Below are 115343 nucleotides of genomic sequence, written 5' to 3'. Positions count from 1 at the left end.
AATGCTGTTGGGCCAGAAGATCACCGAGCGTGTCGCCGGGATGCGCACCCTACCGATGGGCGTCGACCAGCGGTCGGCTTGCCGACACCCCGACTGGACCGGCCCCGACGACCTCGCGATCAAGATCATCGAACTGCGTGAGATCACCAACTGGGAGAAGCCGATCTACATCAAAGTCGGCGCCACCCGCACGTATTACGACGTGAAGCTCGCAGTCAAGGCCGGCGCAGACGTCATCGTGGTCGACGGTATGCAGGGTGGTACGGCCGCCACTCAGGACGTGTTCATCGAGCACGTCGGTATCCCGACGCTGGCCGCGATTCCACAGGCGGTCCAGGCACTCCAGGAGCTTGGAGTGCACCGGAAGGTTCAGCTGATCGTGTCCGGCGGCATCCGCAGCGGTGCCGACGTCGCGAAGGCGATGGCCCTCGGTGCGGACGCAGTCGCAATCGGTACCGCAGCCCTGATCGCATTGGGCGACAACAGCCCTCGCTATGCCGAGCAGTACGAAGAGCTCGGCTCGGCGGCCGGATTCTATGACGACTTCCAGGCGGGCAGGGATCCCGCCGGGATCACCACGCAGGATCCGGAATTGTCGAAGAACCTCGACCCGGTCGAGGGCGGCCGCAGGCTCGCGAACTACCTGCGGGTATTGACCATGGAAGCGCAGACTCTGGCCCGCGCCTGCGGCAAATCGCACCTTCGCAACCTCGAACCCGAGGACCTCGTCGCCCTCACCGTCGAGGCATCCGCGATGGCCCGAGTCCCCCTGGCCGGGACGACCTGGATTCCCGGCGCCATGTAGGTAGCCCGGGCGCGAAGTGCCTCAGTGGAGTGATGGCATCGTCGTCCGCCAACTTCCTCGCTATTCCTGTGTACCCCGACAATCACGCGGACTGACGTCCGGCATCACTAGTAGAGGGCCGAGAACATGACCTCCTTCGATTCACTGTGGGCGACCACCCTCGATGTGGGACAGCACAAGTCGACTCGTGGATACCGAAGATTCGCGTGGAACGACGCTGACATGACACTGCGCGAGTGGTTTTCGGACTGTGCGTGCTCGCGCGGTATGACGGTCGAGGAGGATCGGAACGGCAACCTCTGGGCCTGGTGGATGCCCGAGGGGTGGGACGGCGATCCCCGGGATGCGTTCGTGACCGGATCTCACCTCGACTCGGTACCCGACGGGGGTGCCTACGACGGCCCGCTGGGCGTGGTATCGGCGTTTGCCGCGATCGACATCGTGCGTGCGCGGGGGATCGAGCCGACACGTCCCGTCGCGGTCACGGCATTCTCGGACGAGGAGGGTGCACGTTTCGGTGTCGCCTGCGTCGGCTCGCAACTGTCCACCGGGGTATTGGCGCCGGGCCGCGCCTTGGCGCTGCGGGACAACGACGGCATCACCCTCGCCGAGGCGCTGGTGAGAGCAGGCCGTGACCCAGGCCATCTCGGAGAGGATCCTGATCTTGTCGATCGTGTCGGGGTATACGTCGAACTGCACGTCGAGCAGGGACGCGCCCTCGACCTGATCGAGCGCCCCGTCGCCGTCGCTTCGTCGATCTGGCCGCACGGTCGTTGGCAGTTCGTGTTCTCCGGCGAGGCTAACCACGCCGGCGCCACCCGCCTCGTCGACCGCCGCGACCCGATGCTCGCATTCGCGTCGTCGGTCCACACCGCCCGCTCGGCCGCGGAGTTGCACGATGCCGTCGCGACGTTCGGGAAAATTCGAGTTCTTCCCAACGGCGCCAATGCTATTCCGTCTGAAGTGCGGGCGTGGTTGGATGCCCGCGCAGCCGACGAGGAAACACTCACCAAGCTCGTGGATCAGATCACTGCCGAGGCGCAGGCCTACGCGGCCGCAGACGGTATAGGCCTCGAGGTCGACGCTGAGTCGGTGACGCCGATTGTCGAGTTTCCGCAGTCGACCCGTGAACGGTTGCGGCGCTCCCTTGCTCACCTTGGCGACATCCCCGTTCTCCCGACCGCTGCCGGTCACGACGCGGGAATCTTGTCGGCGAAGGTCCCTACCGCAATGATGTTCGTCCGCAACCCCACTGGCGTGTCCCATTCACCCGACGAGTTCGCTGAAGCCGACGACTGCAACAGGGGCGCCGAGGCGCTGGCGGACGTCATGGCGGACTGGATTTGCCGCTAAGTGCCTGTCCGTCCTTTGGTGTCTCGCTGTGAAGGTGTGGCGAATGTTATGAATCATTGTTGAATGACAAGAGAAATTTTGATCCGGATATTTCGGTCGTTTGTAGGTGAAAATTCTGCCATTGTGGTGTGTAAGACGCTTCAAGCCTGTATATATGGAGCGACATGTCACGGAGATCTGATTCGGTGGTAATCTGAACGACACGAATAGAGCGTTTCATAACAGGTGACAATGATTAACTCTAGTTAATCTCAGCCCTGCCCCATAGGTGACATCCCCGTAATCAGGCTGAAACGCAAGCGTGGACGCTGTTTCACGCTAGCTCTTCGTCGGTGTGAGCACGGCACCACATGAAAGGATCCGCTGTGTTGAAGAAAGAACGGCGACCGCGCATCGTGAGAAATGGCATCGTACTTGTTGCCACCTCACTGACCCTGTTATCTGCGGCGTGCGCAGCCCCACGCGCGGAATCGGGATCGGCATTCGATGGCGCCGTCACGGATTCCGTGAAGTCTGCCATTGCCGAAGAGGGTCCAGTTGTTCTGCTGCAGAACAACTGGACCAGTCAACTGATCCAGTCTCGGCTCGCGTATCGGGTACTGCAGGAGATGGGCGCCCAGGCCGAGATCGCTCCCGTCGACTGGGCGGCATCCTTCCCGGCGATGGCATCGTCGGATGACACGGTCCTGATGGAGCTGTGGGATCTGACATCGAAGGACCTGCTGGAGAAGTTCGTCGAGACCGACAAGAGTGTGGTCGACCTCGGTGACACCGGTCCGAGCGCAGAGGAAGGGTGGTACGTCCCCACCTACGTCATCGAAGGTGATCCGGCACGCGGGATCGAACCCACTTGTCCAGGTCTGCCTAACTGGGAGGCTTTGAACGACTGTGTGGATGCCTTTGCTGCCACCCCAGGTGCAAAGGGTCGCTACTTTTCGGGCGACGTTGCCTGGGGAGAGCAGTACGGCGACGTTCAGCGTATCGAGAACCTCGACCTGAACTACGAGATTTCCTTCGCCGGCTCCGAAGCAGCTCTGGGTGCCGAATTCAGTCGAGCATACGAGCGCGGCGAGCCGATCCTCGGATTGATGTGGGCCCCACACTTTCTGACGGCAAAGTACGATCTCACGCGGGTGGAGTTCCCGGCCTACTCGGACGAGTGCTGGGGTACCACCTATGCCTGCAACTGGGGAGATATCAGTCTCCGCAAGATGGCCTCTGCCGACTTCGCCGAGAATCATCCCGTCGCCGCAGCCTTCCTGGACAAGTACACGCTCACCGACGATGCACTCGACTCGATGATGGTCAATGTCGACGAAGGTGGAATGAGCGTCGACGAAGCGGTGGACGAATGGATGGAAGCCTCACCCGGAACGTGGCAGGCCTGGATCCCCACGGACGTCTCATGACCGTGACCGTGCCCCAGCCGACGGCACGGCAACGCAGTGTGATTTTGCTGCTGACCGGGATCGTGGCGGTGCTACTGGCAAAAGCATTGATGACAACCGCAGCTTTCCCGGCTCAGTGGCGGCTTCCCTTCGGCGACGCCGTAGCGAGTGCGGCCGACTGGTTCGTGGCCACCTGTGACTGGCTCTACCAGCCTGTCGGTGATGCCATCGAGTCGATCTTCACCGAATCCGTTCTATGGCTGCAGGTTTTCCCCGACATCCTGGTGGCGTTGGTAATCGTGCTTGTGGCATACATTGCTGCCGGACCGTGGATCGGCGCGTTGGCGGTAGCTACCGTGGCCTGGGTGCTCGCAGTGAACTTGTGGGTGCAGATGCTCGAGACGATTGTCTTGATGGGAGTGGCAGCGGCTGCTGCTGCTGCCATCGGCATCGGACTCGGCATCGTGAGCGCCCGCGGCGGACGAATCCGTACAGCGGTGATCGTCGTCCTCGACGGAATGCAGACCATCCCCGTGCTCGTCTATCTGCTGCCGGTCCTCCTGGTTTTCGGCCCGGGCGACACCGCGGCATTGCTCGTGACCCTTCTCTACGCCGTCCCACCCGCTGCTCGGATGACCGACCTCGGAATTCGTACCGTCGCGGACCGCACCGTCGAGTCGGCGGTATCCCTGGGAGTCACCAAGTGGCAGCTCCTCATCAAGGTGCAGCTTCCGCTGGCGCGTCCGAGCATCATGGCTGGTGTCAATCAGACGATCATGGCTGCGATGGCCATGGCGGTGATTGCAGCGATGATCGGTGCATCCGGTCTGGGACAACCTGTGTGGCGCAGTCTCAATCAGCTGCAGTTCGGTGCCGCACTGGAAGGTGGTGTCGCGCTTGTTCTCTTGGCTATTCTCCTCGACAGGATCAGCGCAAACCTCGACAGGAGAGATGCTGCACAACCCGCGCGACGATTGACTGTCGCGGGCATCGTGTTCGGCGTGGGCACCGTCGCCGCGCTCACAATTCCCGTACTGCAATCGGCCGACTTCACCAAACCGCTTGCCTTCATGAGCTTGTCACTACGCGGCACCATCGACGACGCCGTTCAGTGGCTCAACGTGAGCTACGGAAATGTCTTCGACGCCCTCGGTAGTGCTCTCGTCGACTACGGAATCGCACCGGTCTCGAACACGTTGAACTGGCTGCCCTGGCCGGCTGCGGTCTTCCTGGTTGCGCTGGCGGGAACAATGCTGGTGGGCTGGAAGGGTGGGCTGCTCGCCACCGCCGCAGTTGCCCTCATCGGGCTGCTCGGTACCTGGAGCGCCGCAATCTCGACAATCAGCATCCTGGGCATCTCGGTGGTCTTGGCGGTCCTGATCGGTATTCCGGTCGGCGTCGCGATGAGTGCTAGTGACGGATTCGCCAAGGCACTTCGGCCCGTTCTGGACACCATGCAAACTTTGCCGATCTACCTCGTGGTGATCCCTGCAGTCATTCTCGTCGGCTCGGGTCCCGCCGCGGGAGTCCTCGCCACCATCCTCTACTGCATGCCACCGGTCATCCGACTGACCAACGTCGCCATCCGAGAAGTCGAAGCTACCGTGATGGAGGCAGCCAACAGCCTCGGTGCCTCCCGTTGGCAATTGCTGCGCAAGGTACAGCTACCGATGGGATCCCCGACCATCCTCGTGGGCGTCAACCAGACGATCATGCTCGCGATGGCCATGGCAGTGGTCAGCGCGTTCGTTGGTACACCGGGACTTGGATCCGAAATCCTGGTTGCAATATCGAGGGTAGACCTCGCGAAAGGCATCGAAGCCGGCGTAAGCATGCTGATCCTCGCCGTACTCGTCGACCGCATATCTCGCGCAGTGATTGGACGACTACGTACAGCCGACACTCTCGAAACCACCCACTGACGGAACTGGAGCATCACCGTGGCCGAAATCCTTCTGGACGAAAGCGTCTTTACCGCAACGGAACCGACTGACATGAGCGTTGGCAACAGTACGCGCGAGGCGCCCGACGCAACCTCACCTGTGTCGATCCACGTTCGAAAACTGTGGAAGCTCTTCGGACCGGATGCGGATCGCATACCCAATGACAAAGTGCTCTCCGCGTTGAGCAGGACCGACCTCATGCAACAGACCCAATGCACGGTTGCCGTCCGCGATGTCAGTTTCGAGGTTGCCGCCGGTGAGATGTTCGTCATCATGGGGTTGTCCGGTTCCGGCAAATCCACGCTACTGCGATGTCTGACGAGGCTGGTGGAACCCACGCAAGGTGCAATCACGCTGGCAGGGGAGGACATCACCCAAGCCACTGACACACAACTCCGAAGGTTGCGGCGCGACAAGGTTGCCATGGTGTTTCAGCATTTCGGACTCCTTCCCCACCGCACCGTGAAATCCAATGTCGCATTCGGATTGGAGGTCCGCGGAGAAGGCAAGCAGCACAGGATGAGTCGAGCCCAGACTGTCATCGACCTCGTGGGGCTGACCGGATACGAAAAGTCCTTTCCCGGGGAGTTGTCCGGAGGAATGCAACAGCGAGTCGGGCTCGCCCGAGCGCTAGCCGGTGACCCCGACGTGCTCCTGTTCGATGAACCTTTCTCTGCACTCGACCCGCTGATCCGGAGAGAGATGCAGAACGAGGTGATTCGACTCCACAAAGTGGTCGGTAAAACGATGGTGTTCGTTACCCACGACTTGCAGGAAGCGCTCAAACTGGGGGACCGCATCATGATCATGCGGGACGGTGAGATCGTCCAGATCGGCACCGGCGCCGAACTCGTAGCCACTCCGGCAGATGACTACGTGCGCAAGTTCGTCAGCGACGTCCCCAAAGCCCACGTACTTACACTGCGAAATGCGATGCGGCCGGCAGAGTCGACGGAACTGTTGTCGGAGAGCGAAATCGGACCTGACGAAATTGTTTACGCTGCCGCGAAGACTGTGCTGAACTCCGAACTGCCGATCCGTGTCTGCGAGAACGGCGTTCAACTGGGTGTTGTCGACAGAAACAAGATCATCGACATTCTGACCGAGACCAGATAGGAGAAACCCGCATGCACGCTGCAACCCAGCTCGATCAGCGAGTCTTCGATGTGACTATTGATGGCTCACCTGCATCGCCGGAAGAGGTGCTGCCCGATTGGTCGGTTCACGACCGCTTTGGAATCGTTGTTCGTGAACCGTACGGGTCACTGGGGGCGAGTCTACTGATCCAGCTGGCGACAACGCTGTTCTACGATGCACGCCCCGCACGTCGCACCACGAGCCCCCAATACCCCCAGATATACCTGTTCCACGTGGAAGGCGCTCACGGGGACCACAGCAATTTCGACTTTTGGCCCAGTCGTCACGAGCTGATCGTTCCCACCGATTCATACGACCTGCTCGGTGCGATCAACGACCGGGCCATCACGCGATTAGCCCTTCCCGACAAAAAGTGTGGATCACTCGACTACGTGTACGGCGCACCGAGTGGTTGGACAGATCGATACGCAGCGGAGGATCGGATTGCGAGCGTGCTGACCTACTCTCCCGACGGCTGCGCCCCGAACGCGGACGTGGTGCTGCGAAGCGACGATGCCAACCTCGAGCAAATGACAACGTGGACTCTCGATGTCGAGGGAACAAAACGGCGTTTCGACCGATCAACGGACGAAGAACTTCTAGCGATGGAAGTAGGACCAAGTAGTCCGTCCGACCTTCGGCGATGGTCAGAAATGTTCTATGCACGCAAGGACGAATGTCCGCTCGAAAGTCGGCAAACCGTTGCAGCCCAACGACTACAGGGAGTGTGTGACCCGTTGCGTACACAGTCCTTTCGGAGAATATCGGTTGACGAAGGATTGAGGTTGCTCGACCACAAGGGCTGACGTCACGGAATCCGGTGTGGTTGGCGATCGTTTCCTTCGCCGCAGAGCTAACCGAGGCGGGGCGGCAGAGGTCGTCGACAGCGCGCCGGCCACGTCGAACGCGTGCTTTCACAGCTCAATTACACGGTGGGGTTCGTCGTGCTGATCGGTCCTTGGGTCATCGGCGATGTGACATCGTCGTCACGATCAGGGTGGGATTGGGCGCAATTGGGAATCTAGGTTTTCGCGGTTGTCGGGTTCGCTGTGTCTGCGTTCCAGCACTGGAGGAACCGGAAGAAGCCGGTGCGAAGCGGTTTTGTGGGATGGGTTGAGCCGGCAGACGTACAGGTGGGGGATGTGGTTGATGCCGAGTTACGTCGGCGAGGGGATGCGTAACTACTAGGGCATCTGTTGCTCCTCCTGCGGCAAGTCGGTATCGGTCGAACGCGTACCTGATGCAATTGCGCTCAGTTAGCTCTGTATTCATCGTCGGACGTATTGCCAACTAGAAGTGGCAGTATCGATCCGCAACGCATCGAGTGCGCCTCCCCGAGTTGGCGAGACGCACTCAATGGTGACAAAGTCGATCAGCGAAGAGCCGTAAGCGCGTCGATACGTCCCACTGCATCTTCCATGATGCGCTCGATCAGTTCCTTGCAGCTGGGCAGATCGTTGATCATGCCGACAACCTGACCCGAAGCGAGGACTCCTGCTTCGGTATTACCTTCCACCAGACCGGCTTTGAGCAACATTGGGGTATTGGCAGCCATGATGATCTGCATGATGGTGCGGTCGCCGGATCGCTTCATGGCGAGGCCGTCCTTGGCCAGTGTCGACCACTTCATGCCCGTCATAGCCTTGAATTTGGTGGCGTTCTTGGCTGCCGCGATCAAACCGGTTGCATAGCTTGAACCTTCGAGGCTGTTCACCAGTTCGGTGTTGAGCACGCGGTGCGGCATGCCGTCGACCTTGCGCGAGACGGTTGTATCCGTCAGTCCGCGCTTGAGGTACTCCTGCTTGACGGAATCCGGTACCGAAGAGTCGCTGGTGAGAAGGAATCGCGTTCCCATCGCGACACCGGCAGCGCCGTACGCCAGTGCGGCAGCCAGCCCGCGGCCGTCGAAGAATCCGCCACCGGCGATGACCGGAATATCGACCGCGTCGAGAACCGAGGGGAGAAGCAATGTTGTTGCCACACCGCCGGTGTGACCACCACCTTCGCCGCCCTGGACGATGACGGCGTCCGCGCCCCAGGATGCAACCTTGACCGCATGCTTCGCGGCGCCGATCGAGGGCACGACGACGACGCCGTGATCCTTGAGCTTGGTGATCAGTTCCTTCTTGGGAGCCAAGGCAAACGACGCGACCTTGACTCCCTCACGGATGAGGAGATCGGCGCGTTGCGGCGCATCGGTGGCGTCGGCACGCATATTGACGCCGAACGGCTTGTCCGTGAGCTGCTTCGTCTTCTTGATCGCGTGCTCGAGCTCGTCGTACGTCATCGTGGCCGAAGCCAGAATGCCGAGACCACCTGCGTTAGCCGTCGCCGACGTCAGCGCGGGCCCGGAAACCCAGCCCATGCCCGTCTGCACGATCGGGTAGTCCACGCCGACCAGTTCGGTCAGCGCGGTCTTCAGGGTGGGGGTCATGCCGAGACCTCACGGTCCCGGAGGTTGCGCGGGTCGAGGGTCTCACGGATGAGGTGGAGTTCTTCGGCGGTGGGGTCACGGGTGATACCGGCCTCGGCGAGTCCGGCAACCTCGAACGAAGTGTTCTCGGCAACCTCTTCTGCCGTTACGCCGGGGTGAAGACTCAACGCGCGGAACGTGTTTCCCGGACCACCGAAGTCGAAGACCCCGAGGTTGGTGACGACGCGGGGGATGTTCAGGTACTTGTATGCAGGGTTCTCGGGATCGATCTGGTCGTAGCCGACACCGCACACCACGTCGACCTTGTCGACGAACACTCGCTTGGAGTGCTTGGGGACGAAGTAACTCGTCGAATGGTTGATGGTGTTACCCGGGGCGCCGCGCACACCGAACATCTGACGCGTCGGCTGTTGAAGGGGTCCGAAGGCGGAGAGGTTCTGGTTGCCGTGGCGATCGAGCTGATTGGCGCCCATCACAACGTGGCGACGACCGGAAGCGACGACGTCGAACACCTTGCGGAAAGGCATCCATCCTTCGACGGGGCCCTTCGTTCCGACTGCCGGAGTGTCCTCGAGGATGAGGGCTTCACCGTCGGTGATGAGCAGGTCGGGTTCGGTGGTGAGTCGAGCCAGGCGGGCGCCGATGGTGGACGACGTCGACATCGGGCTGGCCATGATTTCGCCTGCACCGGAGAAGATTTCAGCACAAGCAAGAACTACGTACTCTGCGCGGGTGACGGTGGATTCGCTCATGATGTCTGCTCCCCTGCCTTTGATGTGTCGGCAAACTTCTTTACTGCGGCTTGGTAGTCCTCTTCGCTGCCGGAGAGGAAGGTGTCGACGAACGCCTGCCACGACTCGGGGGTCTTGGCGGCCTCGGCGTAGTGGCGCTGGAACTTCTCGTCGCGGCCGTAGCTTTCGCCGGCCAACGTGAAGTGCGCACCATTCGGTGCCTCGACGACGGCGTCGACCATCATGCGATTGAGCAGAAGGTTCTGCAGTGGAACGGATTTGACCAGTTCCTCGGTCTCGACGATGCGCTCGACCGAGACGTAACGCTTCTCGGCGGCCATGCAGTACAGGTCGTCGAAGTACGGGTCGACGCCGTTGTAGGCGGCATTGCCGTGCTTGTCGCCGAGATTGAGGTGGACGAATGACGCATCGAGGTTGAGCGCAGGCATCGCGATCAAGGTCTCGGAACGGCCGTCGGCCTCGGGGTACGGGGAGGTGACGGTCTTGAGTTCGTCGCCCCAGAAGTTGCGGACGTCCGAGCCCAGGCCTGCACGGATCGGCAGGAAGGGGAGGCGAGCGGCAGCGGCTTCGAGGCCGCATTTGACCATGCCCTCGTCCATCTCGCGGACTTCGATCTCACCTGCTGTGCGCGCCTTGGCGAACCACGGATCGTAGAACGGCGCAGAGTCCAGGGACACGAAGCCGTAGTACGCCTTCTTGACCTTGCCGGCCGAGCACAGCAGTCCGAGATCCGGTCCGCCGTAGGTGACCACGGTCAGGTCCTTGATGTCCGAACGCAGAATCGCACGCACGAAGGCCATCGGCTTGCGGCGAGATCCCCAGCCGCCCAGGCCGATCGTCATTCCGCTGCGGAGTTCGCCGACTACCTCGTCGAGCGACTTCGTCTTGTCACGCTTGCTAGCCATGTTTTTCTCAGCCTTCCTTCTGGGTTGCGTTCTCGCGCGGCTTGCCGGTGGCGACGAACTCGTCGCGGTGCTCGTCGGACACACCGAGAAGGTTGAGTTCGAAGGTGTAGCCCTGCTCGAGGCGGTAGCTGCCCTTGACGTCGACCGGGTCGATGCCGTTGATGGCTTCCTTGGCGCACCGGATGATGCGGGTGTCCTTCGCGGCGATCTTCGCGGCGATCTCGCGAGCGCATTCGTCGAGCTTCTCGCGCGGGACCACGTCGTAGACGCTGCCGAACTGCTTGAGCGTGTGCGCGTCGACGCTCTGCGCCGTGTAGTACAGCGTGCGCATCATGTGCTGCGGCACCAGGCGCGAGAGGTGCGTGGCAGCGCCGAGTGCGCCGCGGTCGACCTCGGGGAGGGAGAAGATCGCGTCGTCGGAAGCGACGATCACGTCCGCGTTGCCGACCAGTCCGATGCCACCGCCGACGCAGAATCCGTTGACCGCCACGACGACGGGGACAGCGCAGTCGTAGACGGCTGCGAAGGCTGCGGCACAACCGCGGTTGGCGGCGACCAGCGCGTCGAATCCCTCGGTGGCCTGCATCTCCTTGATGTCGACGCCGGCGTTGAATCCGCGTCCCTCGGCTCGCAGGATCACCACGTGCGTGTTGAGGTCCTTACCCGCGTCGAGGATGGCGTCGGCGAGCTCGAACCATCCCTTGGACGGGATTGCATTGACCGGCGCGTAGTCGATGGTGACCGTGGTGATGCCGGTTCCGTCGGAAGAAGTGCTGATGCCCATATCGGGATTCCTTACGTCTGTGTACCAAACCAAGCGATTGCTTGGTAAGTTAGCACACAAGCGGAGCCGACAAGCCCGAGCAGAGTGCAATAGGAGACATAAATGAGTGGATTGGTCGACGGACGCGTAGTCATCATCACCGGGGCAGGTCGAGGTATCGGACGTGCGCATGCATTGGCGTTTGCTGCTGAGGGCGCCAAGGTCGTCGTCAACGACATCGGTGCGGGTGCCGACGGTTCCGAGACCGGCGAAAGTCCGGCCGAGCAGGTTGTAGCGGAGATCGTCGCCGCGGGCGGCCAGGCAGTGGTCAACGGAGACGACGTCGCCGACTGGGCGGGCGCCGAAAATCTGATCAAGACCGCGATCGACACCTTCGGCGGACTGGACGTACTTGTGAACAACGCAGGCTTCCTGCGTGACCGCATGCTCGTCGGCATGAGCGAAGGCGAGTGGGACGCGGTGATCCGCGTGCACCTCAAGGGGCATTTCGCGCCGTTGCGTCACGCTGCTGCCTACTGGCGTGGCGAGGCGAAGGCCGGCAAGACCGTCGACGCACGCATCATCAACACCAGTTCGGGTGCAGGACTGCAGGGTTCGATCGGCCAGGGCAACTACGCCGCAGCGAAGGCCGGTATCGCCGAGATGACCATCCAGGCCGCCGCCGAGCTCAAGAATTACGGCGTCAGTGTCAACGCGATCGCGCCTGCTGCGCGCACACGCATGACCGTCGGTGCGGGTGGGGCGATGGCCGAGTCGATGGCGGCTCCAGAAGAGGGCTTCGACGCCATGGCCCCCGAGAACATCTCGCCGCTGGTCGTCTGGCTCGGAAGCGCCGAGTCCAAGGACGTCACGGGTCGAGTATTCGAGGTAGAGGGCGGAAAGATCACCGTCGCGGAGGGCTGGAGTCACGGCCCGAGCGAGGACAAGGGTGACCGCTGGGACCCGAAGGAGATCGGGCCCGTCGTCGCAACGCTGTTGGAGAAGGCGGAGATTCCGACGCCGGTGTACGGGGCGTAGGGCCTTCGGCCCCGTGAGTGGTTAAGGAGTGCAGGGACTCCTTAACCACTCACAGGGGAGTGCCGCCTACGCGGGTGCCCGAACCACCAGAACAGTGCCGGGGAACTCTGCTGCGAGCTCGCGCCGTGAATGCTTCACGCAGGCGGTGCCATAGCCCTTCTTGCGGGACTCGGGTGCAATCCAGATCGCGACGTTGACCTCTTGGCCGTCGAGTTCGCCGAACACCAGGCCGACGCTCTTCGGACTGTCACCGGAGACGTCCTCGGCGACGAACCAGGCAGCGCTCTCGTCTTCGATACGGCCGAGACCGCCTGTTCGCTCGGCTTCGATTCGATCCTCGCTCCACGGCTTGCCGTCTTCGCCGAGCTGCTCGCCCGAGCGAATCGTGAACAGCGACTTGTCTTCTGCGCTGTCGCTGAACGGACGCAGGCCGAAGTTCTGCCCGCTGCTCGCGGGGCGATCAAGCGCCGTCCATTCGAGAGTTGCGTCGAGATTCTCCAGCTCGCCCTGGATGCGATCGCGCGCGGCCTTGGTGAGCGCACTGAACTTGAGGCTCAGAACTGCTTCGGCATTCGCTTCCGACGTGCCGAGGAGTTCGGCGACGGTGGTCAGTGCCTCCTGGTGGTCCTTGCTGTCGACCACTGCATCCAGCACCTCGTGGCGACGCTCCAGCGCGCGCACGAGTGCGGAAGTGATCTCGCGTCGGTCCAGGATTTGATCTTGAATATGCGTCGTCATATATGCGACTCCTTGCTGTGTTCGAGGCTCTGTCGAAACGCCGTGCGGACCGTACGAGTCAATAGTGCTCCAACTCGCCCGTTATGGCACGTGTTCAGCCTCCGGTGCGGCGAACGAGCCGTTCGTAGCGCTGGCGGGCGGCTTGAGTACTGCCGAGCCCGAGTCCGAAGGCAATGTCCTGCCAGGTCATGCCCCGTTCACGGGCAATCCCGAGGAACAGCGCTTCCAGTTGTTCCATTTCGGCTCGGGCCTTGGGAATCAGAGTCAACGCAGCCATGACGTCGGCGTCGTCGACTTCGGATTCGTTCGGCTCCGGTGTGTCGGTGCCGCCGGCGAGACGAGCCACGACGCGCACCGCGCCGTAGGGCTCGAGCATCTCCGGATGAGATTGCCTTGCGCGCTGGCTTTGGGTCGCGCCGTGGCGCTCGCTGATCCGAAAGAGCCCGGCATACTCGCGATGTGCGCGTTCGCGGCCGGAATCGATCGGTCTGAACTGGTCATCGGTCATGAATCCAGGGTGGCACGAACCCGGACCCTTGTAAATGTTTTGTTGTAAACAAATTGTTTAGTTTGTCAGTGGCTCGCACACGATGACGGGAATGATGCGGTCCGTCCAGGCCTGATAGTTGTCGAAATCCGGGTACATCGCCGTCAACTTCGGCCACAGCCGAGCGCGCTCGTCCTCGGTTGCAACGCGGGCTTTCATCGAGCGGATCCGAGACTTGATCTGCACCGTCACCACCGGATCCGCCTTGATGTTGAGGTACCACATCGGGTTCTTCGGAAGACCGCCTTGCGACGCCACCAGAATCACGTCTTCGCCGTCCTCGAGGAACAGCAATGGACTGATTCGCTCCTCACCGGATTTGCGACCGGTAGTGGTGAGCAGGCAGATCGGCAGCCCGCGTGGGAACGCGCTGCCGACCCGCCACTTGCTACCCAGCCTCCCGTCGGTGGCGCGATACATGGCGACGTTTGCCTTCGACATCCACTTGATGAACTTGACCGTCACCGGGGCGTCGAGTCCCTTGGGTTTTGCTGGGGGAATAGTCATCTCAAATTCGCTCGATGATGGTTCCGGTGGCCAGCGCGCCGCCGGCGCACATCGTGATCAGAGCCGTCGAGCCGTTGCGACGCTCCAGTTCGTGGAGTGCTGTCGTAATCAGGCGTGAGCCGGTGCTGCCGACGGGATGGCCGAGGGCGAGCGCGCCGCCGTTGACGTTGACGTTGTCGAAGTCAGGTTCGTGGACCTGGGCCCAGGACAGTGCGACGGATGCGAATGCTTCGTTGATCTCGAACAGGTCGAGGTCGCCGATCTTCATTCCGCTCTTCTCCAGGACACGGCTGGTTGCTTGCACCGGTCCGTCGAGGTGGAACTCCGGTTCCGAGCCGACCAGTGCCTGAGCGATGATGCGGGCGCGTGGCTTCAATCCGAGTGCGCGAGCCTTGTCCTCGTCCATGAGCAGGACTGCGGCCGCACCGTCGGAGATCTGGGAAGACGTTCCGGCCGTGTGAATTCCGCCTTCGAGGACGGGCTTCAGGCGGGCTAGGGACTCGGCCGTCGTATCGCGCAGGCCCTGATCGCGATTGACGAGTTTGGTCTCGCCCGTGAGGTTTCCTTCCTTGTCGACCTGGGGTGCCGAGAGTTCGAGTACCTCGCGGTCGAAACGCCCTTCCTCCCAAGCCTGCTTGGCCAGTGCCTGCGAACGGACGCCGAGAGCTTCGACGTCGTCGCGGGTCAGTCCTCGTCGGCGTGCGATGCGTTCTGCTGCCTCGAACTGGTTGGGCATGTCGATGTCCCACGTCGCCGGCCGACGCGGTCCGGCCTGGTCACCGACGTTGGCGCCGAGGGGAACCTGGCTCATCGCTTCGATGCCGCAGGCGATACCGGCATCGATGGCGCCGGTGGCGATCAGTCCGGCGATCAGATGGTTCGCCTGCTGGGCCGAACCGCACTGGCAGTCCACGGTCGTGGCGCCGGTCTGCCACGGCAGACCTGCATGCAACCAAGCCGTGCGCGTGATGTTGTTGGACTGAGCGCCGGCCTGGGTGACGCAGCCGCCGATCACCTGCTCGATCAGCAACGGGTCGATTCCCGACCGGTCGAGAACTCCCTTTTGTGCCGCTCCGAGGATCTCGGCGGCGTGCAGACCGGCGAGCCAACCTCCGCGCTTGCCGATCGGTGTACGGACAGCCTCGACGATTACTGGTGTGCCCACAGCGGGCTCCTTTCCTTGTAATGAAAAAGTAGAACAGGTTCTCTGCGGGAAGCAAGACCTGCCGACGTTTCCTTTCCTAGTAAGCAGGCTTGTGTTTCAATGAGAGTAGAACGTGTTACACATCACGGATCCCCATCACCCCTGTGATGAAAAGGCTTAGGGCAGGAGACATCAGTGGCACAGCCCGCATTCCCCGAGGGAATCGACTTCACGGACCCCGACATCTACGCGGAACGTATGCCTTTCGAGGAGTTCGCAGAACTCCGGAAGACGGCCCCCGTGTGGTGGAATCCGCAGCCCCCGGAAATCGGTGGATTCCAGGACGAGGGTTTCTGGGTGGTCACCCGTCATGAAGAGGTCAAGGAGGTCTCGCAGCGAAGCGACATCTTCTCGACCCACGAGAACACTGCGATTCCTCGCTTCGCCGACGACATCCCGCGCGAGAACGTCGAGATGCAGCGATTCATCCTCATCAACAAGGACGCTCCGGAGCACACCAAGCTTCGCAAGCTGGTCTCGCGTGGATTCACCCCGCGAGCCATCAACAGCCTGCGCGAGGAACTGACCGAGCGCGCCGAAAAGATCGTCACGACCGCGGCTGCCGGTGGTGCCGGAGACTTCGTGGTTCAGGTCGCGTCCGAACTGCCGCTGCAGGCCATCGCCGAACTTCTCGGTGTGCCGCAGGAAGATCGAATGAAGCTCTTCGACTGGTCCAACCAGATGACGTCGTACGACGACCCTGAGTTCGACATCGACCCGCAGGCAGCGTCGATGGAGATTCTGGGATACGCGTACCAGATGGCAGATCAGCGCAAGAAGTGTCCCGCCGATGACATCGTCACCAAGCTCATCGAAGCTGACATCGACGGAAATGAGCTCTCCCCAGAGGAATTCGGCTTCTTCGTGATCCTGCTTGCGGTCGCGGGTAACGAGACCACTCGCAATGCCATCACACACGGCATGGTCGCCTTCCTCGACAATCCCGACCAGTGGGAGCTGTACAAGAAGGAACGTCCGAAGACCGCGGCCGACGAGATCGTTCGTTGGGCCACTCCGGTGACGTCTTTCCAGCGCACCGCGCTCGAAGACACCGAACTCGGCGGACAGAAGATCAAGAAGGGCGATCGCGTCGTCATGATGTACGCGTCGGCCAACTTCGACGAAGACGTCTTCGAGAACCCCACGAAGTTCGACATCATGCGTGACCCAAATCCGCACCTCGGATTCGGCGGCACCGGTGCGCACTTCTGCATCGGCGCCAACTTGGCCCGTCTCGAAATCGATCTGATCTTCAACGCGATCGCCGATCACCTACCCGACATCACCAGGCTCGGCGACCCCCGTCGCCTGCGCTCGGGCTGGCTCAACGGCATCAAAGAGTTTCAGGTTGATTACAAGACATCGGGCTGCCCGGTCAAACACTGATCCGGACATATACTGACCTGGTAACCGGCGAGTAGGTTCTGTGCAGCTTTTCGGGAGTTGCCTCTGCACTCTCGAGCACGCAGAACTACAGTAGACGTTCCGGGGGGCCACTAGTTGGCAACCTGGAACTGCGGCGGCGTCTGCGGGATCCCTCATCTCCCGTAGGCGCCGCCGTTTGTAGTTCAGCCGCCGTATGGTTTGGTGATTGCTTCGAGGAAGTGGCCCGACGGGTCGAGGAAGTAGACCCCGCGCCCACCGTCGTTGGTGTTGAATCCGGTACTCGACTGGCGCGGATCGGCCCAGTGATCAAGTTTCAACGCCTGTATTCGCTGGTAGATGCCGTCGAAGTCGTCTTCGGAGACGAGAAACGCGTAGTGCTGAGACGGCACCTCGGCGCCCTCTTCCACTTGTGCGAAGTCCAACGTCACGCCGTGATCGAGTTCCACGCCGAGAAAGTAGCCGACTTCGACAGGGCCTGGTAGACCGAACATGTGAGTGAAGAACCACGCCGACTCTTGCCGGTCTTTTGCGGCGATGATGGTGTGATTGAACGAAATGGTCATAAGTGACCCCTTGCAGTACGACGCCTCCATGCCTGACGCAGTCCGTCATCGACACGCGACGTTGGGAACCAGGAAACCATTTCGAGGTTCTCGGTGCAAGTACCACTGCCGAATTAGATTGCGACGAGAGCGGCCCCGGTCGGTGTGACCGGGGCCGCTCTCGTAATGTGGGTTCTCAGGCCTTGCGTGCCGTCTTCATCGCACGGTCCACTTCCCAGAATGCTCGAAGCGACGCGATCTTGCCGTCGTCGTTCACCCGGTAGACGAACACACCCTCGGCGTCGATGATCGAGCCGCCGATGGTCGTACGGATCTTGCCGATGTTGACATTCTCGTTGCCGCACACCAAGGAATCGTCGATCAGAAATTCGAGCTTGTCCGCGTTGGCGATCGTCATGTCGTAGAACTTCGAGATCGCCTCGCGCCCGTGATGCCCCTTGCCTTCCGGATCGAAGCCCGACGGCCCGACCGGATCCTCCACCCAACCGTCCTCGGCGAAGAGATCGAGCCAGGCTTCCTTGTTCTTGCCACTCGCTGCGGCGCGCGAAGCGTTACCCGCGACGCGGGCGGGGTGTTCGTCACTCATCGCGGCTCCTCAGTTGATGTACTGCTCGGCGAACTTGCGCATCGATTCCTGCTTTGCCTCCAGCGGGGCATCGAATCCGATTCCGTCGAACACCCAAGGCACGGTGATGATGTCCGTGACGCCGGCGTCTTCGAGTTCGGCGTAGCCGTCCTTGCCGAAACGGTCGATGCATACCGTCTGGATTTCGAACGGCTCGTTCTCGCGGCCGTACTCGGCACGCAGTTCACGCAGTCGTGCGATGACACCGACCAGATCGTCGAACTTGATCATTGCCGACGTCCAACCGTCGCCCACGCGCGCAGCCCGCTTGAGTGCGACCTCGGTGTGGCCGCCGACGTAGAACGGAACCGGCTTGGTGGGAGCCGGACTCATCTGCAGGCGATCGAAATCGAAGAATTCGCCGTGATACTCGACCATGCCGCCGCCCAGAATCAGTTTGAGGACGTCGATCATCTCGTCCACTCGGGCGCCGCGACGCTTGTACGGCGCGCCGCACCACTCGAACTCTTCCGGAGCCCAACCGATTCCGACACCGAAGCCGAAACGGTTGTTCGTCAGTGCCGCTACTGATCCGACCTGCCGCGCGAGCAGGACCGGATTGCGGCTACCGAGCTTGAGTACCTGGGTGTAGAACTCGATCTTCTCGGTCACCGCGCCCATTGCGGCCGCGGCGATCAGCGGATCGACCCAGGGGGTCTCGGCATTCCACATCCGAGACCCGTCCGGGGTGTACGGGTAATCCGCCGCCTGCGTTTCCATGAAGAACAGTGAATCGGGGAGAGCGATCGACGAAAAGCCGCACTCTTCTGCCGTTTTGGCGATACCGGCCAACTGGTCCAGAGGGTTCATGGCAACCCCGACGGTGTACTTCATCTTCGGCTTCTTCCTGATCGGCGTGTGTGCTGCTGTTACGTGGTGGGACGTTCGGAGCCGACGACCCACATCGAGAAGTACTGCGAGCCACCGCCGTACGCATGGCCCAGAGCCTTACGGGCGTCGGCCACCTGGTGGTCACCGGCGCGTCGCATGACCTGCATCGCGGACTCGGCGAAACGGATCATGCCCGAGGCGCCGATCGGGTTGGAGGAGAGCACACCACCGGAAGCATTGACCGGGAGCTTTCCGCCGATCGCGGTTTCGCCGGCCTCGGTCAGCTTCCAGCCCTGACCTTCCTCCGCGAACCCGAGGTTCTCGAGCCACATCGGCTCGAACCACGAGAACGGGACATAGATTTCGGCGCAGTCGATCTCGTTCAGCGGATCGGTGATTCCCGCGGACTTCCACAGCGCAGCCGCGGCATCACGGCCGGCCTGGGGATTGACCTGATCGCGCCCGGCGTAGAACGTCGGCTCGGTGCGCATGGCCGTCGCGTGGATCCAGGCGACGGACCGGCCTTCGGCCTCCACCTGCGCGGCGGCTTCTTCGTTGCCGATCACCAGCGCGCAAGCACCGTCCGAGGACGGGCAGGTCTCGTCGTAACGGATCGGGTCCCAGAGCATCTGAGATGCCTGCACCGATTCGAGAGTGATGTCCGGCTGCCGCAGATGCGCATAGGGATTGAGGCTGCCGTTGAGCCGATCCTTCACCGCGACGAGGTAGCCGATGTGCTCCGGTGCGCCTGATCGACGAATGTACGAACGGACGTGCGGGGCGAAGTATCCACCGGCACCGGCGCCGACGGGCATGTTGAACGGAACGGGTACGGACAGCGCCCACATCGCGTTCGACTCGGACTGCTTCTCCCAGGAAACCGTCAGAACCCGCTTGTGGACACCGGATTTGACCAGGCTCGAGGCAACGATAGCCGTCGAACCACCCACCGAGCCGGCAGTGTGAACACGCAGCAACGGCTTTCCGTTGGCGCCCAGTGCATCCGACATTGCGAGTTCCGGCATCATCGAACCCTCGAACAAGTCGGGGGCCTTTCCGATCACCACGGCGTCGATGTCGTCCCAGCCGACGTTGGCGTCGAGCATCGCGGCGTCGATGGCTTCACGGACCATGCCCGCCATCGAGACGTCGTGACGCTTTGCGACGTAGTGAGTTTGGCCGGTGCCGAGCACGGCCGCGAGTTGAGGCGTTCCGGCCATCAGTTCCGTCCCTCCAAGACTGCTACCAGGTTCTGCTGCAGCACAGGGCCGCTTGTTGCATGGGCAAGAGCGCGATTCGCCTGACCGTCGAAGATTGCCTTGGCGGCGTGGCCGATTCGTTCCAGACCACCGGCGAACAGTGGATTGCCGCTGAGCGGTCCGCCGGACGGGTTGATCGTGGTGGCGTCGGTCAGGCCGATCGCTTCCTTCAGGATCAATTCCTGGTGAGTGAACGGTGCGTGCAGTTCAGCGACGTCGATGTTGCCGACCTCGCCGCCTGTTGCTGCCTTGGCTGCCGACGTAGTCGACGGCGACGTCGTCAGGTCACGTGCGCCCAGGTTGGGGGAGTCGATGCGATGCTCGAGTCCGGTGATCCACGCCGGCCGCTCGCACAGGTCTCGTGCACGGGTGCCCGAGGCCAGGACTATCGCTGCCGCGCCGTCGGTGATGGGCGCACAATCGTGTGCGCGCAACGGATCTGCGAGGAAGGGGCTGGCGAGCAGTGCCTCGATGTCGAACTCGCCCGCGAGCTGAGCCTTCGGATTACTCAGCGCGTGACGACGGCTGCGAGCGGCAACCTCCGCCATGTCCTCCTGCGTCCACTTACCCGCGTCGAGTCCGAGTCGGGCTTGAAGCCCGGCGATCGAGACGGAGTCTGGCCACAGCGGCGTGACGAGGTACGGATCGAGTTGCATGGACAGGATCTTGCGCAGGTGCCCGGCGGAGGATTTGCCGAAGCCGTACACCAGCGCGGTCTCGACCTCGCCGGTCAAGATCTTGATCCACGCTTCGTAGAACGCCCACGCAGCGTCCATCTCGACGTGAGATTCGTTGATCGGCGGTACCGCTCCGATGGAGTCGATGGCCGAGATGAAGGAAAACGCTCGTCCGGCCAGGTAGTCGGAAGATCCGGAGCACCAGAAGCCGATGTCGGACTTGGTTATTCCCAGATCACTGTATAGCTGCTGGAAGCACGGGACGAGCATCTCGACGCCGTTGGTGGTGCCGTTGGTTTCGCGGACGTGGGGTGCCTGAGCAAAGCCCACGACTGCGATGTCTGCAGAAGTCATTTCAGGAGCCTCACAGGTGGTGTTGGAAGGTGGAGTACTCGGCGTCGGGTTCACCTGTCGGCCGGAAGTATTCGATGTTCTCGAGGGTGTAACCCCACTCTTCGCGAGGCTTCCACTTGGCTTCGACGCGCATGCCCATCCGTACTTCCGCGGCATCACATTCGAGGATCAAATGCAGGAACGGAATGTCGGCCCCGTCGAGGAGCACGTAGGCGGCCACGTAGGGAGGTTTGATCCGCTGTCCGAGGAACGGGACGTTGACGATGCAGAAGGTGGTGACAATTCCCTTGTCCGGCAGTTCGATCTGCTCGCTCGTCGGCTTCCCGTTGGTGGGATTGGCGCCGCGCGGAGGGATGTAGATCTTGTCTTCGGGTCCGCTGCGACCACCGATCAGCTTGCCCTCTGCGAGACCGCGGAGGTAGAAGCTCTCCTCGGCCGAAGCGGAATGCATGAAATGCAGGTCGACGGGCGTCGTGATCATGGTGACAGGATCGGCGTCGGAATCGACTGTCGCGATGCCATTTTCGCTCTCACCTGGTTCGAAGCATTCGATGTCCTTGATCTGCCCGATCCGCTCCGACGCCCAACGGGCACGAACCCGCAGGCCGGTGCTGATGTCGTCGGGGGAGTCGACGTCGACCGCGTGGAGCATGGAGGTGTCCGCGCCGTCGAGCTTGATCAGGGCCCACGCGAAGGGCTTCGTCAGTGGTTGTCCCTCGATGGGTTCGGGCATCCACGTCCAACTCACGACCGTTCCGCCGTCGGAGACCCCGACGAAGTCGGTCAGTGGTTCGGCCGTGTCCGGATCGAATTCCGGTGGCGGCACGAAGACACGACCGTTCGACCCACGGGCGCCGATCACCTTGCGATCACGCAGGGCAGTCACGAACGCGCCGATGGTCGGTCCCGTCGATCTGGTGTAGTCGAAATGGAGATTCAATGGTGCGCTCAGGGGCTTGTCGGCCACCCCGCTCTTTCCGATGGTCACAAGATCGAGTAGAACAGGTTCTAGAGATTGTGGCAAGAGTCACTTCTGATCACCGGCAATGTGGAGGCCTGCGATGAAGCTTGGGTTGCAACTCGGATACTGGGGCGCACAACCGCCGGCAAACGCCCCGGAACTGATCGATGCCGCCGAAGGCGCGGGATTCGACGCGGTCTTCGCGGCGGAGTCCTGGGGCTCGGACGCATTCACCCCGCTCGCCTGGTGGGGATCGCGCACCGAGAAGGTCCGGCTCGGTACGTCCGTCGTACAGATTTCGGCGCGAACACCGACCAGTTGCGCCATGCACGCGCTCACCCTCGACCACCTGAGCGGCGGACGAACGATCCTCGGGCTCGGCGTATCCGGACCCCAGGTCGTCGAAGGTTGGTATGGCCAGCCTTTCGAGAAGCCGCTGGCTCGCACTCGCGAATACGTCTCGATCGTGCGTCAGGTTCTTGCCCGTGAAGCGCCCGTCACCAGTCCCGGACCCCACTACCCTCTGCCGTATGCGGGACCGGGCAGTTCGGGACTTGGCAAGCCGCTCAAGCCCATTACGCACCCGTTGCGTGCGGACATCCCGATCTGGCTCGGCGCCGAAGGGCCGAAGAACGTCGCGCTCGCCGGCGAAATCGCAGACGGATGGCTGGCGATCTACTACACCCCACGCCTGGCCCCGATGTACAACAAGTGGCTCGACGAAGGGTTCGCGCGCGCCGGGGCCCGTCGTAGTCGCGAAGACTTCGAGGTGGCCGCCACGTGTCAGGTCATCGTGACCGACGATCGCGCCGCCGCCATCGCCGCTCTCAAGCCGATGACGGCCCTCTACGTCGGCGGAATGGGCGCCCCGGAGTTGAACTTTCACGCGCAGGTCTACAAGCGGATGGGTTACGAGAAGGAGGTCGACGAGATCGGCAGGCTCTTCATGTCGGGCCGCAAGGACGAAGCGGCTGCCGTCGTCCCCGACGACATGGTCACCGAGACCATGATCATCGGCAACGTCGACGAGGTGCGCGCCGAGGTGAAGCGTTGGGAGCAAGCCGGAGTCACGATGCTGCTGGTGACCTGCCGCGACGCCGACCATGTGCGTGAGCTCGCGGCTGCGGTGGGTGGTTGAGCGGGACCCTGCCTTTTTCGAGGGCCCCCCTTTTTCTGAGCGAACGGCACGTTCAGCGCATCTGAGGCGCTCAACGTGCCGTTCGCTCGCCGAAAGTTATCCACAGGCGCACTGAAACCCCAGGTCGCCGCCGGGACCCGCGCTGCTGCTCGAGTCATGCTGCAACCATGCGGCGTGGAACGTGGGGCGATGATCTGGACGCGATTTACCGCGTCAGTCGAAGCGGAGTGATCCGAACGGCGGAGTTGGCGCGATTGGGCGTGTCCAACTCCGCAGTGCACACCCGGTGTCGGGTGGGTGGACCGTGGCAGCGCATATTGCCGGGGGTCATCCTGCTCAGAAACGGTCAACCGACGCCACGTCAACGCTCGATCGCGGCGCTCATGTTGAGCGGTGACAAGTCCCTGCTGACTGGGCGATCCTCTATGTCGGAGTACGGATATCGAACGCACTCGGGGGATGTGCAGGTGCTCATCCCCATCGACCGTCGAGTTCAATCGGTCGGGTTCGTCACGGTAGAGCGCACTGTTCGATTGCCTGAGCCGGAGATTCGGAACGGTCTGCGCTGTGCGCCGCTGCCGCGAGCGTTACTCGACGCTGCGAGGCGGTGCAATGCCCTCGACCCCACACGGGCACTCATCGCTGAGGCTGTTCAGCGCGGCGACGTCTCGGTGCGCGAACTTGCGAAGGAACTCGACGCCGGTAGCAGCCGGGGTTCCGCGCTACCTCGGGTCGTGTTGCGCGAAGTGAACGCGAACGTCCATTCGGTGCCTGAGGTTCACGCGCGAAAACTGTGGCAGCGGAGCGGGCTGCCGGAAATGTTGTTCAATCATGAGGTCCGGGATGCGAAGGGAGACTTCATCGCAATTCCGGACGGATGGATCGATTCGGTTGCCTTTGCGTGGGACATCGACTCGTTGGAATGGCATGCAGCGCCGACGGACTACAAACGCACGGTGGAACGCCGGACGCGAATGCAGAATGCGGGAATCATCGTGTTACCGACGGTGCCCAGTGCACTGCGAACTGATCCCGATCGCGTGATCGAGGACCTTCGTGCGCACTACAGATTGGCGCAGTCACGGCCCCGGCCGCAGCTGTTCGCGAGGTCGAGGTGGGTGAAATTGGACGAAACCGGCTGAGCGAACGTACCTTTCGGCGTACTGAAGACGCCGAAAGGTACGTTCGCTCGAAAAGGGGGTGCAGCCAGCGGCAGATCAGACAGGGGTAGATCAGACAGGGGCAGATCGGAAAGGGGTGGGTCAGACACCCTTGAACTGGGGCGGTCGCTTCTCTCCGAACGCCCGCGGGCCCTCCTTGGCGTCGGCGCTCATGAACACCTTCATGCCCAGTTGCGCGTCGATCTGGAAGGCCTCTTCCTCGTGCATGCCCTCGGTGTCGCGGATGGTCTTGAGGATCGCCTGGACGGCGAGGGGGCCGTTGGCACTGATCAGGTCGGCGAGCTCCAGTGCCTTGTCGAGGGCTTGGCCGTCCGGGACGACGTGGCCGATGAGTCCGATCTCCTTGGCCTCCGGAGCTTTGATGTGACGGCCTGTGAGAAGGATGTCCGCTGCGATCGTGTACGGAATCTGGCGCACCAGACGCACTGCGGATCCACCGAGCGGGAAGAGCCCCCACTTGGCTTCGGAGACGCCGAACTTGGCGCTCTCACCCGCGACACGGATGTCGGTTCCCTGCAGGATTTCGGTTCCGCCGGCGATAGCTGCACCCTCGACGGCGGCGATCAGCGGCTTTGTCAACCGACGACCCTTGAGGAGGCCTTCGATCTTGGACATGTCGACGCCACCGCCCGCGAAGGAATCTCCCGGCGGCTTGGCGGACATGTTCTTGAGGTCGGCGCCGGCGCAGAAGTCGCCGCCCGCCCCGGTGAGGATTGCGACGCGGATCTCGGGGTCGTTGTCGACCTGGTCCCAGGCATCGACCATGATCGCCATCATCTCGCCGGTGATGGCGTTCTTACGCTCGGGGCGGTTCATCGTCACGATGAGGACGTGACCGCGCTTCTCTACGAGGCAATGTGGCGCGGTTTCCGAAATGTCTGATTTTTCGGTCGTCGAAGTGGGCACTGATGGCTCCTGGCGGGTCTGTGAGCTGGCTCTCAAATTGGGTCTTGCCAGAAACGGTAACACGTTCTACTTTGATCTCGTGGCCCTTAACATCGCAGACTTCGTAGAGCACGCAATCGACCTCGTTCCGGACCGCGTTGCGCTGGTCTCGGACAATCGCGAGTCGACTTATGCGCAGTTGGAGGACCGGGCGAATCGCCTCGGTCACTACCTGCGTGAACATGGCGTTCAGCCGGGTGACAAGGTCGGCATCTACTGCCGGAATGTCATCGAGGCGATCGAGGCCATGGTCGCCGTTTTCAAAATCCGGGCCGTGATGGTGAACATCAACTACCGGTACGTCGAGAACGAGTTGCAGTACATCTTCGACAATTCCGACATGGTTGCGCTCATTCACGAGCGACGCTACTCGGACAAAGTCGCGAACGTCCTGCCGAACACTCCCAAGGTCAAGTCCGTCATCGTGGTCGAGGACGGCACCGATCTGGACTTCAGTGCTTTCGGAATCGGCTACGAGGACGCACTCGCGCAGAGTTCGGGTGAGCGCGATTTCGAAGATCGCAGCAACGACGACATCTTCATGCTCTACACCGGCGGCACGACCGGTAGCCCCAAGGGCGTCATGTGGCGTCACGAGGACTGGTGGCGTGTGCTCGGCGGCGGCATCAACTTCGTCACCGGAGTCCCGGTCGAGGACGAGTACGAGATGGCAAAGGTCGGCGCTGCCAACCCGAGCATGATCCGCTACCCGATCCCCCCGATGATTCACGGCGGTTCGCAGTCGGCGGTGTTCCACAGCCTCTTCGGCGGCGGAACCTGTTTGATGCACCCGGAGTTCGACGCTCACGAGGTGTGGCAGAACATCGACAAGCACAAGGTCAACCTGATCTTCATCACGGGCGATGCAATGGGCCGCCCGATGCTCGACGCACTGATCGCCGGAAACCCGGAGACCGGTGAGCCGTACGATCTTTCGACGCTCTACGTGATGGCCAGCAGCGCTGCCCTCTTCTCGCCGAGCATCCAGGAGCAGTTCCTCGAACTGCTGCCCAACCGCCTGCTGACGGACTCCATCGGAGCGTCCGAGACGGGCTTCGGCGGACTGGCAGTATTGAGCAAGGGGCAGAAGCACACCGGCGGACCGACGGTCAAGATCGACGCCTCCACAACGGTTCTCGACGACGACGGTAACGAGGTCGAGCCCGGTTCGGGCAAGCGCGGCATGCTCGCTCGCAGGGGCAACATCCCGCTCGGTTACTACAAGGACGAGGTCAAGACGGCCGAAACCTTCCGGACCATCAACGGTGTTCGCTACTCGATCCCCGGCGACTACGCGCAGGTCGAAGCCGACGGCACGGTCACGATGCTCGGCCGCGGTTCGGTGTCCATCAACAGCGGCGGCGAGAAGGTGTACCCGGAAGAGGTCGAGGGCGCTTTGAAGGCGCACCCGGACATCTTCGACGTGCTGGTGGTCGGTATCCCCGACGACCGCTTCGGTCAGCGGGTTGCCGCAGTGGTTCAGGTACGCGAAGGCGCGTCGCCGACGCTGCACGACATCGCTACCGCGGCGCGCAAAGAGATTGCCGGATACAAGGTTCCGCGAAGCGTGTGGTTCGTAGACCAGATCAAGCGCAACCCGGCAGGCAAGCCCGACTACCGCTGGGCGAAGGCCGAAACGGAATCGCGCGAGGCTGACGATCACAACGGAAACGGCGCTCCTGTGGCGTCGCCGACAGAAAGCGTGGAAGCCTGATGCGTTCGGATCTCGCCGACAAGTTCGGCATCGAATACCCAATCTTCGGATTCACTCCTTCCGAGCACGTCGCGGCCGCTATCAGTCGCGCGGGCGGTCTGGGTGTGCTCGGTTGCGTCCGGTTCAACGACCCGGAAGAGCTCGAAGCTGCACTGACGTGGATGGACGAGAACACCGATGGTAAGCCGTACGGCGTCGACATCGTCATGCCGGCCAAGGTGCCGACCGAGGGCGGCGCCGTCGACCTCGACAAGCTGATTCCTGAGGAGCACCGCGCCTTCGTCAACCGCACACTCGACGAACTGGGTGTGCCGCCGCTTTCCGACGACGTCGAGCATGCGACCGGCGTACTGGGATGGCTTCACTCGGTGGCGCGATCTCACGTCGATGTTGCTCTGGGGCATCGGATTGCGTTGATCGCGAATGCACTGGGATCGCCGCCGAAGGACGTGATCGATCAGGCACACGAGAAGGGCGTGCCGGTAGCGGCACTGGCCGGTGCAGTCGAGCATGCACGTCGTCACGTCGCTAACGGCGTCGACATCGTGATTGCGCAGGGCTACGAGGCCGGCGGTCACACCGGCGAGGTTGCTTCGATGGTTCTGGTTCCGGAAATCGTTGATGCACTCGGTGATTCGGCTGCCGTGCTGGCTGCCGGCGGTATCGGCAGCGGCCGTCAGGTGGCTGCTGCACTCGCACTCGGTGCGTCCGGAGTATGGATGGGCTCGTACTGGCTCACCACGTCCGAATACAAACTCGGCAGTGCGTCGGGCGAAGGCCCGTCCGCTATTCAGCGTGCACTGTTGGGCGCGACGTCGGCCGACACCGTACGTTCGCGCATCTACTCAGGTAAGCCCGCTCGGTTGCTCAAGACCAAGTGGACGGAAGCCTGGTCGAACCCGGGAGCACCGGCGCCCTTGCCGATGCCGCTGCAGAACCTACTGGTCAGCGATGCTCATCAGAGAATCGCTGCATCGGAGAACCCGGAAGTTGTGGCAATGCCCGTCGGTCAGATCGTGGGCCGGATGAACGAGATCCGCCCGGTCGCCGAGGTCATGGCCGAGCTGGTGTCGGGGTTCGAGGACGCGCGAACCCGACTGGATTCGATGAAGTAGTAGATGACACGTGCGTATGCCCTCGGCCGAGTTTCGGCTGAGGGCATACGGCGTTTCAGCCGGCGAGGTCGTCCGGTCCGACGCTGTCCGACAACCATTCTCCGCGGCTGAGAACACCGTCGTCGCGGCGGCGTGCGATCACGAAAATTACCAGGGCGGCGGCGAGGACAACTGCGAGAACGCGCGAAGGCGTCAGGTTCGGGTTCTTCATACCCGCAATTTTGCCGGAAGAACGGGCGCAATGGTGAGGCAGCGGAGCAAAATCACGGTGTCGGCGCACAAACCGCTTGCTCAGCACTACTGACCGATCGGGCTAGACCGACTCTCGAGTCTTCTCGAGGCCGAGCGCCATTTCGGAAGTCAGCAATTGGAAGGCGGCTTCACCGCGCCGGCGGATCCACACCGGATCGGAGGTGTTCCAGCGTTCGGCGCTCTGCGTTCGAGTGACCACCTTGAACGTTGCCGTCCGCGGGAACTCACTGCACACGCGGATCAAGGTCGGGTTCTGCTTCGGCCCGAGTTCCGGCCGAGAATCGATATATTCGGCCACGGCGACCGGGTCGAAATTGTCGACGTCGCCGACCGGAATCACCGACGCCATGACGCGGTCGCCGACGTCGCGGTCGGGGACCGCGTACACGGAAACCTGCGCGAAGCCCGGGTAACCGACCAGCGAGCGTTCGATGGGTGCGGCGCCGATGTTCTCACCGTCCACTCGTAGCCAACCGGAACTGCGCCCCGCGAAGTAGACGTAGCCGTCGACATCCGTGTACGCCAGATCGCCACTCCAGTACTGGCCGTTGCGCATTCGCTCGGCGTCGGCTTCCGGGTTCTTGTAGTACCCGGCGAACGTGCCTGGACCGGTGACATTGACCAATTCACCGGTTGCCTCGTCGGCGTTGGTGATCCGGCCGTCGGCGTCGAACACCGCAGGTGGGCAGGGTGCTCCGGTCTCGGGATCAAGAATCTTGACGCCGTCCGGGAGCAGTCCGAGGGCGCCGGTCCGCGGAATCGGTGCCGCGGAGATCGAAATGCCGCCCTCGGTGGAACCGAATCCGTCGATGACGCGGGCGTCGAAACGCCGGACGAAGGTGGCGACGGCAGGAGCTGAACCCTCGTTGCCGTACATGATCTTCAAGGTGTTGTCCCGCTCGTTCGGCACCTCGGGGGTGGACGCGATGAAGGACAACGGTTTTCCGACGTAGTTGGAGTACGTGATTCCGTACTTGCGGACATCGGGCAGAAAACCCGAAGCGGAGAACTTGCGTCGCATGGCAATTCCCGCACGAGCGTGCAGTGCAACCGTCCACGCCGCCATCATGGCGTTGGAATGGAACATGGGCATCGCCATGTAGACGACGTCGTCGGCGCCGAGCCTGAAGCGATCGGCAAGCATGACCCCGGGAGAGGCCAACTTGTGGTGCGTGCAGCGAACCGCTTTGGGATCACCGCTGGTTCCGGAGGTGAAGATGAGCATCAACAGATCGTCGGGCTGCGCCGTCGACGCGTAGGCCGGCGTATCGGCGAAGGGCGCCAACAACTCCGTCCAGGCCGGAGAATCCACGTTGATCACCCGGACGTCACCGAGATCGAGGTCGTCGAGTAGGTGTGCCTGGTTGTTCTCGGTGAATATCACCTGGCAGTCGGAGAGCGCAATGTCTCGCGCTAGTGCCGGGCCGCGCCTGGTCGTGTTCAGTCCGGCTGCAACCGAACCCGAGAATGATGCCGCGCCGAGCAGTAGCGAGAACTCGGGGACGTTCTCCATGAGAAGACCGAAATGCCTGGGGCACGTTCGATCGAGCAGCGTGTCCAGCAGCGCTGCTCGATCGAACGATCGTTGAACGTGCTCGCGCCAGGAGATGACCTGGTCCTCGAAACGGATGCCGCGGTCGTCGATCTCGCTGACTCCGAGGAGTAGATCGGAAACAGTGGGGCTCTGACTCATAGCTGCATCATCATCGATTCGTCTCGGACCAGGTCATGGATTTCCACTCGGTGGGACTCGCTCAGGCAGGGACTGCGGCGAGTTCCTTGCCCAGTGCGCGAAGCTGATCGGTAGCGCTGCCGAGCAGGAACTCGTGATGCTTGGCGGCGAGGAAGTAGCGGTGAACCGGGTGGTCCTCGTCCAGACCCACACCGCCGTGAACGTGAACAGCGGTGTGCCCGACGCGGTGTCCCGCATCCGCGGCCCAGAACTTGGCCGTCTGTACGGCCCCGTCGGACGGAAGTCCTTCGCTCAGACGCCACGCGGCAGCCCACAGCGTCAGACGGACGCCCTTGACGTCGATGTATCCGTCGGCGAGGCGCTGGGCCACAGCCTGGAAACTACCGATCGGACGACCGAACTGCACACGCTCGGTGGCGTATTCGGCGGTCAGCTTCAGCGCTTGATCGAGCACCCCGTACTGGTAGGCGCTCGAACCGAGCTGGATTCGCTCGACGATCCACGCTGCGATGTCGGATCCCTGGGCAACCGAGCCGAGAACACGATCGGCCGGGATCTGCACCGAATCGAACTCGACGAGACCCGCACTCGAGAAATCGGTGGTCGACTGCCTCGTGACGCTCACGCCCGCGTCCGACGGTTCGACGAGGAAGACCGCGACACCGTCCTCGGTGATCGCGGGGACCAGGAAAAGATCTGCGAGCGGCGCACTGTCGACGGTGATCTTGGCTCCGTCGATTCGCCAACCGTCAGCCGTCTTCTCCGCACGCGTGATCGGGTGGGCCGGGTCGTCGTTGTATTCCTCGGCGAGGGCCGCGGTGAGTATCTTCTCGCCGGCGGCGGCAGCGCTTGCCCATTCGTCTCGCTGCTTGTCCGAGCCGAATTCCGCTATCGCTGAGGCTGATCCGACGATGGACGTCAAAAACGGAACGGCTGCGACGCCGCGTCCGAGTTCGGCGAGGATGCTGCATTGTTCGAGGACACCGAATCCGTCGCCGCCCACCGATTCCGGAAGTGCCGCGCCGAGAACGCCGGCTGAAGCCAGAGCATTCCACAAAGTGGCGTCGAAACGGTCTTCGACGGCGTCGAGCTCACGAAGGCGATCGTTGGTCACCAGTTCGGTGACGACGGATCGTGTCAGGCCGGACAGGTCCTGCTGGGCCTCGGTAAGGGTGAATTCCATGATCGTGGGTCCTTATCGCTTCGATGCGGGAAGCCGCAGAGCTGTCATTCCGATGATGTCGCGTTGCACTTCGTTGGTACCGCCACCGAACGTCAGGATCAGCGAAGAACGATGCATACGTTCGATGCGACCGCGCAGAAGAGCGCCGGGGGAGTTCTGCCTGATCGTGGCGGAAGATCCGAGGATCTCCATCAGCAAGCGGTAAGCCTCGGTGGCGAATTCGGTACCGAACACCTTGTTCGCCGACGCCGCCTCAGGTCCCGGAGCATGATCGGTTGCCGAGGCAATTTCCCAGTTCATCAACTTCAGGTACTCGGCCTTGGCGTGCACACGCGCCAGATTGATCTGCACCCATTCCTGGTCGATCATGCGTCGGCCGTCGGGCAGTTTGGTGTTCTGTGCCCACTCGCGGACTTCGCGCTGCGCGGTGAGAATCGGTCCGGCCGAGGTGAGCGCAACACGCTCGTGGTTGAGCTGATTGGTGATCAGTGCCCAGCCGCCGTGTTCCTGGCCGACTATCGACGACGCCGGGACGCGTACGTCCTGGTAGTAGGTGGCGCTGGTGTCGGGACCGGCCATGGTGTGAACCGGGGTGTAGGAGAAGCCTTCTGCCGTGGTGGGGACGATCAGCATGCTGATTCCCTTGTGCTTCTTGGCTTCCGGATCGGTTCGGCACGCCAACCACACGTAGTCGGCGTACTGGATCAGGCTGGTCCACATCTTCTGCCCGTTGATGACGTAATCGTCGCCGTCGCGGACCGCCGATGTGCGCAGCGAAGCCAGGTCGGTACCGGCCTCGGGCTCGGAGTACCCGATCGCGAAGTGCAGCTCACCGCGGGAGATCTTGGGCAGGAAGAAGGCCTTCTGCTCGTCCGTACCGAAATGCATGATTGTCGGCGCTACGGAATTGATCGTCAGGAACGGCACGGGCGCCCCGGCGATGGCTGCTTCGTCGGTGAAGATCAGCTGGTCCATCGCGGAGCGTTCCTGCCCGCCGTACTCTTTCGGCCAACCGAGGGTGAGCCAGCCGTCCTGGCCCATCTGCGCGACGACTTCGCGGTACACATTGCCTTCGCCGTACTCACCCGTCGTGGCGGCGAGTGCTTCACGCCGTTCGGGAGTCATCAGTTGTGCGAAGTAGGCACGCAACTCCTCCTGGAGCTGTTGCTGCTCAGGGGTGTAGGTGATGTGCATGGTTGCCTCTCCATAGAGATACGAATCAAAGCGCCAACTATTCGATTGACACAGGTTCTATCGATGCGTACATCGGCGACGTGGGGCGCCTTCGCTGTGTCCAGCGGATCGTTCGACGTCCGTTCTCGGTACTTTTTCGAATCATTGCACACGACTGAAACAGGTTCTAGTGTTATCGCCAGGAACGGTGTGCGGCACAGCCCTGCGGCACTCGTTTCGTATCCGTGTTCGTGCCAGGAGTTGTGAGTAGAGAAGAGGAATCGCCATGGAGGTCAGGGTTGATCTGGACCGTTGCGAGGCAAACGGTGTGTGCGTCGGGATCGCCCCCGATATTTTCGACCTCGACGACAACGAGGAGCTCGTGATCAGTTCCGTACGTCCGCCGGAGGATCGTTGGGAAGATGTCCGTTCCGCGATCGCCCAGTGCCCGCGTGCGGCGCTGACCGAACATCCGTGACGATGGTTGCCCAAAACAAGAACACGTTCTAAAGTTGCGAACTCGTGGGTCACGGCAATCGAGCCGGGTAACTCGACACACGACCGCAGAGAACCGGGAGAGCGCTTCGATGAATGCTGTGAACAGCCCAGAAACCAGTCTCGAAGGCAAGGTCGCCATCGTGACCGGTGCCGGATCGGGGCTCGGAAAGTTCGAGGCCATCGGTCTGGCGAAGGCCGGTGCGTCGTTGGTCGTCAACGATCTGGCCCCGAACGAGGCCGTCGAAGCAACGCTCGAGGAGATCCGCGGCCTCGGCGCCAAGGTCGAATTCGTGGCAGGCAACGTCGGTGAGCGTTCTACTGCAGACGCACTGATGGAAGCAGCGCAGGGGCAGTTCGGCAGTGTCGACATCGTCGTCAACAATGCCGGCGTCGTGCGTGACCGGATGCTGTTCAACATGTCCGACGAAGACTGGGATCTGGTACTCGAGGTTCACCTTCGAGGCCATTTCCTCCTGTGCCGCAATGCCGCTGCTTACTGGCGGGCGAAATCCAAGGAAGCCGGTGCGCCGGTGTACGGGCGCATCGTCAACACCTCTTCGGAGGCGGGCCTCCTCGGACCGGAAGGGCAACCCAATTACGGCGCTGCAAAAGCCGGAATCACGGCGCTGACGCTGTCAGCCGCACGTGGGCTCTCACGTTACGGCGTTCGTGCCAACGCGATCTGCCCGCGGGCGCGGACGTCGATGACCGAAGGCGTGTTCGGTGACGCGCCGACCGACGGTATCGATCCGCTCTCACCCGAGCATGTGGCGTCGCTCGTCTCGTACCTGGCGTCACCGGCGGCCGACGCCGTCAACGGTCAGGTTTTCGTGGTGTACGGCCCGATGGTTGCGCTCATGGCGGCGCCCGTAGTCGAGCAGAGGTTCGACGCAGACGGAGATTCCTGGTCGCCGGAAGCGCTGTCCGCGGTGATGGGTGACTACTTCGCGGACCGTGACCCGGCAAAGATGTTCTCGGCATCGACGGCCCTGAGGGCGCTGGGCTGATCAGCGCTCGCGACACGTAGAAGCGTTGTTCACACATAAACGGGTCTACCTGCCCACTTCTTGATAGAAATAGCGTGTTCACGAGTCGGTGCGCGCGGTGCTGGGCCTGCGTTCTGCAATGAGACCAACGGTCTCGAAAAAACTGGACTGTGTTCCAATTTTGCATTCCCATGAACGGTGCGATATTGCACCGACCTGCCGGTCGAGGCATGTCTCGAAAGCTGAATCTCGGTCCCGGAGCTGAGAAGTGTCGATCAGTCAAAAGTATTAATTTCCAGGATATTTCGGCGAAAATTCCACCGCAAAGGGATGCTTTCCCCATTCCAGATCTTCGGGTTTCGGTTTGGCGCCGCGAGGCTACTTCTTAGAGTTGGACACTTGTTTTTGACAGGTGAACACGTTCTAGTTAATATGACCTGAGTCACAAGCTGTCGGGGGCTGGACTATGAGAACAGACAGTACTGCGGCAACCAAGGACGAGGAGGGCGAATGGTAGACCTCGTCGAGGTGCCATTACGAGCGGTCGGTGGCTTCTTTCAGATGTCCGCCCAAACCTTGCGGGCAGTCTTCTCCCGCCCCTTCCAGCGTCAAGAGTTCATCGATCAGGCCTGGTTCGTGGCCCGAGTCTCGATGGTGCCGACGGTGCTGGTCGCAATCCCGTTCACGGTGCTGGTCAGCTTCACCATCAACATTCTTTTGCGCGAGATCGGTGCAGCCGACCTCAGTGGTGCCGGAGCTGCCCTCGGTACCGTCACACAGGTCGGCCCCATCGTCACCGTGCTGATCGTCGCCGGCGCCGGCGCAACCGCCATCTGCGCGGACCTCTCGGCCCGAACCATTCGCGAAGAGATCGACGCCATGAAGGTGCTCGGTATCAATCCGATCCACCGGTTGGTCGTTCCCCGGGTGCTCGCGTCGACGGGAGTGGCGCTGCTCCTCAACGGACTTGTCTGCACCATCGGCATCCTCGGCGGTTTCGTCTTCTCCGTGTTCATCCAGGACGTGAACCCCGGCGCCTTCGTCAACGGCATCACGCTGCTCACCGGATTCGGTGAGCTCATGCTCTCCATGGTCAAAGCAGGACTGTTCGGCATGATCGCCGGCCTGGTTGCGTCCTACCTCGGGCTCAACGTCAAGGGCGGCGCCAAGAGCGTCGGTGACGCGGTCAACCAGACCGTCGTGTTCGCATTCATGGCGCTCTTCGTCGTCAACGTGCTCATCACGACCATCGGTATCAAGTTGACGGCCGGATGAGGCACACGGCAGTCGGAGAGACCGAAGTGGACAGAACGACAAACGACGGACGGGAGGAGATCTGATGGCGTTGGCCGCAGCGGGACGCTTCCCGCGCACACGTCGACAGATCGGATCGATCTCTCGCGGTATCGACAGCATCGGTGATCAAGCGCTGTTCTTCGCGAAGGCTCTCGGTCACGCTCCCAAAGCGCTGATGCGCTATCCGCGTGAAACTCTGCGACTGATCGCCGAGATCAGCATGGGTACAGGCGCGCTCGCCGTCATCGGTGGCACCGTCGTGATCGTCGGCTTCCTGACACTGTTCACCGGTGGAACCATCGCCGTTCAGGGCTACAGCTCGCTGGGCAACATCGGTGTGGAAGCGCTGACGGGCTTCTTCGCCGCCTTCATCAACGTTCGCATCGCAGCGCCGGTCATCGCCGGAATCGGCCTCGCCGCGACCATCGGCGCCGGCTCCACCGCGCAGCTCGGGGCTATGCGCGTCTCGGAAGAGATCGACGCCCTGGAGACGATGGCGATCCCGTCGATTCCGTATCTGGTCAGCACCCGCGTCATGGCCGGCATGATCGCGATCATCCCGCTGTACTCGCTGGCGGTGATCGCGTCGTTCGTCGCCAGCCGCTTTGCGACGGTGTTCCTCTACAACCAGTCCGGCGGCGTGTACGACCACTACTTCACGACCTTCCTGATACCCACGGACATACTGTGGTCGTTCGCCCAGGCGATAGTCATGGCGCTCGCCGTCATGCTCATCCACACCTACTACGGCTTCAACGCAACCGGTGGCCCGGTGGGCGTCGGCGTCGCGGTGGGTAACGCAGTGCGCGCCTCGTTGATCGCGGTCGTCACGGTCACGCTGCTCATCTCACTCGCCATCTACGGCGGGTCCGGCAACTTCAACCTGTCGGGATAGGCGGGCAAGCGATGACCGTACCCAGATGGCACAAGAAGTTGGCCGCAGCCGGCCTGGTCCTCGGACTCGTGGCGATCGTTGCCGTCGCCCTGACCATGTTCTCGGGTGGGTTCACCAAGAGCACGCCCATCACCGTGACGTCCACGCGTGCCGGGCTGGTCATGGAACCGAATGCGAAGGTGAAGCTGCGCGGAGTGCAGGTCGGCCGCGTCGAATCGATCTCACTCGTCGGCGACCAGGCAAACCTGAAGTTGGCGATGGATCCGGGCCAGATGTCGAAGATTCCGTCGAACGCCCGGGTGGAAATCAAGACCACCACGGTGTTCGGTGCGAAGTACGTCAACATCGTGATTCCCGACGATCCCTCGACCCAGCCGATCCAAGAGGGCGCCGTCATCGCTTCGGACAGCGTCACCGTCGAGTTCAACAGTGTCTTCGAACATCTTTCGGACGTACTCGCGAAGATCGAACCGGAAAAGCTCAACGCCACACTCGGCGCGATCTCCACCGCACTCAACGGGCGCGGCGAGTCGCTGGGCGAGGTTCTCGAGCTCGGTGACACCTACCTGAAGAAGATGAACCCGGTTCTGCCGCAGCTCCAGGAAGACTTGGTCGGCGCCGCCGATGTCACCAACCTGTACGCCGACGTGGCACCGGATCTGATGCGCATCCTCGACAACGCCACCGCGACAAGCGGATCGATCGTGGCCGAGCAGGCGAACCTCGACCTGCTGCTGCTCAACGTCACCGGCCTCGCGAACACCGGCAACGCCTTGTTGACCGACAACGAGCAGAACCTCACCACCGCCCTCGACACTCTGACCGCGACGACGACCCTCCTCGACAAGTACTCGTCGGGTCTGACGTGCTTCATCGTCGGCTTGAACGACGGCCGGATCAAGTTCGAGCCACTGGCCGGCACTGGCGACAAAGCGGCGCTCATGCTCAGCGCGAGCTTCATGTACGGCGCCGAGGCGTACCAGAACCCGCAATCTCTCCCCAAGGTCGCGGCCTCCGGCGGACCCAATTGTTATGGTCTGCCCGAATTCGATCCGAAGGTCGACGGGCATGCCCCGTTCGCAGTCACCAACACCGGCAACGTGCCTTTCGTTCCCAACACCGAACTGCGCGTCACCGTGCCGACCATTTTCCAGTACCTCTTCGGTGACTCCTACGAGCAGGAAGACGGGAAGTGATGAGACCGACCACGGTCAAGCTGCTGATTTTCACCGTCGTCATGGCGGTCATCTTCGCCGGACTGGCGATCGTTTTCAGTCAGGTGCGCTTCAGCAGCAGCAACGGATTTCACGCCACCTTCTCGGACGTCTCGGGACTCAAGTCCGGCGACAAGGTACGTATCGCCGGTGTTCCGGTCGGGTCGGTGACCGGAGTGTCCATCGGTGACTCCAACCAGGCCGAGGTCGAGTTCGACGTCGACACCCAGTACTCGCTGATGAAGAGCACCAAAGCGACTGTGCGCTACGAGAATTTGGTGGGCGATCGCTACATGGAACTGCTCGAGGGCGCCGGTTCCACCGAGACGCTGCCGTCGGGCGGATCCATTCCGGTCGACCAGACCTCACCCGCTCTCGATCTGGACCTGCTGCTCGGGGGGTTCAAGCCCCTGCTTCGCTCACTCGACCCTCAGCAGGTCAACGACCTCTCCGGGGCCTTGCTCCAGGTACTCCAAGGCCAGGGCGGAACATTGGTTTCACTTCTGGGAAACACCAGTTCGTTCACCAATACGCTGGCGGACCGAGATCAGCTGATCGGGGACGTCATCACCAACCTCAACGACGTACTCGGCACGATCAACGACAAGGGCGATCAGTTCTCCACCACGATCGATCAGCTCCAGCAGTTGGTCAGTGGATTGGCGAAGGACAGTGGCCCGATCGGTAACTCGATCACCGAGATCGCCGGTGCTACCGGAGATCTCGCGTCGCTGCTGCAGGCGACACGTCCGGACATCCAGACCCTGATCGGAGAGACCAACCGAACGATGACGCAGCTGGACCTTGGCAAGGACGACATCAACACCGCTCTCGGTCGTCTGCCGTCCGACTACCGGAAGCTTATCCGAGTGGGCACGTACGGAGCGTTCTTCCAGTTCTATCTGTGCGCCAACACCTTCAAGTTCTCCGGACCTGACGGAACGACGATCATCTTGCCCACGGCAGTGCAAGACACGGGAAGGTGCGCAAAAGTCTCATGACCCCTACCCGTGAACGTAATCCTGTGCAGATCGGTGTCATCGGTCTCGTCCTGGCGGTGGCAACCGTCGGTGCCACACTTCAATACGATCAACTCCAGTTCATCAACGGCGGCATTCGCTACTCGGCGTACTTCCAAGATGCCGGCGGCCTGGTCGCCGGCGACAACGTGACCATGGCCGGCGTGAATGTCGGCAAGGTCAGCGACGTCGAACTCGACGACCAGAAGGTGCTGGTCACTTTCACCGTTCAGGACGGTGTCGCCCTGGGCGAGCAGACAGCTGCCGACATCAAGACCAACACGGTTCTCGGCCGAAAGTCGTTGGCGGTACGGCCGGAAGGATCCGGACTGTTGCGTACGGATACGCCGATTCCGATCGAACGCACCAACTCCCCGTACTCGCTCAACGACGCGCTCGGCGACCTCGGGACCACGGTGTCCGAACTCGACACGGAACAGATCAACGATTCGCTCAACGCGATCTCGGACACGCTGGCCGATACTCCGCCGGAACTTCGCACCGCATTGGACGGAATGACGAGGCTCTCGCAGAGCATCAACTCGCGCGACGAAAGCCTGCTCCAATTGCTCTCGCGGGCCGAAGATGTCACCAAGATCCTCTCCGACAGAAGCGGTCAGATCGATTCGTTGCTGGTCGACGGCAACAAGCTGTTTGCCGAACTGAGCCTGCGGCGTGACGCGATCAGCGAACTGATCGTCAACACCGGAGCAGTCTCACGCCAACTGTCAGCGCTGGTGCAGGAAAACGAAGCCCAGATGGGGCCGACTCTCGAGAAACTGAATTCCGTCGCCGAGGTTCTTCAGCAGAACAAGGACAACATCGCCGGGGCGCTCGACGGCCTCGGACCGTACATCACCGCGCTCGGTGAGACCGTGGCCAGCGGCCCGTTCTTCGACGCCTTCATCATCAACATTCTGCCGAGTAACTGGTGGAAGACCCTGGTGGACACCAGCGTCGCGCCCGAGCAGGTCCCGGGCGACCTGGAAGACTTCTTCCCCGGCCTTCCACCGACGATCAGGGGGCCGGGAGAATGACCGAGACAATCGACTCACAGGGCTCCACCAACTCACGCAAGAAGTGGGTGCTGATCGGCGCGGGTGTGCTGGTCGCGCTGCTCGTGGCCGGAGCGGCATACCTCTTCATTCCAGGCCTGGGCAAGACCAAGATCTCCGCGCACTTCGTCTCGACCACCGGTCTCTACGAGGGTGACGTCGTGCGAGTGCTCGGTGTCAATGTCGGCAAGGTGACCAAGATCGAACCGCGTGATCGGGACACCTACGTCGAGATGAAGATCGACTCGGGCGTGGACGTTCCGGCAGATGCCAAGGCGCTCATCGTTGCTCAAAGCCTGGTGTCCGCACGCTTCGTGCAATTGACCCCGGTGTATTCCGGCGGGGAGCAGATGCCCAACGGCGGCGAGATCCCGATCGAGCGCACCGCCGTACCGGTGGAGTGGGACGAGATCAAGACCGAGCTCACCAAACTGTCCGACGCACTCGGGCCGGAAGGTCTGGACGATCAGGGCTCTCTCGGACGATTCATCGACACCGTGGGAACGAATCTCGACGGCAACGGCGAGTCCATTCGGTCGACGCTGCGCGAACTCTCGGCCACGATGCACACGCTGTCCGAAGGCCGGACCGATCTGTTCTCCACCATTCGGAACCTGCAGGCGTTCGTCACTGCATTGTCCTCGAGCAACGAGCAGATCGTGCAGTTCAGTGGTCACCTTGCTTCGGTGACAAGCGTTCTCGCGAGCAGCTCCGACGAGTTGGGTACCGCACTCAGCGATCTCGACCTGGCGGTGGGCGACGTTCAGCGGTTCGTCAAGGACAACAGCGAGGGACTGAGTGAATCGGTTGCGCGTCTGGCCGATGCCACCCAGGTACTAACGGACAAGCGCCCCGAGATCGAGCAGGTTCTGCACTCCGGGCCGACCTCGCTGGCCAACTTCTACCAGATCTACAAGCCGGCGCAGGGCAGCATGACCGGCGCAATTGCACTGAGTAACTTCAAGAATCCGATCCAGTGGATCTGTGGTTCCATCGAAGGCATCGACAGTGGTAACTCCCAGAACAGTGCCGATCTGTGCAAGCAGTACCTCGGACCGGTGCTCAGCACGATGATCGGCAACTACCCCGGATTCCTGTTCAACCCGGTCGCGGGCGTGCAGGCTTTCCCGGATCAGATCGTCTACACCGAACCGGGATTGCAAGCGGCAAGTCAGAATCAGCCGGAAACCGTCGCAGGGCCGATGTCAGGTGCTCCCATGACGAGTGTTCCCAAGGACCTCGCCGAACTCTTCAACATGGGCGGAGGGAACTGATGCGGGTAGCTCGCAAGACCACGGTTGCCGTGTTGGCCACAGCAGTGGCTCTCGGCGCCAGCGGTTGTGAATGGAACGGCCTCAACTCGGTGCCGATGCCGGGCACTCAGGGGCGGGGCGAAGGCGCATACGAGGTCCAGATCGAGATGCCGAACGTGACTACGCTGTCGCAGAATTCGCCTGTCCGGGTGGATGACGTCGCAGTGGGAAGCGTCTCGAACATCGAGGTTCAGGGCTGGCACGCTCTGGTGACGGTGTCGCTGAACCCCGAGGTTCAGTTGCCGGCCAACGCGACTGCAAAAATCGGTCAGACCAGCTTGCTCGGCTCTCAGCACATCGAGTTGGCGCCGCCGGTAGGGGAGGAGCCCGAGGGCCGACTCGAAGCCGGTGACCTGATTCCGATCGAGCGGGCGGGCGCTTACCCGACGACGGAACAGACGCTGTCCTCGCTGTCGGTGGTGCTCAACGGCGGCGGTCTCGCTCAGGTCCAGGACATCACGAAGGAACTCAACGCCGCTCTCGGTGGGCGCGAAGATTCCGTTCGCGACCTCCTGCCTCAGCTCGATCAGCTGGTCGGCAGCCTGGACAAGCAACGAGGCGACATCGTTTCGGCGATGGAGGGACTCGATCGACTGTCCTCGACGGTCCAGGCCCAACACGACACCCTCAACAAAGCGCTCGAAGGTATCCCGCCGGCACTCGAGGTTCTTGTCGCTCAGCGTCAGGACATCACCAACGCGTTGACCTCCCTCGGTGGTCTCAGCGAGGTTGCGAGCCGCGTCATCCAGGAGAGCGGCGACGATTTCGCGACCAACGTTCGCGCGCTGTCACCGACCCTGAAAGCGTTGGCGGATTCCGGTAACGCCCTCACCCAGGTTCTCGGAGTCCTCTTGACATTCCCGTTCCCACAGAACGGAATCGACAACGTCATCCGCGGTGACTACGCCAACCTGGCGATGACCATTGACATCTCGCTGCCCCGACTCGACGCGAACTTCCTCACCGGAACTCCGTTGGCCGGAACGCTCTCCGGACCGGAAGGCGTGTTGGGTAAGCAGGCTGGGCTAGCCGGACAGACCGGCAACCCGTTGAGCGATCCGCTCAAGCCTGCCGCACCGCCGGCTCAGGCTCCCGCCGGCCAGGCTCCCGCAGGACAGGCTCCGGCAGCGGATCCGAATACCATTCAGATTCCGGGACTTCCGCCGATCAACATTCCAGGACTTCCTCAGGGGGCACCGGCACCATGATGCTCACAAAGTTCGTCCGCATCCAGCTCACCATCTTCGCCGTCTTGACTGTCGTCGGATTGATCGTGATGGCCACTCAGTACGTACGTGTTCCCGCGATGGTCGGTATCGGCCGATACGACGTCACCGTCGAATTGCCCGCCACCGGTGGACTGTACAAGAACTCGAACGTCACCTACCGCGGTCAGACTATCGGCGTCGTGAACGCGGTGGAACTCTCGGAGACGGGAGTGAATGCGCGTCTGTCCCTCGAGAGTGGTGTCAAGGTGCCCTCGGACGTCGACGCAGCAGTCAAGAGTGTGTCGGCGATCGGCGAGCAGTTTGTCGATCTGATTCCGCACACCGACAGTTCCGGTGCGATCGTGGTGGACGGTCATCTCGCGAACGGATCGGTGATTCCCGAAGACCGAACCAGCATCCCGCAGGATGTCGGCGCGATGCTCGACCAGGCAGATATGTTGCTGCAGAGCATTTCCGACACCAAACTCAAGACCGTCATCGACGAATCCTTCAAGGCGTTCAACGGTGCCGGCCCGGATCTGCAGAAGCTGATCGACTCGGCTCGACTGTTCGTCGAGGAGGCTGACAACAATTCCGACGCGACCAAGACGCTGATCGAGCAGGCGGGTCCACTCCTGGACACTCAGGTGGTCAGCAGCGACGCTATCCGTTCCTGGACAAGCAATCTGGTGACGTTCACCGACCAGCTCCGAGCCAGCGACCCAGACCTGCGTGCGGTCATCCAGAAGGGGCCGGCCGCTGCGGCGGAGGCGAATACTCTTCTGCAAGACTTGCAGCCGACATTGCCGATTCTTCTGGCGAACCTGGTGTCCGTCGGACAGGTCGGCGTGATCTACAACAGCGCGATCGAACAGATTCTGGTCATCTACCCGCCGCTGGCCGCAGCGCTGGTCACGGTGGCCGGCTCCGGTCCGGCTGCGGACGGCGCGCTGGTGGACTTCCACATGGAGGTCAACGATCCGCCGCCGTGCACAACGGGATTCCTGCCCGGAGACCAGTGGCGCAGTCCGAAGGACGAATCACCGATCGAGACGCCGTCGGACCTGTTCTGCCAGGTTGCCCAGGATTCGCCGATCGCGGTGCGCGGCGCGAGAAACCTTCCCTGCGAGGAGTATCCGGGACGTCGTGCGCCGACGGTCGAACAGTGCCGTTCCGGCTACGTACCGATGGGCACCAATCCGCAATCCGGGCCTCCGGAACCGATAACGGCGACCCCGAGCTCGTACACGTCGACGCCTTCGGTCTCGGCTCGTCGGTACGATCCGATTACAGGCACGTACATCGGGCCGGACGGAAGGACGTACTCGCAACCGAACCTCGGTGGCGGCGACGTCAGTCTCGAACAGTTCATGAAGGGTCAGCAGGGTTGATGACAGACGAAGATCCACAGGCCGGGCAGCGGGTGCGCCGTCGCGCGTCTCGCAGCGCCGGACCCACGGGTGCGGATGCAGACGCTGCCGCGGTAGTAGTGCCCACCGAAAAGAAGCCAGCCGAACTGAAGCCAGCCGAACTGAAGCCAGCCGAACTTAAGCCGGCTGACCAGAAGCCAGCTGAACAGAAGTCGGCGGCACCAGTTGTTTTGGGCAAGCCCGATACTCCACCTGAGAAGGTCGTCAGCAGTGGCTCGGAAACCGCCACGACCGGTGAAACTTCCACCACACCTGCTCGTTCGAAGCCCAAGGCCGGGCTGGTCGTCGGGATCGCCGTTGCTTCGGTGATCGCCATTGCTCTCGCAGCCCTGACGGTGTTTCTCCTCGTCGATCGAAACAAGGCGTCCAGCGCCGACGAGGACCGAGCGCGCTACGTGGCCGGAGCACGGACCACCGCACTGAATCTGACGACGCTGCACGCGGATACAGCGGCCGCCGACCTCGACAAGTTCCTCGCCGGCACCACCGACGAGTTCAAGTCGCAGTTCGACGGACGTAAGGATTCGTTTGTCAACGTCCTCGGGCAGGCCGGGGTTCAGACCGACGGCGAGGTGCTCGAAGCCGGGTTCGAGAAGTCCGACGGCGATTGCGGGACTTCGCTGGTCGCGGTGCGAGCCATGCAGAAGAACGGCGACGAAGCGCCCGCCGAACGCAACTACCGACTCCGAATCACCATGTGCGACGTCGACGGGCAGTTGCTTGCCTCGAATGTGGAGTTTGTGCCATGACCTCAGCAGCAATCCCAGAGCCGGCCAAGGACGCGACCGAAGCTACAGACGTTTCGCCGAATTCCAAGCGCGTCTCACCGCTCGCCATCATTCTGTGCGTCATCAGTGCAGTGGCCATCGCGTTGGCGGCAGTGTCGGCGTATCTCTACTTCGGCCCGGATGGAACGCGTGACACCGCAGCGATCGATCAGACCAGAGACGAAGTGGCGCAGGCTTCCTCCGATCAAGCGGTAGCGATGTTCCAGTACGACTACAACAACGTCGACCAGCAGTTGCATGCGGCCACAGACGGTTTGACTGGCGATTTCCAGGGCACGTTCACCAACCTGATCGAATCGGTGATCATTCCCGGCGCCAAGGAAAAGTCGCTGACCGTTCAGGTCGTCGTGCAGGGCGCCGCGGTTCTCGACGCCGAGGCCGACAGCGCGACGACGATGCTCTTCCTCAATCAGATCACCACGTCTTCGGAGTCACCCGAGGCAGTCGCCAGTGGCAGTCGCGTCAAGATGAGTCTGGAGAAGCAGGACGGGCGTTGGCTCGTGAACAACGTCCAACCCTTCTGATCAGACACACGAAGGCTGGAGCCGGACATGAAACAGGCTGGAGCCGGGAGATTTAATCTCCTCGGCTCCAGCCTGTTTGCACTGGCCTCAGTGCTCTCCAGATTCGGCGGGGGGCTCAGTGCTCTCCAGATTCGGCCGGGGCGATCAGCGCCGGGCCTGCCGCGCCGCCGTGCGCGAGCGCATCGAGGAACGAACGTGCCCAGCGATCGACGTCGTGCGTCAGGACCTGACGACGCAACGCGCGCATGTGGCGTCGGCCGTCCTCTCGCGGTTGATTGAGGGCCTTCTCCATCGAATCCTTGACGTCGTCGAGGTCGTGGGGATTGCACAGGAATGACTGGCGGAGTTCTGCTGCGGCACCGGTGAATTCGCTGAGCAGCAATGCGCCGCCCAGATCACTGCGGCAGGCGACGTATTCCTTCGCGACCAGGTTCATGCCGTCGCGAAGCGGCGTGACCAGCATGAGGTCGGCAGCGACGAAGAACGCGATGAGTTCGTCGCGCGGGATCGGCCGATGGATGTAATGGACGACGGGGCGGCCGACTTCGCTGAACTCGCCGTTGATTCGGGAGACCATCTGCTCGATGTCTCCGCGCATCTGTACGTAGCTTTCGACGCGTTCGCGACTCGGGGTCGCCAACTGCACCATGACGGTGTCGGCGGGATCGATGCGCTTCTCCATGAGAAGTTCGTGGAGTGCGGCGAGCCTGACGTCGATGCCCTTGGTGTAGTCGAGGCGGTCGACGCCCAGCATGATGTGCTTGGGGTTTCCGAGTTCTTTGCGAATCTGCTTGGCGCGGTCTCGAATTGCCTTGGTGCGAGAGAGTTCGTCGAGCTTGCCGGAGTCGATGGAGATGGGGAATGCGCCGACGCGGACGCTGCGGAAACCTACTTGCACCACACCGAGTTTGGAGCGCACGCCGACGGTTCCGCGTGAAGTCTGCTGCCCGGCAAGGCGTCTCGCCAGGTAAAGGAAGTTCTGTGCGCCACCCGGAAGATGGAAGCCGATGAGGTCGGCGCCCAGGAGACCTTCGACGATCTCGGTGCGCCACGGCATCTGCATGAACAGCTCGACCGGGGGAAACGGAATGTGCAGGAAGAAACCGATGGTGAGGTCGGGGCGAAGCATCCGCAGCATCTTCGGTACCAACTGCAGCTGGTAGTCCTGGATCCAGACGGTCGCGCCCTGTGCCGCTGCCTTGGAAGTGGCTTCGGCGAACCGCCGGTTCACCTCGACGTAGGCGTTCCACCATTCGCGGTGATACTCGGGTTTGACGATGACGTCGTGATAGAGCGGCCAGAGGGTGGCGTTGGAGAATCCCTCGTAGTACTCGTTGATCTCCTCGGCGCTCAGCGGCACGGGGTAGAGCTCGAGTCCGTCTTCGACGATCGGGTCGAGGTCTGCGTCCGGGACGCCGGCCCAGCCCACCCAGGCGCCCTGATTGCTGCGCAGGATCGGCTCGAGGGCGGTGACCAGTCCACCGGGGCTTCTCTTCCAACGGGTGGTGCCGTCGGGAAGTCGTTCCAAGTCGACGGGCAGGCGGTTAGCTACGACGACGAACTCGGCCTGCCCGGACACGGTGTCACCGGTCGAAGAAGCAGGTGCGCTGTCAGAAAGGGTTGAACTGGTCGAATCCGGACTGACAGGCACGTGGTTCCTTCTCGGTCGGTGAGGGAAAGATTCAGTCGAGCTTGGCGGCGGGGGAGATACCGAGCATCGAGAGCAGCATCCTGCACTCGTCGGCATCTTCCGCGTAGGCAGCGACAACGCGCTGAGCCATGCGCGCTGTTTCCTCGGCGACGGTCTCGATTTCCTCGTCCGCGATCTCGGTTTCCACGGTCGTGTTCTCAGCCATCATGTTCCTCTCGTGCTTGCCTGCACGGCGCAAGCAATGATTCTTACTCGCGACTCTATGAGAACTGGGCGTGTCGACGCTAGTTGCTCATGTATTAGGGTCGACTTACTTATCTCCGTACTTAACTTTATCGCTTCCATCGATGCTTGGAGTTCCATGAGTTCGACCCCCTCGAGTGTGACCGTCGACTCGGACGAGCCGGAGAGTGGCAAACACAGCGGTGCTGCGATTTTGCGACGCGTCCTGGTCCGCAACCGTGGCCCACTCACTATCGGCACGGCCCTGGTCTGTCTGCACCAACTCACCGAGACGGCGGTGCCGATCTCCATCGGTGTGATCATCGACCGTGCGGTGGAGACTTCGGACACCACGGCCTTGATCGTCTCGATCCTCGGTCTCGCGGCTCTGTTTCTCGTTCTGACGGCCGCGTGGCGTTTCGGCGCCCGGTTCATCGTCACCGCCATGCAGCAGGAGGCTCATCGTCTCCGGCTCGAGGTGGCGCACCGCGTCCTCGATCCACGCGGGGTGCGTACTGATCTGCGATCGGGCGAATTGCTGACGGTTTCCACCTCGGACGCCGAACAGACTTCATGGATCGCCGACATCGTCCCGCGCGCCGCGGCGGCCCTGACCGCTGCGGTGGCGTCGGCGGTGGCGTTGGTGTGGATCGATCTGTGGCTGGGACTGGCCGTTCTGATCGGTACTCCGGTCATTCTCGGTCTGCTGCAACTGGCGGCGCCGCTCATCACGTCGCGGGCCACCGGTCAGCAGGCGTCGATCGCGCGGGCGTCGGCGATGGCTACGGATCTGGTCAGCGGATTGCGTCCGCTGCGTGGTATCGGCGGCGAGAAGACCGCGTCGGCGCGTTACCGCACGATCAGCCGTCAGGCGCTCGCGTCGACGATCGGCACGGCGAAGGCAACCGGTATCTACACCGGCGTTGCCGCGACCATCAGTGCGTTGCTCGCAGTCGGTGTTGCCGGCTTCGCGGGATACTTCGCGTTGCAGGGCCGGATCACGGTCGGTGAACTGATCACCGTGGTGGGGCTTGCGCAGTTCATCATCGAGCCACTCGGATTGCTCGCGTCGATTCCCGGATACTTCGCGGTGGCGCGGGCGTCCTCGGATCGACTGGCACTGGTCTTGGACGCGGAGCCGCTGCGGGGAGCAGGTTTGCAGACCGAACTCGAAGGTACCGATCTGACCCTCGACGGCGTCGAGTACAAGTCTCTCAAGGGCATCGATCTGCACCTGCCCGCTGGGGAACTGCTGGGCGTCGTGGCTTATCAACCGCAGGACGCCGACGCTCTTGTCGCGGTCCTGTCCGGTCAGCTCGCGCAGGACGCGTATCGCGGCGTGGTCCGGGTGGGCGGAATCAGCCTGTCCGACATGGACTTGCGATTGGCGCGTCGCACAGTGCTGGTGGAGCCGCACATCACCGATCTGTTCTCCGGGTCCCTCGCTTCGAACGTCACCGCGGGCGCCGGTGATGCCGCTGGTCTCGACATCCAGAGCGCTCTGGTGGCGTCGGCGGCAGCGGATGTCGTCGAGGCACATCCGGACGGCCTCGACCTCGAGGTGACCGATCGAGGCGCGAGTTTGTCGGGAGGTCAGCGTCAACGCGTCGCCCTTGCACGCGCATTGGTGGCAAAGGCTCCCGTGATGGTTCTGCACGATCCGACTACGGCGGTGGATGCGGTGACCGAGGCGTCGATCGCCGAAGGAATCGCGGAACTGCGGCACGAAGGTGCCGGTGGCATCCACACGACGGTATTGATCACCAGTAGCCCGGCTCTCCTGGCCGTGACGGATCGAGTCATCGTGTTGAACGACGGAGTGATTGCCTCGATCGGCACACATTCCGAACTCTCTCGCGGCGACGCGAACTACCGAGGAGCGGTGCTGCGGTGACGGCCACGGACATGACAACCGATATGCCGGTCGCGGAGAAAGCGACAGAGCGCGAGTTGTTGCCGATCGCGAGTGGTCGCCAGACCTGGACGTGGTTGCGGACAGCGCTGGCCGAACACCGGATGCAGAGCCTGCTGGTCCTGATCGTCGCGGCTTCGGCGTCGGCGATGGCCTTGGTGCCGCTTTACGTCTTCGGTGTCCTGGTCGACCGGGTCCGGGACAACGCGCCCACATCGACGATCGTCGGAGTGGTCGTGATCATCGCCGCCGCCGCACTCGTGGGCGGTGTGTTCACCGGTGTGGCCGCCTATCTGATCAAGCGACTCGGCGAGACGATCCTGGCGGATCTGCGCGAGCGAACCGTGGACCGCGCATTGCGCCTGCCGATCCAGACCGTCGAGAAGGTTGGAAAGGGCGATCTGCTCTCACGAGTCGGCGACGACGTGTCGGTGATCGCCAAGGCTGTGTCCGACGTGGTTCCCGGCATGATCGCGGCGATTCTGCTCGTGGCTCTGAGCATGGTGACCATGCTGGGACTCGACTGGCGACTCGGCCTCGCCGGAATGGTCGCGCTGCCGATGTACGCGCTGGCGCTCAAGTGGTACCTGCCGCGATCGGCCCCCATTTACGCTGCCGAGCGGGTAGCGATGGGTGCTCGTTCACAGGCGCTGATCAGCAGCCTCCAGGGTGCCAAGACGGTGCGCGCATACAGCCTCGAGAAGGAACATCTCGGTCAGATCGATGCAGCGTCGGCAAAAGCGCGTGATCTGGCAGTCGGAGTGTTCGGCCTGTTCACCAGATTCGCCGGTCGCGGTAACCGCGCCGAATTCGTCGGCCTGTCCATGATCCTCGTCGTCGGATTCCTGCTGGTTCGTGAGGACGTCGTGACAGTCGGTCAGACGACGACGGCTGCGCTGCTGTTCCATCGCCTGTTCAACCCGATCGGCTCGCTGCTCTACACCTTCGACGAAGTGCAGTCCGCCGGCGCCAGCCTCGCGAGACTGGTCGGCGTTGTCGAGATCTGCGAAACGGAGCGTTCGACGGATACGGGTTCCGTTCCGACCGACGGCTCGCTTCGTCTGGACGACATCCGGCACAGCTACGACGGCGGGCACGAGGTACTTCACGGAGTGACGCTCAGCCTGCGAGCGGGGGAGCGGGTGGCGCTCGTCGGTTCGACCGGAGCCGGAAAGACGACGCTTGCGGCGATCGCTGCCGGTTCGATCACTCCGACGTCGGGGCGCGTGTCGATCGGCGGTGTCCCGCTTGCCGACCTCGATGACCTACGACGCCACATCGCGATCGTGAGTCAGGAGGTCCACGTCTTTGCCGGACCCCTGATCGAGGATCTGAGATTGGCGGCTCCCGAATCCTCGGACGAGGACGTAGCCGCTGCGCTGCGAACCGTCGGCGCGTACGAGTGGGTTGAGGCTCTCGACGAGGGAATGCTGACCGTCGTGGGCGAGGGCGGGCACGAGATGACGGCGGCGCAGGCGCAGCAGTTGGCCTTGGCGAGACTGGTATTGGCCGACCCTGCCGTCGCTGTACTGGACGAAGCGACAGCGGAGGCCGGCAGCGCCGGAGCGCGGGAACTGGAAGCGACTGCCGAAGCCGCTACGGAGGGCCGCACCACTCTGGTTGTCGCACACCGGCTTACCCAAGCCGCGGGCGCCGACCGAGTGATCGTGCTCGAACACGGGCAGATCGTAGAAGAAGGCCCGCACCGCGAACTGGTGTCCGCGGGCGGGCGTTACGCGCAACTGTGGGCGGCCTGGGAGGGTCGCGACTGAGGGGGTTCAGACGATCAGGTGAGGTACCCGCCGCCGTGGGGGAAGAACTCGGCGGCGGTGTACTCGCTGCCGTCGTCGAGTCGGACGCGCTCGATCCGCAGGCCCTTGTTCTTGCCCGACCACGCGTCGGGGCCCGCGACGATCACCATGCCGCCGTCTTCCTGGATGAACACTCGGCCGGGGGTTCCGCCGTAGTGCCCGCGTGAGACGGACGCCTTCAGGATGCGGATGCGCTGGCCTTTGAACTCCGCGAAAGCGTTGGGGTATGGATCGGACTGTGCCCGGACGAAACGCTCGATGACCTCGGCCGGCCAGGACCAGTCGACGTGGCTGTCCTGCGGTGCACGCTTGTGGAAGAACGTGGCCTGCGAGCGATCCTGCGGCGTCCAATCGGTCCGCCCGGATGCGATCAGATCCAGGGCGTCGAGTGTGATGGGGCCGATCATGTCGATCGTGCGGTGGAACAGATCGGTGACGGTGTCCGCGGGGCCGACCGTCGTCGAACGCTGCAGGACGATGTCGCCCGCATCGAGTTCCTCGTCCATCAGGTGCGCCGTGAGGCCGACTTCTTCTTCGCCGTTGATCAGGGCCCAGATGAGCGGGGAGAACCCCGTGTACTTGGGCAGCAGCGAATCGTGGATGTTGAGGGTGCCGAACTTGGGCGCGTCGAAGACCGCCGCCGGCAGCCAGGTGCGCCAGTTGTTGGCGACGATGATGTCGGGAGCAGCTTCGGCCAGCGCGGCCTTGAACGCGTCGTCAGGCTTGTTCGCCACGTGAACGGGTACATCGTTCTCGGCCGCCAGATCTGCAACCGAGTCCGCCCACATCTGTTCGTAGACGTGCTCACTCTTCGGGTGTGTGATTGCCAGCACGACCTCGTGATCGGAGTCGATCAAGGCCTGCAGGGTACGGTGGCCCCAGGTTTGGTATCCGAGCGTAGCGACTCTCAACGGGGGTCCTCCTGGACGAGCATGGGCTGGGGTTGGCGGTGACACGACCGCCCATCAGCTTAGGCTATCCAACCAAAATTGTTGATCACACGTACGAGGAGGAAGGCTGACATGACGGTCGCCACAATCAACGGAATCCCCATCAATTACCAGGTCAAGGGTGATGGAGATCTGGTGGTGCTCATCATGGGGACCGGTAGCCCCGGCCGCGTCTGGGATCTGCACCAGACTCCGGCATTGGTGGCCGCCGGCTATCGCGTCGCCACCTTCGACAACCGCGGAATCGCACCGTCCGGCGAGAGCCTCGGTGGCATCACGATGCCCGACATGGTTGCGGACACCGCCGGGCTGATCGAGCATCTCGGCGGCGGCCCGGCCCATGTCATCGGCACCTCCATGGGCGCCCGGGTTGCGCAGGAACTGACACTCGCCAGGCCCGATCTGGTTCGCAAAGCCGTGTTCCTCGCCGGCCACGCCCGGATGGATCATTTCCAGCAGGTCCTGACCGAGGGTGAGCGCCAGTTGTTCGACAGCGGCGTCGCCCTGCCGGCCAAGTACCGCGCCGCAGTGACGGCGGTGATGAACCTCTCGCCCGCTACGCTGGCCGACGATCACTCCGCGCGCGACTGGATGGACATCTTCGAGTTCACCGGCGGCGCAACGTCACCGGGTGTTCGCGCGCAGCTTGGTATGGACCGCGCTTTCGATCGACGTAACGAGTACAAGTCGATCATGCGCCCGTGCCTGTCCGTCGCTTTCGCCGACGACCGCATGATCCCGCCTTACCTCTCCCGCGAGGTGGCGGACTGCATCGCGACGGCGTCGTACGAAGAGATTCCCGACGCCGGGCACTACGGATACCTCGAGCGCCCGGAGGCCGTGAACAAGGTGCTGATCGACTTCCTGGCGAAGTAGTTCTTTCGCACGCGAGAAAGGGCCTGACCCGCTACCTGCGGGTCAGGCCCTTTCTCGCGTTTCATGCCAGTGCCAGGAACAGCTTCTCGAGTTCGGCCTCGGTCATCGGTTCCTGACCTTCGGCGCTTTCGCCGGTGAGGCATTCGCGCAGCCCCGACGCGACGATCTTGAACCCTGCTCGGTCCAGCGCTTTCGACACGGCCGCGAGTTGCGTGACGACGTCCTTGCAGTCGCGGCCGTTCTCGATCATCGAGATAACCCCGGCAAGTTGGCCGTGAGCACGCCGCAGTCTGTTCAATACGAGCGAAATGCTCTCTTCGTCGCCGGTCATGGTGGCCCCTTCTCGAGTGTTCGTGCTGCGACCGAGGGTACCCCTGGGGGCATATCAGTGTTTGATCCAGTGTTCAATCCGACTGCGGCGTTCGATCCGGCTGCGGTGTTCGATCCGACCGGTGTCAGATGATCGAGGTGACTGCCGCACGCAACTTGACGGATGCGTCGGCCGCCACGGACTCCAGGCCTGGTTCGCTGGAAACCTGAACCATGAGAGCGGGATTCATCGCTTCGACGAAGAACGAGTTCTCGGTGGCCGTATCTTCGCGGACGACGACGTTGCACGGCAGCAGGAGGCCGATCTGACGATCCACCGAGACTGCCCGATGGGCCAGCGGTGGATTACAGGCACCCAGGATCAGGTATTTCTCCATGTCCTCGCCCAGCTTCTCCTTGAGTGTTGCCTGCATGTCGATCTCGGTCAGGATGCCGAAGCCCTGCTCGGCGAGCGCGGCACGCGTGCGGGTGACGACGTCGTCGAAAGTTCCGGTGACCTTGGTTGCGATCGCGATCGGTTCCGTGGGGGTTGTCATTGCCTGCTCCTCGTTGTGGCTGTCGATTTCTGTTGTCTCCATGATACCCCTGGGGGTATCAATACAACAGTGATGTCGGGTACACGGTCAGCCATGCGAGAAGCTGATCTTCGGCAGGACGCGTCGTAGCCATGCCGGTGCCCACCAGGCCGCCCGGCCTGTGAGACGCAGGAGTACGGGCAAGAGCACCAAGCGGACGAGCACTGCGTCCAGGAGGACAGCGACACCGAGGATGATCCCCATTTCCTTGGGCGGCAACGGATCTGCCAGCGCGAAAGTGAAGAAGACCGCAACCATCACCGCTGCCGCCGCCGCGATGACCCGACCCGAATGCGCGAGGCCGTCGATGTGTGCGATCTCGGGGTCACCTGTCCGTTCGTAGTGCTCTTTGGCGCTCGAGAGCAGGAACACGGTGTAGTCCATCGCGATGGCAAAGATCATGGCGAAGAAGAAGACCGGACCCCACCCGTTGAGAAAACCCTGGGGATCGAAGCCGAGCAGGCCGGATCCGTGACCGTCCTGGAAGATCAGCTTCGCGATTCCGAACGCGGCCCCAGTGGACAGCAGGCTGACCAGCGTGCCGATCAAGGCGATCAGAGGTGCCTGGAGAGCGATCAGCAGCAACAAGAATCCGAGCGTCAGAATCACGACCACGACGATGGGCAGGTAGTCGTTCAACGCTTGCTGGAGATCGAGATTTTCGGCCGGAGCGCCGCCGACGAGCGCCGATTCCGGCAGCTGTGACCGAAGGTCGGCAAGGATGGTTTCCATCGCAGGATCCGACGGGTCGACAATGGGAACTGCTTGCAGCATAACCAGATCGGATCCGTCGGTTGCTTGCTGGGCTGGGGTGACCATGGCCACGCCGTCGACGCTCATGGCAACACGCGAGGTGTCAGTTGCATCGTCTGCGGACGTGACGATCTGCAACATTCCGGGAGCGCCGTCACCGAATTGCTGCTGCACCAGTTCGTAGCCCTGCCGAACCGGGGCGTCCTCGGGAACCACGGCGATGGAGGGCATCGCCACCTTCAGTCCGAAGACCGGGACGACGAGTGCGATCAGGATGAGCAAGGCGCCGACGCCGAAAGGCCACGGGTGCTTGTGCAGCAGCGACGCCCAGGCTGCGAACATCGGTGAGCGGTGCTGCTGGCGCTTTGCGTACGGTAGAGAACCGCCGTTGACCTTGGCGCCGATCCTGCCGAGCACGGCGGGTAGCAGGGTGAGAGTTGCGGCGAGAACGAAGATCACGGCGAGCATGATGCCGACAGCCATCGTGCGTACGGCGGGGGCCGGAACGAGAAGAACCGCAGACAGACTGACCAGAACTGTGAGGCCGGAGAGGACAATTGCTTTGCCGGCGGTGTCCATCGTCTGGGCCACGGCGGCCCGCGGATCCGGATCGGTTCGTAGTGCTTCGCGGAACCTGGCGACGAGGAAGAGTGCGTAGTCGATGCCGAGCGCGAGGGCGAACATCATCGCGAAGTTCATGGCCCACACGGAAATCGGCGTGATCTCGTTGAGGATCACGAGTCCGCCCGCCGAGGCGACCAGGCCCGCAAGGGTCAGCAATAGCGGGAGCCCCGCGGCAACCAGGGATCCGAAGGCCAACACCATGATCGCGAGAGTGACGGGCCACGACATCATTTCGGCCTTGATCATCGCTTCGTGATTGGCCTTGTTGAAATCGCTCCACAACGCCGACGCGCCGGTGGGGTACACCTCGATCGTGTCCGTGGACAGTGCCGTGAGTTTTTCGCCGAGTTCGTCTACCGCTCGCACCATGTCGTCGGTATTCGCATTGGCGCCAGCAATCATGATGCCGGTATGTCCGTCCTGGCTGATGGTCATGCCGGGCTGTGGAGCGACCACTTCGCCGAAACGAGGGTCCGCGGCAAACAGCTCGGTTGCCGCGGCCAGAGTTTGCTGCATCGACGGATCGGCGATGTCCAGAGAATTGGAGTGAACGACCACCTGCACTGCGGCGGAGGAGTTTCCGCCGAAATGCTGCTCGGCCAACTCGCGAACCTGCACTGACTCGGATCCGTTTGCCTGCCAACCAGCTCCGGCCAGGGAGGTGAAGACACTGGGCGCTGCGGCGCCGAGTGCAACCAGCGCGATCAACCAGACGCCGACGACGAGGCGGGTGTGCGCCGCCATCGATCGGCCGAGTTGCGCGAGTGTGCCGTCGGCTCGGGCGGGTGGGTCCGCGGTGACAGTTCTGGTCGCTGACATCTTCACTCCTGATACGGGTGGGGGTATTCCTGACCGTTACCTGTATACCCCTAGGGGTATCGGTCTGTCACATTCGAGGGTTCTCTATGCTGCTGGGGGCACCGTCTGATCAGTGGCGGTGAAACGAACTTCGGTGAAACGGATATTGGGAGAGCGATCATGGACGCGCACGACTGGGACGAGCGATACCGAGCGGTGACGGAGCCATGGGGAGTCGACCCGGCAGGAACCGTCGCAACAAGAATTGCCGCCCTGAGGCCGGGCGCTGCGATCGATCTGGCCTGCGGCGACGGCCGTCACGCGCGGTGGATGGCCGGGCAGGGTTGGTCGGTGACCGCGGTCGACTACTCGTCGGTGGCGATCGATCTGGCACGGGCGAGTGACCGGGACAAGGCCGTCGACTGGCGGGTCGGCGACGCGACCACGTGGCAACCGGAAGGTTCGGTCGACCTGGTGTTGGTCAGCTTCCTTCACCTCGAGGTCGATGAGCTGGCCGAAACGCTGAAGCGTGTCGGGCAATGGCTTGTTCCGGGCGGACGCGTTCTTTATCTGGGGCATTCCATCGAGAACTTCCACCGTGGGGTGGGCGGCCCACCCGAACCGACCATTCTGCCCGGTATCTCCGATCTCGCCAGAGCGGCGGAGGGATCGAGGGTCTACGCACTCGAACACGTGGTTCGGCCGCAGGACGGTAAGACGGCAATCGACGTTCTGCTCGAATTCGGTCCGTGGGAACAGGTCTGACCAGGGCGGGAGTGCACCTTCACGTTCCTGGGTAGCCTACCCTAAACTGGCGAGGGTGTTCGTCGTTCGATGAGCATGAACGACGATGATCGGATTCTCGATGTCTGACCACTCTCAGGTAGCTCACCCGGCTGTATCGGGCGGCGGCCATCTGGACGCAGCGCTCCCGGCGACGGCCGCTCAGCGTGAAGTGTGGGTTGCTCAGAACGTCGATCCGAGCAGTCCGGTGTACAACATCGGACTGGTTGTCGAGGTCGACGGGACGATCGGCGTCGAGCGCGCGGCAGCGGCGATCAAGGCCACTGTCGGGCGAGTCGAAGCGCTGTTCGTGCACTTTCAGGTGGATGCCGACAACCGGCTGATTCAGGTGCCGATTCCGGAGGCGCGCTGGGAAGTGGAAATACTCGACCTTCGGGGCGAGCCGAATCCCGATTCGGCTGCGCAATTGTGGATGGACACCGACATGGCTCGGGTCTTCAGGGTGGACGATCTGCTCTTCCGTCAGACACTTCTGCTGACGGCCGACGACCGAGTCATCTGGTACCAGCGCTATCACCACAGTGTGGTCGACGGGTACGGCATCTCGCTCATCGTCGCCGACGTCGCCGAACGGTACGACGATCCGAATCGCGAGACTTCTGCGCCGTTATGGCCACTCGACGCGGTGGTTGCAGCCGATCTGGAATATCGAAACTCTCCACGGTTCTTGCTCGACCGTCAGTACTGGGTGGAGCGAGTTGAAGCAGGACCGGAAGCGACGCGGATTCTGCATGGGCAGGTGGATGATTCGCTGCCGCCGATCTCGGCGATGCTCACGCTCGATGCCGATCGCGCAGCGCAGCTCTATCGCTATGCGGGAGATGCCGGGATTCGACGAACTCGCCTGCCCATGGCCGCGCTGATCGCGTACATTGCACGCACCACCGGACAGCACGACGTTGTCGTCTCGGTACCGATGGCCGCTCGGGTGGGCCGCGACATGCGCCGCACTCCCTCGATGGCGTCGACGATTCTGCCGCTGAGTATTCGAGTCGAGCGCTCGGAAACCATCGGCCAGTTGGCAACTCGTCTCGACACCGCTCTGATCTCGATTCTCAAGCACGGTCGGTACCGGGGCGAGGATCTCGCTCGCGACATTCGGGCGATCGATCCCGACCGCCAGGTCTTCGGTCCCGGCATCAACTCGATGATGTTCGAGCACACTCTCACCTTCGGCGGTTGCCCGGTGCGCGTGCGTAATTCGGTAACCGGGCGGGTCAGCGACCTGGATCTGAGTGTGCGCGGCGGTCAAGACGGGGAACCGATCGAAATCGACGTCCGCGCCCCGTTCGGATTCGACCGCGAACTGGCTGATCACACCGCCAGAATCGAACAGTTCCTCGATCGGTTCATAGCCGAGCCGCAGCTTCCGATCTCGGCACTCGACCCCATGGCTCCGGCCGAGCGAGAACTCGTGCTCCACGAGTGGAACGACACTGCAGAGCCGCAGCCTGTCACGACGGTGCCGGATTTGTTGCGTAGCAGCTTCTCTGCCGATCGGGGCGCTGTCGCCGTGGTCGACGGCGACGTCCGGCTGACATACGGCGAACTCGAATCTCGCGTATCGCAGCTTGCCGCACACTTGATCTCTCGCGGTGTGGAAACCGAAACCGTTGTGGCGATCGGGCTTCCGAGATCCGCCGAGATGGTGGTGGGATTGTTGGCCGTCATGTGCGCCGGTGGCGCCTTCGTGCCGCTGGATCCGTCGTGGCCCGCAGAGCGCCGCGAATCGGTACTCGCCGATGCCGGTGCCACACTGGTGCTCACCTCCGACGGTGCAGACGACTCCATTCCGGTCGATCTCTCCGTGTGGGCGTACGAGGCCGGGCCTTCGGGCCTGTCCGAGGTCACGACATCCGACGTTCGTATTCACGGCGCCCAACTGGCGTACGTCATCTTCACGTCCGGTTCAACCGGTCGTCCGAAGGGCGCCATGATCCGCCACGAGGCAATCTGTGCAAGGTTGCTGTGGCAGCGGGAGCGGATTCTCGGGTTCGGGTCCGGCGATGCCTCGCTGTTCAAAGCTCCACTCTCGTTCGACATCTCGATCAACGAGATCCTGCTCCCTCTCGTATCCGGCGGTCGATTGGTGATCGCGAAGCCCGAGGGGGAACGCGACCCGCAGTACCTGCTCGACCTGATCGCCGGAGAATCGGTTACCTTCGTCTACCTGGTTTCGTCGATGCTCGACATACTTCTGGACCTGGCGAACGGGACCGATCAGCTCGATTCGTTGAAGCACGTGTGGTGCGGCGGTGAGGTTCTCACGCCTGAACTCTTCGATCGGTTCCGCGCCCAACTGTCCACGACGCTGTATCACGGCTATGGGCCGGCGGAAGCGACCATCGGTGTCTCCCATGTGATCTACCGCGAGGACGCGGAACGAATCGCCACATCCATCGGGCGTCCGAACCCCAACACTCGCCTGTACGTATTGGACGGCGACCTGCAGCCGGTTCCGGTCGGCACCGGCGGCGAACTCTACGCGGCGGGCTTCCTGCTGGGACGCGGATACGTGGGTGCGTCGGCATTGACCGCGTCTCGCTTTGTCGCGGATCCCTTTGTTTCCGGTGATCTGGCCGGATCCCGGATGTATCGCACCGGTGACTTGGCCAGATGGACCGCGGACGGCACTCTCGACTTCCTCGGACGCACGGACAATCAGGTGAAGATCCGTGGCATGCGTCTCGAACTCGAGGATGTCGAAGCCGCCGTGATCTCGCACCCCGGAGTGCGTCACGTGGCAGTTCTGGTGCGTCAAGCACCCACAGGTGCAAAGTATCTCGCCGCTTACGTAAGTGCAGCGTCGGGGACGAACCTCGCAATCGACTCACGGGACATTCGCGAGTGGGCGGCGAGCAAGCTGCCCGACTACATGGTCCCGACCACCGTCACCGTCCTCGACGAGTTTCCGCTCACGGCCAACGGCAAACTCGACCGCCGCGCACTTCCCGAGCCCGATCTCGCCGAACTGAGTGCGCATGTCGTCGCGAGAAACGAAGTCGAACAACAATTCTGCACGTTGATCGCGTCGGCAGTCGGCCTCGATTCGGTGGGCGTGACCGACGACTTCTTCGCACTGGGCGGCGACAGTATCGTCGCGATCTCACTCGTGACCGCGGCTCGTGCGGCGGGTTTGTCGATCAGTCCACGCGAGGTGTTCCAACTGCGCACCGCAGAAGCCATGGCGCGTGCCCAGTCCGGCCGAACGGCTGAGATCGTCGACCACGCGGACCAACCGATCGGCCACGTAGCCACGACGCCGATTGCCGCCAGGGTTCTCGGAGTGTCGGCCGCAGTACGAACCTTCCACCAGCGAGCACTGATTCAGACCCCGTCAGCTTTGACGTCCGAGCACGTCGGGGCGGCGCTCGACGCTCTGGTGGTGCGCCACGATGCACTTCGTGCGACGTTGACTTCCGAAGGAATGCTGGTTGTTCCGGAAACAAACGAAGCGGCTGTGGTCTTCGAAACCTGTGCTCTACCGGCACCGCTCGAAGAATGCGGACCGCTGATCCTCGCCGAGACCGAGCGAGCCGTTGGGCGTCTGAATCCGGCCGACGGCACGATGGTCAGTGCAGTTCTGTTTCGCACTGCGACCGGCCCCGGACGACTGTTGCTGGTCATCCACCACGCGGTGGTCGACGGCGTCTCCTGGCGCATCATTCTCGAGGACCTCGCGCGCGCCGGCATCGCCGCGATGAATGGCGACGACCCCGCACTCGCTCCGGTCGGTACGTCGGTGAGGAGGTATGCCGAACTCGTTTCAGAGGCGGTCGGAACCGGGCGACTGAACACCGAGATCGAATTCTGGGACTCGGTGACGTCCGCACAACAGTCACGTCTCGGGCGTCGGGCACTCGACCCGGCGATTGACATCGCGCGCACCGCTGCGGCGCGATCGATCACCCTGCCTCCAGAGTTCGCCGATCAGCTGTTGGGCAGTGTCCCAAGGGCTTTCGGGGCCGATGTGAGCGAAGTACTGGTTACCGCACTTGCCGTGGCGCTGACCCGCTGGAGCGGTGCCGGATCGGTATCGATCGACTTGGAAGGGCACGGACGCGACGAAGACATCGTTCGCGGCGACGGCGCTGCGCACGTGGACCTGACACGCACTGTCGGATGGTTCACCACAGTGTTCCCAGTTGTGCTCGAGATCGGTACAGCCGCTCCGGATCTCGAGGCAAGCGGCGATTTGGCGGGGGTTCTCAAGAGCGTCAAGGAGCAACTTCGACGCGTCCCGAACGCCGGCTTCGGGTACGGAGCATTGCGATACCTGGGCAGCTCGGATCAGTTGCGGGGTTTCGCAGCGCCGGAGGTGGTGCTCAACTATCTGGGACGCACTGCTGCGTCGGAGGGGGACTGGTTTCCGGTGTCGATGGACGGTGCTGCCGATCCGTCCATGCCGTTGGGACACGCATTGTCTGTCGACGTCGTAGCCGAGGACGCCGCCGGTGGGCCACGACTGCGAGCCACCCTGACCTGGGCGTCGAACATCTTCCTACGTAGCGACATCGACAGGTTTGCGCGGCTGTGGCTGGACTCACTCAAGGCGGTGTCCGGGCTCGCAGCCTTCGGCGGAGCCACACCCTCGGACTACCCTCTGGTGGCGCTCACTCAGGCAGATGTGGACGAGTTGCCGAAGGCTCAAGAGATTCTGCCACTCACTCCGCTGCAGGAAGGGATCTACTTCCATTCGGCGTTTGCCGATCCGGGGGCGGACCAGTATGTCGTGCAACAGGTTGTGGAGCTGACCGGAGCGGTGGACAGTGCGGCGCTGCACCGTGCGCTGCAATCCGTCGTGGATCGGCATGAGGCGCTGCGCACCGGATTCTCAGTCCTGGGCGACGGCCGGGTGGTGCAGGTCGTGCACCCGAGCGTCGTCGTGGAGATGGCAGTAGTCGAGGTGGCCGGCGCTGACGTCGATGAACTGCTCTCCGTCGACCGTGCGCGAGGGTTCGACCTTGCGCAACCGCCACTCGTCCGTTACACGCTTGTCCGTGCATCTTCGGAGAAGTACCTTCTGCTGCAGTCGATTCACCACGCGGTTGCAGACGGATGGTCGGTCCCGGTGATGCTGCGGGAACTGATGGCGTCGTACAGCGTTGGCGATTCCGGCGTCGTGCTCCCGAGTCCGGCGCCGTACCGCAGCTACCTCGAATGGCTGGCCGGTCACGATCACGAGACTTCGGCAGCAGTGTGGAAGAACGCACTGAACTCTCCCGGTCCCGCAGTGGAACTACCTGCCCCGAGCGCCGGAAGCAGCGGAATCCGCGCAACTCGAGTCGAACTGACCGACAGTGACACTCGCGCACTGGCGACCAACGGACGCTCACACGGACTGACTCTGAGCACACTTGTGCATGGCGCCTGGGGATTGGTGCTCGGCCGAATGGCCGGCCGAACGGACGTGTTGTTCGGGTCGACCGTATCGGGGCGCGGCGGCGACCTACCCGGTATCGAGACCATGGTGGGCTTGTTCATCAACACAGTGCCGGCCCGATTGCGTTTCGACCCGGCCGAGCCTGCCTCGCAAGCACTTTCTCGCTGGCAGGAAGAACAATCGCAACTCCTCGACCATCAGTACCTGGGGTTACCCGAACTGCGACGGACCGGTGGACTGGAGCAGAACTTCGAATCACTGGTCGTGTTCGAGAACTATCCCCTCGGTGACACGGCAATCACTGATCCGACGGATTCGGTGCGACTGACGGGAATTCGATTCGACGAGCGACCGGCCTACCCGCTGACGCTGATCGTCGTCCCAGGCGATCGGTTGGCGTTGGAGCTGAAGTACGACGCCGCTCAGGTGGACGGCGACGCCGCGCAGGCGCTGGCCGAAGCTCTCGCAGTCGTGCTCGCCGAGCTTTCCCGCGATCTCGAACAGGTGATCGGCCGGATCGCGCTGGCGCCCGCACAGCCGGGGAGCGTCGGCACTGCCTTGGACCGGACGCGTGCAACGCTGACCGAGCTGCTGCGGGATCAAGCTGACCGTACGCCCGAAGCCACCGCTGTGATCTTCCGCGACGAGGTGTTGACCTACGCCGAGCTTCACTCTCGCGCTGATCGTTTTGCACACCTGCTGCGCGAACGGGGCGTCGGACGCGAATCGTTGGTGGCCGTTGCCTTGCCGCGCTCGATCGAACTGATGGTCGCGATACTCGGAATCGGAAAGGCAGGGGGAGCATACGTTCCCCTCGACACCGGCTACCCGGCGGAGCGGCTGACGTACATGCTGGGCGACGCCGATCCGGTGTGCGTCGTGGTGCCGGAGGATTCTTCACTCGATTCGGGTTCGGTTCCGCGGGTGACGGTATCGGAGTCCGCGCAGTTCCCAGCCGATCCGCTGAGTGTTCCGGGATCGCCCGCGGATGCCGTGTACATGATCTACACCTCGGGTTCGACCGGTCGCCCCAAAGGGGTTGTGGTCACCCACGAGGGTGTGGTCAACCGATTGCTCTGGGCACAGCAGATACGTCCGATGGACGCCTCTGACCGGATGCTGCAGAAGACCCCGTCGAGTTTCGACGTCTCCGTCCCCGAATTCTTCTGGCCGTTCCTGGTGGGGGCAACTCTGGTGATGGCCGAGCCGGACGGGCACAAGGACCCGGGCTATCTGGCCGACGTCATCGTCGAACAGTCCGTGACCCGAGTGCATTTTGTTCCGTCGATGCTCGAAGTGTTTCTCACGGAGCCGAAAGCGGCACTGTGCACTTCCCTCGGAATCGTCAACTGCAGCGGTGAGGCACTGCCCGTTCACGTTGCACGCAAGGTCGCGGACATCCTGCCGAATGCTCTGGTGGACAACCTGTACGGCCCCACCGAAGCTGCCGTCGACGTCAGTTGGCAGCCGTCGGTGCAGGAAACTCCGGCCGACGCCGTCAGCGTCCCGATCGGCGCACCCGCCGCCAACACAGGCCTGTTCGTCCTCGATCCGTATCTGCAGAACGTTCCGGCCGGTGCCACCGGTGAGCTGTATCTGGCAGGGCCACAATTGGCTCGTGGCTACCACGGACGTGGGGGATTGACCTCGGAGAGATTTGTGGCGAACCCGTGCGGACATGCAGGCGCGCGGATGTACCGGACCGGTGACATCGTGCGTTGGAATGCCGACGAAGTTCTCGAGTACCTCGGCCGCGTCGACGAGCAGGTGAAGGTTCGTGGATTCCGCATCGAGCTCGGTGAAATCGAAGCTCAGTTGGCGCTGTGCCCCGGAGTCGCGGCAAGTGCCGTGATCGTCCGCACCGACGGTCCGAGTAGCCGCGCACAGGTGGTTGCCTACCTGGTCGGAGACGTTGACGATGCTGCGGTGCGAGGGCAGTTGTTGTCGGTGCTTCCGGAGTTCATGGTGCCCAGCGCCTTCGTGCGGCTCGAGTCACTGCCGCTGAGTCCGAGCGGCAAGCTCGACCGAAGGGCACTGCCTGCACCGGATTTCGCGGCTCAGGTGGGCGAAACGGTGGGAGGTGTCTCTTCGGGTGTTGCAGACGTTCTCGCCGGGCATTTCGCGACGGTTCTCGGACTGCCCCGAGTCGGGGTGCGCGACGACTTCTTCACTCTCGGCGGCGACAGTATCCTGGCGATCCGACTGGTTAACCTGGCTCGTCGGGATTCGGTAGTACTGACCCCGCGTCAGATCTTCGAATTGCGTACTCCCGTTGCGATCGCCGCAGCAGTGGGTGATGTTGTCACCTCGGTTACTACCGTCACGGCCGACATCGGCGTGGGCGATCTGGTTCCGCTGCCGGTGGTTCACCGCTTGTCCGAATGGACGGGTAGTACCGATCGCTTCAATCAGGCAGTCCTGATCCATTCTCCGGCAACATCTCTCGGATCGATCACCGGTGCGTTGCAGGCCGTGCTCGATCACCACGACGGACTTCGCCAAACCTTGATCCGACACGACCGCGGAATGTGGTCGGCGCGGGTGCAGGAACCCGGCAGCGTCCGGGCAGCGGACGTCGTCGAACGAGTCGACGCGCGGGGACTGGGCGACGCCGAGTTGCGAACACTCGTCGCCGAGCACTCCGAAACAGCGACCAGTCGATTGGATCCGTCTGCAGGGCGGATGATCTCGGTGGTCTGGTTCGATTGTGGTGCTGAGAATCTCGGGCGGCTCGCCATAGTTGCACATCACCTGGTCGTGGACGGGGTGTCCTGGGCAACCCTGCTCGAGGACCTGGCGATGGCCTGGGTGGCGGTCGAGGCCGGAGAGCCCGCCGCACTCGATGGTGTCGGAACTTCGCTGCGCACCTTCTCCCGCACGGTGGCCGAACACGCCCACAGCGCTCATCGATTTGCCGAACTCGATCACTGGCTGACCGTGACCGCTCCGGGCGCGCATCTGATTCCCGGTGCCGAGGGCTATGCCGTTGTATCAGGAGGCTCGAGGCGCACGGTCACGGTGGACGGAGCAATCTCCGAGGCGGCACTGGGATCGGTTGCGGCAATGGTGGGTGCGGAGGGAACGGACGTTCTGCTGGCAGCACTGACGATGTCCGTCGATCGCTGGCGTCGTTCCACCGGTCGCAGCGAGCGTGAACTTCTGGTCGATCTCGAAAGGCACGGCCGCGAGGAATTGGTACCGGGAACCGATCTGACGAGAACAGTCGGCTGGTTCACCACCATCGCGCCCATGCGACTGCTCGGCGGAACCGACCCGGTAGCCACACTGCGCGAGGTGAAGGAGAGCCTGCGAAGTGCACCGGACGGCGGCATCGGCTACGGGATGTTGCGGTACGTGAATGCCCGTACGGCAACGAAATTGACGGGCCGATCGGAATCTCAGGTCCTGTTCAACTACCTCGGACATTCGACGGCTGCTGGATCGACCGCATGGTCCCTGGCCGCCGAATCCGAAGCCATGTCCACCGATCCCGACGCGGACATGGGAGGGCCGTACCGGCTGATCGTCAATGTCGTCAGAGTGGATTCGGAGCTTCGCGCCGACTTCGCCTGGGCAAGTGAAGATTTGTCGGAGGAGGACGCGCTGTCACTGTCCGACGGCTGGGTTTCGGCGCTCGGTGATCTGTCAGCCGCGGCTGCGGAGCACGACGGGCCTCCCATCCTGACTCCGTCCGATGTGGCGTTGTTGGTCCTGAGTCAGGCCGAGATCGACGCGATAGCCGACGCGAGCCCGGCGGGCGTCAGCCGCATCCTCCCACTCTCACCCCTGCAGGAGGGCTTGTACTTCCAAGCCGGATACTCAGGTGGTGGTGAGAGCGCTGGCGGGGACATCTACACAGCACAGTTCTCGATGGACTTCGGGCACACGCTCGACATAGACAGGTTGGCTGCGGCCGCCCGGACTCTTCAACGACGAAATCCCACCCTGCGTGCGGGATTCGTGAGCGAAGGCCTGAACGAGCCGGTGCAGTTCTTCAGCGCGGGACTCGACGTTCCGATTGCCGTCCACGATCTCCGCGAACTGGACGACTCGGCTGCTCGTGAGCGCGCCGAGGGTATCGCTGCCCAAGACAGAGTGACTCCATTCGACCTGACCGCGCCGCCGCTGTGGCGTATGAGCGTGCTGCATCTGCCCGGCGGACACGATCGCCTGGTGATCAACCGGCAGTTCCTGCTGTGGGACGGCTGGTCCAACGGCCTTGTCGTCAGCCAGCTTCTGGCGCTTTACGATACCGGCGGCGACGACAGCGCATTCGGCGAACCCGAGGGGTCGTTCGAGACCTACCTCACTTGGTTGGCTGACCGCGACGGTGCTGCCGCCGACGAGGCGTGGCGCGGAGCGCTGGCAGGACTCGAGGAACCGACACTTGTTGCCGAGCCGGCGCCGGGTGCCGAACGTCAGCTGCCGGAACGCCGTGATGTGGTTCTGTCGGAATCGCTTTCGCGCTCGTTGCGCGAGCGCGCTGCCGCGTCCGGCGTCACGTTCAACACGGTACTGAACGCAGCGCTGGCACTGGTGCTGGCGTCGGCCACCGGTCGACAGGACGTCGTCTTCGGCTCCACCGTTGCCGGAAGGCCTCCCGAGGTGCCGGGAATCGACACCGTGGTGGGAATGTTCCTCAACACGGTTCCCGTTCGGCTGCAATTGAATGCGAACGAGAGCGTCGAGGAACTGTTGCGCCGCACGCAGGCGGATCGTCTCTCGCTGATGCCGTACGACTACCTCGGCTTGGCATCGATCCAACGTGTCTCCGAGCATCGTCAACTGTTCGATGTGCTGATAGTCCTGCAGAACTTCGTGGACGAGAAGCAAGTAGACGCTCTTAACGCCGCCCACGACGTCAGTGGCAGCGACAGCATCGATCACACGCACTATCCGCTGACCGTCGTGGTCACTCCGGGTACCACCGTCAACGTCAAGTTCGAGTTCCATCCGCATCTGGTGACCGCGCGTCGAGCCGAAGACCTACTGGGTCACTTCGTCGAGTTGTTGCAGAGTTGGTCGCAGGACATGACAGGTTCGGTCGTTGCGACGCCGGTGCCCGCAGTGGCGCAGCAGACGCAGATCCGAGAGTTGCCGGAGAGCACCATTGCCGACCTGTTCGAAGAGATGGCGTCGGCGCAACCGAACGACACGGCACTCGTGTTCGGGAAGCGACGGATGACCTATGCCGATCTCGACGGCGAGATCAACCGGATGGCGCGGTTGCTGATCAACTGCGGTGCCGGTCCGGAAAAGATCGTGGCACTTGGTCTACCTCGGTCGGTGGACATGGTTGTCGCCCTCTTCGCCGTATTGCGTACCGGTGCCGCCTACCTGCCCCTCGAACTCGACCATCCAGCCGAGCGGTTGGCGGTGATGATCGACGACGCGCACCCTGTCGTGTTGCTGACGACCGTTGCCGCCGCACCGAAGTTCGAAGGTGCGGACGTCCGGGCCGCGGACGTCCGGGCCGCGGACGTTCGGACCGCGGACGTTCGGACCGCGGACGTTCGGACCATTGTGCTCGACGAGCCGGACACGGCGGCAAAGAGACTGACGATCTCGGCGCGGGCACTCTCCGCGTCAGAACTCGGAGCATTCGCCCCGGGGACACCGCATCGACTCGATCACCCCGCGTACGTCATCTACACCTCCGGTTCGACCGGCAAGCCCAAGGGCGTGGTCACCGGATATCGCGGCTTGACGAACATGCAGTTCAACCACCGCGAGGCGATCTTCGAACCGGTGATCGCCGCGGCGGGCCGACGCCTGCGGATTGCGCACACCGTGTCCTTCGCCTTCGACATGTCGTGGGAGGAACTGCTGTGGCTCGTGGAAGGCCACGAGGTGCACATCTGCGACGAGGATCTGCGTCGTGACGCCGAGGCGCTGGTTGCATACTGTGACGCGCAGGATATCGACGTCGTCAACGTGACGCCGACCTACGCGACACACCTGATCGACAGCGGACTTCTCGACGACGGTGTAGGACACCACCGTCCGCCGCTGGTCCTGCTCGGTGGTGAAGCCGTTCCGGATTCGGTGTGGAACAAGCTGCGCGACACCGAAGGAACCGTGGGTTACAACCTCTACGGACCGACGGAATACACGATCAACACTCTCGGCGGCGGAACGTCCGACAGCGACACCCCGACCGTCGGCAAGCCGATCTGGAACACCACCGCGCACATTCTCGACGGCTGGCTGCGTCCGGTCCCCGACGGAGTTGCCGGCGAACTGTACATTGCCGGAGCCGGTTTGGCTCGCGGCTACCTCGGACGCTTCGCGCTGACGTCCGAGCGCATTGTCGCCGATCCTGCCGGGGCCGGGGAACGTATGTACCGCACGGGCGATCTGGTGCGGCGACGCAGAGACGGCAACCTGGACTTCCTCGGCCGCACCGACGACCAGGTGAAGATCCGAGGCCACCGGATCGAGCCGAGCGAAGTCGTCTCCGTTCTCGAATCCGACGAACACGTGCGTCAAGCAGCGGTGGTGGTCGACGTCGGAGCGGGTGGAGTCAAGAGGCTCGTCGGCTACGTGACACCTGTGCGCCTCGGCGTCGTGCACGATTACCGTGCGCGAGCACGAGTTCTCCTGCCCGACTACATGGTTCCGGCCGTGGTGATCGAGGTGGAGACACTGCCGATGACCGTCAACGGAAAGCTCGACGTCAGGGCGCTGCCCACGGCTGATTCGGTGCTGGGGGAGCGGAGTGGGATAGCGATCGCGCCCCGGAACCACACGGAAGAGGTCCTGTGCGAACTCTTCTCCGACGTGCTGGACGTGGACGCTATCGGTGTCGACGACAACTTCTTCGACCTCGGTGGGCACTCGCTTCTGGCCACCAAACTGATCAGTCGAACGCGGATCGCCATTCCCAACAGTCTGACCATGCGTGATCTTTTCGAAGCGCCGACTGTCGCGGAACTCGCGGAACGTATTGTGGCCGAGCAGGGATCGACGCGACCGGTGCTGGTCGCGAAGCCTCGACCGGATCACCTCCCTCTTTCTGCCGCTCAACAGCGATTGTGGCTGATCGGGCAGATGGAGGAGAACTCCGCGGCCTACAACTTCCCGATCGTGCTCCGCCTGGACGGTGCCCTGGACGCGGATGTCTTCGCAGCGGCGCTGGATGACGTCGTGGAAAGACACGAATCGTTGCGTACGGTGTTCCGGTTGGTGGACGGAACACCGGAACAGATAATTCTCCAATCGGCGACGGTTCCGGTCGAGACAGTTCATTCAGAGGAATCCGGCGTCGCCGGTGAAGTTGCAGTGGCAGTGGGCCGTCCGTTCGACCTGTCGAACGAGATTCCGATCCGCGCACGTCTGATCCGGGTGGACGGTGCGGTAGTGGGCGATGCCATAGTGGACGATGCCGTAGTAGTCGTGATCGTCCTGCATCACATCACGACTGACGAATGGTCCGATCGACCGTTCCTACGAGATCTGATGTCTGCCTACTCCTCTCGGATCCAGGGCGAAGAACCAGCCTTCGAACCGCTTCCCGTTCAGTACGCGGATTACACCCTGTGGCAACAGGAATTGCTGGGCAGCGCCGACGATCCGGCGAGCGTCCTGAGCACGCAGTTGGACTTCTGGGCGAAAAGTTTGGACGGAGCCCCCGAGGAATTGCTGCTTCCCGCCGACCGGAGCCGACCGGCCAGACCGAGTTTCTCCGGTGGTGCAGTGGTGACACGGTTGGGCGTAGACACAACTGCCGCACTGCGAGATCTGGCGCGAGAGAGCCAGAGTTCGATGTTCATGGTCCTGCACGCGGCGTCGGCGGCGTTGCTGACCGCGCTCGGAGCGGGTGAAGACCTTCCGCTCGGGGCTCCCGTGGCGGGACGCAGTGAACAGGGGCTCGACGAACTCGTCGGCTTCTTCGTCAATACGATTGTGCTGCGCACGGATACGTCGGGTAACCCGACGTTCCGGGAGTTGGTGGATCGCGTTCGCGAGGGAGATCTCGAGGCCTTCGCCAACGCCGACGTTCCGTTCGAAACTGTGGTGGAGCGCCTCAATCCGTCGCGCACTTTGGCACGCAATCCGCTGTTCCAGGTCATGGTCGGCTATCACAGCCGCGAGGAAATGGGCGGGGATCCGTTCGAACTCGAGGAGCACACGGCCAAGTTCGATCTGGTGTTCAACTTCACCGAGTATCTCGGCGATGAAGGCTGCATCGACGTCCAGCTCGAATACGGCAGCGACCTCTTCGATCGCGAAACCGCACAGCGAATTTCGAACCGATTGGAATCGGTGATCGCGGCAGTCGTGGAATCGGCCGACATCGAGATCGGTGACATCGACATCTTCTTGCCAGGCGAACTCGAACAGGTTGTCACCTCGTTCAACGACACCGCCGTCGACGTGCCGGAAGAGACGTTCTACGACGCTTTTGCGCGTGGGGTCGCTGCTACACCCGAGGCGATCGCGGTGCGCGACGAGGCGGGGCAAGTCACGTACCGCGAGCTCTCCGAGCAGTGTGATCGGATAGCCGGTCTGCTGTATCGGCACGGAGTGTCGGTCGAAGACGTGGTGGGACTTGCCGTCCCGCGCTCGGTGGAGATGGTCGCGTCGGTCCTCGCCGTGCTCAAGCTGGGGGCAGCGTATCTCCCCCTGGACTTGAGCCACCCGAGCGAGCGCATCACGTACATGCTTACCGATTCCCGTGCCTCGATACTGCTGTCCACCTCCGAGGAGAGTTCTCGAATCGACGATGTGGTCGGCATCGAGCGAATCCTCCTGGACGATCCGTTGATCCGAGCAGAACTGGAGCAGGCGCATCTCGTCGAGACCCCCAGGCCACCAGTCGGCGTCAGCCACGCGGCGTATGTCATCTACACCTCGGGATCGACCGGCAAGCCGAAGGGAGCCGTTCTCTCCCATGACGGCATTCCGAGTCTTGTTGCCACAGCCGAGGTTCGGATGCGACTGGTACCGCGTTCGGTGGTGATGCAGTTCGCTTCGGTCGGCTTCGATGTCGCGGTATTCGAGTTGGCCATGGCTCTGTGCACGAGTAGCACCCTGGTGATCGTGCCGCAGAACGCCCGGGTTGCCGGGCCGGCGCTCACGGATTTCATGACGAGCAATCGCGTGACTCACGCGATCATCCCTCCCTCGTTGCTCGCCGCCCTGCCGGCAGGATGTGAAGTACCGCAGGGTTGCACCGTGTTGGTCGGAACCGAGACGGTGCCGCCGGAGCTGATCGGACGATGGGCGGAACGGCTGAATTTGCTTGCCGCGTACGGACTCACCGAAGCCACGGTGAACAACACACTGTGGCAGGCGGAACCGGGTTGGAACGGCGCTGTGCCCATCGGAATCCCCGACCCCAACGAGCAGGCGTACGTGCTCGACGATCAACTGCGTCCGGTTCCGCCGGGGGTATCCGGCGAGCTGTACATCGCGGGCCGCGGCCTGGCCAGAGGGTACCTGGGCCGATTCGATCTGACGGCACAGAGATTCATCGCAGACCCGTTTGGTGCGGGCGATCGCATGTACCGCACCGGGGACCGAGCGCGGTGGCGCTCGGACGGCAACATCGACTTCCTCGGCCGCGTGGACGATCAGGTCAAGATCCGCGGTTTCCGAATCGAATTGGGTGAAATCATCGGAGCACTCAGTGCCCATCCGTCGGTGAAGCAGGCGACGGTCGTCGCGGATCGGCAGGGCGAAATCACGCGCCTGGTCGGTTACGTTTCACCGGAACCCGGTGTTGTCGTCGACACGACGGCAGTGCGAACTCTCGCGGCAGTGTCGTTGCCCGACTACATGGTTCCGACCATGGTTGTCGCACTTGACGGTCCGCTGCCGTTGACTCCTAACGGAAAGCTCGATCGCAAGGCGCTGCCCGCCCCGGACTGGTCGGAGCTGGCGGGTGATGTTGCTCCTCGCACGGCAGTGGAGTCCACGGTGGCGGCTGCCTTCGCGGAGATACTGGAACTCCCGAGCGTCGGGGTCCACGACAGTTTCTTCGAACTCGGTGGGCATTCGATGGCATCGATGAAACTGGTCGGTCGCATTCGCGAAGCGTTCGGCGTGGACGTCAGTATCCGAGACGTGTTCGACGCGCCGAGTGTTGCGGAGTTGGCGGCCGTCGTCGCGCGTTCGGAAGGTGGGCGTCCGATCCTCGCGCCGGCGGTGAAACGTCCTGAGACGATGGGTCTGTCTGCGCCGCAACGTCGTCAGTGGGAGTTGTTCCGCGCGGCCGGCGAGCACCCGCAAGCAAGCCACGCTCTGGCGCTGACCCTGAAATCGAAGATCGATCCGGAGACTCTCGGGCACGCCTTGGACGATGTGACGTCGCGGCACGAACCCTTGCGGACCACCTTCGTCCAGGTCGACGGCATCGTCGTGGCAAGAGAATCGGTTCGACCGACTGTCGATGTGGTCGATGTCGGCGCCGGCGATGTGGGTCGAGTGGTGTTCGAACTGGCTCAACTTCCAATGGATCTGCGTGAACAATCGCCGTTGCGGGTTCATCTGGTGCTCGGTGAAGACGGCTCTCGGACACTGCTTCTCGTCATGCACTACATCGCCGTCGACGAGTGGTCCGTTGTGCCCTTGCTGGGAGATCTGGTCTCGGCGTATGTAGCCAGGTCGCAGGGAGATCAACCGATCTGGGACGAATTGGCGTTGACGTACGCCGACTACACCGTGTGGTCGGACGAGCTGTTGGGAGATCCCCTGGACGACACCAGTCGTGCGTCGAAGCAACTTGCGTATTGGCAGGATGCGCTCGACGGAATACCGACCAGTGTGAATCTTCCGTTGCCGGAAGGTGACTCGGAGCCTCGAGGTGACGTGGTTGCCGTCGACATCGACGCGGATCTGCACGCCAGAATCGATGCTCTGGCTGCGCGCACCGGCACGAGCATGTTCATGGTCCTGCAGGCCGCACTGGCCAGTGTTCTCACGAAGGCTGGAGCGGGTACCGATCTTCCCATCGGTTCATTGGTTGCGGGCAGGTCGGATCCCCGTCTCGAACCGATGATCGGATCCTTCTTCAATGTTGTTCTCCTGCGCACAGATACGTCCGGTAGTCCGACGTTTGCAGGATTGCTGGCTCGCATCCGGGAAAGCAATCTGGAAGCGCTGAGCAATCAGGACGTCTCATATGTGTATGTCGGGCAGGCGCTGGGTAATCCGGCGTCCATGAGACCTCAGGTGATGGTGATCCATCACCAACAGGCGGATTTGGACGGGCTCGGCGACTTCGGTTCTCTGGTACCGATTCCGGTGGGAGTGCCCGATGCGGATGTGACGTTGAGTTTTTACGAGCCGGTCGGCGAAGGGCCTGTTTTTGCAACTCTCGGGTTCCGTGCCGACCTCGTCGATGCGGGCGCGGTCCGCGAATGGGCAGGTCAGCTGGTCGAGGTGATCGAGGCGGCGGCGCTCGTCGAAGGCGATGACGTGAGCGAGGGGGCGAAACTATGACATACGTCGCATCCTTCCGCGGGGTCGACCGCTATACGGGGGCTCACAGTGTTGATACCCTCACCTCATTAAGGGTAGCCTTTGCTACTTACTTCGGGACATCGATTGGCGGCCGTACCAGGTCGTCCCGTCGGGGATGGACTACCTGTAATGAGTGAATCACCGAGAGACTCCAGCGCCGAACCCGCAGTGGTCGACATCGTCGGCGTCGGGTTCGGTCCGGCCAACCTTGCGCTGGCCATCGCTGTCGAAGAACACAATGCAAATTGCGCAGCCGTTGATCGGGTGAACGCGCGGTTCTTCGAAAAGCAGTCTCAGTTCGCGTGGCATCCCGGGATGCTGCTCGACGGTGCCACAATGCAGATCGCGTTTCCGAAAGACCTGGTGACGTTCCGGAACCCCCAGAGCGGATACAGCTTCTTCTCGTATCTGTTCGAGCAGGGTCGACTGGTCGACTTCGTCAACCACCAGACCTTCTTTCCCACGCGCCACGAGTTCAACGACTACCTGTGCTGGGCGGCTCGTCGGGTCGATGCGGACGTGCAGTTCGGAACAACCGTCGACGGGGTCGAGGGCATCAGGAACCCCGACGGCGTGGTCGATCGCTTTGCGGTTCGCACAGCCGACGGGGAAACGGTGATCGCGCGCAACATCGTCGTCGGAGCAGGGCTGAAAGAGCGGATCCCGGAGTGGGCGACGCCGTCGTCCCGGTGCTTCCACAATCACCAGTTCCTCTTCCACCTCGAAGCAATGCCCGAGCCTGTGCACAACAGGTTCGTTGTTCTCGGCGCCGGCCAGAGTGCCGCGGAGATCGTCGACTACCTGCACGCGAACTACCCGAACGCCGAAGTCCACAGTGTTTTTGCCCGCTACGGCTACAGCCCGGCAGACGACAGTCCCTACGCAAATCGCATCTTCGATCCCGAAGCCGTCGATCAACTGCACGGTGCCGACGCCGCGGAACGACGTCGACTTCTCGATTTGCACCGCAGTACCAATTACTCGGTCGTCGACATCGAACTGATCAACAAGCTCTATGCCACCGAATACCAGGAGATGGTCCGCGGGCCGCGGCGACTGTTCATGCGTCGGGCCTCGGAGATCACGAGTGCTGTCGAGACCGAATCCGGCATAGAACTGGCTGTCCGAAGCAATCTCGACGGCTTGACCGACACGCTGTCGTGCGACGCACTCATTCTGGCCACGGGTTTCACCCCGGCACCGCTGGACAATTTGTTGGGTGAACTCGTGCCGGATTCGTCCGTTCCGCGTAACGTCAGTCGGGATTATCGACTGGCTGTAACGGAGGACGTGACAGGCGGTATCTATCTGCAGGGTGGGACAGAACAGACTCACGGATTGACGTCGTCGCTGCTGTCGAACGTGGCAGTGCGGGCGGGGGAGATTCTGGCGTCGGTACTGAGCCACCAGAACCGAACTGGTGCGCTTGCTAGTCTGGGCGCACAAGACACGTACGTAACGAGTGAGGCGAGATGAGCACTAACCCTTTCGATGACGAAGACGGCCGCTTCTACGTGCTGGTGAACGACGAGGACCAGCACTCGCTGTGGCCCACGTTTTCCGAGGTCCCCGCCGGCTGGCGCGTGGTGTTCGGTGAAGACAGCCGCAAGGCGTGCCTCGAATACGTCGAGGCGAACTGGACCGACATGCGTCCGAAGAGCCTGCGCGAAGCCATGGAAGCCGATCAGGCTGCCGGCGGAAAGCACGCAGTCGAGAGCTGATTCTCTCACCGCTCGGAAACCCCCGAGTGAACAGAAAAGAGCTGGGCATCGTCAGGTGCCCAGCTCTTTCTGCTTGAACGTCGCTACTTCTCGGTGACGGGAACTCGACGCCTGCGCTTGCGGACCATCGGTCGACGTAGCGAGTCCACGCGCATCAGGATTCGTGGACGACGCAGCGTCCGCGCTCCCCATTCGCCGAGCGTCACGCCCGCGGCCAGGGCGCAGCCGATACCGAAGGCCGACAGCAAGGCGGTCAACCCGATCAGTACCTGGTCGTTGAGAAGCGCGTACAGGCCCCGGTACAGCGAAAGACCGGGGAGCAGGGGAGTGATGCCTGCGACCGCGACAACCAGCGGAGGCGTCAGGGCGCGGCGAGCCATCAGACCACCGGCAAGACCGACGACGGTCGCTGCGATCGCGGCCGCGATCACAGGGCCGACGTCGAGTGTCTGCACGAAGATCGACACACCACTGCCTGCCGCACCGCCCAGGAACGCCGCGGTGAGTGCACGACGCTCGGCGTAGCAGGCGAGTGCGTAGAAGACTGACGCACATGCGCCGGAGAGCATGAGGATCGGCAACTGGGTGATGGTGGAGACTTCCACGTTGATCGGTGGAAGCGTCGAACCCAACATCCCGGTCATCCGCAGTGAGACTGCGACACCTGCGATGATGCCGCCCGTCATCATCACCACTTCGAAGAATCGCGCGACGGCCGTGATCGGGGCACCCATGATCGCGTCCTGGACCGAGCCCACCAAGGACAGCCCCGACAGCAGGACGACCACTCCGGCTGCGATGACCAGTGAGGGCCGGATACTGATCCCCAACTGATCCTGAAAGGTATAGAGCGTGGCGGCGGGCGCAGCCGCGATGAGCCCGCCGACAACTTGCTGGAAGAAGAACGGCAGCCCGAACCGGTTCAGTACGCGGTTGACCCGGTCGATCACCATCGTCGTCAAGAACGCGACTGTGGCAACGAGGAACCCACCCCCGAGCAGGACGGAGACCGAAGCCGCCATCGCTGCCCAGGCCATGGTCGCGGTCCACCGGTTGTACGGGTGCGGCGCCGTCGTGATGGCGGTGAGCGCGTCGTGCGCTTGGTCCGGGGTGATCGCCTCACGGCGGATACGACGCGTGAGACGATCGACAGCCGCCAGTCGTGTGAAGTCCATGGAGCGGTAGTGAACGATGCGCATCGTGCTCGCCGGCGGTCGCGTCGGGCCGCGATAGGCAGAGAGCACAATCGAGTTGTAAGTGACGTCGACGTCACACTGAGCAAGGCCGTACGTGGCAGCGATGAACTGCACCTGCTCAGCGGTGTCCATGGCAGCGGTTCCGGATGCGAGGAGGACTTCGCCCACCCGAACCGCGAGGTCCAAGACCTCTGCGACGACGGCGTCGTCAGTCAGGTCGATCGGTTGAAGGGGCGCGGGAGCCGACGTGACCGTGTCGACGGTGGCTTGCCGGTTTCCCGTCAGGCGTGTGAGTACTTCGGTGAATTTCGCCATCAGGGGGCGGAGTGGGAGTTGCGCATGGGGCCCACGCTATCTAACGTGACCCGGGCGCGGCCACCGTGACGGCTTGGATATGATGGCTCCGCAAAGTCAGTCGCGGTAACGCGTCGGTCTTCGCCTCCTTAGCTCAGTGGTAGAGCACTCGCCTTGTAAGCGAAAGGTCGTCGGTTCAATCCCGACAGGAGGCTCCGAACGTAGAGGCACTCACCGAGAATTTGGTGGGTGCCTCTGTGTTTGCCGGGGCGCTGTGTTTGCTCGGGCGCTGTGTTTGCCTGCCCGGTTCAGTTGGTCTCAGGCTTGTTCGTAGCCTGGCGCGGGTCGATCGCGCCGTCGATGTACTGCTGGGCGATCACTCGCAGTTTGACGTTGCTGCGCTGCGAGTCCTGGATGAGGATGCGGAATGCTCGGTCGGCGTCGACGCGGTGGGTGCCCATGATGATGCCCTTGGCCTGTTCGATGACGCCTCTCGATTCGAGTGCTCGCTCGAGGTCCATCGCGTGCTTTCTGGCGATGTCCAGGCGCTGCGAGCTGTGCAGCGCGTAGGCAGAGGTCACGGCGAACAGTTGAAGCAGTGCGACGTCGGCTCCGGTGAAACCTCGGAGGTCGTGACTGTAGAGATTGAGGGTCCCCAGCGGGCGATCTCTACCGGGCAACGGCATCGACAAGAAACTGACGGCACCGACTGCCTTTGCCGCGCTTGCGAATTGAGGCCAACGGCTGTGGGCTTCGCTGGCATGTGCGCGGACAACCGTGCCCGTGCGTGACGACGTCACACTCGGTCCGTAGTCCAGTCGGAATTGAATCGAGTCGACGGTGCGAACAAGTTGGTGGGTGGCGGCTACGGTTCGGAACGTCGAATCCGAACCGCCGATGGTAATTCCGGCCATGTCGGCGTCGGCGATGAGGTCGACGGCGTGTTTGCAGACCTGTTCGAGGAATTGCTCTGCCTGGGCGTGTGGATCCAGGTGCGCATAGAGCGATTGCAAGGCGTCCGAGGCGGCGTCCAGGCTGTCCTGCGACGCGGAATTTCGGCCCCCGGTGGGGCCGCGGTGTTCTGCTCTGGCAATGCGCGGCGCCGTCATTGTCTCAACCACCCTTCCCCATCACGTCGCAGGCATGTCCGATTCGTCTCATTGTTGCACCGGACTAACTGTTGTGCACTCTGTTTCAGTGGACAAGTGTCTGATGGGCTGGACGGTTATGTGGGGTGCGCCACGTATGCCCAATCGTGATGTTTGATTCGGCCATTAGCGGGTAGTGCGCCGATCTTGGAATTATGTTGTCCTGCAACAGTTAACGTGAAAACTGCGACCGGGGTACAAGTTTTCTCCGCAATGGCGCGCAGGTCGCGAACTTGGCCTATTGTCAGCGCCAGCGCACAATCTTGTACGCGTAACCCGCAGACAGTGAAGGGGATACGACGATGAACGGACTGATCGCGGCTCTGAACAGTGGAATGACCGTTGGCTTGGCCAACACGATCCTGACTTTCGGCGGAATCATCATCAATCTCAATATCGTGATCAACAACTGACCGCGTAATCGGCGAGTAACCGTTCGTTATGCCGATTCGATCGGAAGGTCCGGCCCTGGGCGCTCGCTCTTGCTCTTGAGCCACCGATTGGGAAGCTTCCCGGCCAGTTCTCCGAGTGGACCGACTGCAGCACTGAGGATTCCGACTGTTTCCTGAAGCACCTCGATGCTCGCGCTCATACGCTCGAGGTTGGGAGCGAGGGAAGTCAAGGTGTCGGACAGTGCAACGATCTGGTCAAGCGGGCCGCCTTCGGCGATGAGCCGCTCGAAGGCGCCGTTCTCTGCCAAGAGTGTTTCGAGGATGCCGTTCTCGGCCAGTGCGCGATCGATGACGCCGTCCTTGGCAGTCAGGCGTTCGACGGCACCGTCCTGTGCTGTCAGGCGTTCGAGTGGGCCATCCTCGGCCATCATTCGGTCGAGGAGTCCGTCCGGGGCAAGCAACCGCTCCAAAGCGCCGTTCTCGGCGAGAACTCGATCCAACGGTCCGCCCGGGGCCAGAAGTCTTTCGAGTGGTCCACCGGGAGCGAGTAGTCGTTCGAGAGTGCCGTCGGGTGCAGTCAGTTTGTCGACCGGACCGCCAGGTGAGAGCAGCCGGTCGAGCGGCCCACCGGGGGCCAAGGCCTGCCCGATGGGCCGATCGTCTGCAGTAAGCGATGACAACTGCTGGATCATCTGCATGGGTCCGCGGGGGCTTGCCAGGGTGGCAGCGCCCGCCGTCACGGCGCCGGTGTTACTGACGGCGATACGAACAGTCGTCACTGTCAGCTCGGCGATTCCCAAACTGATCTCTGCGGCTGCAATGCCCGCGCGTAGGGGAAGCGTGAGCATCTCCAGCAGTTTCATGCGTTAACTGTAACCGGTAACACACAAACACTCACCTGGATCGCCGGTCAGTGAAGGACCTTCAGGCCGACGACACAACCGACGATTCCCAGGATCAGCAGAATCTTGACGATCGACGTGGACTCCGCGCCGGTAACCATCGCATATCCCACGGTCAGGGCGGCGCCGATGCCGACCCAGACCGCGTACGCAGTTCCGATGGGAAGGGTGCGCATTGCATACGCGAGGCCCGCCATACTGACGATCAGGCCGAGGATGAAGACAACGGTGGGCGACATTTTGCTGAATCCGTCGGACTTACCGAGTGCGGTAGCCCAGACAGCTTCGAAAAGTCCGGAAATGACGAGCACGATCCATGCCATGGTGAACAACTCCCAAGGCACCGTCTTTTCGCTGGCCGGGTACGGTGCGCTCGTCCGGATGTCGTCGTTGACCAACCAACCATAGCAACAGAATTCTGCGTTCCGACCCGGTCAGCTGGCGATTTAGGTCACCACCGCCGTTCGAACTCTCTTCAGATGGATGGTCGTCATGGCCACTACGATCGTCGCCGTTGCAGCGAGAACAGCCAGAGGAATCGGCGTGTTCACCGTGACAGGGCCGTGTTCGACGAGCGGACCGTTCGACCACCCGAATTCCTGCACGTCAGGCTCCAAGATGGTCGCTGAAACCGAGAACAGCGTAAGAGTGAAGGGCAGTACCGCCCCGCTCGAGACTGCCCCGAAGGCAACAGGCAGGCAAGACGCGACGGCCAATCCCAACGCCAGCGGCAGAACAACGACGTACGAAACCGTGGTGAGGGGGCTGTCCGACAGTCCCGAGAGTGCGCTCACGCCAAGGAGTCCCAGCCCGAGTTGGGGCATCGGTCGTTTCCATCCGACGACGACGCCGAGCGCCAGGGCAGCAGCGCCCGCGAGCACCGCCCAAGTCCAGTCGGAGGAAAAGTGGGTCGTGCTGACCGAAACCGCGCTGACTGCCAGTCCAACGAGTATGAAACGGCCGTCGTGTGGCGACAAGCGCCAGGCCAGTGCGACCGTTACGGCAATCGCGATCACCACTGCAGTCACCCAGGACCCATGTGATGTCGACGTCGAGCCCAACCACACGTAGAGAACCGTGAATGCCAGGGGCAGAACAACTCCCAGCGTCACCAGGCGCACGCCGACGTCGCCCGGCTCCTGATTTGGTCGTGCGACTGCGGCGACTCCGCCCACGAGAAGGGTTGCAGCGAGAAGAATCCAGACGGGAATCGTGGACGGCAGGGGGTAGGAATCGCCCGGAAGTGTGAGCGACCACCTGACGACGCGATCGCGCCACAAGTCAGCGGCGCCGAAGTACAGGGTCGTCGTGGTTACGCCGAGTGCGAGAGCGATTTGTGCTCCGCGGTGACCCGTCGTCGGAAATGCCGCTGCCGCGAGGAAAGCGCCTGCTCCGATTGCGTTCAGAGTCACAGAAATCTGGGCGGAGATCAAAACGAATGCTGGTAGCGCGATGGCGAGGGCGCCAGCTGCAGTGAAGACGGTCGCGAGTCCGCCACGGGGCCGTAAAGCCGAACCCACTGATCCCGGCTACGTTGCTGCATCATTCGTCGCATTTTCGCACAATTCTCCGATGCGACTGATCGTCACATCGCCGTGCGGATCCATCCAAACCGGCTCTCCATTATGAAGTCGAGGAACAAGCAGATGGCGTCCTCGACTGCGCCACTGGACGAAGTCGTAGCCGGTTAAATTGGTCTGAACGGACGATCGACAACAACTTTTGATCCGAATCGCAGGCAACGTAGATCTTGGGCAACAGCCGCGAGGGCCTGTGCCCAAGACTCCGGTGGCGCGAAGCCAGGATCCTCTCCGGGATCGGAGTTGTTGGTGAACAGAGGAATACGCCACGTCAAGCAGTCCCTGTTCCACAGTGGAGGTAGTGACATGCCGCGTCCTTCCGATTCGTGGGGCCGCATCCCAGCGTTCACAGGAATCTCCCAGCGAACGTACAGCGAGAATCCAGTGGCAGGGGAGAAGATAGTTCTCGTGACCGACAAGACACCTGAAGCCCGCATCCTCGTCGTCGACGACGAACCCACCATCGTGGAGTTGCTCTCCGTGAGCCTCCGGTTCCAGGGCTTCGAGGTGGCAACTGCGTCGAGCGGTGCCCAAGGCCTGGATGTCGCACGGACTTTCCGCCCTGACGCGATCGTTCTCGACGTCATGATGCCCGGGATGGACGGGTTCGGTCTGCTCCGACGCCTCCGCGCCGACGGTGTGGACGCGCCGGTTCTGTTTCTGACGGCGAAGGATTCGCTCGACGACAAGATCAGCGGCTTGACGCTCGGCGCGGACGACTACGTGACCAAGCCGTTCAGCCTCGAAGAGGTCGTGACGAGGTTGCGGGTCATCCTGCGCCGCGCCGGCCGCGGTGTCGCGCCGGAGCAGTCGCCGCGAGTGAAGTTCGCCGACATCGAACTCGACGACGACACCCGCGAGGTCTGGAAGAAGGGCGAACTGGTTGCACTCTCACCCACCGAGTTCACGCTGCTCCGATATTTCATGGTCAACGCCGGGACGGTTCTCAGCAAGCCTCGGATTCTCGACCACGTCTGGAACTACGATTTCGGCGGGGAGGTCGGAGTTGTCGAGTCCTACGTGTCCTACCTGCGTCGCAAGGTGGATACGGGGGAGACGCCGCTGATTCACACGTTGCGTGGGGTCGGCTACGTGATGCGTGAACCGCGGCAATGATCGCCGCCGCGGAAAACGACCAACTGCAGAAGCGAGGTCGTTTCCGTCTCCATTCACTGCCTCTGCGCTTCACCCTGGTTGCGGCCTTGCTGGTGTTGGCAGCGCTGGGTCTGTTGGCGTCGGGCGTGGCGGTCACTTCTGCTCTCGAGAATTCATTGACCCAGCGAACCGACAAAACGCTGTACGAGGCGGTTGACGGTTGGGCAAAGCCGCACACCAGAGATCTACAGCCGCCCAGTGACGTCGGCCCGGACACCCGCCCACCGAGCCCCTTCTTCGTTCGGACAGTGACCCCGGACGGTCGGGTGATCATCCTGAACGACAAGTCGACGACCACGGAACCCGACCTGTCGAAAGATTCCACCAACGGCCCGATCACCGTCGGATCGAGCGACGGTTCGGACGTGAACTGGCGAGTGCTCACGACGGTCCGCGACGGCACGACCACGACTATCGGTGTGCGACTGACGGACAACGAGCAGACCGTCGACGACTTGGTCGGTCTGCAACTCGGCATCGGCCTGGTTGTCCTGCTGATCCTCGGCGGCGGAGCGTATTTCGTGGTTCGCAGGAGCCTGCGTCCCCTGGTGGAGGTGGAGGAAACCGCCGCTGCCATTGCCGCCGGCGACCTTCATCGACGCGTTCCGGAGCGCGACGACCGCACCGAAGTCGGCCGATTGTCGGTGGCACTCAACGGAATGCTCGCGCAGATTCAACACGCATTTGCTGCGACCGAGGCTTCGGAGGAATCAGCACGGCGTTCCGAGGAGAAGATGCGTAGATTTGTCGGCGACGCGAGCCACGAGTTGCGCACACCCTTGACGACTATCCGCGGATTTGCGGAGTTGTATCGCCAAGGGGCGATGACGGATACGGAAACGCTGATGAACCGAATCGAGGGTGAGGCGTCGAGGATGGGTCTCCTGGTCGAGGACCTTCTCATGCTTGCCAGACTCGACGAACAGCGACCGCTCGAGAACAAGCCGGTGGATCTGCTTGCGGTTGCGGCGGATTCGGTGCAGGCGGCGCGAGCGATCGCACCGGATCGAACCGTCAAACTGCAGATGACCGGCGGCCCGGGCCTACCCGAGGTGCACGGCGACGAGGCCAGACTGCGTCAGGTAGTCGCCAATCTGGTGGGCAACGCGATCAAACACACGCCGCCGGATGCGACGGTCACAGTTCGTGTCGGTACAACCGAGAACTCCGCGGTGGTCGAGGTTTCTGATACCGGTCAGGGCCTGAGTGAAGAGGATGCCGCGCGGATCTTCGAGCGTTTCTACCGCGCGGACACCTCTCGCACCCGCGAGAGCGGAGGCTCCGGTCTCGGCCTGTCCATCGTCTCGGCTTTGGTTGCAGCGCACGACGGAACCGTCAGCGTCGAGACGGCCCTCGGGCAGGGGACGACGTTCCGCGTCGAATTGCCGCGTGATCCGAAGGACGACTGACGAGGAACTGCCGAAACCTGTTTCTCAGAAGTAGGTATGCACCGTGCCGACGACACGGTAATCCGAATCGACTTCGGGAATGAGCGACCACTTGTCGAACGTGGTGCAGGGATGCGAGATTCCGCAACCGAGCAGATCTCCGACCTGCACGTCGAAGTCAGCCGGAACGTCGACGTACGCGTGCTGGTCGTTGAGTGCGGTGATCGTCAGTTCTCGCGCTGATCGGTTGGATCCGTCGCGTCGGTGCCACAGGACTATGGGAAAGCCGGCGTCGGAGCCGACGTCGCGACGACCGAAGCCCAGGATCGCGCGGCCGGGCTCAGGTATGGAGAGCACTACGCCCCAGACTTCAGCGGCTCCCTGCAGGGTTCGCGGACCATCCGCCCACGGCGAAGTCTCGGCATAGAGACCGTGATCGTGGGTGATGTAGCAACCGCTGCGCAGTACGACGCGTACACCGTTGTCGAGTGCCCACCGGCCGGCCAGCTCGCGCACCACAAGATCGTGAAATGCGCTGCCGCCGAACGTGACCAGTGGTCTGGGAGCCTTCGCGGAGTTGTTCTCGAACAGGTTCTCGGAGACACAGATTTCCGTGAAAACCCGCGCGGATTTGAGATATGAATCGACGGAAATGCGGCGGGCGGCTACCGAGGCTCCGGGCATCATGCCCTCGAAACCCTCGACTCCGGTGACTGTCAACGAAGGAGCCTGCGACGCTGCGCGTGCAACATCGAGAGCTTGCTCGACAGTGCGAGCGCCCGCGCGTCCGCTGTCGTAGCCGAGTTCGACGAGAACCCGGATACGGCTGGCCGGTGAGACTTTCGCGATCAACTGTTCCATCAGCCGGACGCTCTCGACGGAGTCGACGAGGGTGGTGACGAAGAAATCGGGGTCGGTGGCCTGGGCGTCGCAGATCCACCGAATGCCGGCGGGATCGAGAACCTGGCTGGCGATGATGATCGTGTCCACACCGAATTCACGCAGAATGCGTGCCTGCGCAACGGTTGCCGCCGTCATTGCCCAAGCCCCGGCGTCGAGTTGCCGACGAACCAGTTCGGGGCTCATCGTGGTCTTCGCGTGGGGCGCCAGATCCACATCGTGATCGGAACAGAACTGTGCCATGAGGTCGACGTTGTGCGCGATCGCTGCACGATTGAGTGTCATCACGGGTAGCAGGAGGTTGCCGTCGAGTGCAGAGATCCCCAGCGGCTCGAGGTCGGAGCCGTCGCGACCTTCGAGGTCGGTGCCGAATGCCTTGTGCTGCCAACCGATCGGGGGGTTCGCGAAATGCGTCATGGCATCGATTGTGCCGTTGATTGCAGACGATGTGTTCATGTGTAGTGACTTTCTGTCAGAACTATGCAGGTCAGAACGTAATCGGGCTACGAGCGGCGTACCGGGCGACCGGGCAACGCGTCCTCGACCACGACACCGCCTTCGACGACGGGTACTCCGCCGACCAGCACGCGGCTGATTCCGGTGGAGGGACGGGTGCCGTCGATGTAGGTGGCGTTGTCGGTGATCCGCTCGGGGTCGAAAACGAGGATGTCCGCGTCGCTGCCGGGGCTGATCCGACCTTTCGCCGACATCGAGGGAACCGACTCCTCCAGAATCTGCGCGGGGATCAACGAGCAGCGCGCGACGATCTCCGACAGCGACAGCAGTTGACGCTCGCGGTACAGCGTACGAATCGCACGTGCATAGGTACCGGCGCCGCGGGGATGGCCGAGTGCCTTCTCCGGCAATGGCCACTGCAATGCGTCGGCAGACGAGCGGCCAGGCCAGGTCAGTGGCATCGCGTCGCTCGCGATGGCGGCGCGGTCGAAAGTCATCGCCCTTTCGAGGAAATCGCGCTGCACGGTGTCGTTCTCGTCGAGGAACTCCACCAGCACCAGTCCACCGGGGTCCGTTGCCCGAAGATGTTCCAGCTGTTTGCGGTCCGCGATACGTTCACCGGTGGGTACGAATGTCAGCGATCGTGGTGTCAGATTCATCAGGTGCAGCTTGTCGGGATCGAGAAACGCAGCTCCGACGGCCGTCGACCCGGAACCGTACGGATACGCCTCTGTCGTGACGCGCGATCCGGCAGCCTGAACCTGCGCCACCACCGACAGCGCATGGTCGACGTGCATTCCCGAGGTGCTGTTGACGTGGCAGTAGTGCATGTGTGCGCCGGTTTCGGCTGCTGCACGGGCGATTTCGAAGGCACCGTCCACCGGGCTCGACGGATCGGCCGAGATGAGCGGGCGTGCATGGGTGTAGGTGGGAACTCCGGCGCGGGCCGCGAGATCCGCCACCTGCAAGTACTCGGCCGGATCGGATTTCGGGGCGTACCCGACCACCACACCGATACCGAGAGCGCCTGCGGCTAGATCGTTTTCGAGAAGTTCGAGAATGTGTGCACGCTGGGCGGCGGTGGGCTCGCCTTGCCAGCTCGGGGAACCGACATGGTGCAGGAGAGTTCTGATGTCGCCGTCGGGGTCGGCTCCCGAGAGTTCGATCATTCGGGCGTGAGCCCACGACGTCGCGTAGCCGTAGTTGATCGGGCGCCCCTCGGCGCCGGCCCGCGCATATGCCTTCGCAACAGGAATGACGCCGGCTTCCAGCTCGAGGGCCGTCGTGACTCCGTCCAATGCCTGAAGTCGCTGCTCGGCGATTTCCTGTCCGTGGCTGTGCAGGTCGATGAATCCGGGGCAGATCACCTGACCGGTCACGTCGATCGTCTGCCGGGCTTCGATCGCGTCGTGACCCCAAGCCGAGACCTTGCCGCCGGTGATCGCGATGTTGCGAACCTCGTCGGTCCCCGATGCGGGATCGACGACGCGGCCGCCGGTGAACACGATGTCGTGGACCTGCATCAGAGTTGCACTCCTGTCGTTGGTCGAACCGCCTGGCCCGGCGAATGTCCCGATGGTTTCACGGCTCGGGTATCGGATTCTGGTGTGAACGTCCCAAATGGAGGCCGACTCACCGTTCGACCGGACAAGAAACCGATGCCGTCGAGTGTGAAGGTGAAAGCGAAGGCACCAATTCATCCGATTGAGATTGATGGAGGACAGGAATGCACGTCTATATTTCGGTGGACATGGAGGGTATCGCGGGTATCGCGACGCTCGATCAGACGATCCGCGGCGGTGGCGGCTACCACCGTGCGCAGATGCTCATGACCGCCGAGACCAACGCTGCGATCGCCGGTGCGTTCGACGCCGGTGCGACGAGCGTCCTGGTCAACGACAGCCATGGAACGATGGACAACCTGCTTCACGCCGATCTGGACCCACGGGCGCGCCTGATCTTCGGATCACCGAAGATGCAGTGCATGGCGGAGGGGCTCACGTCCGATCACGACGTCGCCTTGTTTGTCGGCTACCACGCGCCCGCCGGTGGCCCCGGCGTCCTGGCGCACACGTTCTCGAGTTTGTTCGCGGACGTCCGCCTCGACGGAAAGTCCGTCTCCGAGACCGACGTCAACACCCTCTACGCTGCGACGCAGGGTGTTCCCGTCGGCCTGGTGACGGGCGACGACGTCATCTGCGGCCTGGTGGACGCAGCCTCGCCGACAACGGAGACCGTCGAGGTGAAGAAGGCGCACGGTTGGTCGGCGACCAATTCGCTGCCGCCTTCGCTGGCTTGCGAGCAGATCCGGGCAGGCGCCGAGCGTGCGGTGCGCAAGGCCGACACGCTGAAGCCCGTCGAGCTGCGTGACGAATGGACGCTCGAGATCGTTCACCCCACCACCACGGGAGCTGAACTCGCCGAGGCCGTTCCCGGATCACGACGGATCTCGGATCGCACGATTTCGCACACACTCGGTAGCGTCGACGACATTCTCGGTCTGATCACTGTCAATGCTCGGCTCGCAGCCGCAGGCGTCTCGACGATCGTGGCAGTCGCCAATCGCACGTAATGCAGTAGCGACTCGATCTCGAAATGCCGCCGACACCGTGTGTGTCGGCGGCATTTGTCATCTGTTGGGGCAGAACATGTTCCGATCGACCAAACGATGCTTCGGGTATTGGTGGAACGGACCAATGCGGTAGACGTGTTCGCTGTCACACTTCATCAGGCTTTTCAATGCTCTATTCGATGCGGCACAAGACAATCCGGGAGGCTTGATGAAGGCGGAGCGCGTCACAGTGGAAGATCCATCGCACGCAAGTGGTGGAGCGGTTCGAAACATGATGGACAACAAGTCGATTCGACGCACAACCACCGTTACGGTCGGACTGCTCAGTACGATCTGGTTGATCGACATGGTGGATCGTGTGATGATCGGGCTTGCGCTTCCGATGATCGGCGATGAATTCTCCCTCAGTAGTACACAGTTGGGCGGAGTGGTCTCGGTCTTCGCGATCTTCTACATGCTCGGGCAGGTTCCCGGCGGCATGCTGGCCGACCGCTTCGGGCCCCGGCCACTGTTGATCGTGGCTTTGATCCTGTGGTCGGTGTTCACCGCATTGACAGGGTTCGCGTGGGGTCTCGTCTCGCTGATGGTCATGCGTGCGATGTTCGGCATCAGCCAGGGGCTCTTTCCGGCTGCGTCGTTCAAGGCTTTGGCAGAGCGGACGCGTCCGAAAACCAGAGCAACCGCTATGGGTTTCATGCTCGGCGCCAACAATCTCGGCCCCGGCGTCGCACCGCTGATCATCGCGCCGGTTCTCATGGCGGTGGGGTGGCGTGACGCGTTCTGGCTGGTGGCGATCGTCGGCGCCGTGATCGGCACGGTGGTGTGGTTGGTGCTGCCGGCACCGTTGGACACGGAAATCTCGGAAGATCCCGAGGCTGCGCTGCAACCTTTGGCGAGTGAGCACTCCCGCGCCGCGGTGTTCAAGTCTGCGTCGGTCTGGAAGTTTGCGATTCTGTTCTGCCTGAGCAACATGTCCGCATACGGGCTGATGACCTGGGTGCCGAGTTATCTGCTCAACGACAAGGGACTCTCGCTGATCGACACGGGGATCTTTGCCGCGATCCCCTTCATCGTCACGGCGCTGGCCACGATTCTGGGCGGGCGATTGGTGGACAAGTACTTCCACGACCGGGCTCGGATTCTTCTGGTTCCGTGTATGGCCACGTCGGCAGTTCTGTTGTTCCTGATGACCACCGCCGACACCGTCGCGATGTTCACGTTCTACGAGACCTTGGCTCTAGGCATCAGCGGTCTGTGTTCGATGTCGATCTTCGCGATGCCGTTGCGGGCACTTCCCGCCGAATTCCTCGGTTCCGGAATGGGTTTGATCAACGGTTGTGGTCAGTTCGCCGGTTTCATCACCCCGCTCGTGATGGGATGGATGGTGGACCAGTTCTCGTACATGGCTGCATTCGGAGTCCTGGTCGGAGCGACGAGCGTTGCCGCGTTGGTGGCCATGATCGTTCCGCAGACCCCGGCGAAATTCTGAGAAGGAGACCGAAGATGTCGGCAACGGACGGCACACGAAAGATCGAAGACGACGTCGTCACCGATTTTTCCGAGAAGATGAGTTACGGGGCTTACCTCGGGCTCGATACCCTCCTGGATTCGCAGCATCCGGTGAGCGAGCCGGAGCACCACGACGAACTTTTGTTCATCATTCAGCACCAGACGAGCGAGTTGTGGCTCAAGCTGTTTCTCCACGAGATACGGGCGGCCAGAGCAGCTATAGCTGCCGACGACATCCGGGTCGCTTTCAAGCGCATCGCACGCGTCAAACACATCCAGGCCACACTGACCGAGCAGTGGTCGGTGTTGGCGACACTGACGCCGGCGGAGTATGCGGAGTTCAGAGGCGTTCTCGGCAACTCATCCGGATTCCAGTCGTACCAGTACCGCGCCGTGGAATTCGTGCTCGGAAACAAGAACGCGGACATGCTGAAGGTGTTCGAATCGGATCCGTCTGCCCACCAATTGTTGGAGACCCTGCTCGGGGAGCCGACACTGTACGACGAGTTCTGGCGATACCTGTCCAGGCAGGGCTACGACGTTCCGGCGTCGGCTCTCGAACGAGACGTCAGCGCGCCCTACGTGCGCAACGACGAGTTGATTCCGCTGGTCAAGGCAATTTACGAGAACGTCGAGCAGCACTGGACGGCGTACGAGGCATTCGAGGAGTTGGTCGACCTCGAGGAGAGCTTCCAGTTGTGGCGGTTCCGGCATCTTCGGACGGTGCTGCGGGTGATCGGTATGAAGAAGGGGACCGGCGGTTCGAGTGGTGGTGCCGGGTTCCTGCAACGTGCGTTGGAGTTGAGCTTTTTCCCCGAGCTGTTTGCCGCCCGAACCGAGATCGGAACCTGACATACCTGCTTCATGACACACGGCTGCCTATTACGCCCAGCTGTTCGTGACACACGACGAATCCCGGCTCGAAGGACAGGAGTCTTGGACAAGATCCGGCCGGGGTGGTTCGACCAAGCTGAACTTGCGAAGTTTGCAAGTCGGTGACAGGAGAGCGTCGGAGTGGACAAGAAGACAATGGTGGCGGACCTGGCGGCACTGGTAACCGCCGAGTCGCCCAGTTCCGACCTCAGCGCAGTCGATGCGTGTGCGGACGTGGTGGCCGAGATCGGCGAACGCCATCTCGGGAGCGCACCGGAACGTATTCGCATCGACGGTCGTCAGCACTTGCGTTGGTCCTTCGGCACGGAGCCGAAGGTGATGCTCCTGGGCCATTTCGACACTGTCTGGCCGCTCGGAACGCTCGCGGAGTTGCCCTGGTCGGTCACCGACAACATCGCCACCGGACCCGGAGTCTTCGACATGAAGGCCGGCATCGTCCAGCTCTTCCATGCGCTCGCATCGCTTCCGTCGCTGGACGGGGTGGTCGTGCTCCTCAATTCCGACGAGGAAATCGGCTCCCCGACCTCGCGCGCACTGATCGAGGAGCAAGCGCGTCAGGTCGACGCTGTGCTGGTCCTCGAGGCCGCAGCCGACGGCGCGGTGAAGACGGCACGCAAGGGCATGTCGCTGTACTGCGTCGACATCGAGGGACGCGCTGCTCACGCCGGATTGGAACCGGAGCGAGGTGTGAACGCTGTCGTTGAACTGGCGCATCAGATTCAGGCGGTTGTGGAGCTCGCGGATCCGGCGGCGGGAACATCAGTGGTTCCGTCGGTGATCAGTGGCGGAACGACGACCAATACCGTTGCAGCGCAGGCGAAACTGTGGTGTGACGTTCGGATGTGGTCGGCGAAGGAACAGGAACGCATCGATCGTTCGATCCGCGCGCTGGTACCGGTACTGGCCGAAAGTCGAATTTCGGTAACCGGCGGACCCAACCGTGGGCCACTGGAATCCGCGTCGTCGGAGAAGCTGTACTTTCTCGCTCATCAGGTCAGCAGTGAGAGCGGGTTGGGGATGCTGCGCGACTGCGCCGTCGGCGGTGCCTCGGACGGAAACTTCACCGCTGCAGTCGGAACCCCGACGTTGGACGGCCTCGGTGCCGTCGGCGGTGGTGCCCATGCAGCCACAGAACACGTAGAGATAGATCAGATGATCCCGCGCGCCACGTTGTTGGCCGGTCTGGTGACTCGAGTCCTGGAGGGAGGACTGTGACGATGACGTCGCCGAACAATGTCCAACGCAAGATTGCTCAACCAGTGGGAGGTGTATCGCCTTCGCGGATGCGTCAGGCGATCAGCCAAGCCGAGCAGGCCGCTCTGCTTGCGTGTGTGACCGTCGAAACCGTCACCGGGCATGCCGAGTTGGAACAGGTATTCGGCCTGTTCGAGAAGGTATGGCAGCCGGAGAGCGGAAATCCGCCCGTACACCGGGACATGATGAAAGCGCTCTCGCACTCCGGAAATTACGTAGCCGGTGCTTTTCGTGGCGGAGACCTGATCGGTGGCTCGGTTGCCTTCTTCGAAGAGCCGCAACATCGTTCGTTGCATTCTCACATCACGGGAATTCTCCCGAACGTGCAGAACGGGCACATCGGCCTCGCGTTGAAACTGTTCCAGCGGGCGTGGGCACTGGAGCGGGGAATTCTCCACGTGCGGTGGACTTTCGACCCGCTCGTCGCGCGCAATGCCTATTTCAACGTCTCGAAACTCGGTGCGTTTCCGGTCCAGTATCTGCCGCGTTTCTACGCGCCGATGAACGACAGTCTCAACGGCGGCGCAGACAGCGACCGGTTGTTGATCGACTGGGAGATCGGTAGCAGCAAGGTTTCCGACGTCGTCGCCGGTTCGGGAGAAGTCCCGACTCCCGAGTCCTTGGGGGCGAGCGAACTGCTGTCCGTCTCCGAAGCCGGCCTGCCCGTGTTGAAGTCGACCAAGAATCGTTTCGTCACGGTGGCCACGCCGAATGACGTGTACGCACTGCGTAAGTCGGACGCGGCGGCGGCGAACGATTGGCGGCTGGCCGTCCGCGAAACTCTCGGAGGCGTGCTCTCCGAGAACGGAGTGGTTCTCGCCGTCACCAGAACCGGAAAGTACGTGCTTGACCGTGCGCCGGGAACACAGGTCGGCAGGACAACAGCGGAGGTTAGATCGTGAAGGTCGACGGAGTTGAATTACGCCGGGCGGCAATGCCGTTGAAGGCGCCGTTTCGAACCTCGTTCGGCACAGAGACCACCAAGGACGTGTTGTTCGTCAAGGTCGTCACCTCGGAGTCGGAAGGCTGGGGCGAGTGCGTAGCGATGTCCGAGCCTCGCTACTGCTCCGAATACACGGACGGCGCCGCCGAAGTCCTTCGCAAGTTCCTGATTCCGTCTCTGGGTGAACTCACCGATCCCGACGTGCACGCACTGAGCGCGACGATGGAACAGTTCGCCGGACACCCGATGGCCAAAGCTGCCCTGGAAACCGCCTTCCTCGACGCCGAATTGCGCGCCGCCGGGACGAGCCTGTCCTCGTATCTCGGCGCAGTGGTCGATCGGGTACCCGCGGGTGTCTCGGTGGGTATCAAGAATTCGATCGACGAACTGCTCGAGGAGGTAGGCGGCTTCCTCGACGCCGGATACCTACGCATCAAACTGAAAATCGAATCGGGCTGGGACATCGAGCCGGTTCGCGCAGTCCGCGAGCGGTTCGGCGACGACGTACTCCTCCAGGTCGACGCGAACACGGCGTACACCTTGGCTGACGCGCGCCATCTCCAGCGGCTCGACGACTTCGACCTCCTGCTGATCGAGCAGCCGCTTCCCGAAGAGGAGCTGCGCGGTCATGCCAGGTTGGCCGAGATGATGCGAACGCCCGTCTGCCTCGACGAGTCGATCACCTCCGCGAAGGTCACGGCCGACGCGCTGGCCATCGGCGCGTGCAGCGTGGTGAACATCAAACCGGGACGTGTCGGCGGTTATCTCGAATCGCGTCGAATCCACGACGTCTGCAAGGCCAACGGAATTGCCGTGTGGTGCGGCGGAATGCTCGAGACCGGAATCGGCCGGGCCGCCAACGTCGCTCTTGCCGCGCTTCCTGGATTTGTCCTACCAGGCGATACGTCAGCCTCCGATCGGTACTTCGCCGAAGACATCACCGAACCGTTCGTACTCGACGACGGCTACGTGAAGGTTCCGGAAGGACCGGGTATCGGCGTCGAACCGATCCCTGACCTGCTCGAAGCCATCACCACTTCGGTCGAATGGATCGGCATGGATCGGCTTTGACGAATCACTATGACACACTTCGTTCACAGGACGAAGGAGTGATAGACGTGGGCACCGTACGACCTCGCATCAGTTTGGTGCGGCTTCTCGAAGACGTGGGAACTACGGTGCTGAATCCGGTTGTCGGTGATCCGGAGGTGGTCCAGGAGATCGCCTCGGTGGTCATTCACGATCCTGACGACGACTCACCCTCGACGCCCGACTCCATGGTTCTGCTGGTCGGAATCACCGGCGGTGAACGTATCGCGGAGTCCGTCGCCGGCCTGGCCGAGCGCGGAGTGCGCGTGGTGGTCGCGCGAGTGACCACCGAAGTCAGTGACGCCGATCGAGAATCCATCATGTCCTCCGGCGTCGTCGTGTTGACGTTGGCCCGCGGAGTTTCGTGGGTTCAGCTGACAAGCCTGCTTCATTCGGTGCTCTCGGCCCGAAACGAAGTCGGGCACATCCATTCACGCGGAGGTGGCCCGGCCGGCGATCTGTTCGCCTTCGCCAACGCCGTCAGCGCGCTCTTGGATGCGCCGATCACGATCGAGGATCGAAGCTCACGGGTTATCGCCTTCTCCGGCCGCCAGGAAGAAGGAGACGGTCCACGTATCGCGACCGTTCTGGAGCGGCAGGTTCCTGACCAGTACATTCGAGTGCTCGAGGAAGCAGGGGTCTTCGACCGGCTCTATCGCAGCGACGATCCGGTGTGGGTGTCGGCGGAGACTCTCGGTACCAAAATGGGACGTATTGCCGTGTCCATCCGGGCCGGCGACGAGTTCCTCGGCTCCATGTGGGTGGCAACCGGTGAGCCGATGTCCGAGGACCGGATGCGGGCACTGCGTGACTCGGCCGGGTTGATTGCGCTGCAGATGTTGCGGTTGCGCGGCGGCGCCGACGCCGAGCGTCGACTGCGAGCAGACCTGATCGCGACCCTTCTCGACGGTGGGTCCGGTGCGGTCGACGCGATGAATCGCCTCGGCCTCGGGACCGGTCCCGCACTCGTGATGGCCTTGGGCCGTAGGTCTTTCGAGGGATCGTCGAAGCCGGACGACGCCGCCCACGTGGTGCGACTGACCGACGCTCTGGCCATGCACCTCGGTGCGGTCCACTCGCAGTCGGCGGCTGCATTGGTCAACGGAACCGGCTACGCGGTGCTGTCTGTGCGAGGGCATTCCCCGGCAGAAGCCGAGCTGCAGGCGTTCCGTGTGGCCTCGGATTTCCTGGACCGTACCGGAGCATCCGGCGACACGATCATCGGGATCGGCCGGGTCGTGACGAGACCGGCCCAGTTGAGCCGATCGAAGCGCGACGCCGAACATGCCCTCGAAGTGTTGTTGGCGGGACGAGCGTCGGGCAGCGTCGCCACTTTCAGCAGTGTCCACGTCGACGCCATTCTGTTGGAGATCGCGTCGGAAGCTGCAGCCGAAGGATTCTCGGACCTCGGGCCCATCGAGGCGATCGCCAGCCACGACGCTGCCCATGCGACCTCGTTCGTCGACACCCTCGATGCGTGGCTCAACGCCTTCGGTGACGTCGGTGACGCCGCGGCGTCATTGCACGTGCACCCCAACACCTTTCGGTATCGCCTCAGCAAGTTGAAGGGAATGGCCGCGTTGGATCTCGACGACCCCAACGTTCGCTTCCGGTTGATGGTGCATCTTCGTCTGCGCGGTCCACGCTAGTTCGAGAGCCGAAAAATGCGGGTCGCGCCGGTTTCTCGGCGCGACCCGCATTTTCTGTCAGCGGATACCGGTCAGCTGTTGTTGCGAAGTGCTTCGACAGCGATGCGGCCGACGGTTCCGATCGAGGCATCGATCTTCGGGGCGCGATGAGTGAGTGCGTGGGACTTGGTGAAGACGCCGACGGCGTAACGCTTACCGTCCGGGTACGCCACGACGCCGGCTTCGTTTCGTACCAATCCCAGCGTTCCGGTCTTGGCAGCGACGGTGACCTCGTCGGGGAAACCAGATGAAAGGCGGTGCGGCCAGACCTGCTTGCTCATGATCGTTCGGACCTCTTCGCAGGCCGATGCGGGGCCGGCTTCGTCCCTCCAGATTGCAGCCAGCAACATTGTGATCTCACGAGGGGTGCTGGAGTTGGAGCGGGCCGGATCCATGACGGAAATCGTCCGGAGAATTTCGATCGGAGGCATTTCAAGCAAGGTGCCCTTGTCGACTCCGAGGTCGTCGTAGACCGATTTGAACAGACCGCGGCAGTCACGGACCAAGTTGGTCTTCTCCAAACCGAGCTCACGCAGCGTTGCGACGATGTTGTCGAGTCCGAGACGCTCGAACAAGAAATCCGTGGCGGCGTTGTCGCTGAAGCTCATCATGAGCAGAGCGAGGTCTCGCCAGCTGGCGGTGACATCGTCGGCGCAACCGCCGATACCGATGCCGCCGGAGCGGAACTCGGCGGTCACCGTGGCGTGCTCGGTCGGATCAAGGGTGCCTGCCGCTACTTCACGGGCGTACTGGAGTACGACAGGAATCTTGAAAACGGAGGCGAGGATGACACCTTCGTCAGCGCCGTAGCCGAACTCTTCGCCGGAATCGATGTCGCGTGCGTGGACGAACGCATCGGTCTTCGCTTCGGCCAGTACAGAAGCGATCTCCTGCTGTGCGCTCTCAACGTACGTGGCAGTTTCGGTCATTCGAGAAGCCCTTCGTCGGTATCCGTATATCTGGGTTATTCGTGGATTCGACGATAGTGAGTCGACGACGGGGGGTCTTGTACGAATCGACGAAGCTGACCGAAAGGTTCGGTGCGGATATGCCGAATCATCCGGGCGTCGGGGTGTTCCAGATCAGGAAGCGTATGTTTCGAGCCGGCAGCGGACAAGGCTGTCGACATCGCCGCGGCGCTTGTCGGAGACGACGCCGGCCAGCAGAAGAGTGAACAACTCGTCGATGCGGTCGTCCAAATCGCTTCGCCTGGTGAGCACGTTCGAAACCAGTTGAACGCCGGTGAATGCCGAGATTGCCACGCGGCCCACCGATTCCGGATCCACGTCGTCGCGGATATCGCCTTCGCGCTTCGCGGCCTCGGCCAGTTTTCGAAGCTCGCGGATCCACGCGAGGTACGGGCCTTGCGAACCGTCGGCAGAGGCCAATTCGAGGGTAAGCCGGACTCCCGCACGAACAATCGGGTCCGCGACAAGTTGGCGGCCCATCTCGTGGCACACCATGACGAGCTGTTCCAGTGCCGGTGCGCCCGTGGCTGCAACTGCGGTGAAGGCGGTGATCGAGATCTGGTGCTGTTCTTCGATGACAGCTTGAGCCAATTCGTCTTTGGACGAGAAGTGGAAATAGACCGCGCCCTTGGTCATCTGCGCCGCGGACACGATGTCGTTCATGCTCGTGCTGCCGTACCCCGTGACTTCGAACCGATCGGCAGCGCCACGAAGAATCTGACGCCGACTGATCTTGGCACGTTCCTGCATTGCTCCCTTGTCCTCCGACTGTTAATACGTGAACTAGTTTTAGGGCCCTAGGTCCCGGACCGGCGCCCCACGGTAGCAGCGAAACTCGTGCTCGCGCGACAGCGCGAAACGGACTGTTCGGTGTGCAATCGCAGGTCACGGTCGGTAGGAGCGACAAATGCGACCGCCGCAACCTCAGTTGGAGGCTGCGGCGGGGAGTCCAGTTATCGGCCAGCGAAATTCGGTCGAAGGTACGCGATCAACGAGTCGAGACAGTTGCCTCGAAGCCGAGGTCGCGTAGTGCCGACTTGAGTTCGGTCTGCGCCTCGTCGAGAGATTCGGGTGACGGCGAAGTGTCGGCGCCACTGATGTCGAAGTTCCCCATGTCGTATGCGGGGAAGACGTGAACGTGCAGATGCGGAACTTCCAGACCTGCGATGAGGAGACCGGCCCGAGGCGCGTCGAACGCCTTCCTCACAGCCTGACCCAGGGTGCGGGCAACCGCGGTGACCTTGGCAAAGAGTTCAGGATCTACGTCCTGCCACTGATCGACCTCGGCTCGCGGTACGACGAGTACGTGACCCTGCGTTACCGGTGCGATGGTCAGGAACGCGACAACGTCGTCGTCCTCCCACACGAAACGTCCTGGTAGATCCCCGTTGATGATGGCGCTGAAGACTGAAGGCATACCCCGAGATTAGCCCGCGTCCGGTTGCCAGGAAACTCCCAGGCTGGACGCAGGTTCGTCGGAGCCGGCCCGACAAATCTAGGACGCATGACGACAGAAGCCATGCAGACCGCGGGTAGCACGGACGCCGGGGAGTTCTCCGCGACGACTGTAGTGCTGGACGTGGTCGTCCCGGTATACAACGAAGAGGCGGGCCTCGAGACGTGCGTGCGCCGCTTGCGCCATCATTTACGCACGCAGGTGCCATTTTCTGCGCGAATTACCATCGCGGACAACGCCAGCGTCGACGGCACCTTGGCGCTCGCACGTTCCCTCGCCGAAGAATTCGACGACGTCCGCGTCGTTCACCTGGATGCGAAGGGCCGTGGTCGAGCACTGCGGCAGGTGTGGAGCGACTCCGACGCGGACGTGGTCGCGTACATGGACGTCGATCTCTCGACCGATCTCAACGCTCTGATGCCATTGATTGCTCCGCTGCTCTCGGGGCACTCGGACATTGCCATCGGTTCCCGGTTGGCGCGTTCGTCCCGCGTGGTCCGTGGCCCCAAGCGTGAATTCATCTCGCGTAGTTACAACCTGATCCTCCGCAGCGCACTGCATGCTCGCTTCACCGACGCCCAGTGTGGTTTCAAAGCCATGCGCGTCGACGTTGCGCGGCAACTACTTCCGCTGGTGGAGGACACCGGGTGGTTCTTCGACACCGAATTGCTGGTGCTGGCAGAGCGGGCCGGAATGCGAATTCACGAGGTCCCCGTCGACTGGGTGGACGACCCGGACAGCCGGGTAGACATCGTCGCCACGGCAGTCGCCGACCTCAAAGGTGTGGTTCGCGTCGGCCGTGCACTCTCGACCGGCTCACTCCCACTGGCCGAGCTGAGGGCGAGTTTCGGCCGTGAACCGTTGGTTCCGGGTGTTCCGCGAGGCATGGTCGGGCAACTCTCACGGTTTGCCGTGGTGGGAGTCATTTCTACGCTTGCGTACGCGCTGCTCTATCTCGCGCTGCACTCGATTATGGGAGCGCAGTGGGCCAACGCCGTCGCATTGCTGGTGACCGCGGTGTTCAACACCGCCGCTAATCGAGCCTTTACCTTCGGTATCCGGGGGTCGGAAGGATCCGCCCGTCACCAAATGCAGGGCCTGCTCGTATTCGGGTTCGGCTTGCTGCTCACCAGCGGATCGTTGTTCGTGCTCGACGTTGTGGCGCCCGATGCGTCCAAACACGTCGAGCTTGCTGTACTCGTCATTGCCAATCTTGTTGCCACAGTGAGTCGATTCATCGCACTGCGCTGGGTGTTTCGCACCGCACAACCCGTAGGAGCTAATCGATGACCGCTACTGCAGAGAGATTGGCCGCGCCGGTGCCGGCGCCGGAACCTCAGCGTCAGGTGCGCTGGGAACCGTGGGCGCTCGGAGTGCTGTTGGTGGGGACCGGAGTCGCCTACATCTGGGGCCTGGGTGCGTCCGGATGGGCCAACTCGTTCTATGCCGCTGCGGTACAGGCAGGTTCGGTGTCGTGGAAAGCCTTCTTCTTCGGCTCTTCGGACGCTGCGAACTCGATCACCGTCGACAAGCCGCCGATGTCCCTGTGGTTGATGTCGTTGTCAGTTCGCATCTTCGGACTCAACTCCTGGGCGATGTTGGTGCCGCAGGCGCTGCTCGGTGTCGGATCGGTCGCGCTGTTGTGGGGAACGGTTCGACGGTACTTCGGGGCGGCAGCCGGACTCCTCGCCGGGTTGGTGCTGGCCCTCACTCCCGTAGCGGCGCTGATGTTCCGGTTCAACAACCCGGATGCCTTGCTGGTGCTTCTGATGATCGCAGCAGTGTGGGCGATGATGCGCGCCGTGCAGGACGGCCGCACCCGCTGGCTCGTGTTGGTCGGCGTCTTCTGCGGATTCGGTTTCCTGACAAAGCAATTGCAGGTCATGTTGGTGGTTCCGCCACTGGCACTCACCTATCTGATCGCCGGACCGCCGAAACTGGGTAAGCGGGTACTTCAACTGTTCGCTGCACTAGGCGGGCTGATCGTTTCCGCCGGATGGTGGTTGGCAATCGTCGAACTGTGGCCTGCCGATTCACGTCCATGGATCGGTGGTTCGCAGAACAATTCGATTCTCGAACTGACGCTCGGTTACAACGGACTCGGACGCTTGAGCGGCAACGAGACAGGAAGCGTCGGCGGCGGCGGCGGAATGCGCGGTGCTGGTGATGCTGCGGCCGGCGCTGCTGCGGGAGGCTTCCCCGGAATGGGCGAGGCAGCAGGTGGTATGACAACAGGCGGTATGGCTCCAGGTGGTGGGGCCGGTGGCGGTATGTGGGGGAGTACCGGCATTGCGCGCCTGTTCGAATCTGCCCAGGGCGGGCAGATTGCCTGGTTGATTCCTGCCGCACTGATACTTCTGGTGGCTGGAATCGTGCTGCGAGGCAAGGCTCCGCGCGTCGACACACAGCGCGCCTCGTTCATCGTCTGGGGTCTGTGGCTGTTGGTGACCGGACTGACCTTCAGTTTCATGGCGGGAATCTTCCACGCTTACTACACCGTTGCGCTGGCGCCGGCGATCGCCGCACTGATCGGTTCGGGATCCGTATTGGCGTGGCGTCATCGTGACGTCCTCTGGGTTCGCATCATTCTGGCGGTGTCATTGGCCGTAACCGTCGCGATGGCGTGGGTACTGCTCGGGCGTTCGCCTTCATTCGTACCGTGGCTCAGGTGGGCCATTCTGGTAGTCGGCGTTGTCGCTGCCGTGGCAGTGCTGATTCCCGCGGTGTCGAGAGGTCGACTGGCCGTGGCAGCGATTCTCGCGGCGATCTTCACCGGCCTGGCGGGTCCGACTGCCTACGCGATCGACACCATCAACACTCCGCATACCGGTTCCATCGTTTCGGCCGGACCGAGCGTCGAAGGTGGAATGGGCGGGCCCGGCGGTGGCCGTGGAGGATTCGGCGGATTCGGTGGCACGGCTGATGGCGGTAACCGTCGGACGGACGGAACGCCACCTGCAGCAATGGGCCAGATGCCCGGTGGTGCAACAACTCCGGGCGGCACCACATCGGCCACTGACGGAACACGAGGCGCAATGGGCGGCGGCGGTGCCGGTGGTCTACTTCAGGGCAGCACGCCGGGAGCCGCTGTTGTGTCCACACTTGAAGAGAACTCCGACCAGTTCACGTGGGTAGCCGCGGCAATCGGGTCCAACAGTGCCTCGGGTTATCAGCTTGCGACGCAGTCACCGGTCATGGCTATCGGAGGGTTCAACGGGAGCGATCCGTCCCCGACTCTCGCGCAGTTCCAGCAGTACGTGGCAGAGGGCAAGATTCACTTCTTCATCGCGGGCGGTGGGATGGGTGGCGGCATGAACGCCGAGGGCACCGCTACCGCTATCTCGACATGGGTGACCGAAAACTTCACCGCCACAACGGTGGACGGAGTAACCCTCTACGACTTGACGGTTAGGGGCTGACCAGCACGAACGCACGCCAGGTCCGCATCGGAGGAGCACTTCCGATGCGGACCTGGCCGTGTTCTGTTGTGCCCGAGAAGCGGTTCTCAGGTTTTGAAGGTGGTGTTCGCAGGTTGCGGGTGCTGCCCGGGGTCGATCGAGGGCGGTGGGATGAACCAGGGTTTGTTGTCGACGCCGATCCGGATCGCCCATTTTCCGGCGAACCCCGTTTTGCGGTGCATCAACCGGTGATGCGAACGGCACAGCAGGACCAGGTTGTTCATCACCGTCGGGCCACCGTTAGCCCAGTGCCGAATATGGTGCGCATCCGTCCACGCCGGCACACATGCACAGCCCGGGAACGCGCAGCCTTTGTCTCGGGCGATCAATGCGACGCGCTGTTCGGCGGTGACCAACCGTTTTCCGGGTTTCGCGTCAAGCGGTGCTCCGTGGTCGTCCAGCAGGACCGTCGAGAGGAAACAGTCACACCCCAACAACCTCGTCTGCGACACGGACAGTGGCCCCAGCCATGGCATATGTCCGACATCGAGATCCGACAGGTCCAGATCGCGCGAGCCTTCGTCGTCCACATCCGCAGCAGAAGATGCGGCGCAGTCCCGATGCTCAGCAAGGTCCCGGGCGTTGATGTGCACATTCACGTGCGGACGTTGCCCGCCGTCGGTACCGGTCTTCGCGCAATCCAGATAACGGCGGATCAGTTCGGTGAACCCGTCAGCCGTCCGCTTCGCCGCCGACCGGGCATCCGGGGTTCCGTCCGCTGCTGGGGTCGGCATCGTCAAATTCGACAACGCCGATAACAGCATTTCACCGGTGAGAGCGTCGAAATCCCCTCGCACCACCACCCGGCCGTTCAAGGTCGAGGCGATGCGGAGCTCGTTGCGGTCCACATCTTCGGCGGGCGGAATCTCATCGGACTCGAACACCCGCTCCAAGGTCGCGATCACATGCCGCACCTTCGTCGTCGTCGCCTCCACCCCCGACGCCGCCGCGAGCAACAAATCGATGCAGCGAGGCAGCGCCTCCTCCGGTATCCCCTTCGGCGGGGACTCACAGAACGCCACGATCAACACAGCATGATCGAACGAGCAATCCCCGCAATCAAATCTCGCTGCCACCGCCGGAAACGGGCGTAGCGCTGCACCCAGGGCGGCGATCTTCTTCCCGTCCCGAACCTGCAGCATCGTGTTGCCTGCCAACCACGAACCGACACCGCGGCTGGCGATTACCTGATCATCGGGACGCATCGAGAGTTCGTCCACCACCGCCACCCGCACCGCTTCCAGGCGCAGAATCTCCGCACTCGCCGACACCGCAGCCGCACGCAACTCGGCAGCAGACAACTGCCACAGCCGTCCGCGTAACCCCACCGCAGAACCCGACACCACGTCCGACAGATAGACACTCATTGAATCCCCCGATCCCCTCCCTAGATCATACTCGAACACACGTTCGAGTCAAGGGTTAATTTCGCAAGGGCTTAGTGCGAATGCTGTCGAGGTCCTGGACCGCGTCGCAGCAGGCGTCGAGTAATTCGCGATCATGGCTGATGAGTAATACGCCGACGTCGGTTTCAGCGGCGCGACTCTCGATCAACCGAACGAGCGCGGCCGTCGTGGCAGCGTCGAGCATCGCCGTCGCCTCGTCGCAGATGAGGTATTTCGGTTGTTGCGCCAGCGATCTTGCCAGGCAGGCGCGCTGCAGTTGGCCGTCGCTGACCTGGTGCGGTCTGCGGGAGAAGAGATCGGGAGTGAGGCCCACTTGAGCGGCCAGCGCAGCCACATCGATTGTTCTACCGGCAATATCACCGGGTTGGCCGATGATCGAGGCGAGCGTCTGGCGAGGGTCGGTCGATGCACGAGGCGACTGAAACAGCATGGATACTGCGCCGCGCAACGCCGCGGGCACCGAGAATTTGGTACCCACGACAGGTGATCCGTCGATCCGCACCTCACCCGACCATGGTGCATCCAGTGAGCCGAGAATTCTTGCAAGTGTGGACTTTCCGGTTCCCGACGGCCCGGTCAGGCCGATCAGTTTTCCCGACGGAATCTCGAGGGAGATGTTCTCGAGCACCGGTCGGTTGCGGTGGTAACCACTCGTGATTCCCAATGCTTGCAGACTCATGTCAGCCCACCTTCCGCAATGTTCGGTACGTGCGTTCGCCGAGGGTTACCAACTCGGTCGGTCCACCGGACTGTTTCGACTCCGGACGTCGTAGGTGATAGACGCACTCGTCGGGGAGATCGGTCAGTTGTGGCGGCGAGCCGGGTATCGGTTTCAAACCACGGGAAGGTAAGGCGCCGAGTAGGTCTCGGGTGTAGTCGTGGAGGGGATCCTGGAACACTAGAGCAGCCGGTCCGGTTTCCATGATGCGTGATGCGTACATGACGGCAAGTCGATCCGCGACACCGCTGCGGGTAAGTGATGCCAGGTCGTGGGTGATGAGCAAGACTGCCGCCCCCGCGTCAGCGCACTCTCGAAGCAGGCTCATGACGTGGTCGGTGAGTTCGCGGTCGAGGTTGGCGGTGGGTTCGTCAGCCACGATCACCGACGGATTCCCGGCCAACGCACCGGCAATGGCGACGCGTTGCGCCATGCCACCCGACAGTTCGTGCGGGTAGCAGTCCAGGGCAGACGGTTCGAGTCCGACGCGAAGTGCCAAGGCGTCGCAGGTGTGATCGCTGCCGAGTGCGTCGATCGTCTCCTGTAGCTGCGATCTCGCAGTCCGGACCGGGGTGAGATGTGTTGCGGCAGATTGTGGAACGAGCGCCGCATGTCGCCCCCGGAAGGCGGTGCCGGAGAAGACGTCGATGTCGAGGTCCGGTGTACCGACAGTGACCGTTCCGGTTCGAGAAGCAGTCGGCGGCAACATGTTCATGACCGAGGTAGCGATGATCGACTTGCCGCACCCGGATTCGCCGACGAGCGCGGTCACCGTGCCGGCTGGAACGGCAAGGTCGATGTCGCTCGCAGCGTGGACTACGGAACCGCCGGGCAGTGGGATCCTGACGGTGAGCGATTCAATGCGCAGGCCGGGGTTCACAGTCGTAACTCCGAAGGTCGAGGGGGCGTGAGCATAGACCGCAAAGCCGAACCGGCGATTGCAACTGCGACGGTGGCGATCACGAGGACTGCGGCAGGGAAAACCAGAGTCCACCAACCGCCGAGGAGTAGCGAACTGCGCGCTTCTTCGAGCAGCGTTCCGAGACTGGGCTTGTGCGGGGGAAGGCCGAAACCCAGGAAGGACAACGTCGATTCGTGCCAGACGGCGTGGGGTAAGAGGAGAACAACCGCGATCAAGGCCTGCGCCGCCGTCGCCGGCACGAGGTGGCGCATGATCACGTGACGTCGACTTGCTCCCGCGAGGATGGCGGCGTCGATGTACGGTCGTTCACGCAGACTCAAGATCTCGGAGCGGATGATCCGGGCCACTTGGGTCCAGTGGGTCAGTGCGATCGAAAGTACTATGGCGGCAATGCTTCCGCGGAACATCGCGACGATGACGATGCCGAGCAACAGGTGGGGGAGTGCGTTGACGGCGTCGGTGCCGCGCATGACGAACCTGTCCACCCAGCCGCCGACCAGTCCGGCCGTGGTACCGACGGCGACGCCGATCACCGTGGCGAGCAGCGCGCAGGCGAGCGCAACCAGAAGTGAGGTTCGAATTCCTGCAGCTATGCGCACGAACAGATCTCGTCCCGCCGAGTCCGTTCCGAAGGGGTGATCGAAGGACGGTGCCAGGCGGGCTGCCGAGAAGTCGGTGACTCGGTCGTCGACGTCGGACAACCAGGGGACCAGCGCCGCGTACAGCGCAACGAGGATCAGCACGCCGAGGGCGATCTTGAAGCGTCGCTCAGCCATCGGTACTCACTCTCGGGTCGAGTACTGCAACCAGGACGTCGGCAAGTAGTGAGCCGAGCATGACCGTCAATGTCGTACCGACGGTGAGGAATGCGAGCAGGGCCATGTCGAGGTCACGCGCAGAGGAAACGATGGCGCCGGCGATCCCCGGCCAACTGAAGACCTCTTCCACCAGCACTGCCCCGACTATCAGTTCGGGCAACCGCACGCCGACGATGTTCACGAAAGGTGCCAGTGATGTGGGCAGTATGTGACGATTCGTGATGGTCGGCGTCGGGATTCCGCGTGCTACCGCGCCGGCGACAAATCCCTCACTTTTCGAACCCACGACGGATTCTCGGACGGCGAGGAGGAGCCACGGCATCTGCGAGATGGCGAGCACCGTCACCGGTAGGACCAGGTGCCGGATGACCTGTCCCGGAGTGGGATCGGCGCCTCCGTCGGTCAGTCCGGCGACGGGGAGCCAGCCGAGAGTCAAAGCGAAGAGCGCGATTGCCCCCAGGGACAAGACAAACGGCGGAAGCCCCTGAACGACGACGCTCAGCCCGGACACGATCTTGTCCAGGTAACCTCCACTGCGGATTCCGGCGAGAACACCGAGTGCCAGTGAGGCGAGAATCGCGATGACGAGTGAGATGCCGACCAGCAGCAGGGTCCACGGCAGACGTTCGGAGATAACTTGGGAAACAAGCTGATTGAACGATCTGGAGATCCCGAGATCGCCGGTGAGCACCCCCTGGAGCCAATTCCAGTACGTGCTGTACCAGGGGTTGTCGAAACCCATCTGGTCGGCGATCAACGCTTTGTCCGCGTCGCTGGTCGACATGTATCGCGTGCCGAGATAGCCGACCAGTGGATCGAACGGTGAAATCGCGGCGGCGGCAAAGAGTCCCGCGGACACCACGGCGATCACCGGCACGATGAACAACACCCGCCGACCGACCATCGTGAGGATGGCCTTTCGGCGGGAGTTGTCACGGTGGCCCCGCGACGCCTGCGCGTCTGCCCGAACGTCGACCGCTGTCATTGCCCTCTGGCCCACGTCTGCAGTGACCACCACGGACCCCAGGTCACACCGTGTGAGTGTGGTTCGAGTACCGGTCCGGACATCTGCCAGTCGGAATCCTTCGATACGTACGTATGGTCGAGGAACACGAGGATGACAAATCCGGGATCTTCGACGTACGCCTGCTGAACGTCGCGATACGCGGCGTCACGCGTTGCCGGATCGAGGCTGCGGCGTCCTACTTCCAAGCCTGCGTCGACTGCTGGATTGGAGTAGTCGCTGGCGTTGTCGTAGATGCTGCCGACCCCGGGTGCGACGTACTTCGAGTTCAGCGCGTCGTACGCCTGTGTGTCGGGGTCGAAAGGTTCGTCGCCGCCGCCGAGAAGTGTCGAATCCTGGTTGATGCGAGGGTCTATACGGTCCCAGGAGAGTGCTTCGAGATCCACCTCGATGCCGACGGCGAGAGCGTCGGAGGCGAATGCCTGGGCGAGATCACGTCGGACGGTGTCGACGGAGTTGTACATGATCGTGAACTGCGCGCGCCGGCCGTCCTTCGAACGGATTCCGTCGGCACCTTCGATCCAGCCGGCCTCGGTGAGAATTCGCTCGGCCTCGTCCGGGTCGTAGGCGAAGGTCGCGTTCGGGTTGTACGAGTCGCCGTATACCTCGGGGATCGGAGTGGCGGCAACTCGGCCGTGTCCGCCCAGGACGTTGTCGATCATCGACTGGCGATTGGCGGCGAGGTTGAGCGCCATACGCACGGCTTTGTCGCCCGCCACGGGATTGTTCGTGGGGAGTGAGAGGCCGCGCCAGTCTGCCGACTGATTGGCTGTCACGGACATGTTGTCTTTGCCCGAGAACGTATTGGCAAGCAGTGGAGGGAGATTTGTTCCGTCGATCTCACCGGACACCATGCGTTGGGCGCGGGTGTTGTCATCGGGAACGTAGAGGAGAGTCAGCTTCTTGATCTCCGGCGCGCCGTCCCAGTAGTTTTCGTTCGCCTCGAAGACCGCTCGATCTGGTGAGAGGTCGACGAGGGTGTACGGCCCGGTACCGACGGGCGCGGTGTTCAACGGTGATTCGGCGGCCAGTCCGGGTGTCGCGAGGAACTCCGACGGAACCATGCCGATCAGCATCTTCGTCAGCAGCGGCGCATACGAGTAGGCGAGGCGAAACTCGACTGTGCTGTCGTCGACGGCCACGACGTCGCTGATCATGTCGTACGACGACCGCGCCTCCGAGGCGGAAGCGGGATCGAGGATCGCCTTGTACGTGGCAACCACGTCGGCGGCGTCGAAGGTCGATCCGTCGGAGAAGGTGACCCCGTCACGGAGCTTGACCGTCCAGACTGTCGCGTCGTCGTTGGCAGTCGGCATCTCTGCGGCCAAGGACGGCTCGAATCCAGGCATGCCGGTGCCTCCGGTGAGCCGGACGAGACCGTCGTACATCTTGGCTTCACCGGCAGCGCCGAAGCCTGCGACCGGGTTGTAGCCGCCCAGTTCGTAGCCGTCGGCCAAGACCAGGCCGTCGTTGTTGCCCGAAGAGTTGGTGCCAGTCGGGCTACTGCACGACGTGATCAGAAGTGCGCCGATTGCGGCGGTTGCGGTGAGCGTCAGAACGCCTGGTTGGTGGAGTTTCACGGGTGTCCTTTCCTCGGTGGACAGGTGCCCGAAAACATCTGTTCACCTATTCAGGTATTCATATGATCTCATCTCGAAACGGATCTTTCGCACAAAGGCCGAACCCTGCGACCCTGGCCCCACCCGTAGCACTCCGAGAGCACTGTTACCGCAGGCCGTAGTCTGTTCCCCGTGCGCGTACTAGTAATCGGCTCCGGAGCCCGTGAACATGCCCTCCTTCTCTCTCTTGCTCGCGATCCAGGTGTCACGGCCCTGATCTGCGCGCCTGGTAATGCCGGGATCGCAAAAATCGCCGAGCAGCACCCCGTCGACGTTGCTTCGGGTGACGCGGTTACCGCGCTGGCCAAGAAAGTCGAAGCCGACCTCGTCGTCATCGGACCCGAGGTTCCGCTGGTCCTCGGTGTCGCGGACGCGGTGCGCGCAGCAGGTATCGCCTGCTTCGGGCCGTCGGCCGACGCCGCCCGCATCGAGGGTTCGAAGGCTTTCGCCAAGGACGTGATGGCTGTCGCCGGCGTCAAGACCGCACACAGCGAGATCGTCGACAATCCGGCCAAACTCGACGACGCGCTCGACCGCTTCGGACCGAACTGGGTGGTCAAGGACGACGGACTGGCCGCGGGCAAGGGCGTAGTCGTCACGACGGATCGTCTCGCCGCGCGCGATCACGCCGCTGAACTGCTCGAGACCGGACATCCGGTTCTCCTCGAGTCCTTCCTCGACGGTCCGGAAGTTTCGCTCTTCTGCCTCGTCGACGGCGAAACCGTGATCCCGCTGCTCCCGGCGCAGGACCACAAGCGCGTCGGCGACGGAGATTCCGGACCCAACACCGGCGGGATGGGCGCGTACACACCGTTGCCGTGGCTGCCCGACGAGATGGTCACGCAGATCGTCGACGACGTGGTCAAGCCCGTCGCTGCCGAGTTGGTGGCGCGCGGTAGCAGCTTCTCCGGCCTGCTCTATGCGGGGCTTGCGATCGGCGTCGACGGCCCGGCCGTGGTCGAATTCAACTGCCGGTTCGGTGACCCCGAAACGCAGGCCGTACTTGCTCTCCTCGAAACGCCGCTGGGCGGTCTACTCAATGCGGCCTCGACCGGAACCCTCGATTCGGTCGGTCCGTTGCAGTGGCGCGACGGTTCCGCCGTCACGGTCGTGATTGCTGCCGAGAACTACCCGGCAACCCCGCGCACCGGCGACGTGATCACCGGAGCCGACGCAGACGGAGTCCTGCACGCCGGCACCAAGAAGCGTGAAGACGGTGCCGTCGTCTCGGCCGGTGGACGTGTGCTGAGTGTTGTCGGAGTGGGCAAGGATCTGACCGAAGCCCGTGACGACGCCTACGCAAAGATCGCCGACGTCAAGCTTCCGGGCGGTCATTTCCGCAAGGACATCGGACTCGGCGCCGTCGAAGGTCGCATCTCTCTTCCCTGATTCGTTCTTTCAGAGGGCCGGTGAACTTTCTGTTCATCGGCCCTTTTCATGGAAAATCAACGGTTCCTTGAAGTTACCCACGAGTATGGACTTCTCGTTCGGTTTCTCCCGGTATATCTCAGCGCGGGGGTCACGGAAAGAGAAGGGCACACTTGAGCATTCGCGCTGGATCCAATGAACGGCACGCACGTACCAATTCCACGCTCTCGCGTAGAAACTTCTTGGCAGCAACAGGATTAGCTGTGGGCGCCGTTGCGCTCTCGTCCTCGTGGACTACGGCGGCCGCTGCGCCCAGGAGAGCATTGAACGACGGAGACCGTGTCCCCGCGCTTGTGATCGGGAGCGGATACGGCGGGGCCGTTGCGGCACTTCGGTTGACGCAGGCCGGAATCGACACACACATGGTCGAGATGGGGAAGTCGTGGACCACGCCAGGGTCCGACGGCAAGATCTTCTGCCCGATGCTTTCGCCCGACGGTCGATCCTTCTGGCTCAGAGACCGTACAGTTCAACCGGTTTCACACTTCTCCGGCGGCTCGGTGGACAAGAACATCAACCGCTACGTCGGTGTTCTCGACGCCGAGGACTTCGGCGGGATCAAGGTCTACCAGGGCCGAGGGGTTGGCGGTGGGTCGCTGGTCAACGGCGGTATGGCCGTCACACCCAAGCGCAACTATTTCGAAGAGATCCTGCCCGGGGTCGATTCCAACGAGATGTACTCGACGTATTTCCCGCGGGCCAATGCTGCGCTCGGAGTCAACAACATCGACCCGGCCTGGTTCGAGTCGACCGAGTACTACAAGTTCGCGCGGACCGGGCGAAAGACCGCTGAGAGATCCGGTTACACAACAACGTTCGTGCCGAATGTCTACGACTTCAACTACATGAAGCAGGAAGCTGCCGGCCAGGTCACCAAGTCTGCCCTGGTGAGTGAAGTCATCTACGGCAACAATGCGGGAAAGAAGTCTCTGGACAAGACGTACCTCGCTGCGGCATCCGCCACCGGCAAGCTCACCATTTCAGCTCTGCACGTTGTGACCTCGGTTGCCCCGGCCGCGACCGGCGGTGGCTATCAAGTGGTGATGAATCAGATCAACGAGCAGGGCAATACTGTCGGCACCAAGACGGTGACGGCCGACAAAGTCTTCTTCGCGGCGGGCAGTATCGGTACCAGCAAGCTCCTGGTCGCGATGAAAGCGCAAGGGCAGCTGTCGAATTTGCCCGGCGCTGTGGGACAGGAATGGGGCCACAACGGCAACGTGATGGTGGGGCGCGCCAATCACATGTGGGACGCCACCGGCGCGAAGCAGTCGGCGATCCCGGTGATGGGTATCGACAACTGGGCCGATGCAACCGCACCTGTCTTCGCGGAAATCGCGCCCTTCCCGGCCGGCACCGAACTGTGGGTCAGCCTGTACTTGGCGATTGCCAAGAATCCGCAACGTGCTCAGTTCCAATTCAACTCGGCAACAGGCAAAGTCGGTTTGAACTGGCAGCGCTCGCAGAATCAACCGTCGATCGACATGGCGAAGAAGCTTTTCGACAAGATCAACAAGAAGGAAGGCACGATCTACCGGACCGACCTCTTCGGTCCGACGCAGACATGGGGCGACCAGTTGACGTACCACCCCCTCGGCGGTTGTGTGCTGGGCAAGGCGACCGACGGCTACGGTCGCCTGCCGGAGTACCCGGGTCTGTACGTCATGGACGGATCCCTCGTGCCGGGCAATGTCGGAGTCAATCCGTTTGTCACCATCACCGCTCTGGCCGAACGGAATATCGAGAACATCATTGCGAACGACATGAACTAGAGCGGCAACTCGCGGTCAGGTGCGGTGGGATCAACTTCTGCCGCACCTGTTCGGCGTGGGCAGCGGTTACAGTCACCTGGACAGACGACGCTCGATCCAGGGATGTAGACGTGAGGCGGACAAAAACCGAGATCGACGGTGATTGGCTCCGGTGGGGCGTATCGGCGGCACCGATACCTCACCGGTCTACGCGACGAAACGGGAAGAGCTGAGTGCGCTCGGTGAGCGGGTGCGTGAATTGGCAGCATCTCGGGCGAATATCTCTGTTGCGTATGTGATTCCGTTGGAGTCGAGCCTTGACTATGCGGTGCCTGGATGGACTCCGCTCGGCAGTATTCTCGAAACGATGGGCGTCGAATTTGCGAAGCTGGACAGCGGGGACGGTTTCTGGGCGTCAGCGAGTTGGGAAGAGCCAGGCGATTTTCCGGCTGATCTCCTCCTGATTCCGCCGACTTGGTCGGACGCGCCGGAGCTTAATTCGCCGACTTTCACCAGGCTTCCGGCCGTGGTTTCGGGCCAGGTTGCGTCGGTCGAACTTCGTACGGGGTACAGCCTGACGGGCATCACGGAGCAGATGAAGCGTTTTGCCGACGTCTGCGAGAAGAGCGGGAAAGTCACCTGAGCAGCATCACTGCGGTGCGTGAACACGCAATGATCGATTGACCCGGTCGAGGATGCCGATGGCAGTGGTCGCCACCCGTCGCGCGCCTCGCTCTTCCTAAACAAAAAGTGTGCTGACACGGCCGTCCGTGGGATCGGGCCGTCGCTCGATCAGATCCTTGTCGGAGAGTGTGCGCACCAGTGTGCTGACGGTGTTCGGGCGTCGGGAGAGACGATCGGCGACAGCCCCGATACGAGTGCCCGGATGGTGCGCAACATCGTGAAGTACTTCGGATTGTGCCTCGGGCACAGTGGCGTCGGTGCCGTGGGCACCCGATCAGTGTAGCGATCGACCCCGTGTGATCCACGTCCTGAAACTGCATCTGACACAGATGTAGTTTACAGTTCTTCAAAGGGGAGGGTCACCTAACTATGACGGAAGATGAAGCTGTCATGCTTCACGACGTACGGGACACGATCATGAATTTTCGAAGAAAGTCACGCAGTGCACTGCTGATCGGCGCACTGGCCTTGGTGACGACTGTCAGTGGCTGCTCGAGTGAGGACGACTCGACCGCAGACCCTGAGATCCGTGTGTCGGCACCGGTCGACTCCGCGTTTGCCGCTCCGCGAGAAGGTCCGGCCGGCATGGGGAGCGGAAAGTCGGACGGCGAGTTTCCCCGCACCGTCTCACACTTCAAAGGGGACACCACGATCGAATCACAGTCGCAGAAGGTTGTGGTGATCTCGACCGGACAGGCCGATGCACTCCTCTCGCTCGGTGTCGTGCCGGCAGGTTCGACGCGTGGTGACGGTGCGGACCTGGTGCCGCCGTACCTGTTGTCGGCATACCCCGAATTCCGAACTCAGCTAGGTGATGTCGTAGACGCAGGTGGGCGATTCACACCGAATTTCGAAGCGATCGTCAAGCTCGATCCTGACCTGATCTTGATGAATGTTGCAGGGAAGGATGCTGATTCGCTGTACGACCAGCTTTCGGCAATCGCACCCACGGTGGCAACGCAAGGAACCGGCGTCAACTGGAAGCAGGACTTCCTGCTCGTTGCAGACGGAGTAGGCAAGGCACAGCAGGCGACGGGACTATTGGATACGTTCAACGCTGATGCCGCAGCACTCGGTGCTTCCCTTTCATCGCCGCCGACGGTGTCGTTCACCCGCCAGAACGGAAATCGGCTGCGCATCTTCGGTATTCCTTCGTTCACCGGCAGTATCGCCCAGGACGCCGGCCTGACGCGTCCGGAGTCGCAGCAATTCGACGACACCTCCCGAGACATCAGTGAGGAAGAGTTGAACGTGGCGGACGCTGATTGGATCTTCTACGGGGTGCAGGGCGGGGACCCGGCGACGTTGACGAACGCGCCGTTGTGGGCGCAGTTACCTGGTGTGGTTGCCAACCACGCCGTTGCTGTCGACGACGACATCTTCTACCTCAATACCGGACCGACTGCGGCGCGTGAAGTGCTGAAGGTTCTGCAGAGCACACTGCAGCCGTAGTTGATTCGGCTTGGCTGTGCGTGCCGACGAATCGGAAGACGGCTCCACCCACAGTGACCGCAAGCGTCGCGAGGATGGCTCCGGCGACGACGTCGGTGAGCCAGTGAGCTCCCAAGTAGAGGCGAGTGAGCGCGACGACGACGGTGACCGTCACGGCGAGGAGCATCAGAAGGCGTTTGACGGCCGGTGTTCGGTCGACGCTCACAACGAGAACCGCGATGCCGAACAGCGCTGCAGTGCCGGTCACGTGACCGGACGGAAACGAGTGGCCGGTCTCGAGAAGTACTTGGATACTGGTCGGCGGACGGTCGCGACCGACTAGTGCCTTGATGACTGTGCTGGCGACCGCTGCACCGCCGACGGTTCCGATCACGATCAAGCCTGGAACTACCGAACGCGCTCGCCACGAGATGAGCACTCCGCAGGTGATCCCGAGCAATGCGGTGGCGACAGGACTGCCGAGATCTGTGACTGCGACCGCGATCTGGTCCAGGGCGCCGCTCCGATGATCGACCATCCAGTCGGTCACCTGCCCGTCGAAGCTCGTCAACCACCCGTTTCGATATACCTGGATCGACAGCGTCACCAGTGCGAGCACGAGTCCGCACGCGCGAAGGACTGTCGAGCGGATACTGGAAGCTCGATGGATCGAACCGAATGCGAACAGTGCTGCGGCTACCACGATCGCGGCAACCGCAATTTCCGCGGTAGTGCTTTCGGTCAGGACTTCGGTGACCACGTTTCGTACGGTCGACACAGTTGCAGGCATGAATGCAGTGTGACGATCCGAAGCTGAAGAAACGCTGAACGGAACTCGGGCATGGGCCAACCGTCTGCTCTACTGGGTGCATCCGAACAACTGTGTGTCGACGAAACGGGGCCGGTGGTGCGAGTACTGGTGGTCGAAGACGAAGTGCGCCTGGCCGAGACGATCCGGCGGGGATTGGTGGCCGAGGGGTTCGTGACGGCCGTCGAACTCAACGGGGACGACGGATTCGCGACTGCCTGCAGTGACGAATTCGACGTGATAGTTCTCGACATCATGTTGCCGGGGAAACACGGATACGACATCGTGCGGGGTCTCCGCGCCCGGGAGATCTGGACGCCGATCCTGATGCTGTCGGCGAAGGACGGCGAATACGACCTCGCTGACGCTTTCGACCTCGGTGCCGACGACTATCTGGTCAAGCCCTTCTCGTTTGTCGTCCTCCTCGCGCGGCTGCGCGCTCTGGTGCGGCGCGGCGCTCCACAACGTCCGGCGATACTCGCCGTGGGAGACCTGTCCCTCGACCCCGCCAAACATCAGGTGAGACGGGCGGGAAGCGAATTGACCTTGACGCCACGTGAGTACAGCGTTCTCGAGTTCCTGATGCGCAACAACGGAGTTGTGGTCACGAAGAGCGAGATCGTTCGCTCCGTCTGGGACCGCAACTACGAAGGTGACGAGAACATCGTCGAGGTCTATATCGGTTACCTACGTAAGAAGGTCGACCTGCCGTTCGGAACTCGCAGCATCGAAACGGTCCGAGGCGTGGGGTACCGCTTTGTCGGGACTACCTGATCTTCAGTCGTTCGGTACCGGAATTGTCACCTCGAATCGACTTCCGCCGCTCACTCTCTCGCTGACGGCGATGGTTCCGTGATGCGCCGCAACGATTTCCGACGCGATGGCGAGTCCCAGTCCGGACCCACCTCCTTGCCTCGACCGTGGTTGGTCGAGGCGGACAAAGCGTCCGAAGATTCGTTCGCGTTCTGCTGCAGGGATTCCGGGCCCGTCGTCCTCGATCACGATGTGGGCTTCGTGGCCGGCTTCGGAGCACTCGAGATGCACGAGGGTCGCGGCGTGCCGCACCGCGTTGTCCACCAGGTTGCGCACCATACGCGCCAACGCTCTCGGGTCTCCGGAGACGCGAACCGGAGCCACGGCAGCGGTGACCTTGACTTCGGAGATACCGTCGATCCTTTTCTGCTCGGCGAACAAGATGTCGTCGAGGTCGACGTCGACGACGGCACCTAACTTTTCGACTTCGCTTTCGTCCGAGCGCGCGAGAATCAACAGGTCTTCGATCAACTGCCGCATCCGGCGTGCCTCGGGTAGTAGTGCGTCTTCGATCAACGCGTCGTCGAGGAGATCCGGGCGTCGGTGTGCCAGTTCGAGAGCCGTCGTGATCGTGGACAGCGGACTACGTAATTCGTGTGAGGCATCGCTGACAAATCGTTGCTGGGCCAGTGCACCTTCGTCGAGGCGCGCAAGCATGTCGTTCATTGTTGTCGCCAGCCGGGCTATCTCGTCGTTCCCGGCCGGTACGGGTACTCGTTCACCTTGGCGCCCACTCGAAATCGAGGCGACCCGAGCGCGTATGCGTTCGACGGGAGCGAGGGCCGAACCGACAAGACGGTAGGTGGCAAACGCGGCCAGCCCCAGAACCAGGGGGCCGACGATGGCCAGCAGAACGGCAACGGTGGTCACAACGGTTTCGACCGGTTCGCGGTCGGCACCGACGAAGACGGTGACCGGTCCGGTCGGCGCCGCGGCGCCGCGTCCGATCAGCCAGTAGTCCTCGTTGTCCGACTCCTTCACCCTTCCGAAGGTGTCCGACTCGTCAGGGCGGAGAAGCTGTTCGGACAGTAGGCCACTCTCGGTTCCGGGAGACTGGGCGACTACTCGGTGATCGGCGTCGACGATCTGCACGATTCCGATCTGACTGTCTGTCGACAGAAGCGAAGGGTCGAGATCGGCAGGGCTCTTTCCACTGAGCTGCTGGACCAACTGCGTGGCGCGAGCTTCGGAGCTGTTCAGTGCGGACAGATGCAGGGAGTTCGCCAGTACGAAAACCAGTGCAAGCCCGGCGATCACCAGGCAGAAGGCGATCACGAGCGTCGATGCCACGGTCGAACGGGCACGTACGCTCCACCGGGACGGGTGCAGAATCGACTCGCCGATGCAGTTCATGGCGTCCAGTCTGTACCTTCGCGGCTGTGCATTTACAAAGACGGGTGACGCGGTCCCGTAATCGGACCGCGTCACCCGTCTACAGGATCAAGCCACTCGCTTGGCGGTACGGCCGCCGAATTCGAGCATCACGGCGCGTCCGGTGTCATCGGTGACAAAGCGTCCCAACGTCCGGGTGGTGTCTGCACGCGCAGCGAAGTCGAGGTTGTTGACGAAGGCGATCGGGATCGCCGGTGGCCAGACGATGTCCTCGTATTCGCCGAGGTCCTTCGCGCTGCCCATTCGGACGCCGATTCCTTCGTCGCCGGGGGCGACGGTCATCGTCAGGTTGCCGGCCTGGTACCTGCCCAGGACTGCGTCGACGGCAGAGGGCTCGGGCTCGACCACGTCGAGGGATGCCGGCGTGGGTAGTTCTGCGAGGTTGGTCATGCACCAGTCGACGATCTTCTTGCCGATTCCGCCGCCGAGTGCGTTGGTCAGCACGGTGACGGCGAAGTTCTTCTCGGGCACCGTCATGAACTCCGAGACCTGGAGATTGCTCACGTTGCCGCCGTGCCGGACCACCTGCGTGGTTCCGTACCGAGTCAGCAGCCATCCCAGGCCGACCTCCTCGAACATCATCGCTGCGGGACGCTGAGGCTTCTGCATCAGCAACCGGGT

91 protein-coding genes, 1 tRNA gene and 1 riboswitch (2 of these 93 cut by a window edge) are annotated in these 115343 nt (G+C 62.6%); of the genes, 47 read left to right on the top strand and 45 right to left on the bottom strand.

Annotated elements, in window-relative coordinates:
• The 5 genes from QM716_RS25895 to QM716_RS25875 form a co-directional block, all read left to right on the top strand.
• Positions 1–805, top strand: the 3' portion of a protein-coding gene (locus QM716_RS25895) for an FMN-binding glutamate synthase family protein (protein WP_283307045.1). Its footprint begins 512 nt before the window's first position; only the last 805 of its 1317 coding nucleotides appear in the window; its start codon lies beyond the left edge, outside the window; the stop codon is at positions 803–805.
• 126 nt (positions 806–931) lie between these two features.
• On the top strand, positions 932–2158 hold the full coding sequence (locus QM716_RS25890) for an allantoate amidohydrolase (RefSeq protein WP_283307044.1): 1227 nt from the start codon (positions 932–934) through the stop codon (positions 2156–2158).
• Positions 2159–2523: 365 nt separating this feature from the next.
• Positions 2524–3567, top strand: coding sequence for a glycine betaine ABC transporter substrate-binding protein (locus QM716_RS25885; RefSeq protein WP_283307043.1), 1044 nt, complete (start codon positions 2524–2526; stop codon positions 3565–3567).
• Complete coding sequence (locus QM716_RS25880; RefSeq protein WP_283307042.1) at positions 3564–5468, top strand: ABC transporter permease subunit; 1905 nt, start codon at positions 3564–3566, stop codon at positions 5466–5468. Before QM716_RS25885 ends, QM716_RS25880 begins: the two co-directional genes overlap by 4 nt.
• A gap of 72 nt (positions 5469–5540) precedes the next feature.
• On the top strand, positions 5541–6605 hold the full coding sequence (locus QM716_RS25875) for a quaternary amine ABC transporter ATP-binding protein (protein ID WP_283307041.1): 1065 nt from the start codon (positions 5541–5543) through the stop codon (positions 6603–6605).
• A gap of 1393 nt (positions 6606–7998) precedes the next feature.
• Here QM716_RS25875 and QM716_RS25870 read toward each other — a convergent pair.
• From QM716_RS25870 to echA20, 4 genes are read right to left on the bottom strand one after another with little or no spacing between them, the layout of a single operon-like run.
• Complete coding sequence (locus QM716_RS25870) at positions 7999–9060, bottom strand: NAD(P)H-dependent flavin oxidoreductase (RefSeq protein ID WP_283307040.1); 1062 nt, start codon at positions 9058–9060, stop codon at positions 7999–8001.
• Entirely contained in the window at positions 9057–9812 is a 756-nt protein-coding gene (locus QM716_RS25865; RefSeq protein ID WP_283307039.1) for a CoA-transferase subunit beta, read from the bottom strand. Before QM716_RS25865 ends, QM716_RS25870 begins: the two co-directional genes overlap by 4 nt.
• Positions 9809–10717, bottom strand: coding sequence for a cholesterol ring-cleaving hydrolase subunit IpdA (ipdA, locus tag QM716_RS25860; RefSeq protein WP_283307037.1), 909 nt, complete (start codon positions 10715–10717; stop codon positions 9809–9811). The genes QM716_RS25865 and ipdA overlap by 4 nt, the downstream gene beginning before the upstream one ends.
• Before the next feature lie 7 nt (positions 10718–10724).
• Entirely contained in the window at positions 10725–11501 is a 777-nt protein-coding gene (echA20, locus tag QM716_RS25855; RefSeq protein ID WP_003945611.1) for a (7aS)-7a-methyl-1,5-dioxo-2,3,5,6,7,7a-hexahydro-1H-indene-carboxyl-CoA hydrolase, read from the bottom strand.
• 102 nt (positions 11502–11603) lie between these two features.
• Here echA20 and QM716_RS25850 point away from each other — a divergent pair, with 102 nt between their 5' ends.
• Positions 11604–12518: an SDR family oxidoreductase gene (locus QM716_RS25850; RefSeq protein ID WP_283307035.1), complete on the top strand. Its 915-nt coding sequence runs from the start codon at positions 11604–11606 to the stop codon at positions 12516–12518.
• Between the two features lie 66 nt (positions 12519–12584).
• Here the strand turns inward: QM716_RS25850 and QM716_RS25845 are convergent, their stop codons facing one another.
• The 4 genes from QM716_RS25845 to QM716_RS25830 form a co-directional block, all read right to left on the bottom strand.
• A complete protein-coding gene (locus QM716_RS25845) occupies positions 12585–13256 on the bottom strand; it encodes a GNAT family N-acetyltransferase (protein WP_283307033.1) in 672 nt (223 codons plus the stop codon).
• A gap of 94 nt (positions 13257–13350) precedes the next feature.
• On the bottom strand, positions 13351–13764 hold the full coding sequence (locus QM716_RS25840; protein WP_283307031.1) for a DNA-binding protein: 414 nt from the start codon (positions 13762–13764) through the stop codon (positions 13351–13353).
• A gap of 57 nt (positions 13765–13821) precedes the next feature.
• Entirely contained in the window at positions 13822–14310 is a 489-nt protein-coding gene (locus QM716_RS25835; RefSeq protein ID WP_283307029.1) for a nitroreductase family deazaflavin-dependent oxidoreductase, read from the bottom strand.
• 1 nt (position 14311) lies between these two features.
• Complete coding sequence (locus tag QM716_RS25830) at positions 14312–15475, bottom strand: steroid 3-ketoacyl-CoA thiolase (protein WP_095970996.1); 1164 nt, start codon at positions 15473–15475, stop codon at positions 14312–14314.
• A 174-nt stretch (positions 15476–15649) separates the two neighbouring features.
• Between QM716_RS25830 and QM716_RS25825 the strand changes: the two genes are divergently transcribed.
• Positions 15650–16900, top strand: coding sequence for a cytochrome P450 (locus QM716_RS25825; RefSeq protein ID WP_211921484.1), 1251 nt, complete (start codon positions 15650–15652; stop codon positions 16898–16900).
• A gap of 182 nt (positions 16901–17082) precedes the next feature.
• Here the strand turns inward: QM716_RS25825 and QM716_RS25820 are convergent, their stop codons facing one another.
• The 6 genes from QM716_RS25820 to QM716_RS25795 all read right to left on the bottom strand — a co-directional run bounded on the left by QM716_RS25820 (position 17083) and on the right by QM716_RS25795 (position 22197).
• On the bottom strand, positions 17083–17463 hold the full coding sequence (locus QM716_RS25820; protein ID WP_283307028.1) for a VOC family protein: 381 nt from the start codon (positions 17461–17463) through the stop codon (positions 17083–17085).
• Positions 17464–17638: 175 nt separating this feature from the next.
• Positions 17639–18049 (bottom strand): nuclear transport factor 2 family protein, encoded by a 411-nt coding sequence (locus QM716_RS25815; protein ID WP_283307027.1) that lies wholly within the window; start codon positions 18047–18049, stop codon positions 17639–17641.
• Positions 18050–18058: 9 nt separating this feature from the next.
• The gene (locus QM716_RS25810) at positions 18059–18922 is read right to left on the bottom strand and encodes a TIGR03619 family F420-dependent LLM class oxidoreductase (protein WP_283307026.1); all 864 of its coding nucleotides are present in this window, start codon (positions 18920–18922) and stop codon (positions 18059–18061) included.
• Between the two features lie 35 nt (positions 18923–18957).
• On the bottom strand, positions 18958–20139 hold the full coding sequence (locus QM716_RS25805) for a thiolase family protein (protein ID WP_283307025.1): 1182 nt from the start codon (positions 20137–20139) through the stop codon (positions 18958–18960).
• Positions 20139–21209 carry a thiolase family protein gene (locus QM716_RS25800; RefSeq protein ID WP_283307023.1) on the bottom strand — a complete coding sequence of 357 codons (1071 nt, stop codon included), beginning with the start codon at positions 21207–21209 and terminating at the stop codon, positions 20139–20141. Before QM716_RS25800 ends, QM716_RS25805 begins: the two co-directional genes overlap by 1 nt.
• Positions 21210–21219: 10 nt before the next feature.
• Positions 21220–22197 carry a Zn-ribbon domain-containing OB-fold protein gene (locus QM716_RS25795; RefSeq protein WP_283307021.1) on the bottom strand — a complete coding sequence of 326 codons (978 nt, stop codon included), beginning with the start codon at positions 22195–22197 and terminating at the stop codon, positions 21220–21222.
• A gap of 73 nt (positions 22198–22270) precedes the next feature.
• On the opposite strand from QM716_RS25795, the gene QM716_RS25790 reads away from it, so the two are divergent.
• Both QM716_RS25790 and QM716_RS25785 read left to right on the top strand, forming a co-directional pair.
• Positions 22271–23308 carry an LLM class F420-dependent oxidoreductase gene (locus QM716_RS25790; RefSeq protein WP_283307019.1) on the top strand — a complete coding sequence of 346 codons (1038 nt, stop codon included), beginning with the start codon at positions 22271–22273 and terminating at the stop codon, positions 23306–23308.
• Between the two features lie 167 nt (positions 23309–23475).
• Positions 23476–24450, top strand: coding sequence for a hypothetical protein (locus QM716_RS25785; RefSeq protein WP_283307018.1), 975 nt, complete (start codon positions 23476–23478; stop codon positions 24448–24450).
• A 120-nt stretch (positions 24451–24570) separates the two neighbouring features.
• On the opposite strand, the gene QM716_RS25780 is transcribed toward QM716_RS25785, so the two are convergent.
• Positions 24571–25395, bottom strand: coding sequence for a crotonase/enoyl-CoA hydratase family protein (locus QM716_RS25780; RefSeq protein WP_283307016.1), 825 nt, complete (start codon positions 25393–25395; stop codon positions 24571–24573).
• 79 nt (positions 25396–25474) lie between these two features.
• Between QM716_RS25780 and QM716_RS25775 the strand changes: the two genes are divergently transcribed.
• Together QM716_RS25775 and QM716_RS25770 are read left to right on the top strand one after the other, a co-directional pair.
• The gene (locus QM716_RS25775) at positions 25475–27148 is read left to right on the top strand and encodes an acyl-CoA synthetase (protein WP_283307015.1); all 1674 of its coding nucleotides are present in this window, start codon (positions 25475–25477) and stop codon (positions 27146–27148) included.
• On the top strand, positions 27148–28263 hold the full coding sequence (locus QM716_RS25770; RefSeq protein ID WP_283307014.1) for an NAD(P)H-dependent flavin oxidoreductase: 1116 nt from the start codon (positions 27148–27150) through the stop codon (positions 28261–28263). Before QM716_RS25775 ends, QM716_RS25770 begins: the two co-directional genes overlap by 1 nt.
• Before the next feature lie 55 nt (positions 28264–28318).
• Here QM716_RS25770 and QM716_RS25765 read toward each other — a convergent pair whose 3' ends face one another.
• From QM716_RS25765 to QM716_RS25750, 4 genes are all read right to left on the bottom strand, one after another.
• Positions 28319–28474: a hypothetical protein gene (locus QM716_RS25765; protein WP_230814877.1), complete on the bottom strand. Its 156-nt coding sequence runs from the start codon at positions 28472–28474 to the stop codon at positions 28319–28321.
• Between the two features lie 102 nt (positions 28475–28576).
• Complete coding sequence (locus QM716_RS25760) at positions 28577–30208, bottom strand: long-chain-fatty-acid--CoA ligase (RefSeq protein WP_283307013.1); 1632 nt, start codon at positions 30206–30208, stop codon at positions 28577–28579.
• A 61-nt stretch (positions 30209–30269) separates the two neighbouring features.
• Positions 30270–31391: an acyl-CoA dehydrogenase family protein gene (locus QM716_RS25755; RefSeq protein WP_283307012.1), complete on the bottom strand. Its 1122-nt coding sequence runs from the start codon at positions 31389–31391 to the stop codon at positions 30270–30272.
• 12 nt (positions 31392–31403) lie between these two features.
• Positions 31404–32585 (bottom strand): acyl-CoA dehydrogenase family protein, encoded by a 1182-nt coding sequence (locus QM716_RS25750; protein ID WP_003945878.1) that lies wholly within the window; start codon positions 32583–32585, stop codon positions 31404–31406.
• 265 nt (positions 32586–32850) lie between these two features.
• Between QM716_RS25750 and QM716_RS25745 the strand changes: the two genes are divergently transcribed.
• The 12 genes from QM716_RS25745 (at position 32851) to QM716_RS25690 (ending at position 44790) form a co-directional block, all read left to right on the top strand.
• Entirely contained in the window at positions 32851–33042 is a 192-nt protein-coding gene (locus QM716_RS25745; protein ID WP_007734330.1) for a ferredoxin, read from the top strand.
• Between the two features lie 109 nt (positions 33043–33151).
• Complete coding sequence (locus tag QM716_RS25740; RefSeq protein ID WP_283307011.1) at positions 33152–34069, top strand: 3-oxoacyl-ACP reductase; 918 nt, start codon at positions 33152–33154, stop codon at positions 34067–34069.
• A gap of 489 nt (positions 34070–34558) precedes the next feature.
• Positions 34559–35323 carry an MlaE family ABC transporter permease gene (locus QM716_RS25735; protein ID WP_283307009.1) on the top strand — a complete coding sequence of 255 codons (765 nt, stop codon included), beginning with the start codon at positions 34559–34561 and terminating at the stop codon, positions 35321–35323.
• A gap of 64 nt (positions 35324–35387) precedes the next feature.
• Positions 35388–36239, top strand: a complete 852-nt coding sequence (locus QM716_RS25730; protein ID WP_283307006.1) for an MlaE family ABC transporter permease — start codon at positions 35388–35390, stop codon at positions 36237–36239.
• A gap of 11 nt (positions 36240–36250) precedes the next feature.
• Positions 36251–37435, top strand: a complete 1185-nt coding sequence (locus QM716_RS25725; protein ID WP_283307005.1) for an MCE family protein — start codon at positions 36251–36253, stop codon at positions 37433–37435.
• Entirely contained in the window at positions 37435–38454 is a 1020-nt protein-coding gene (locus QM716_RS25720; RefSeq protein WP_283307096.1) for an MCE family protein, read from the top strand. The genes QM716_RS25725 and QM716_RS25720 overlap by 1 nt, the downstream gene beginning before the upstream one ends.
• Positions 38451–39509 (top strand): MCE family protein, encoded by a 1059-nt coding sequence (locus QM716_RS25715; protein ID WP_283307003.1) that lies wholly within the window; start codon positions 38451–38453, stop codon positions 39507–39509. The genes QM716_RS25720 and QM716_RS25715 overlap by 4 nt, the downstream gene beginning before the upstream one ends.
• Entirely contained in the window at positions 39506–40801 is a 1296-nt protein-coding gene (locus QM716_RS25710; protein ID WP_283307002.1) for an MCE family protein, read from the top strand. The genes QM716_RS25715 and QM716_RS25710 overlap by 4 nt, the downstream gene beginning before the upstream one ends.
• Complete coding sequence (locus QM716_RS25705; RefSeq protein ID WP_042920418.1) at positions 40801–42048, top strand: MCE family protein; 1248 nt, start codon at positions 40801–40803, stop codon at positions 42046–42048. The genes QM716_RS25710 and QM716_RS25705 overlap by 1 nt, the downstream gene beginning before the upstream one ends.
• Positions 42045–43439, top strand: coding sequence for an MCE family protein (locus tag QM716_RS25700; protein ID WP_283307000.1), 1395 nt, complete (start codon positions 42045–42047; stop codon positions 43437–43439). Before QM716_RS25705 ends, QM716_RS25700 begins: the two co-directional genes overlap by 4 nt.
• Positions 43439–44227 (top strand): Rv1363c family protein, encoded by a 789-nt coding sequence (locus QM716_RS25695; RefSeq protein WP_283306999.1) that lies wholly within the window; start codon positions 43439–43441, stop codon positions 44225–44227. Before QM716_RS25700 ends, QM716_RS25695 begins: the two co-directional genes overlap by 1 nt.
• On the top strand, positions 44224–44790 hold the full coding sequence (locus QM716_RS25690; protein ID WP_283306998.1) for a twin-arginine translocation pathway signal: 567 nt from the start codon (positions 44224–44226) through the stop codon (positions 44788–44790). Before QM716_RS25695 ends, QM716_RS25690 begins: the two co-directional genes overlap by 4 nt.
• Positions 44791–44905: 115 nt before the next feature.
• Here the strand turns inward: QM716_RS25690 and QM716_RS25685 are convergent, their stop codons facing one another.
• Together QM716_RS25685 and QM716_RS25680 are read right to left on the bottom strand one after the other, a co-directional pair.
• On the bottom strand, positions 44906–46369 hold the full coding sequence (locus tag QM716_RS25685) for an alpha,alpha-trehalose-phosphate synthase (UDP-forming) (RefSeq protein ID WP_283306997.1): 1464 nt from the start codon (positions 46367–46369) through the stop codon (positions 44906–44908).
• Between the two features lie 103 nt (positions 46370–46472).
• A complete protein-coding gene (locus QM716_RS25680; RefSeq protein WP_214886961.1) occupies positions 46473–46646 on the bottom strand; it encodes a hypothetical protein in 174 nt (57 codons plus the stop codon).
• 156 nt (positions 46647–46802) lie between these two features.
• On the opposite strand from QM716_RS25680, the gene QM716_RS25675 reads away from it, so the two are divergent.
• Positions 46803–48557, top strand: a complete 1755-nt coding sequence (locus QM716_RS25675; protein ID WP_283306996.1) for an ABC transporter ATP-binding protein — start codon at positions 46803–46805, stop codon at positions 48555–48557.
• A gap of 23 nt (positions 48558–48580) precedes the next feature.
• The gene (locus tag QM716_RS25670) at positions 48581–50347 is read left to right on the top strand and encodes an ABC transporter ATP-binding protein (protein WP_283307095.1); all 1767 of its coding nucleotides are present in this window, start codon (positions 48581–48583) and stop codon (positions 50345–50347) included.
• A gap of 14 nt (positions 50348–50361) precedes the next feature.
• On the opposite strand, the gene QM716_RS25665 is transcribed toward QM716_RS25670, so the two are convergent.
• Complete coding sequence (locus tag QM716_RS25665; RefSeq protein WP_283306995.1) at positions 50362–51297, bottom strand: methionyl-tRNA formyltransferase; 936 nt, start codon at positions 51295–51297, stop codon at positions 50362–50364.
• A 111-nt stretch (positions 51298–51408) separates the two neighbouring features.
• Between QM716_RS25665 and QM716_RS25660 the strand changes: the two genes are divergently transcribed.
• Entirely contained in the window at positions 51409–52212 is an 804-nt protein-coding gene (locus QM716_RS25660) for an alpha/beta fold hydrolase (protein ID WP_283306994.1), read from the top strand.
• 61 nt (positions 52213–52273) lie between these two features.
• Here QM716_RS25660 and QM716_RS25655 read toward each other — a convergent pair whose 3' ends face one another.
• The 3 genes from QM716_RS25655 to QM716_RS25645 all read right to left on the bottom strand — a co-directional run bounded on the left by QM716_RS25655 (position 52274) and on the right by QM716_RS25645 (position 55313).
• Positions 52274–52543: a metal-sensitive transcriptional regulator gene (locus tag QM716_RS25655; RefSeq protein WP_230814895.1), complete on the bottom strand. Its 270-nt coding sequence runs from the start codon at positions 52541–52543 to the stop codon at positions 52274–52276.
• Positions 52544–52667: 124 nt separating this feature from the next.
• Positions 52668–53078: a DUF302 domain-containing protein gene (locus QM716_RS25650; protein WP_283306993.1), complete on the bottom strand. Its 411-nt coding sequence runs from the start codon at positions 53076–53078 to the stop codon at positions 52668–52670.
• Positions 53079–53165: 87 nt separating this feature from the next.
• The gene (locus QM716_RS25645; RefSeq protein WP_283306992.1) at positions 53166–55313 is read right to left on the bottom strand and encodes an MMPL family transporter; all 2148 of its coding nucleotides are present in this window, start codon (positions 55311–55313) and stop codon (positions 53166–53168) included.
• Positions 55314–55472: 159 nt separating this feature from the next.
• Between QM716_RS25645 and QM716_RS25640 the strand changes: the two genes are divergently transcribed.
• The 4 genes from QM716_RS25640 to QM716_RS25625 all read left to right on the top strand — a co-directional run bounded on the left by QM716_RS25640 (position 55473) and on the right by QM716_RS25625 (position 74666).
• Positions 55473–56057, top strand: coding sequence for a class I SAM-dependent methyltransferase (locus QM716_RS25640; protein WP_283306991.1), 585 nt, complete (start codon positions 55473–55475; stop codon positions 56055–56057).
• 100 nt (positions 56058–56157) lie between these two features.
• Positions 56158–72924 carry a non-ribosomal peptide synthetase gene (locus tag QM716_RS25635; protein WP_283306990.1) on the top strand — a complete coding sequence of 5589 codons (16767 nt, stop codon included), beginning with the start codon at positions 56158–56160 and terminating at the stop codon, positions 72922–72924.
• 150 nt (positions 72925–73074) lie between these two features.
• Complete coding sequence (locus tag QM716_RS25630) at positions 73075–74421, top strand: lysine N(6)-hydroxylase/L-ornithine N(5)-oxygenase family protein (RefSeq protein ID WP_283306989.1); 1347 nt, start codon at positions 73075–73077, stop codon at positions 74419–74421.
• On the top strand, positions 74418–74666 hold the full coding sequence (locus QM716_RS25625) for an MbtH family protein (protein ID WP_003945538.1): 249 nt from the start codon (positions 74418–74420) through the stop codon (positions 74664–74666). Before QM716_RS25630 ends, QM716_RS25625 begins: the two co-directional genes overlap by 4 nt.
• Before the next feature lie 83 nt (positions 74667–74749).
• On the opposite strand, the gene QM716_RS25620 is transcribed toward QM716_RS25625, so the two are convergent.
• Positions 74750–76177 (bottom strand): threonine/serine exporter family protein, encoded by a 1428-nt coding sequence (locus QM716_RS25620; RefSeq protein ID WP_283306988.1) that lies wholly within the window; start codon positions 76175–76177, stop codon positions 74750–74752.
• A 122-nt stretch (positions 76178–76299) separates the two neighbouring features.
• Here QM716_RS25620 and QM716_RS25615 point away from each other — a divergent pair.
• Positions 76300–76371 (top strand) — tRNA-Thr (locus QM716_RS25615).
• A 93-nt stretch (positions 76372–76464) separates the two neighbouring features.
• On the opposite strand, the gene QM716_RS25610 is transcribed toward QM716_RS25615, so the two are convergent.
• From QM716_RS25610 to QM716_RS25595, 4 genes are all read right to left on the bottom strand, one after another.
• A complete protein-coding gene (locus QM716_RS25610) occupies positions 76465–77265 on the bottom strand; it encodes a GAF and ANTAR domain-containing protein (protein ID WP_283306987.1) in 801 nt (266 codons plus the stop codon).
• 478 nt (positions 77266–77743) lie between these two features.
• Entirely contained in the window at positions 77744–78559 is an 816-nt protein-coding gene (locus QM716_RS25605; RefSeq protein WP_283306986.1) for an ABC transporter, read from the bottom strand.
• Positions 78560–78606: 47 nt separating this feature from the next.
• A complete protein-coding gene (locus QM716_RS25600; protein ID WP_230815099.1) occupies positions 78607–78921 on the bottom strand; it encodes a DMT family transporter in 315 nt (104 codons plus the stop codon).
• A 14-nt stretch (positions 78922–78935) separates the two neighbouring features.
• A riboswitch (guanidine-III (ykkC-III) riboswitch) is annotated at positions 78936–78998 on the bottom strand.
• 46 nt (positions 78999–79044) lie between these two features.
• Positions 79045–80118: a hypothetical protein gene (locus tag QM716_RS25595; protein WP_283306985.1), complete on the bottom strand. Its 1074-nt coding sequence runs from the start codon at positions 80116–80118 to the stop codon at positions 79045–79047.
• A 468-nt stretch (positions 80119–80586) separates the two neighbouring features.
• Between QM716_RS25595 and QM716_RS25590 the strand changes: the two genes are divergently transcribed.
• Positions 80587–81294: a response regulator transcription factor gene (locus QM716_RS25590; RefSeq protein ID WP_003945656.1), complete on the top strand. Its 708-nt coding sequence runs from the start codon at positions 80587–80589 to the stop codon at positions 81292–81294.
• Positions 81291–82742, top strand: a complete 1452-nt coding sequence (locus QM716_RS25585; RefSeq protein WP_283306984.1) for a sensor histidine kinase — start codon at positions 81291–81293, stop codon at positions 82740–82742. Before QM716_RS25590 ends, QM716_RS25585 begins: the two co-directional genes overlap by 4 nt.
• 24 nt (positions 82743–82766) lie before the next feature.
• Here QM716_RS25585 and QM716_RS25580 read toward each other — a convergent pair whose 3' ends face one another.
• Positions 82767–84077, bottom strand: coding sequence for an alanine racemase (locus QM716_RS25580; RefSeq protein WP_283306983.1), 1311 nt, complete (start codon positions 84075–84077; stop codon positions 82767–82769).
• Between the two features lie 47 nt (positions 84078–84124).
• Positions 84125–85600, bottom strand: coding sequence for an amidohydrolase family protein (locus tag QM716_RS25575; protein WP_283306982.1), 1476 nt, complete (start codon positions 85598–85600; stop codon positions 84125–84127).
• Between the two features lie 203 nt (positions 85601–85803).
• Between QM716_RS25575 and QM716_RS25570 the strand changes: the two genes are divergently transcribed.
• The 7 genes from QM716_RS25570 (at position 85804) to QM716_RS25540 (ending at position 93987) form a co-directional block, all read left to right on the top strand.
• On the top strand, positions 85804–86649 hold the full coding sequence (locus QM716_RS25570; protein ID WP_283306981.1) for a M55 family metallopeptidase: 846 nt from the start codon (positions 85804–85806) through the stop codon (positions 86647–86649).
• 208 nt (positions 86650–86857) lie between these two features.
• Entirely contained in the window at positions 86858–88138 is a 1281-nt protein-coding gene (locus QM716_RS25565) for an MFS transporter (protein ID WP_283306980.1), read from the top strand.
• A 14-nt stretch (positions 88139–88152) separates the two neighbouring features.
• Positions 88153–89010 carry a tryptophan 2,3-dioxygenase gene (locus QM716_RS25560; RefSeq protein WP_283306979.1) on the top strand — a complete coding sequence of 286 codons (858 nt, stop codon included), beginning with the start codon at positions 88153–88155 and terminating at the stop codon, positions 89008–89010.
• Positions 89011–89172: 162 nt separating this feature from the next.
• Positions 89173–90267 (top strand): M20 family metallopeptidase, encoded by a 1095-nt coding sequence (locus tag QM716_RS25555; RefSeq protein WP_283306978.1) that lies wholly within the window; start codon positions 89173–89175, stop codon positions 90265–90267.
• A gap of 2 nt (positions 90268–90269) precedes the next feature.
• Positions 90270–91208: a GNAT family N-acetyltransferase gene (locus QM716_RS25550; protein ID WP_283306977.1), complete on the top strand. Its 939-nt coding sequence runs from the start codon at positions 90270–90272 to the stop codon at positions 91206–91208.
• Positions 91205–92320: an o-succinylbenzoate synthase gene (menC, locus tag QM716_RS25545; RefSeq protein WP_283306976.1), complete on the top strand. Its 1116-nt coding sequence runs from the start codon at positions 91205–91207 to the stop codon at positions 92318–92320. The genes QM716_RS25550 and menC overlap by 4 nt, the downstream gene beginning before the upstream one ends.
• A 47-nt stretch (positions 92321–92367) precedes the next feature.
• The gene (locus QM716_RS25540; protein ID WP_283306975.1) at positions 92368–93987 is read left to right on the top strand and encodes a PucR family transcriptional regulator; all 1620 of its coding nucleotides are present in this window, start codon (positions 92368–92370) and stop codon (positions 93985–93987) included.
• Positions 93988–94058: 71 nt separating this feature from the next.
• Here the strand turns inward: QM716_RS25540 and QM716_RS25535 are convergent, their stop codons facing one another.
• The 3 genes from QM716_RS25535 to QM716_RS25525 all read right to left on the bottom strand — a co-directional run bounded on the left by QM716_RS25535 (position 94059) and on the right by QM716_RS25525 (position 96411).
• A complete protein-coding gene (locus QM716_RS25535) occupies positions 94059–94955 on the bottom strand; it encodes a serine hydrolase (RefSeq protein ID WP_283306974.1) in 897 nt (298 codons plus the stop codon).
• Positions 94956–95108: 153 nt separating this feature from the next.
• A complete protein-coding gene (locus QM716_RS25530) occupies positions 95109–95744 on the bottom strand; it encodes a ScbR family autoregulator-binding transcription factor (protein WP_283306973.1) in 636 nt (211 codons plus the stop codon).
• A 238-nt stretch (positions 95745–95982) separates the two neighbouring features.
• The gene (locus tag QM716_RS25525; protein ID WP_283306971.1) at positions 95983–96411 is read right to left on the bottom strand and encodes an HIT family protein; all 429 of its coding nucleotides are present in this window, start codon (positions 96409–96411) and stop codon (positions 95983–95985) included.
• Between the two features lie 87 nt (positions 96412–96498).
• On the opposite strand from QM716_RS25525, the gene QM716_RS25520 reads away from it, so the two are divergent.
• Together QM716_RS25520 and QM716_RS25515 are read left to right on the top strand one after the other, a co-directional pair.
• Entirely contained in the window at positions 96499–97740 is a 1242-nt protein-coding gene (locus QM716_RS25520; RefSeq protein ID WP_502942142.1) for a bifunctional glycosyltransferase family 2/GtrA family protein, read from the top strand.
• Positions 97737–99869, top strand: a complete 2133-nt coding sequence (locus QM716_RS25515) for an ArnT family glycosyltransferase (RefSeq protein WP_283306969.1) — start codon at positions 97737–97739, stop codon at positions 99867–99869. The genes QM716_RS25520 and QM716_RS25515 overlap by 4 nt, the downstream gene beginning before the upstream one ends.
• Before the next feature lie 86 nt (positions 99870–99955).
• On the opposite strand, the gene QM716_RS25510 is transcribed toward QM716_RS25515, so the two are convergent.
• From QM716_RS25510 to QM716_RS25485, 6 genes are read right to left on the bottom strand one after another with little or no spacing between them, the layout of a single operon-like run.
• Positions 99956–101275 carry an HNH endonuclease signature motif containing protein gene (locus tag QM716_RS25510; RefSeq protein ID WP_283306968.1) on the bottom strand — a complete coding sequence of 440 codons (1320 nt, stop codon included), beginning with the start codon at positions 101273–101275 and terminating at the stop codon, positions 99956–99958.
• 55 nt (positions 101276–101330) lie between these two features.
• On the bottom strand, positions 101331–101993 hold the full coding sequence (locus QM716_RS25505; RefSeq protein WP_283306966.1) for an ABC transporter ATP-binding protein: 663 nt from the start codon (positions 101991–101993) through the stop codon (positions 101331–101333).
• A 1-nt stretch (position 101994) separates the two neighbouring features.
• Positions 101995–102912, bottom strand: a complete 918-nt coding sequence (locus QM716_RS25500; protein WP_283306964.1) for an oligopeptide/dipeptide ABC transporter ATP-binding protein — start codon at positions 102910–102912, stop codon at positions 101995–101997.
• Positions 102909–103730, bottom strand: coding sequence for an ABC transporter permease (locus QM716_RS25495; RefSeq protein ID WP_283306963.1), 822 nt, complete (start codon positions 103728–103730; stop codon positions 102909–102911). Before QM716_RS25495 ends, QM716_RS25500 begins: the two co-directional genes overlap by 4 nt.
• On the bottom strand, positions 103723–104757 hold the full coding sequence (locus QM716_RS25490) for an ABC transporter permease (RefSeq protein WP_283307093.1): 1035 nt from the start codon (positions 104755–104757) through the stop codon (positions 103723–103725). Before QM716_RS25490 ends, QM716_RS25495 begins: the two co-directional genes overlap by 8 nt.
• Positions 104754–106376 (bottom strand): ABC transporter substrate-binding protein, encoded by a 1623-nt coding sequence (locus QM716_RS25485; protein ID WP_283306962.1) that lies wholly within the window; start codon positions 106374–106376, stop codon positions 104754–104756. Before QM716_RS25485 ends, QM716_RS25490 begins: the two co-directional genes overlap by 4 nt.
• 171 nt (positions 106377–106547) lie before the next feature.
• Between QM716_RS25485 and purD the strand changes: the two genes are divergently transcribed.
• From purD to QM716_RS25470, 3 genes are all read left to right on the top strand, one after another.
• Positions 106548–107804, top strand: a complete 1257-nt coding sequence (purD, locus tag QM716_RS25480; protein ID WP_283306961.1) for a phosphoribosylamine--glycine ligase — start codon at positions 106548–106550, stop codon at positions 107802–107804.
• A gap of 242 nt (positions 107805–108046) precedes the next feature.
• Positions 108047–109615: a GMC oxidoreductase gene (locus QM716_RS25475; protein ID WP_283306960.1), complete on the top strand. Its 1569-nt coding sequence runs from the start codon at positions 108047–108049 to the stop codon at positions 109613–109615.
• Between the two features lie 151 nt (positions 109616–109766).
• Positions 109767–110237 (top strand): TroA family protein, encoded by a 471-nt coding sequence (locus QM716_RS25470; protein ID WP_283306958.1) that lies wholly within the window; start codon positions 109767–109769, stop codon positions 110235–110237.
• Between the two features lie 96 nt (positions 110238–110333).
• Here the strand turns inward: QM716_RS25470 and QM716_RS25465 are convergent, their stop codons facing one another.
• On the bottom strand, positions 110334–110525 hold the full coding sequence (locus QM716_RS25465) for a MarR family winged helix-turn-helix transcriptional regulator (RefSeq protein ID WP_283306957.1): 192 nt from the start codon (positions 110523–110525) through the stop codon (positions 110334–110336).
• A gap of 170 nt (positions 110526–110695) precedes the next feature.
• Between QM716_RS25465 and QM716_RS25460 the strand changes: the two genes are divergently transcribed.
• The gene (locus QM716_RS25460) at positions 110696–111730 is read left to right on the top strand and encodes an ABC transporter substrate-binding protein (protein WP_283306956.1); all 1035 of its coding nucleotides are present in this window, start codon (positions 110696–110698) and stop codon (positions 111728–111730) included.
• On the opposite strand, the gene QM716_RS25455 is transcribed toward QM716_RS25460, so the two are convergent.
• Positions 111666–112499, bottom strand: a complete 834-nt coding sequence (locus QM716_RS25455) for a phosphatase PAP2 family protein (protein ID WP_283306955.1) — start codon at positions 112497–112499, stop codon at positions 111666–111668. The genes QM716_RS25460 and QM716_RS25455 overlap by 65 nt on opposite strands.
• A gap of 117 nt (positions 112500–112616) precedes the next feature.
• On the opposite strand from QM716_RS25455, the gene QM716_RS25450 reads away from it, so the two are divergent.
• Positions 112617–113291: a response regulator transcription factor gene (locus QM716_RS25450; RefSeq protein ID WP_283307092.1), complete on the top strand. Its 675-nt coding sequence runs from the start codon at positions 112617–112619 to the stop codon at positions 113289–113291.
• A 3-nt stretch (positions 113292–113294) separates the two neighbouring features.
• On the opposite strand, the gene QM716_RS25445 is transcribed toward QM716_RS25450, so the two are convergent.
• Together QM716_RS25445 and QM716_RS25440 are read right to left on the bottom strand one after the other, a co-directional pair.
• Positions 113295–114683, bottom strand: a complete 1389-nt coding sequence (locus QM716_RS25445; protein ID WP_283306953.1) for a sensor histidine kinase — start codon at positions 114681–114683, stop codon at positions 113295–113297.
• Positions 114684–114770: 87 nt separating this feature from the next.
• Positions 114771–115343, bottom strand: the 3' end of a protein-coding gene (locus QM716_RS25440) for a serine hydrolase domain-containing protein (RefSeq protein WP_283306952.1). It continues 828 nt past the right edge of the window; the window shows 573 of its 1401 coding nt (coding positions 829–1401); its start codon lies off the right edge, out of view; the stop codon is at positions 114771–114773.

It is taken from the genome of Rhodococcus sp. IEGM 1409 (assembly GCF_030056735.1).
GTDB lineage: Bacteria > Actinomycetota > Actinomycetes > Mycobacteriales > Mycobacteriaceae > Rhodococcus_F.
This window is presented reverse-complemented; position numbering and strand designations above follow the sequence as displayed.

What these genes read in the sequence shown, in the direction of transcription:
- QM716_RS25890 (WP_283307044.1), top strand. Translation starts at nt 932, where the DNA reads ATGACCTCCTTCGATTCACTGTGGGCGACCACCCTCGATGTGGGACAG.
- QM716_RS25880 (WP_283307042.1), top strand. Translation starts at nt 3,564, where the DNA reads ATGACCGTGACCGTGCCCCAGCCGACGGCACGGCAACGCAGTGTGATT.
- QM716_RS25875 (WP_283307041.1), top strand. Translation starts at nt 5,541, where the DNA reads ATGAGCGTTGGCAACAGTACGCGCGAGGCGCCCGACGCAACCTCACCT.
- QM716_RS25870 (WP_283307040.1), bottom strand. Translation starts at nt 9,060, where the DNA reads ATGACCCCCACCCTGAAGACCGCGCTGACCGAACTGGTCGGCGTGGAC.
- QM716_RS25865 (WP_283307039.1), bottom strand. Translation starts at nt 9,812, where the DNA reads ATGAGCGAATCCACCGTCACCCGCGCAGAGTACGTAGTTCTTGCTTGT.
- ipdA (WP_283307037.1), bottom strand. Translation starts at nt 10,717, where the DNA reads ATGGCTAGCAAGCGTGACAAGACGAAGTCGCTCGACGAGGTAGTCGGC.
- echA20 (WP_003945611.1), bottom strand. Translation starts at nt 11,501, where the DNA reads ATGGGCATCAGCACTTCTTCCGACGGAACCGGCATCACCACGGTCACC.
- QM716_RS25850 (WP_283307035.1), top strand. Translation starts at nt 11,604, where the DNA reads ATGAGTGGATTGGTCGACGGACGCGTAGTCATCATCACCGGGGCAGGT.
- QM716_RS25845 (WP_283307033.1), bottom strand. Translation starts at nt 13,256, where the DNA reads ATGACGACGCATATTCAAGATCAAATCCTGGACCGACGCGAGATCACT.
- QM716_RS25840 (WP_283307031.1), bottom strand. Translation starts at nt 13,764, where the DNA reads ATGACCGATGACCAGTTCAGACCGATCGATTCCGGCCGCGAACGCGCA.
- QM716_RS25835 (WP_283307029.1), bottom strand. Translation starts at nt 14,310, where the DNA reads ATGACTATTCCCCCAGCAAAACCCAAGGGACTCGACGCCCCGGTGACG.
- QM716_RS25820 (WP_283307028.1), bottom strand. Translation starts at nt 17,463, where the DNA reads ATGACCATTTCGTTCAATCACACCATCATCGCCGCAAAAGACCGGCAA.
- QM716_RS25815 (WP_283307027.1), bottom strand. Translation starts at nt 18,049, where the DNA reads ATGAGTGACGAACACCCCGCCCGCGTCGCGGGTAACGCTTCGCGCGCC.
- QM716_RS25810 (WP_283307026.1), bottom strand. Translation starts at nt 18,922, where the DNA reads ATGAAGTACACCGTCGGGGTTGCCATGAACCCTCTGGACCAGTTGGCC.
- QM716_RS25805 (WP_283307025.1), bottom strand. Translation starts at nt 20,139, where the DNA reads ATGGCCGGAACGCCTCAACTCGCGGCCGTGCTCGGCACCGGCCAAACT.
- QM716_RS25800 (WP_283307023.1), bottom strand. Translation starts at nt 21,209, where the DNA reads ATGACTTCTGCAGACATCGCAGTCGTGGGCTTTGCTCAGGCACCCCAC.
- QM716_RS25790 (WP_283307019.1), top strand. Translation starts at nt 22,271, where the DNA reads ATGAAGCTTGGGTTGCAACTCGGATACTGGGGCGCACAACCGCCGGCA.
- QM716_RS25785 (WP_283307018.1), top strand. Translation starts at nt 23,476, where the DNA reads ATGCGGCGTGGAACGTGGGGCGATGATCTGGACGCGATTTACCGCGTC.
- QM716_RS25770 (WP_283307014.1), top strand. Translation starts at nt 27,148, where the DNA reads ATGCGTTCGGATCTCGCCGACAAGTTCGGCATCGAATACCCAATCTTC.
- QM716_RS25765 (WP_230814877.1), bottom strand. Translation starts at nt 28,474, where the DNA reads ATGAAGAACCCGAACCTGACGCCTTCGCGCGTTCTCGCAGTTGTCCTC.
- QM716_RS25760 (WP_283307013.1), bottom strand. Translation starts at nt 30,208, where the DNA reads ATGAGTCAGAGCCCCACTGTTTCCGATCTACTCCTCGGAGTCAGCGAG.
- QM716_RS25755 (WP_283307012.1), bottom strand. Translation starts at nt 31,391, where the DNA reads ATGGAATTCACCCTTACCGAGGCCCAGCAGGACCTGTCCGGCCTGACA.
- QM716_RS25750 (WP_003945878.1), bottom strand. Translation starts at nt 32,585, where the DNA reads ATGCACATCACCTACACCCCTGAGCAGCAACAGCTCCAGGAGGAGTTG.
- QM716_RS25745 (WP_007734330.1), top strand. Translation starts at nt 32,851, where the DNA reads ATGGAGGTCAGGGTTGATCTGGACCGTTGCGAGGCAAACGGTGTGTGC.
- QM716_RS25740 (WP_283307011.1), top strand. Translation starts at nt 33,152, where the DNA reads ATGAATGCTGTGAACAGCCCAGAAACCAGTCTCGAAGGCAAGGTCGCC.
- QM716_RS25735 (WP_283307009.1), top strand. Translation starts at nt 34,559, where the DNA reads ATGGTAGACCTCGTCGAGGTGCCATTACGAGCGGTCGGTGGCTTCTTT.
- QM716_RS25730 (WP_283307006.1), top strand. Translation starts at nt 35,388, where the DNA reads ATGGCGTTGGCCGCAGCGGGACGCTTCCCGCGCACACGTCGACAGATC.
- QM716_RS25725 (WP_283307005.1), top strand. Translation starts at nt 36,251, where the DNA reads ATGACCGTACCCAGATGGCACAAGAAGTTGGCCGCAGCCGGCCTGGTC.
- QM716_RS25720 (WP_283307096.1), top strand. Translation starts at nt 37,435, where the DNA reads ATGAGACCGACCACGGTCAAGCTGCTGATTTTCACCGTCGTCATGGCG.
- QM716_RS25715 (WP_283307003.1), top strand. Translation starts at nt 38,451, where the DNA reads ATGACCCCTACCCGTGAACGTAATCCTGTGCAGATCGGTGTCATCGGT.
- QM716_RS25710 (WP_283307002.1), top strand. Translation starts at nt 39,506, where the DNA reads ATGACCGAGACAATCGACTCACAGGGCTCCACCAACTCACGCAAGAAG.
- QM716_RS25705 (WP_042920418.1), top strand. Translation starts at nt 40,801, where the DNA reads ATGCGGGTAGCTCGCAAGACCACGGTTGCCGTGTTGGCCACAGCAGTG.
- QM716_RS25700 (WP_283307000.1), top strand. Translation starts at nt 42,045, where the DNA reads ATGATGCTCACAAAGTTCGTCCGCATCCAGCTCACCATCTTCGCCGTC.
- QM716_RS25695 (WP_283306999.1), top strand. Translation starts at nt 43,439, where the DNA reads ATGACAGACGAAGATCCACAGGCCGGGCAGCGGGTGCGCCGTCGCGCG.
- QM716_RS25690 (WP_283306998.1), top strand. Translation starts at nt 44,224, where the DNA reads ATGACCTCAGCAGCAATCCCAGAGCCGGCCAAGGACGCGACCGAAGCT.
- QM716_RS25680 (WP_214886961.1), bottom strand. Translation starts at nt 46,646, where the DNA reads ATGGCTGAGAACACGACCGTGGAAACCGAGATCGCGGACGAGGAAATC.
- QM716_RS25675 (WP_283306996.1), top strand. Translation starts at nt 46,803, where the DNA reads ATGAGTTCGACCCCCTCGAGTGTGACCGTCGACTCGGACGAGCCGGAG.
- QM716_RS25670 (WP_283307095.1), top strand. Translation starts at nt 48,581, where the DNA reads ATGCCGGTCGCGGAGAAAGCGACAGAGCGCGAGTTGTTGCCGATCGCG.
- QM716_RS25660 (WP_283306994.1), top strand. Translation starts at nt 51,409, where the DNA reads ATGACGGTCGCCACAATCAACGGAATCCCCATCAATTACCAGGTCAAG.
- QM716_RS25655 (WP_230814895.1), bottom strand. Translation starts at nt 52,543, where the DNA reads ATGACCGGCGACGAAGAGAGCATTTCGCTCGTATTGAACAGACTGCGG.
- QM716_RS25650 (WP_283306993.1), bottom strand. Translation starts at nt 53,078, where the DNA reads ATGACAACCCCCACGGAACCGATCGCGATCGCAACCAAGGTCACCGGA.
- QM716_RS25645 (WP_283306992.1), bottom strand. Translation starts at nt 55,313, where the DNA reads ATGTCAGCGACCAGAACTGTCACCGCGGACCCACCCGCCCGAGCCGAC.
- QM716_RS25640 (WP_283306991.1), top strand. Translation starts at nt 55,473, where the DNA reads ATGGACGCGCACGACTGGGACGAGCGATACCGAGCGGTGACGGAGCCA.
- QM716_RS25635 (WP_283306990.1), top strand. Translation starts at nt 56,158, where the DNA reads ATGTCTGACCACTCTCAGGTAGCTCACCCGGCTGTATCGGGCGGCGGC.
- QM716_RS25630 (WP_283306989.1), top strand. Translation starts at nt 73,075, where the DNA reads ATGAGTGAATCACCGAGAGACTCCAGCGCCGAACCCGCAGTGGTCGAC.
- QM716_RS25625 (WP_003945538.1), top strand. Translation starts at nt 74,418, where the DNA reads ATGAGCACTAACCCTTTCGATGACGAAGACGGCCGCTTCTACGTGCTG.
- QM716_RS25620 (WP_283306988.1), bottom strand. Translation starts at nt 76,177, where the DNA reads ATGGCGAAATTCACCGAAGTACTCACACGCCTGACGGGAAACCGGCAA.
- QM716_RS25610 (WP_283306987.1), bottom strand. Translation starts at nt 77,265, where the DNA reads ATGACGGCGCCGCGCATTGCCAGAGCAGAACACCGCGGCCCCACCGGG.
- QM716_RS25605 (WP_283306986.1), bottom strand. Translation starts at nt 78,559, where the DNA reads ATGAAACTGCTGGAGATGCTCACGCTTCCCCTACGCGCGGGCATTGCA.
- QM716_RS25600 (WP_230815099.1), bottom strand. Translation starts at nt 78,921, where the DNA reads ATGGCATGGATCGTGCTCGTCATTTCCGGACTTTTCGAAGCTGTCTGG.
- QM716_RS25585 (WP_283306984.1), top strand. Translation starts at nt 81,291, where the DNA reads ATGATCGCCGCCGCGGAAAACGACCAACTGCAGAAGCGAGGTCGTTTC.
- QM716_RS25580 (WP_283306983.1), bottom strand. Translation starts at nt 84,077, where the DNA reads ATGAACACATCGTCTGCAATCAACGGCACAATCGATGCCATGACGCAT.
- QM716_RS25575 (WP_283306982.1), bottom strand. Translation starts at nt 85,600, where the DNA reads ATGCAGGTCCACGACATCGTGTTCACCGGCGGCCGCGTCGTCGATCCC.
- QM716_RS25570 (WP_283306981.1), top strand. Translation starts at nt 85,804, where the DNA reads ATGCACGTCTATATTTCGGTGGACATGGAGGGTATCGCGGGTATCGCG.
- QM716_RS25565 (WP_283306980.1), top strand. Translation starts at nt 86,858, where the DNA reads ATGAAGGCGGAGCGCGTCACAGTGGAAGATCCATCGCACGCAAGTGGT.
- QM716_RS25560 (WP_283306979.1), top strand. Translation starts at nt 88,153, where the DNA reads ATGTCGGCAACGGACGGCACACGAAAGATCGAAGACGACGTCGTCACC.
- QM716_RS25550 (WP_283306977.1), top strand. Translation starts at nt 90,270, where the DNA reads ATGACGTCGCCGAACAATGTCCAACGCAAGATTGCTCAACCAGTGGGA.
- QM716_RS25535 (WP_283306974.1), bottom strand. Translation starts at nt 94,955, where the DNA reads ATGACCGAAACTGCCACGTACGTTGAGAGCGCACAGCAGGAGATCGCT.
- QM716_RS25530 (WP_283306973.1), bottom strand. Translation starts at nt 95,744, where the DNA reads ATGCAGGAACGTGCCAAGATCAGTCGGCGTCAGATTCTTCGTGGCGCT.
- QM716_RS25525 (WP_283306971.1), bottom strand. Translation starts at nt 96,411, where the DNA reads ATGCCTTCAGTCTTCAGCGCCATCATCAACGGGGATCTACCAGGACGT.
- QM716_RS25520 (WP_502942142.1), top strand. Translation starts at nt 96,499, where the DNA reads ATGACGACAGAAGCCATGCAGACCGCGGGTAGCACGGACGCCGGGGAG.
- QM716_RS25515 (WP_283306969.1), top strand. Translation starts at nt 97,737, where the DNA reads ATGACCGCTACTGCAGAGAGATTGGCCGCGCCGGTGCCGGCGCCGGAA.
- QM716_RS25510 (WP_283306968.1), bottom strand. Translation starts at nt 101,275, where the DNA reads ATGAGTGTCTATCTGTCGGACGTGGTGTCGGGTTCTGCGGTGGGGTTA.
- QM716_RS25505 (WP_283306966.1), bottom strand. Translation starts at nt 101,993, where the DNA reads ATGAGTCTGCAAGCATTGGGAATCACGAGTGGTTACCACCGCAACCGA.
- QM716_RS25495 (WP_283306963.1), bottom strand. Translation starts at nt 103,730, where the DNA reads ATGGCTGAGCGACGCTTCAAGATCGCCCTCGGCGTGCTGATCCTCGTT.
- QM716_RS25490 (WP_283307093.1), bottom strand. Translation starts at nt 104,757, where the DNA reads ATGACAGCGGTCGACGTTCGGGCAGACGCGCAGGCGTCGCGGGGCCAC.
- QM716_RS25460 (WP_283306956.1), top strand. Translation starts at nt 110,696, where the DNA reads ATGAATTTTCGAAGAAAGTCACGCAGTGCACTGCTGATCGGCGCACTG.
- QM716_RS25455 (WP_283306955.1), bottom strand. Translation starts at nt 112,499, where the DNA reads ATGCCTGCAACTGTGTCGACCGTACGAAACGTGGTCACCGAAGTCCTG.
- QM716_RS25445 (WP_283306953.1), bottom strand. Translation starts at nt 114,683, where the DNA reads ATGAACTGCATCGGCGAGTCGATTCTGCACCCGTCCCGGTGGAGCGTA.